This is a genomic window from Citrobacter sp. RHBSTW-00671, from assembly GCF_014103415.1.
Lineage (GTDB): Bacteria > Pseudomonadota > Gammaproteobacteria > Enterobacterales > Enterobacteriaceae > Citrobacter.
Genome location: NZ_JABXPR010000001.1, coordinates 115,019 through 230,361 on the forward strand (window position 1 = coordinate 115,019; position 115,343 = coordinate 230,361).

The 115,343-nt window shown below is 53.3% G+C and carries 100 protein-coding genes, 1 tRNA gene, 3 rRNA genes, 2 pseudogenes and 1 riboswitch (2 of these 107 running past the window's edge); of the genes and pseudogenes, 44 read left to right on the forward strand and 62 right to left on the reverse strand.

What is annotated here, in order from left to right; genetic code table 11:
• From HV261_RS00590 to yjcO, 3 genes and pseudogenes are all read left to right on the forward strand, one after another.
• Positions 1-34, forward strand: a pseudogene (locus HV261_RS00590) (HlyD family secretion protein); its annotated part reaches 759 nt to the left of the window's first position; the annotation flags it as partial.
• A gap of 376 nt (positions 35-410) precedes the next feature.
• Complete coding sequence (gene fdhF, locus HV261_RS00595) at positions 411-2,558, forward strand: formate dehydrogenase subunit alpha (RefSeq protein WP_137381156.1); 2,148 nt, start codon at positions 411-413, stop codon at positions 2,556-2,558.
• Between the two features lie 91 nt (positions 2,559-2,649).
• Positions 2,650-3,333 carry a Sel1 family TPR-like repeat protein YjcO gene (yjcO, locus tag HV261_RS00600; RefSeq protein WP_148362562.1) on the forward strand — a complete coding sequence of 228 codons (684 nt, stop codon included), beginning with the start codon at positions 2,650-2,652 and terminating at the stop codon, positions 3,331-3,333.
• Positions 3,334-3,383: 50 nt separating this feature from the next.
• Here yjcO and gltP read toward each other — a convergent pair whose 3' ends face one another.
• From gltP to nrfA, 7 genes are all read right to left on the reverse strand, one after another.
• Complete coding sequence (gltP, locus tag HV261_RS00605) at positions 3,384-4,694, reverse strand: glutamate/aspartate:proton symporter GltP (RefSeq protein ID WP_202037160.1); 1,311 nt, start codon at positions 4,692-4,694, stop codon at positions 3,384-3,386.
• Between the two features lie 344 nt (positions 4,695-5,038).
• Complete coding sequence (gene nrfG, locus HV261_RS00610; protein WP_202037161.1) at positions 5,039-5,659, reverse strand: heme lyase NrfEFG subunit NrfG; 621 nt, start codon at positions 5,657-5,659, stop codon at positions 5,039-5,041.
• Positions 5,656-7,869 (reverse strand): heme lyase NrfEFG subunit NrfF, encoded by a 2,214-nt coding sequence (gene nrfF, locus HV261_RS00615; RefSeq protein ID WP_202039638.1) that lies wholly within the window; start codon positions 7,867-7,869, stop codon positions 5,656-5,658. Before nrfF ends, nrfG begins: the two co-directional genes overlap by 4 nt.
• Before the next feature lie 8 nt (positions 7,870-7,877).
• Positions 7,878-8,834 (reverse strand): cytochrome c nitrite reductase subunit NrfD, encoded by a 957-nt coding sequence (gene nrfD / locus HV261_RS00620; RefSeq protein ID WP_202037162.1) that lies wholly within the window; start codon positions 8,832-8,834, stop codon positions 7,878-7,880.
• Positions 8,831-9,502: a cytochrome c nitrite reductase Fe-S protein gene (nrfC, locus tag HV261_RS00625; protein ID WP_202037163.1), complete on the reverse strand. Its 672-nt coding sequence runs from the start codon at positions 9,500-9,502 to the stop codon at positions 8,831-8,833. Before nrfC ends, nrfD begins: the two co-directional genes overlap by 4 nt.
• Complete coding sequence (gene nrfB / locus HV261_RS00630; protein ID WP_137381164.1) at positions 9,499-10,065, reverse strand: cytochrome c nitrite reductase pentaheme subunit; 567 nt, start codon at positions 10,063-10,065, stop codon at positions 9,499-9,501. Before nrfB ends, nrfC begins: the two co-directional genes overlap by 4 nt.
• A 44-nt stretch (positions 10,066-10,109) precedes the next feature.
• Positions 10,110-11,546, reverse strand: a complete 1,437-nt coding sequence (nrfA, locus tag HV261_RS00635; protein WP_137381165.1) for an ammonia-forming nitrite reductase cytochrome c552 subunit — start codon at positions 11,544-11,546, stop codon at positions 10,110-10,112.
• A 432-nt stretch (positions 11,547-11,978) separates the two neighbouring features.
• Here nrfA and acs point away from each other — a divergent pair, with 432 nt between their 5' ends.
• From acs to actP, 3 genes are all read left to right on the forward strand, one after another.
• Entirely contained in the window at positions 11,979-13,937 is a 1,959-nt protein-coding gene (acs, locus tag HV261_RS00640) for an acetate--CoA ligase (RefSeq protein WP_202037164.1), read from the forward strand.
• Between the two features lie 191 nt (positions 13,938-14,128).
• Entirely contained in the window at positions 14,129-14,443 is a 315-nt protein-coding gene (locus HV261_RS00645; protein ID WP_006688274.1) for a DUF485 domain-containing protein, read from the forward strand.
• Positions 14,440-16,089 carry a cation/acetate symporter ActP gene (gene actP, locus HV261_RS00650; protein ID WP_043018092.1) on the forward strand — a complete coding sequence of 550 codons (1,650 nt, stop codon included), beginning with the start codon at positions 14,440-14,442 and terminating at the stop codon, positions 16,087-16,089. Before HV261_RS00645 ends, actP begins: the two co-directional genes overlap by 4 nt.
• 45 nt (positions 16,090-16,134) lie before the next feature.
• Here the strand turns inward: actP and HV261_RS00655 are convergent, their stop codons facing one another.
• Positions 16,135-16,824 carry an LrgB family protein gene (locus HV261_RS00655; RefSeq protein ID WP_137381170.1) on the reverse strand — a complete coding sequence of 230 codons (690 nt, stop codon included), beginning with the start codon at positions 16,822-16,824 and terminating at the stop codon, positions 16,135-16,137.
• Positions 16,817-17,227: a CidA/LrgA family protein gene (locus HV261_RS00660; protein WP_137381171.1), complete on the reverse strand. Its 411-nt coding sequence runs from the start codon at positions 17,225-17,227 to the stop codon at positions 16,817-16,819. The genes HV261_RS00655 and HV261_RS00660 overlap by 8 nt, the downstream gene beginning before the upstream one ends.
• A 101-nt stretch (positions 17,228-17,328) precedes the next feature.
• On the opposite strand from HV261_RS00660, the gene HV261_RS00665 reads away from it, so the two are divergent.
• Positions 17,329-18,219, forward strand: a complete 891-nt coding sequence (locus tag HV261_RS00665; protein WP_005132605.1) for a LysR family transcriptional regulator — start codon at positions 17,329-17,331, stop codon at positions 18,217-18,219.
• An 89-nt stretch (positions 18,220-18,308) separates the two neighbouring features.
• On the opposite strand, the gene HV261_RS00670 is transcribed toward HV261_RS00665, so the two are convergent.
• From HV261_RS00670 to soxR, 3 genes are all read right to left on the reverse strand, one after another.
• Positions 18,309-19,955, reverse strand: coding sequence for a Na+/H+ antiporter (locus tag HV261_RS00670; RefSeq protein WP_040229801.1), 1,647 nt, complete (start codon positions 19,953-19,955; stop codon positions 18,309-18,311).
• A 157-nt stretch (positions 19,956-20,112) separates the two neighbouring features.
• Complete coding sequence (ghxP, locus tag HV261_RS00675; protein WP_137381172.1) at positions 20,113-21,462, reverse strand: guanine/hypoxanthine transporter GhxP; 1,350 nt, start codon at positions 21,460-21,462, stop codon at positions 20,113-20,115.
• A gap of 599 nt (positions 21,463-22,061) precedes the next feature.
• On the reverse strand, positions 22,062-22,520 hold the full coding sequence (gene soxR / locus HV261_RS00680; protein WP_003826630.1) for a redox-sensitive transcriptional activator SoxR: 459 nt from the start codon (positions 22,518-22,520) through the stop codon (positions 22,062-22,064).
• An 86-nt stretch (positions 22,521-22,606) separates the two neighbouring features.
• Here soxR and soxS point away from each other — a divergent pair, with 86 nt between their 5' ends.
• Positions 22,607-22,930 carry a superoxide response transcriptional regulator SoxS gene (soxS, locus tag HV261_RS00685; RefSeq protein WP_005132611.1) on the forward strand — a complete coding sequence of 108 codons (324 nt, stop codon included), beginning with the start codon at positions 22,607-22,609 and terminating at the stop codon, positions 22,928-22,930.
• A 2-nt stretch (positions 22,931-22,932) separates the two neighbouring features.
• On the opposite strand, the gene pdeC is transcribed toward soxS, so the two are convergent.
• The gene (pdeC, locus tag HV261_RS00690) at positions 22,933-24,519 is read right to left on the reverse strand and encodes a cyclic di-3',5'-guanosine monophosphate phosphodiesterase PdeC (protein WP_202037165.1); all 1,587 of its coding nucleotides are present in this window, start codon (positions 24,517-24,519) and stop codon (positions 22,933-22,935) included.
• Between the two features lie 551 nt (positions 24,520-25,070).
• On the opposite strand from pdeC, the gene HV261_RS00695 reads away from it, so the two are divergent.
• On the forward strand, positions 25,071-25,352 hold the full coding sequence (locus HV261_RS00695) for a YjcB family protein (protein ID WP_048213921.1): 282 nt from the start codon (positions 25,071-25,073) through the stop codon (positions 25,350-25,352).
• A 66-nt stretch (positions 25,353-25,418) separates the two neighbouring features.
• Here HV261_RS00695 and ssb1 read toward each other — a convergent pair whose 3' ends face one another.
• Positions 25,419-25,943 carry a single-stranded DNA-binding protein SSB1 gene (gene ssb1, locus HV261_RS00700; protein WP_202037166.1) on the reverse strand — a complete coding sequence of 175 codons (525 nt, stop codon included), beginning with the start codon at positions 25,941-25,943 and terminating at the stop codon, positions 25,419-25,421.
• Positions 25,944-26,194: 251 nt separating this feature from the next.
• On the opposite strand from ssb1, the gene uvrA reads away from it, so the two are divergent.
• Complete coding sequence (uvrA, locus tag HV261_RS00705; RefSeq protein ID WP_202037167.1) at positions 26,195-29,017, forward strand: excinuclease ABC subunit UvrA; 2,823 nt, start codon at positions 26,195-26,197, stop codon at positions 29,015-29,017.
• Positions 29,018-29,101: 84 nt separating this feature from the next.
• Here uvrA and HV261_RS00710 read toward each other — a convergent pair whose 3' ends face one another.
• The 5 genes from HV261_RS00710 to dnaB all read right to left on the reverse strand — a co-directional run bounded on the left by HV261_RS00710 (position 29,102) and on the right by dnaB (position 34,487).
• Entirely contained in the window at positions 29,102-29,458 is a 357-nt protein-coding gene (locus tag HV261_RS00710; RefSeq protein WP_006688292.1) for an MmcQ/YjbR family DNA-binding protein, read from the reverse strand.
• Between the two features lie 127 nt (positions 29,459-29,585).
• Entirely contained in the window at positions 29,586-30,299 is a 714-nt protein-coding gene (gene aphA, locus HV261_RS00715; RefSeq protein ID WP_202037168.1) for an acid phosphatase AphA, read from the reverse strand.
• A 217-nt stretch (positions 30,300-30,516) separates the two neighbouring features.
• Positions 30,517-31,710 carry an aromatic amino acid transaminase gene (tyrB, locus tag HV261_RS00720; RefSeq protein ID WP_202037169.1) on the reverse strand — a complete coding sequence of 398 codons (1,194 nt, stop codon included), beginning with the start codon at positions 31,708-31,710 and terminating at the stop codon, positions 30,517-30,519.
• Positions 31,711-31,846: 136 nt separating this feature from the next.
• Positions 31,847-32,926, reverse strand: a complete 1,080-nt coding sequence (gene alr, locus HV261_RS00725) for an alanine racemase (RefSeq protein ID WP_202037170.1) — start codon at positions 32,924-32,926, stop codon at positions 31,847-31,849.
• 145 nt (positions 32,927-33,071) lie between these two features.
• Positions 33,072-34,487, reverse strand: coding sequence for a replicative DNA helicase (gene dnaB, locus HV261_RS00730; protein ID WP_137381179.1), 1,416 nt, complete (start codon positions 34,485-34,487; stop codon positions 33,072-33,074).
• Between the two features lie 61 nt (positions 34,488-34,548).
• Here dnaB and HV261_RS00735 point away from each other — a divergent pair, with 61 nt between their 5' ends.
• A complete protein-coding gene (locus tag HV261_RS00735; RefSeq protein ID WP_202037171.1) occupies positions 34,549-35,532 on the forward strand; it encodes a quinone oxidoreductase in 984 nt (327 codons plus the stop codon).
• Between the two features lie 227 nt (positions 35,533-35,759).
• Here HV261_RS00735 and pspG read toward each other — a convergent pair whose 3' ends face one another.
• The 3 genes from pspG to HV261_RS00750 all read right to left on the reverse strand — a co-directional run bounded on the left by pspG (position 35,760) and on the right by HV261_RS00750 (position 37,729).
• The gene (gene pspG, locus HV261_RS00740) at positions 35,760-36,002 is read right to left on the reverse strand and encodes an envelope stress response protein PspG (protein ID WP_048213926.1); all 243 of its coding nucleotides are present in this window, start codon (positions 36,000-36,002) and stop codon (positions 35,760-35,762) included.
• A gap of 133 nt (positions 36,003-36,135) precedes the next feature.
• The gene (gene dusA / locus HV261_RS00745; protein WP_202037172.1) at positions 36,136-37,134 is read right to left on the reverse strand and encodes a tRNA dihydrouridine(20/20a) synthase DusA; all 999 of its coding nucleotides are present in this window, start codon (positions 37,132-37,134) and stop codon (positions 36,136-36,138) included.
• Between the two features lie 106 nt (positions 37,135-37,240).
• Positions 37,241-37,729: a cupin domain-containing protein gene (locus tag HV261_RS00750; RefSeq protein WP_202037173.1), complete on the reverse strand. Its 489-nt coding sequence runs from the start codon at positions 37,727-37,729 to the stop codon at positions 37,241-37,243.
• Positions 37,730-37,844: 115 nt separating this feature from the next.
• Between HV261_RS00750 and zur the strand changes: the two genes are divergently transcribed.
• The gene (gene zur, locus HV261_RS00755; protein WP_137381183.1) at positions 37,845-38,363 is read left to right on the forward strand and encodes a zinc uptake transcriptional repressor Zur; all 519 of its coding nucleotides are present in this window, start codon (positions 37,845-37,847) and stop codon (positions 38,361-38,363) included.
• 44 nt (positions 38,364-38,407) lie between these two features.
• Here zur and HV261_RS00760 read toward each other — a convergent pair whose 3' ends face one another.
• The 4 genes from HV261_RS00760 to HV261_RS00775 all read right to left on the reverse strand — a co-directional run bounded on the left by HV261_RS00760 (position 38,408) and on the right by HV261_RS00775 (position 41,281).
• Positions 38,408-38,617 (reverse strand): CsbD family protein, encoded by a 210-nt coding sequence (locus HV261_RS00760; protein ID WP_005132658.1) that lies wholly within the window; start codon positions 38,615-38,617, stop codon positions 38,408-38,410.
• Between the two features lie 136 nt (positions 38,618-38,753).
• Positions 38,754-40,073: an MATE family efflux transporter DinF gene (gene dinF / locus HV261_RS00765; protein ID WP_202037174.1), complete on the reverse strand. Its 1,320-nt coding sequence runs from the start codon at positions 40,071-40,073 to the stop codon at positions 38,754-38,756.
• A 121-nt stretch (positions 40,074-40,194) separates the two neighbouring features.
• Positions 40,195-40,803, reverse strand: coding sequence for a transcriptional repressor LexA (gene lexA, locus HV261_RS00770; RefSeq protein WP_103777801.1), 609 nt, complete (start codon positions 40,801-40,803; stop codon positions 40,195-40,197).
• Between the two features lie 109 nt (positions 40,804-40,912).
• Positions 40,913-41,281 carry a diacylglycerol kinase gene (locus HV261_RS00775; protein ID WP_005132664.1) on the reverse strand — a complete coding sequence of 123 codons (369 nt, stop codon included), beginning with the start codon at positions 41,279-41,281 and terminating at the stop codon, positions 40,913-40,915.
• A gap of 171 nt (positions 41,282-41,452) precedes the next feature.
• Between HV261_RS00775 and plsB the strand changes: the two genes are divergently transcribed.
• A complete protein-coding gene (gene plsB / locus HV261_RS00780; RefSeq protein WP_202037175.1) occupies positions 41,453-43,873 on the forward strand; it encodes a glycerol-3-phosphate 1-O-acyltransferase PlsB in 2,421 nt (806 codons plus the stop codon).
• A 54-nt stretch (positions 43,874-43,927) separates the two neighbouring features.
• On the opposite strand, the gene ubiA is transcribed toward plsB, so the two are convergent.
• The 5 genes from ubiA to malK all read right to left on the reverse strand — a co-directional run bounded on the left by ubiA (position 43,928) and on the right by malK (position 49,109).
• On the reverse strand, positions 43,928-44,800 hold the full coding sequence (ubiA, locus tag HV261_RS00785) for a 4-hydroxybenzoate octaprenyltransferase (protein ID WP_137381186.1): 873 nt from the start codon (positions 44,798-44,800) through the stop codon (positions 43,928-43,930).
• Between the two features lie 13 nt (positions 44,801-44,813).
• Positions 44,814-45,311 (reverse strand): chorismate lyase, encoded by a 498-nt coding sequence (gene ubiC, locus HV261_RS00790; protein ID WP_005132668.1) that lies wholly within the window; start codon positions 45,309-45,311, stop codon positions 44,814-44,816.
• Positions 45,312-45,491: 180 nt separating this feature from the next.
• Complete coding sequence (gene malM, locus HV261_RS00795; protein ID WP_202037176.1) at positions 45,492-46,439, reverse strand: maltose operon protein MalM; 948 nt, start codon at positions 46,437-46,439, stop codon at positions 45,492-45,494.
• Positions 46,440-46,552: 113 nt separating this feature from the next.
• The gene (locus HV261_RS00800; RefSeq protein ID WP_137381188.1) at positions 46,553-47,908 is read right to left on the reverse strand and encodes a maltoporin; all 1,356 of its coding nucleotides are present in this window, start codon (positions 47,906-47,908) and stop codon (positions 46,553-46,555) included.
• Between the two features lie 91 nt (positions 47,909-47,999).
• Positions 48,000-49,109 (reverse strand): maltose/maltodextrin ABC transporter ATP-binding protein MalK, encoded by a 1,110-nt coding sequence (gene malK / locus HV261_RS00805; RefSeq protein ID WP_005132674.1) that lies wholly within the window; start codon positions 49,107-49,109, stop codon positions 48,000-48,002.
• Positions 49,110-49,470: 361 nt separating this feature from the next.
• On the opposite strand from malK, the gene malE reads away from it, so the two are divergent.
• Positions 49,471-50,661: a maltose/maltodextrin ABC transporter substrate-binding protein MalE gene (gene malE, locus HV261_RS00810; RefSeq protein ID WP_003031680.1), complete on the forward strand. Its 1,191-nt coding sequence runs from the start codon at positions 49,471-49,473 to the stop codon at positions 50,659-50,661.
• 15 nt (positions 50,662-50,676) lie between these two features.
• On the opposite strand, the pseudogene HV261_RS27895 reads toward malE, so the two are convergent.
• Positions 50,677-50,751, reverse strand: a pseudogene (locus tag HV261_RS27895) (hypothetical protein); the annotation flags it as partial.
• Positions 50,752-50,791: 40 nt separating this feature from the next.
• On the opposite strand from HV261_RS27895, the gene malF reads away from it, so the two are divergent.
• From malF to xylE, 3 genes are all read left to right on the forward strand, one after another.
• Positions 50,792-52,336: a maltose ABC transporter permease MalF gene (malF, locus tag HV261_RS00815; protein ID WP_202037177.1), complete on the forward strand. Its 1,545-nt coding sequence runs from the start codon at positions 50,792-50,794 to the stop codon at positions 52,334-52,336.
• Positions 52,337-52,350: 14 nt separating this feature from the next.
• Positions 52,351-53,241, forward strand: coding sequence for a maltose ABC transporter permease MalG (gene malG, locus HV261_RS00820; protein WP_043018069.1), 891 nt, complete (start codon positions 52,351-52,353; stop codon positions 53,239-53,241).
• 335 nt (positions 53,242-53,576) lie between these two features.
• Positions 53,577-55,052, forward strand: coding sequence for a D-xylose transporter XylE (gene xylE / locus HV261_RS00825; protein ID WP_202037178.1), 1,476 nt, complete (start codon positions 53,577-53,579; stop codon positions 55,050-55,052).
• 40 nt (positions 55,053-55,092) lie between these two features.
• Here the strand turns inward: xylE and psiE are convergent, their stop codons facing one another.
• The 6 genes from psiE to pgi form a co-directional block, all read right to left on the reverse strand.
• Complete coding sequence (gene psiE, locus HV261_RS00830) at positions 55,093-55,503, reverse strand: phosphate-starvation-inducible protein PsiE (protein ID WP_003031674.1); 411 nt, start codon at positions 55,501-55,503, stop codon at positions 55,093-55,095.
• Positions 55,504-55,678: 175 nt separating this feature from the next.
• Positions 55,679-57,775 (reverse strand): YjbH domain-containing protein, encoded by a 2,097-nt coding sequence (locus HV261_RS00835; protein WP_202037179.1) that lies wholly within the window; start codon positions 57,773-57,775, stop codon positions 55,679-55,681.
• Positions 57,775-58,512 (reverse strand): capsule biosynthesis GfcC family protein, encoded by a 738-nt coding sequence (locus HV261_RS00840; protein ID WP_202037180.1) that lies wholly within the window; start codon positions 58,510-58,512, stop codon positions 57,775-57,777. Before HV261_RS00840 ends, HV261_RS00835 begins: the two co-directional genes overlap by 1 nt.
• Entirely contained in the window at positions 58,509-59,147 is a 639-nt protein-coding gene (locus HV261_RS00845; RefSeq protein ID WP_202037181.1) for a YjbF family lipoprotein, read from the reverse strand. The genes HV261_RS00840 and HV261_RS00845 overlap by 4 nt, the downstream gene beginning before the upstream one ends.
• Positions 59,148-59,265: 118 nt before the next feature.
• Positions 59,266-59,508 carry an exopolysaccharide production protein YjbE gene (gene yjbE, locus HV261_RS00850; protein ID WP_003826562.1) on the reverse strand — a complete coding sequence of 81 codons (243 nt, stop codon included), beginning with the start codon at positions 59,506-59,508 and terminating at the stop codon, positions 59,266-59,268.
• A gap of 417 nt (positions 59,509-59,925) precedes the next feature.
• The gene (gene pgi / locus HV261_RS00855; RefSeq protein ID WP_202037182.1) at positions 59,926-61,575 is read right to left on the reverse strand and encodes a glucose-6-phosphate isomerase; all 1,650 of its coding nucleotides are present in this window, start codon (positions 61,573-61,575) and stop codon (positions 59,926-59,928) included.
• Positions 61,576-61,889: 314 nt separating this feature from the next.
• Here pgi and lysC point away from each other — a divergent pair, with 314 nt between their 5' ends.
• From lysC to yjbD, 7 genes are all read left to right on the forward strand, one after another.
• Positions 61,890-63,239: a lysine-sensitive aspartokinase 3 gene (gene lysC, locus HV261_RS00860; protein ID WP_202037183.1), complete on the forward strand. Its 1,350-nt coding sequence runs from the start codon at positions 61,890-61,892 to the stop codon at positions 63,237-63,239.
• Positions 63,240-63,331: 92 nt separating this feature from the next.
• The gene (gene panS, locus HV261_RS00865) at positions 63,332-64,270 is read left to right on the forward strand and encodes a ketopantoate/pantoate/pantothenate transporter PanS (protein ID WP_202037184.1); all 939 of its coding nucleotides are present in this window, start codon (positions 63,332-63,334) and stop codon (positions 64,268-64,270) included.
• A 243-nt stretch (positions 64,271-64,513) separates the two neighbouring features.
• Entirely contained in the window at positions 64,514-66,100 is a 1,587-nt protein-coding gene (locus tag HV261_RS00870) for a PTS sugar transporter (protein ID WP_202037185.1), read from the forward strand.
• A gap of 27 nt (positions 66,101-66,127) precedes the next feature.
• On the forward strand, positions 66,128-66,967 hold the full coding sequence (locus HV261_RS00875) for a beta/alpha barrel domain-containing protein (RefSeq protein ID WP_202037186.1): 840 nt from the start codon (positions 66,128-66,130) through the stop codon (positions 66,965-66,967).
• Positions 66,968-66,985: 18 nt separating this feature from the next.
• Entirely contained in the window at positions 66,986-67,849 is an 864-nt protein-coding gene (locus HV261_RS00880; RefSeq protein ID WP_202037187.1) for a Cof-type HAD-IIB family hydrolase, read from the forward strand.
• Positions 67,836-68,594: a DeoR/GlpR family DNA-binding transcription regulator gene (locus HV261_RS00885; protein ID WP_202037188.1), complete on the forward strand. Its 759-nt coding sequence runs from the start codon at positions 67,836-67,838 to the stop codon at positions 68,592-68,594. The genes HV261_RS00880 and HV261_RS00885 overlap by 14 nt, the downstream gene beginning before the upstream one ends.
• 73 nt (positions 68,595-68,667) lie before the next feature.
• Positions 68,668-68,940, forward strand: a complete 273-nt coding sequence (gene yjbD, locus HV261_RS00890; RefSeq protein WP_137381200.1) for a YjbD family protein — start codon at positions 68,668-68,670, stop codon at positions 68,938-68,940.
• Here yjbD and rluF read toward each other — a convergent pair.
• The gene (gene rluF / locus HV261_RS00895; RefSeq protein WP_137381201.1) at positions 68,937-69,812 is read right to left on the reverse strand and encodes a 23S rRNA pseudouridine(2604) synthase RluF; all 876 of its coding nucleotides are present in this window, start codon (positions 69,810-69,812) and stop codon (positions 68,937-68,939) included. The two genes, yjbD and rluF, sit on opposite strands and share 4 nt — an antisense overlap.
• Positions 69,813-70,281: 469 nt before the next feature.
• Between rluF and HV261_RS00900 the strand changes: the two genes are divergently transcribed.
• The 8 genes from HV261_RS00900 (at position 70,282) to HV261_RS00935 (ending at position 76,828) form a co-directional block, all read left to right on the forward strand.
• Entirely contained in the window at positions 70,282-71,235 is a 954-nt protein-coding gene (locus HV261_RS00900) for a sugar-binding transcriptional regulator (RefSeq protein WP_202037189.1), read from the forward strand.
• A gap of 70 nt (positions 71,236-71,305) precedes the next feature.
• On the forward strand, positions 71,306-72,112 hold the full coding sequence (locus tag HV261_RS00905) for an SDR family oxidoreductase (RefSeq protein ID WP_202037190.1): 807 nt from the start codon (positions 71,306-71,308) through the stop codon (positions 72,110-72,112).
• Between the two features lie 9 nt (positions 72,113-72,121).
• Positions 72,122-72,529 carry a mannose/fructose/sorbose PTS transporter subunit IIA gene (locus tag HV261_RS00910; RefSeq protein ID WP_202037191.1) on the forward strand — a complete coding sequence of 136 codons (408 nt, stop codon included), beginning with the start codon at positions 72,122-72,124 and terminating at the stop codon, positions 72,527-72,529.
• Positions 72,529-73,023, forward strand: a complete 495-nt coding sequence (locus HV261_RS00915) for a PTS sugar transporter subunit IIB (protein WP_202037192.1) — start codon at positions 72,529-72,531, stop codon at positions 73,021-73,023. Before HV261_RS00910 ends, HV261_RS00915 begins: the two co-directional genes overlap by 1 nt.
• Positions 73,024-73,088: 65 nt before the next feature.
• Positions 73,089-73,886, forward strand: a complete 798-nt coding sequence (locus HV261_RS00920; protein ID WP_202037193.1) for a PTS mannose/fructose/sorbose transporter subunit IIC — start codon at positions 73,089-73,091, stop codon at positions 73,884-73,886.
• Positions 73,887-73,897: 11 nt separating this feature from the next.
• Positions 73,898-74,722, forward strand: coding sequence for a PTS system mannose/fructose/sorbose family transporter subunit IID (locus tag HV261_RS00925; protein ID WP_003031641.1), 825 nt, complete (start codon positions 73,898-73,900; stop codon positions 74,720-74,722).
• 68 nt (positions 74,723-74,790) lie between these two features.
• Entirely contained in the window at positions 74,791-76,014 is a 1,224-nt protein-coding gene (gene sorE, locus HV261_RS00930; protein ID WP_202037194.1) for a zinc-binding dehydrogenase, read from the forward strand.
• Between the two features lies 1 nt (position 76,015).
• Positions 76,016-76,828: a shikimate 5-dehydrogenase gene (locus HV261_RS00935; protein ID WP_202037195.1), complete on the forward strand. Its 813-nt coding sequence runs from the start codon at positions 76,016-76,018 to the stop codon at positions 76,826-76,828.
• Positions 76,829-76,877: 49 nt separating this feature from the next.
• On the opposite strand, the gene HV261_RS00940 is transcribed toward HV261_RS00935, so the two are convergent.
• Positions 76,878-77,234: a hypothetical protein gene (locus HV261_RS00940; RefSeq protein WP_202039639.1), complete on the reverse strand. Its 357-nt coding sequence runs from the start codon at positions 77,232-77,234 to the stop codon at positions 76,878-76,880.
• 141 nt (positions 77,235-77,375) lie between these two features.
• On the opposite strand from HV261_RS00940, the gene HV261_RS00945 reads away from it, so the two are divergent.
• The gene (locus tag HV261_RS00945; protein WP_003841416.1) at positions 77,376-77,537 is read left to right on the forward strand and encodes a phage protein; all 162 of its coding nucleotides are present in this window, start codon (positions 77,376-77,378) and stop codon (positions 77,535-77,537) included.
• Between the two features lie 349 nt (positions 77,538-77,886).
• Here the strand turns inward: HV261_RS00945 and HV261_RS00950 are convergent, their stop codons facing one another.
• The 4 genes from HV261_RS00950 to HV261_RS00970 form a co-directional block, all read right to left on the reverse strand.
• Positions 77,887-78,927 carry an IS481 family transposase gene (locus tag HV261_RS00950; protein WP_202037196.1) on the reverse strand — a complete coding sequence of 347 codons (1,041 nt, stop codon included), beginning with the start codon at positions 78,925-78,927 and terminating at the stop codon, positions 77,887-77,889.
• A gap of 83 nt (positions 78,928-79,010) precedes the next feature.
• A complete protein-coding gene (locus HV261_RS00955) occupies positions 79,011-79,382 on the reverse strand; it encodes a GNAT family N-acetyltransferase (protein ID WP_202037197.1) in 372 nt (123 codons plus the stop codon).
• 179 nt (positions 79,383-79,561) lie between these two features.
• On the reverse strand, positions 79,562-79,879 hold the full coding sequence (locus HV261_RS00965; RefSeq protein WP_202037198.1) for a helix-turn-helix domain-containing protein: 318 nt from the start codon (positions 79,877-79,879) through the stop codon (positions 79,562-79,564).
• Entirely contained in the window at positions 79,869-80,228 is a 360-nt protein-coding gene (locus tag HV261_RS00970; RefSeq protein WP_202037199.1) for a type II toxin-antitoxin system RelE/ParE family toxin, read from the reverse strand. The genes HV261_RS00965 and HV261_RS00970 overlap by 11 nt, the downstream gene beginning before the upstream one ends.
• A gap of 213 nt (positions 80,229-80,441) precedes the next feature.
• Between HV261_RS00970 and pepE the strand changes: the two genes are divergently transcribed.
• Positions 80,442-81,131 (forward strand): dipeptidase PepE, encoded by a 690-nt coding sequence (gene pepE, locus HV261_RS00975; RefSeq protein ID WP_202039640.1) that lies wholly within the window; start codon positions 80,442-80,444, stop codon positions 81,129-81,131.
• An 88-nt stretch (positions 81,132-81,219) separates the two neighbouring features.
• Here pepE and HV261_RS00980 read toward each other — a convergent pair whose 3' ends face one another.
• Both HV261_RS00980 and metH read right to left on the reverse strand, forming a co-directional pair.
• Positions 81,220-82,848 (reverse strand): Na/Pi cotransporter family protein, encoded by a 1,629-nt coding sequence (locus HV261_RS00980; RefSeq protein WP_061067006.1) that lies wholly within the window; start codon positions 82,846-82,848, stop codon positions 81,220-81,222.
• 213 nt (positions 82,849-83,061) lie between these two features.
• Positions 83,062-86,745, reverse strand: coding sequence for a methionine synthase (metH, locus tag HV261_RS00985; RefSeq protein ID WP_202037200.1), 3,684 nt, complete (start codon positions 86,743-86,745; stop codon positions 83,062-83,064).
• Between the two features lie 195 nt (positions 86,746-86,940).
• Between metH and iclR the strand changes: the two genes are divergently transcribed.
• Entirely contained in the window at positions 86,941-87,765 is an 825-nt protein-coding gene (gene iclR, locus HV261_RS00990) for a glyoxylate bypass operon transcriptional repressor IclR (RefSeq protein WP_137381219.1), read from the forward strand.
• A gap of 85 nt (positions 87,766-87,850) precedes the next feature.
• Here iclR and aceK read toward each other — a convergent pair whose 3' ends face one another.
• The 4 genes from aceK to metA form a co-directional block, all read right to left on the reverse strand.
• Complete coding sequence (gene aceK, locus HV261_RS00995) at positions 87,851-89,632, reverse strand: bifunctional isocitrate dehydrogenase kinase/phosphatase (RefSeq protein ID WP_202037201.1); 1,782 nt, start codon at positions 89,630-89,632, stop codon at positions 87,851-87,853.
• 102 nt (positions 89,633-89,734) lie between these two features.
• Positions 89,735-91,039, reverse strand: a complete 1,305-nt coding sequence (gene aceA, locus HV261_RS01000) for an isocitrate lyase (protein ID WP_202037202.1) — start codon at positions 91,037-91,039, stop codon at positions 89,735-89,737.
• Between the two features lie 31 nt (positions 91,040-91,070).
• Positions 91,071-92,672, reverse strand: coding sequence for a malate synthase A (gene aceB, locus HV261_RS01005; RefSeq protein WP_202037203.1), 1,602 nt, complete (start codon positions 92,670-92,672; stop codon positions 91,071-91,073).
• Positions 92,673-92,940: 268 nt separating this feature from the next.
• Positions 92,941-93,870, reverse strand: a complete 930-nt coding sequence (gene metA / locus HV261_RS01010) for a homoserine O-acetyltransferase MetA (RefSeq protein WP_202037204.1) — start codon at positions 93,868-93,870, stop codon at positions 92,941-92,943.
• A gap of 157 nt (positions 93,871-94,027) precedes the next feature.
• Between metA and HV261_RS01015 the strand changes: the two genes are divergently transcribed.
• Positions 94,028-94,465 carry an acetyltransferase gene (locus HV261_RS01015; protein ID WP_137381224.1) on the forward strand — a complete coding sequence of 146 codons (438 nt, stop codon included), beginning with the start codon at positions 94,028-94,030 and terminating at the stop codon, positions 94,463-94,465.
• A gap of 283 nt (positions 94,466-94,748) precedes the next feature.
• Here the strand turns inward: HV261_RS01015 and rrf are convergent.
• The 4 genes from rrf to HV261_RS01035 all read right to left on the reverse strand — a co-directional run bounded on the left by rrf (position 94,749) and on the right by HV261_RS01035 (position 99,787).
• Positions 94,749-94,864: ribosomal RNA gene (gene rrf / locus HV261_RS01020) — 5S ribosomal RNA — on the reverse strand.
• 96 nt (positions 94,865-94,960) lie between these two features.
• A 23S ribosomal RNA gene (locus HV261_RS01025) occupies positions 94,961-97,867 on the reverse strand.
• Positions 97,868-98,086: 219 nt separating this feature from the next.
• A tRNA-Glu gene (locus tag HV261_RS01030) sits at positions 98,087-98,162 on the reverse strand.
• 85 nt (positions 98,163-98,247) lie between these two features.
• Positions 98,248-99,787 (reverse strand): 16S ribosomal RNA (locus HV261_RS01035).
• The 16S, 23S and 5S rRNA genes sit together here with 1 tRNA gene alongside, the layout of an rRNA operon.
• Positions 99,788-100,410: 623 nt before the next feature.
• On the opposite strand from HV261_RS01035, the gene purH reads away from it, so the two are divergent.
• Together purH and purD are read left to right on the forward strand one after the other, a co-directional pair.
• A complete protein-coding gene (gene purH, locus HV261_RS01040) occupies positions 100,411-102,000 on the forward strand; it encodes a bifunctional phosphoribosylaminoimidazolecarboxamide formyltransferase/IMP cyclohydrolase (protein ID WP_202037205.1) in 1,590 nt (529 codons plus the stop codon).
• A gap of 15 nt (positions 102,001-102,015) precedes the next feature.
• Complete coding sequence (gene purD, locus HV261_RS01045; protein WP_202037206.1) at positions 102,016-103,305, forward strand: phosphoribosylamine--glycine ligase; 1,290 nt, start codon at positions 102,016-102,018, stop codon at positions 103,303-103,305.
• Here purD and zraR read toward each other — a convergent pair.
• A complete protein-coding gene (zraR, locus tag HV261_RS01050; protein WP_202037207.1) occupies positions 103,302-104,627 on the reverse strand; it encodes a sigma-54-dependent response regulator transcription factor ZraR in 1,326 nt (441 codons plus the stop codon). The two genes, purD and zraR, sit on opposite strands and share 4 nt — an antisense overlap.
• A 5-nt stretch (positions 104,628-104,632) precedes the next feature.
• Positions 104,633-106,018: a two-component system sensor histidine kinase ZraS gene (gene zraS, locus HV261_RS01055; RefSeq protein WP_202037208.1), complete on the reverse strand. Its 1,386-nt coding sequence runs from the start codon at positions 106,016-106,018 to the stop codon at positions 104,633-104,635.
• Positions 106,019-106,283: 265 nt separating this feature from the next.
• Between zraS and zraP the strand changes: the two genes are divergently transcribed.
• The gene (zraP, locus tag HV261_RS01060) at positions 106,284-106,721 is read left to right on the forward strand and encodes a zinc resistance sensor/chaperone ZraP (RefSeq protein ID WP_202039641.1); all 438 of its coding nucleotides are present in this window, start codon (positions 106,284-106,286) and stop codon (positions 106,719-106,721) included.
• A gap of 75 nt (positions 106,722-106,796) precedes the next feature.
• Here zraP and HV261_RS01065 read toward each other — a convergent pair whose 3' ends face one another.
• The 6 genes from HV261_RS01065 to nudC all read right to left on the reverse strand — a co-directional run bounded on the left by HV261_RS01065 (position 106,797) and on the right by nudC (position 111,165).
• Positions 106,797-107,492: a DUF1481 domain-containing protein gene (locus HV261_RS01065; protein ID WP_202039642.1), complete on the reverse strand. Its 696-nt coding sequence runs from the start codon at positions 107,490-107,492 to the stop codon at positions 106,797-106,799.
• 11 nt (positions 107,493-107,503) lie between these two features.
• Positions 107,504-107,776 (reverse strand): nucleoid-associated protein HU-alpha, encoded by a 273-nt coding sequence (hupA, locus tag HV261_RS01070; RefSeq protein WP_001044509.1) that lies wholly within the window; start codon positions 107,774-107,776, stop codon positions 107,504-107,506.
• 186 nt (positions 107,777-107,962) lie between these two features.
• Positions 107,963-108,553, reverse strand: coding sequence for a YjaG family protein (locus HV261_RS01075; protein WP_003842015.1), 591 nt, complete (start codon positions 108,551-108,553; stop codon positions 107,963-107,965).
• Positions 108,554-108,586: 33 nt separating this feature from the next.
• Positions 108,587-109,267, reverse strand: a complete 681-nt coding sequence (nfi, locus tag HV261_RS01080) for a deoxyribonuclease V (RefSeq protein WP_202037209.1) — start codon at positions 109,265-109,267, stop codon at positions 108,587-108,589.
• A 9-nt stretch (positions 109,268-109,276) separates the two neighbouring features.
• Complete coding sequence (gene hemE, locus HV261_RS01085) at positions 109,277-110,341, reverse strand: uroporphyrinogen decarboxylase (protein WP_151225111.1); 1,065 nt, start codon at positions 110,339-110,341, stop codon at positions 109,277-109,279.
• A 50-nt stretch (positions 110,342-110,391) separates the two neighbouring features.
• Entirely contained in the window at positions 110,392-111,165 is a 774-nt protein-coding gene (gene nudC / locus HV261_RS01090; protein ID WP_202037210.1) for an NAD(+) diphosphatase, read from the reverse strand.
• A gap of 96 nt (positions 111,166-111,261) precedes the next feature.
• On the opposite strand from nudC, the gene rsd reads away from it, so the two are divergent.
• From rsd to thiS, 5 genes are all read left to right on the forward strand, one after another.
• Positions 111,262-111,750, forward strand: a complete 489-nt coding sequence (gene rsd / locus HV261_RS01095) for a sigma D regulator (RefSeq protein WP_202037211.1) — start codon at positions 111,262-111,264, stop codon at positions 111,748-111,750.
• 50 nt (positions 111,751-111,800) lie between these two features.
• Positions 111,801-111,923, forward strand: a riboswitch (TPP riboswitch).
• An 83-nt stretch (positions 111,924-112,006) separates the two neighbouring features.
• Positions 112,007-113,905 (forward strand): phosphomethylpyrimidine synthase ThiC, encoded by a 1,899-nt coding sequence (gene thiC, locus HV261_RS01100; RefSeq protein ID WP_202037212.1) that lies wholly within the window; start codon positions 112,007-112,009, stop codon positions 113,903-113,905.
• The gene (gene thiE / locus HV261_RS01105) at positions 113,905-114,540 is read left to right on the forward strand and encodes a thiamine phosphate synthase (protein WP_202037213.1); all 636 of its coding nucleotides are present in this window, start codon (positions 113,905-113,907) and stop codon (positions 114,538-114,540) included. Before thiC ends, thiE begins: the two co-directional genes overlap by 1 nt.
• On the forward strand, positions 114,533-115,291 hold the full coding sequence (gene thiF, locus HV261_RS01110) for a thiazole biosynthesis adenylyltransferase ThiF (protein ID WP_202037214.1): 759 nt from the start codon (positions 114,533-114,535) through the stop codon (positions 115,289-115,291). Before thiE ends, thiF begins: the two co-directional genes overlap by 8 nt.
• A protein-coding gene (thiS, locus tag HV261_RS01115; RefSeq protein ID WP_202037215.1) for a sulfur carrier protein ThiS crosses the window boundary here: on the forward strand, positions 115,272-115,343 show its beginning. Its footprint extends 129 nt past the window's final position; 72 of the gene's 201 nt are visible here — the first part of the coding sequence; the start codon lies at positions 115,272-115,274; the stop codon falls past the right edge of the window. Before thiF ends, thiS begins: the two co-directional genes overlap by 20 nt.

Consider the following 115,343-nt stretch of genomic DNA (forward strand, 5'->3'; position numbering starts at 1 on the left):
CGGCGTGCTGCCAGATGATGGTGGCATGGTGCTCGCCGAGCAGATGTCGTTATTGATGCTGGACAGTCAGCGCGTGATTCAAAGTCTACAGCTGATTAAATCCCTTGGCGCGGCTATCAGGCCACGTCCGACAAGGCCTGATAAGCGCAGCGCCATCAGACTATCGCGCACAGATTGCCGGATGGCGGCTTCGCCTTATCCGCCCTATGTTCTCCCCACGCCCTCTGATTTACGTCAGACGGCTTTTTCTTTCGTCACGTCAAATATGACGACAGCCTGTTTTTCGTCAGGGTTTTGCGCAAAATTCGCCCGTAATATCGACTAATGCCCCTGATAAAAACATGGCATAAAAGATGCATAAGCAAAGCGACAAGCGCGTATGCGCGATTTGATTAACTGGAGCGAGACCGATGAAAAAAGTCGTCACGGTTTGCCCATATTGCGCATCAGGTTGCAAAATCAACCTGGTGGTCGATAACGGCAAAATCGTCCGGGCTGAAGCGGCGCAGGGGAAAACCAACCAGGGTACCCTGTGTCTGAAGGGCTACTATGGCTGGGATTTTATCAATGATACCCAGATCCTGACCCCTCGTCTGAAAACCCCCATGATCCGTCGCCAGCGTGGCGGCAAACTGGAATCCGTTTCCTGGGATGAAGCGCTTAATTACGTCGCCGATCGCCTGAGCGCCATCAAAGCGAAGTATGGCCCGGACGCCATTCAGACGACCGGTTCATCTCGCGGTACAGGTAACGAAACCAACTATGTAATGCAAAAATTCGCGCGCGCCGTTATTGGTACCAATAACGTTGACTGCTGCGCTCGCGTCTGACACGGCCCTTCGGTTGCAGGTCTGCACCAATCGGTCGGTAACGGCGCAATGAGTAATGCCATCAATGAAATTGATGACACCGATTTAGTGTTCATCTTCGGGTATAACCCGGCGGATTCCCACCCTATCGTGGCGAATCACGTGATCAACGCTAAACGTAAAGGGGCGAAAATTATCGTCTGCGATCCGCGCAAAATTGAAACTGCGCGTATTGCTGACATGCACATCGCGTTGAGAAACGGCTCGAATATCGCGCTGCTTAACGCTATGGGTCATGTCATCATCGAAGAAAAACTGTACGACCAGGCGTTCGTCGCCTCGCGTACGGAAGGATTCGAAGAGTACAGCAAGATTGTCGAAGGCTACACGCCGGAGTCCGTCGAAGATATTACTGGCGTTAGCGCGCAGGATATCCGTCAGGCTGCACGTATGTATGCTTCGGCGAAAAGCGCGGCCATCCTGTGGGGCATGGGTGTTACCCAGTTCTATCAGGGCGTGGAAACCGTGCGTTCTCTGACCAGCCTCGCAATGCTAACCGGCAACCTCGGTAAGCCGAGCGTGGGCGTTAACCCGGTTCGTGGCCAGAACAACGTTCAGGGCGCATGTGACATGGGCGCGCTGCCGGATACCTATCCGGGCTATCAATACGTGAAAGATCCGGCTAACCGCGAGAAGTTCGCTAAAGCCTGGGGCGTGGAAAGTCTGCCTGCTCATACCGGCTATCGCATCAGCGAACTGCCGCATCGTGCAGCGCATGGCGAAGTACGCGCGGCGTACATTATGGGTGAAGATCCATTACAGACCGATGCTGAGCTTTCCGCAGTGCGCAAAGGCTTCGAAGATCTGGAACTGGTTATCGTGCAGGATATCTTCATGACCAAAACCGCTGCTGCCGCAGACGTTATTTTACCGTCTACGTCATGGGGCGAACATGAAGGCGTATTCTCCGCGGCTGACCGTGGCTTCCAGCGCTTCTTTAAAGCCGTTGAGCCGAAGTGGGATCTGAAAACGGACTGGCAGATTATCAGTGAAATCGCCACCCGTATGGGTTACCCGATGCACTACAACAACACCCAGGAAATCTGGGACGAGTTGCGTCATCTGTGCCCGGATTTCTACGGTGCCACTTACGAGAAGATGGGCGAACTGGGTTATATCCAGTGGCCTTGCCGCGACACCTCAGATGCCGACCAGGGTACGTCTTACCTCTTCAAAGAGAAGTTTGACACCCCGAACGGCCTGGCGCAGTTCTTCACCTGCGACTGGGTAGCGCCAATCGACAAACTCACCCCAGAGTACCCAATGGTACTGTCAACGGTGCGTGAAGTCGGCCACTACTCTTGCCGTTCGATGACCGGTAACTGTGCGGCGCTGGCCGCGCTGGCGGATGAACCGGGCTATGCCCAGATCAACACCGCCGACGCAGAACGCCTGGGCATCCAGGATGAAGAGCTGGTGTGGGTGAACTCGCGTAAAGGCCGGGTCATTACCCGTGCGGCAGTCAGCGATCGTCCAAACAAAGGCGCGATTTACATGACCTACCAGTGGTGGATTGGCGCATGTAATGAACTTGTAACCGAGAACCTAAGCCCGATTACCAAAACGCCGGAGTACAAGTACTGTGCTGTAAACGTTGAACGCATTGCCGATCAGCGCGCTGCCGAGCAGTATGTCATTGATGAGTACACCAAGCTGAAAGCCAGCCTGCGCGAAAGCGCGATGGGTTAAGCTTCCCCTGACGGCCTCCATTCGGAGGCCGTTTTTTTATGCACATAATCTCTCTATACTGTTCATTCCCTACACTAAATCTAAATATAAGATGAAACGACTTTTCGCCTTGATGGTGTTAATGACATGCTTTGTCCATGCCGAAGAGCCCGGTAGTCAGTTTTTGAAAGCCGCCGAGTCCGGAGACCGACGCGCACAATATTTCCTCGCTGATACCTGGTTTAGCTCAGGCGATTTGGGTAAAGCGGAATATTGGGCGCAAAAAGCCGCCGACAATGGTGATGCCGATGCTTACGCATTGCTGGCACAGATTAAGATTACCAATCCGGTCAGTCTGGATTACCCCGAGGCCAAAACGCTGGCAGAAAAAGCGACCCAGGCAGGCAGTAAGACCGGGGAAATTACGCTGGCGCGTATTCTGGTCAACACTCAGGCTGGACACACCGATTACCCCAAAGCCATTACCTTGCTGCAAAACGCCTCCGAGGACCTGGAAAACGACTCCGCCGTCGACGCGCAAATGCTGCTTGGGCTGATTTACGCCAACGGTGTGGGTATTCCCGCAGACGATGAGAAAGCGACGTGGTATTTCAAACGTAGCTCAGCCATTTCCCGCACCGGTTATTCCGAATACTGGGCCGGGATGATGTTCTTAAACGGTGAGCAGGGTTTTATCGTGAAGAATAAACAGAAAGCACTGCACTGGCTGAATCTGAGCTGTACGGAAGGATTCGATACCGGCTGCGAAGAGTTTGATAAGTTAACCAACGGGTAATGGTTTGCATTGCCGGATGAACGTAGCGCCATCCGGCAATCGGTCATTGATTACTGCGCGGTCTTATCAAATTTACCCAATACTTCGCGCTCATAGGCCAGCGCTTTCTTACGGTCAAACTTGTGTTCCCACTTGGCGATTACCAGTACCGCCAGCGCGTTACCCACCACGTTCAGCGCGGTACGCGCCATATCGAGAATACGGTCAACACCGGCGATAAATGCCAGACCTTCCAGTGGGATACCCACACTGCCCAGCGTCGCCAACAGCACCACAAACGACACGCCCGGCACGCCTGCAATCCCTTTCGAGGTTACCATCAGCGTCAGTACCAGCACGATTTCCTGCCACAACGACAGGTCAATACCGTACAGCTGGGCAATAAAGATAGCCGCGATACTCTGGTACAACGTCGAACCATCCAGGTTGAATGAATAGCCGGTCGGCACCACGAAACTGGTGATTGATGCCGGTGCGCCGTAGGCTTCCATCTTCTCAATAATACGTGGCAGTACGCTCTCAGAACTGGCGGTAGAGTAGGCCAGAATCAGTTCGTCTTTCAGGATACGGATTAAGATCCAGATGCTCAGACCACAGACACGCGCCACGATACCCAGCACCACTAGTGCAAAGAACAGGATGGCAAAATGCACCAACAGCACCAGCTTCGCCAGCGGCCACAGGGAGGCAAAGCCAAAATTTGCGACCGTGACGGCGATCAGCGCGAAAACACCGACCGGCGCATAACGCATGACCATGTGGGTCACTTTAAACATGGTTTCGGAGATCGAGCGGAACACGGTAACCAGCGGTTCACGGTGCGTGGCAGGCAGAGAAGACAGACCTAAACCGAACAGCACCGAGAAGAAGATAATCGGCAGCATGTCACCTTTCGCCATCGACGCAACGATGTTGGTCGGCACCAGTGACAAAATCGTGCCCATCAGACCATGCGCGTGGCTCTGTACTTCTGCAGTCGTGCTTTGATATTTCGAAATATCCACGGTCGCCAGTTGCGACATATCAATCCCGGAACCCGGCTGGAACACATTCGCCAGCGTGATCCCAAGGATAATCGCCACGGTGGTGATCACTTCGAAATAGAGAATAGTTTTGGCGCCAATGCGGCCCAGCTGTTTTGCATCCCCCACCCCGGCGATACCGACAACCAGCGTAGAGATGACAATGGGCACAACGATCATTTTGATCAGATGGATAAAGATATCGCCCGCCGGTTGCAACAGGTTTAATACCAGCCATTCACGGCTGTCACTATGGTAGTGCAGGTAACTCCCTAGCAGAATACCCAGCACCATGGCGATTAGAATCTGCCATGCCAGGCTGACTTTCAAATTTTTCATAACAACGGACTTCCTCGATGGAGCGCTATTCCACATGCGGTGTGTGGGAATAGTACATACTGAAAGGGTATGATTTGTGTTGCGTTCGTTTATGGAGTTTTTTAACGCTTATTATCATTATCATCTGCATGGCATTCCGCGCAACCCTCTAAGAACAGGGCTTTTGGCTGAATTTATGCATAAAAATGCAATTTTGTCGCGCTAATGATGAATAACTTTTTGTTATAAAAGAATTTTAATATGTTCAAAAATGAAGAAGTCATGACGTGAGTTTTTTTTGCCCACTTGTTCGTTTGCCTGTTTTTTAAACAGGCAAAATGATACAAATCACAAAAAAAACAAATTTATTTTTGCCGATTCTGCAACAACTTCGCCATATTAATAGAGTCAATGAGCTGTGCCCGGTTCACTCTCGGCGAGTTTAAATCCATAACCTTTTGCCACACTGAAATAGCCTGGGCGTAGTCTGCCTGCATAAACGCATCTGAGGCTAACAGCATCAGCGCGGTGACTTCTGCCGGGTCCAGCGCCAGAGCCTTATCAATCATCTCGCGAGTGGGCGGCGTCATATGTTGCCCGGCCTGGTAATACAATACCGTTGCCATCGCTGAATAGATCTCAGCATTTTCACCGCCGACACGCAGCGCCTGCTCGTAGGCCAGCAGCGCATTATGATACGCGTTTTGCCAAAGATAGTACTCCCCGAGTTGCGCCCATTTCACGCTGTCCTGTGGATTGGCGCGAATCTGCGATTGCAGCAAAAGCAACTGTTTTTCCTGAATATTTTCTTCGGAGAAAGCATGTAAAGGGTCCGCCAGTCGCGTCTGCTCCTGACGGACAGCCTGCCATTTTGGCGTCAACAGGTAGCCTCCAATGCAGGCAATCACCATGATCGCGACCGCGGCAACCAGCCGTTTCACCGGCATCGGGCGGAACGGTGCCACGACGCGTTCGGGCTGACTCATCGCTCGTCCTCCTCGGTACGCTGGCGCGATCTCACTCGCCAAATCGCCACGCCCACCAGCAGCAATAACACACATGGTAGCGCCCATAGCAGCAGCGTTTGCTCATTCAGTGGGGGGTTATAACGAACGAAATCACCGTAACGCTCGGTCATCCACGTCGTTATCTCGGCTTCGCTTTTCCCTTCAGCCACCATGCTATAAACCTGATGGCGCATACTGACCGCTACCGGCGCATTGGATTCCAGCAAATTTTGGTTTTGACACTGCGGGCAGCGCAGTTGGCTGGCAATAGACAGCGCTTGTTCCTGCTGTTGCGGGTTGGCAAACGTCCATGTGTCCACAACCTGGGCATGCGTGATGAAAGGCAGAAAAATCAGTAAGATCATAAGTAACATCGTTTTGCCGGATGGCGGCGTGAACGCCTTATCCGGCCTACCAGGCTTTTCACTCGTAGGCCTGATAAGCGCAGCGCCATCAGGCAATAACTCAGGGCGCTTTCTTCCCCGCCAGCCGCTGAGCAGCGCACCAAATACCATCAGCAGTCCTCCCCCCCAAATCCAGCGCACGCCGGTCTGCACGTACAAGCGCATGGCATAACGGTCTGGTCCGGTTTTTTCGCCTATTACCGCGTACCAGTCATGCAGCAGGTTCCAGCGGATACCCGGTTCCATCATCTGTTGACGACGCGCGGCATAGAAGCGCCTTTCAGGTTGCAGGCTGCCAATACGTTTCTCATTGTGCCACAGCGTGATCTGCGCTTTTTCACTGGTGTAATTACCTTTGGCTTCCAGGTCGAGACGCTCAAAACGGAAAATGTAACCCGCCAGTTCAACCTGCTGGCCCGGACTCAGGTTCAGGCTAATCTCCTGGCGACTGCCGCTGGAAAAAACGATCCCCGCCGCGAAAACCAGTACCCCACTATGCGCTAACAGGGCCGGAAGCTGGCTTCGTAGCGATCCTTTCCAGCTTCTGATGGTTGCGATAACGATGACCGCCAGCATCAATAACCCAAACGGCAACGTGGCGCGGTTAAAATACGGTGCCCCAACCGAGAGCCGTCCCCAGCCAAACAGACCGTAAATCATGGGATAGAGCGTGCCGATCAGCACGATCAGTAGCACCGCGCAAAAAAGTAATAACGCGACCAGAATGAGCATCTCACGCGACCAGCCGCCGAAACGCGCAGTCTGGCGACCATCCGGTGCCCGCCAGGCGTACAGCCCGAGCGATGCCAGGCTTAAGACGGTAAATAGTGCAAACAGCGGCGCGGCGCGGACATTATCCAGCGCGAAAGCATGAACAGACACCAGGATGCCGGAACGCACAATCAACGTCCCCAATAGAGATAAAATCAATGTGACGATGGCCAGCAGCAGCGACCAGTGACGGAAGAGCCCGCGCTGGCGTGAGACATACAAACTATGCAGCAATGCGCTGGCAGAAAGCCAGGGTAATAAGGAGGCGTTTTCCACCGGGTCCCAGAACCACCAGCCGCCCCAACCCAGCTCGCAGTACGCCCACCAGGAGCCGAGGATGATGCCCAGCGTCAACGCACACCAGCCGGGTAAAGCCCAGCGCCAGCAGACCCATGCAGTTTCTGCGCTAAAGCCGCCACGCAGCAACGAAGCCAGCGCAACCCCAGCCGCCACCATCAATCCACCGTAACCCAGATAGAGCAGCGGGGGGTGGAGGATGAGCCCAAGATGCTGCAGCATCGGATTAAGATCGCGTCCTTCAATGGCTGGCGGGAAGATGCGTACGAACGGATCGGACCACACCACGACAAACAGCAGCAGTAAGGCCAACATCATTGACAGGACGCTGAGCGTCAGCGGGAACAGCGCATCAGACTCACGTCGATAGCGTAAAGCGAACAGCGCACTCCAGCCGGAAAGAAACAGCACCCACAGCAGCAGAGATCCTTCATGACCGCCCCACACCGCCGCCAGTTTTAGTCCCCACGGCAGCAGGCTATAGCTATGCTGAGCAACATAGACTACCGAGAAGTCGCTGGTCATAAAACAGAAGATCAGAATGGCAAAGGCGATCAGCTGTAGCGTAAATTGCGCCCACGTACCCACGCAGGCCAGCTGCATCACACCCTGCCAGCGCCGGCGGAGCCCAACCAGCGCGGCAAGCGGGGTCAACACGTTGACCCCGAAACTTAACAACAGAGCCAGAAAACCGGCTTCAGGAAGGAAGACGTCCAGATATCACCTTACGCAACGGTTAGCTGTCCTGCATACAAAATAAAGAAACGCAGCAGTAAAACACCAGTCAGGCTGGCGCCACATACCGCCAGTACGCCATGAAACGTTGAGCTACGATTCGCCCACGGTTTCAACAGCATCGGGAGGATCAGTCCAAGCCCTGCCACACCCAGCCAGAACCACCAGGTCCAGAACCCACCGCCCAAGGCAGCAGCCAGCGCGCGCATTTTGCCGTCATCACCCAGCGCCAGCCCGACAAAGAAAGCCGCCAGCAGGAAGATTTCCAGCCACACCACCGGCGTTTCCATACGGTGGACAAAGTGCGCTTCCGTGCTGTGTGGGTTACTACGATGGCGTAATGCCATGGCGATTAACGCCACTGCAGCGCCGGAGGAGATCCCCGAGAACAGGAACAGCACCGGCAGGATCGGGTTATTCAGGAACGGGTAGGATTTCAACGCCGACAGCAAGAACCCGGTGTACGCCCCGAGCAGTACCGCCAGCACCAGCATCACCGTTTCAAGCATCCGGTGGAACGGTGCGATCAACGCCAGCAGTTTCGGCACAATGCTCAGGCGTGGAATGAAGCGCTGTTGTAGGGCAATCACCTCTTTTTCAAAGATTTTTGCCAACCACAGCACCAACACCACCATGTACAATTGAAACAGCATGACCCCCATCGACATCACTGACGTGAAGCTGTAGTGGAACATCAGCTTCCAGAAAGTCCATGGACGCGTCAGGTGGAATACCAGGATCAGCAGACCAAGAATAATGGCTCCCGGTCCCAGTACCAGCGTGGTACGCAGTAACGTGCTGTCGGCACCGCCCGCTTCCGGGTGCAGCCGTCGTAACAATACCGACAGCGTCACCAGCCCGGCAGAGATACCTATCAGAAACAGATAGATGGCAATGGGCCAGTCCCACACCAGTGATTCAAAATGAAATGCAGAAGCGGGTGTCATTGGCTCACCTCCCCATATTTAAAGGGAACGCGGTAGACCTTCGGTTTCGTGCCCAGCGCCAGCTTGTAACGGTAGGTATTTTTCTGGTGCAACAACCGCGAGATTTCGCTGTTGGGGTCGTCCAGATTACCAAACGTCAGCGCTTTCGTCGGACATGACTCCACGCAGGCGGGCTGCTTGCCCGCTTTCAGGTTGGTTTTGCGGCAAAAATCGCATTTATCCGCCGTTTTGCTGACCGGATGAATAAAGCGCACGCGATAAGGACACGCGGCGATGCAGTACTGGCAGCCAACGCAAAGGTCCGGATTCACATCCACAATGCCGCTGGCGGCATCGCGATACGATGCCCCCGTCGGGCAGACGTCAACGCAGGGCGCGTGATCGCAGTGCTGGCACGAGTGACGGAAGAAACGATACTTCACATCGGGAAACGTCCCCAGCGGTTCACTGCGAATGATCGTCAGACGCGAGACGCCTTCCGGCACGCTGTTAACTTCCCGACAGGCATCCATGCACGCGGTACAGCCGATGCATAATGACTCATCATGTACCATGCCGTAACGCACGCCATTAATGTTTAACGTCTTCGCTACGACGCGTCCCGCCGTCCCGCTAACAGCCACCAGCGCGCCGACACCGGTGATAAACTGGCGACGAGAGCAACTCATGGATGCTCCTTAAGCAAGGGAATAGACGCCGGGTTAAAGTTTGGATTGTTACGCTGATCGCTGTGGCAATCGACGCAAATCTTGATCCGTCCTTTATCGCTTAGCGTCTGCATCGTGTCTTGCTTCGGATGCAGTGAGTGACAGCTGGCGCACGCTACTTTCGTCACGTGAACATCGTGCGGCCAGAACGCTTTTTGCAACTGCTCAGGCAGGTGACAGGACATACAGACGCTGTTCTGCTGCTCCACGTTGTACATCGGCTCGTTAAAGCGCATCACATCCTTCACCCCTTCACGGTGGTTTGGCGATGGCTGGCCGTGACAGTTGGTGCAGGTAACCGGCAGTTTATTATTTGGGTTGATGACTTCTGCATGTTTACCATGCATGCCTTCGGTATCCGGCTTGTGACAATCGAGGCACGCCGCATCCGGATTACGCTGTTGGGTGACCGTCCAGCGTTGATCTGACTCCTGCGGGGTTGGCGTGGCGGTTATCCCGCTCAGGCTCCAGAACAGACCTGACGCCAGCACCCCAGCAGTTAATAACGAACGTAATACGCTCATATTCACTCCGTTGAGTTATCCGCCCCTTGCGAGGCGGAATGGGGTTATTGGCTTAACAGACCGTTTTTACGCGCCTGATCTTCCCATTGCGGAATCACCGTTTTGATGAAGTCCTGCTTCTCAGCGTTAATTTGCTGCATGTTCAGACCAATCGCCTGCTGGGCTTTCTCTTTGGTAGAGATATCCGGCAGTGGGATTTCATGCGTGATGCCTTTGGTCGCCAGCAGACGGACCAGTTTGGTACGTGCATCAGCGGCTTTATCCATCGCGCTACCCAGCATCCGCAGACCTTCTTCCGGTGCGTGCATATGGATACCGTGAGAAGCAATCGACAGATCCCAGCGCCATTGTGCGTGGCGAATGTCTTCCAGAATCGGCTTCATTTCCGCTTCCGTCGCACCCGCATCCCACGCAGCCTTCGCTTCGAAGTGCGCATGTACCAGTTGATCTTCAACTTTGATTTTCAGGTCATGAATCGCTTGCTTACGCTCAGCAACCACTTTTTGCAGGGACGCTTTGTCCTGGGTGTGGCAGTTGGCGCAAGTCTGTGGGAAGTTGTCGAACGGGTTACCAATTTTATGGTCGGTGTAGATCTTGCCTTCTGCGTTCTGCACTTTCGGCATGTGACAATCGATACAGGTCACGTTGTTCTTACCGTGAATGCCCGCACTCCAGGTTTCATACTCCGGGTGCTGCGCTTTCAGCATTGGGGTTTTAGACAGAGAGTTGGTCCAGTCAGAGAAAGCTATGTTGTCGTAGTATTTCTCCATGTTCTCGACTTTCATACCGTCATCCCATGGGAACTTAACGGCTTTGTTCTTACCGTCGAAGTAGTACTCCACGTGGCACTGACCGCAGACCATGGATTGCTGATCAAAGCGGCTGGCTTTTTCAAACGGTTTGCCGATGGTTTCCATCGCACGCTCGGCATAAGGACGCGACAGCGTCAGTTCCGGTTTCCCTTTCGCGAAATCTGCTGATGCCGTGTTATGGCAGTCAGCACAGCCGAGGTTGTTCACAATTTCCGGGCCGCCACGCGCCCATTTACCGTGGAAGTATCCATCTTCACCGTCTTTCTGGATCAGACGCGCCACATCCGGGCTTTTACAGCTCCAGCAGGCCATCGGCAACGGACCATCTTCAGCCGTTTTTGGCGCACCGGTACGTAACGTTTCACGCACATCGGTAACCGCATACGCGTGTCCACGCGGTTTGTTGTAATCGCGGGAGAAAGGATATCCCGCCCACAGGATCACCAGACGAGGGTCTTCTGCCAGCGCATCTTCACGGGCTGACTGTTCAGACGTGGCTTTCCAGGAGAGGTATTGATCGGGATGCTGAGGGGCGAAGGTTTCATTCTTCGCTTCAACGGTGACGGTCTTTGCGGGTACAGAGGTTTGCTCAGCGTGAACGGCAGTAATAAATAAAAACGGTAATATCAGGCTGAAGAAACGGCGTACGCGTGATTTTGTCCTTGCCATAGGGGTCTCATCCAGATGTCGCCATTATCTGCAATGGCGGTTCTTTTATTGTTTTCCATAACAGCAACCACACAATACTGTCATGACATTGCTCCACCCTATTTGTAACAAGAAACCACGCAAGAAATGTTGTTTTTAATCAATTGTAAGTGTATGTAAAATACCACTTTAGAGTTATTCACCCCCTCTAACCCCTCACTCTTTTGTCTATACCCGACACAGATCACCTTTTCAAAACTCACTATATAACCGCATGTTATCGCGAGGTTTAATCAATTTTTGCTAGTTCTCTTCAAAATTCAGTTTGCCGCTAATTTGCACAATTCGGTTATTGCGTGATCTGCCGCCCAAATACTAAACAAAACTCGCAAAGCCCCTACATTTAACGTTTGTGCGACATATTATTAACATCCTACAAGGAGAACAAAAGCCATGAGCCAAATACACAAACACGCTATTCCCGCAAATATTGCGGACCGTTGCCTGATAAACCCGGAGCAGTACGAAGCGAAATACCAACAGTCCATTACCGATCCCGACACATTTTGGGGCGAGCAGGGAAAAATTCTTGATTGGATCACGCCGTACAGCCAGGTAAAGAACACCTCTTTTGTCCCTGGCAACGTATCCATTAAATGGTACGAAGACGGCACGCTGAATCTGGCAGCAAACTGCCTCGATCGCCACCTACAGGAAAACGGCGATCGCATCGCCATTATCTGGGAAGGCGATGATGCTACCCAGAGTAAAAACATTACCTATCGCGAACTGCATCGCGATGTCTGCCGTTTTGCTAATACCCTGCTGGACTTGGGAATTAAAAAAGGCGATGTCGTGGCTATTTATATGCCAATGGTCCCGGAAGCCGCGGTTGCCATGCTGGCCTGCGCCCGTATTGGCGCGGTACATTCGGTCATCTTTGGCGGTTTCTCACCAGAAGCCGTGGCCGGACGTATTATCGATTCCAACTCACGTCTGGTGATCACCGCCGATGAAGGCGTACGTGCCGGACGCAGTATCCCGCTGAAAAAGAACGTTGATGATGCGCTGAAAAATCCAAACGTGAAAACCGTTGAGCATGTGGTCGTTCTCAAACGTACCGGTGGAAAAACGGACTGGAAGGAAGGCCGTGACCTGTGGTGGTCCGATCTTATCGAGAAAGCGAGCCCGGAACATCAGCCGGCAGAGATGAACGCAGAAGATCCGCTGTTTATCCTGTATACCTCTGGTTCAACCGGTAAGCCAAAAGGCGTGCTGCACACCACGGGTGGATATCTGGTTTACGCGGCAACCACCTTTAAGTATGTGTTTGATTACCATCAGGACGATATCTACTGGTGTACCGCTGATGTGGGTTGGGTTACCGGCCACAGCTACCTGCTATACGGTCCGCTGGCCTGCGGTGCCACCACGCTGATGTTTGAAGGCGTACCTAACTGGCCGACCCCGGCGCGTATGTCACAGGTCGTGGACAAGCACCAGGTCACAATCCTCTATACTGCGCCAACGGCTATCCGCGCCCTGATGGCAGAAGGTGATAAGGCGATTGAAGGCACTAACCGTTCATCGCTACGTATACTGGGTTCCGTTGGCGAGCCGATTAACCCGGAAGCATGGGAGTGGTACTGGAAGAAGATCGGTAATGAAAAATGCCCGGTCGTCGATACCTGGTGGCAGACCGAAACCGGCGGGTTCATGATCACCCCACTGCCGGGTGCAACCGAGCTGAAAGCGGGTTCGGCAACGCGTCCATTCTTTGGCGTACAACCGGCCATCGTTGATAACGAGGGCAATCCGCTGGAAGGTGCGACCGAAGGCAACCTGGTGATCACCGACTCCTGGCCAGGTCAGGCGAGAACGCTGTTTGGCGATCACGAACGCTTTGAGCAAACCTACTTCTCTACCTTCAAGAATATGTACTTCAGCGGCGACGGCGCACGCCGTGATGAAGATGGTTATTACTGGATAACCGGACGCGTGGATGACGTGCTGAACGTCTCAGGTCACCGCCTGGGTACAGCAGAAATCGAGTCGGCGCTGGTATCGCATCCGAAGATTGCCGAAGCCGCCGTGGTCGGCATTCCACATAGTATTAAAGGCCAGGCCATTTACGCCTACGTCACGCTGAATCACGGCGAAGAGCCGTCACCTGAGTTGTACGCCGAGGTTCGCAACTGGGTGCGTAAAGAAATTGGCCCGCTGGCAACGCCAGACGTGCTGCACTGGACCGACTCACTGCCGAAAACCCGCTCCGGCAAAATCATGCGCCGCATTCTGCGTAAAATCGCGGCGGGCGATACCAGCAATCTGGGCGACACCTCGACCCTCGCCGATCCTGGCGTGGTAGAGAAACTGCTCGAAGAGAAGCAGGCCATCGCGATGCCATCATAACAAAGTCCTGAAAATGCCGGATAAGACGCGAAAGCGCCTTATCCGGCCTACAAATCTGACCCTACCCTCTCTTCATCCGGGAGGGAAATATAAAAAACCTCCCCCAAAGGATTTCGCGTTGCAGGGCTGCGACAGCAGTCAGGTCATGCCTGCTGCGCGAAAGACGAAGGGGACCTCTGGAGAGCTCTGTGATGAATGACAATATTTATCAGCGGATAGAAGACAGTGCGCGTTTCAGGGAGTTAGTTGAAAAACGGCAACGGTTTGCCACCATTCTGTCCATCATCATGCTGGCAGTATATATCAGTTTTATTTTACTGATTGCTTTTGCACCTGGCTGGCTGGGTACCCCACTGCATGCGGGAACCAGCGTCACCCGAGGTATCCCGATTGGCGTCGGCGTGATCCTTATTTCCTTTATCCTGACCGGGATCTATATCTGGCGGGCAAATGGTGAATTCGATCGCCTGAACAATGCGGTTTTGCACGAGGTTAAAGCATCATGAAGAGAGTCCTGACGGCGCTTGCCGCCACGCTGCCCTTCGCCGCAAACGCGGCGGATGCTATTAGTGGTGCAGTCCAACGCCAGCCAACCAACTGGCAGGCGATTGTTATGTTCCTGATTTTCGTCATCTTTACGCTCGGCATTACCTACTGGGCGTCTAAGCGCGTACGTTCGCGGAATGACTACTACACCGCTGGCGGTAACATCACTGGTTTCCAGAACGGGCTGGCGATTGCGGGCGACTATATGTCGGCGGCATCGTTCCTCGGGATTTCCGCGCTGGTGTTTACCTCGGGTTATGACGGGCTGATCTATTCACTCGGCTTCCTCGTCGGCTGGCCGATCATTCTGTTCCTGATTGCTGAACGTCTGCGTAACCTCGGTCGCTACACCTTTGCCGACGTGGCCTCTTATCGCCTGAAGCAAGGCCCCATCCGTATTCTGTCGGCCTGTGGTTCACTGGTGGTGGTCGCACTGTATCTGATCGCCCAGATGGTCGGCGCAGGTAAACTAATTGAGCTGCTGTTTGGTCTGAACTATCACATCGCTGTCGTACTGGTTGGCGTGCTGATGATGATGTACGTGCTGTTCGGCGGCATGCTGGCAACCACCTGGGTACAGATTATCAAAGCTGTATTGCTGCTGTTCGGCGCCAGCTTTATGGCCTTTATGGTGATGAAGCACGTCGGCTTCAGCTTCAACAATCTGTTCACTGAAGCAATGGCGGTACACCCGAAAGGCTCCGCAATCATGAGCCCGGGCGGGCTGGTTAAAGATCCGATATCCGCGCTGTCGTTAGGCCTCGGTCTGATGTTCGGTACGGCAGGCTTGCCGCACATCCTGATGCGCTTCTTCACGGTCAGCGATGCCCGCGAAGCGCGTAAGAGCGTGTTCTATGCGACCGGTTTTATGGGTTATTTCTATATCCTGACCTTTATCATCGGCTTTGGTGCCATCATGCTGGTAGGGGCTAATCCGGCGTACAAAGACGCTGCAGGTGCGTTGATCGGTGGTAACAACATGGCGGCGGTGCATCTGGCTAACGCGGTGGGCGGTAATCTGTTCCTCGGCTTTATCTCAGCAGTAGCCTTTGCCACTATCCTGGCGGTAGTTGCAGGCCTGACGCTGGCGGGCGCATCGGCGGTGTCGCACGATCTGTACGCCAACGTATTCCGTAAAGGCGCGACCGAACGTGAAGAGCTGAGAGTCTCGAAAATCACCGTACTGGTGTTGGGCGTGATTGCTATTCTGCTCGGCGTGCTGTTTGAGAACCAGAACATCGCCTTCATGGTAGGCCTGGCGTTTGCTATCGCGGCCAGCTGCAACTTCCCCATCATTCTGCTCTCCATGTACTGGTCAAGACTGACCACGCGTGGCGCGATGCTGGGCGGCTGGTTAGGTCTGCTGACGGCGGTGGTGCTGATGATTCTTGGCCCGACGATTTGGGTCCAGATCCTCGGTCACGAAAAAGCCATTTTCCCGTATGAATATCCGGCGCTGTTCTCGATAAGCGTTGCGTTCCTCGGGATTTGGTTTTTCTCTGCCACGGATAACTCAGAAGAAGGCAATCGCGAACGCGAGCAGTTCCGTGCTCAGTTCATCCGTTCCCAGACCGGGTACGGCGTAGAACAAGGCCGCGCGCATTAATCTCACTTATCCTCCGGCTTTCGGGCCGGGGGATATCACCGAACCTCAGAACATCACTCTCGCCACTAGCGGCGCTACCAGCACCATCACCACACCGGACAGCATCATCACCAAGCTAGCCACTACGCCTTCCTGCTGACCAAGCTCATACGAGCGAGCCGTACCTGCACCGTGCGATGCTGCGCCAAACCCTGCCCCTTTGGCCATACCTTCACGGATGGAAAGCCGTAAAAACAACACATCGCCGACCGCCATACCGAATACACCGGTCACCACCACAAACAACGCCACCAGATCTGGCTGCCCACCCAAGGGTTCTGCCGCTGCCAGCGCAAAAGGCGTGGTGACGGAACGCACCGCCAGGCTACGTTGGATCTCATCAGGCAGCATAAACAGACGCGCCAGCCACACGGAACTGGTGACAGCCACCAGCGTTGCCGTGATCACCCCCGCCGTCAACGACATCCAGTGACGCTTAATCACCGCGAGGTTATCGTAAACCGGAACTGCGAAGGCAATGGTCGCGGGACCTAATAGCCACAGCAGCCAGTGCGATTCACCGATATAGTTCTGCCAGGAGATATGTCCGAAGACCAGCATCAGCACCAGTAACGCTGGCGTGAGAACCAGCGGCATCAGCGGCAATTTGCGAAAACGGCGATACAGACGCTTGTTGGCAAAATAGATCCCCAGCGTAATCACCAGACACAGCACGCTTAGCTGGAAGTTACTCACGGGTTAACCTGCTCATTTCATAGCGATACACTTTATCCACAACCCACGCGGTTGCGCCGAGAACCATCAGCGTGCTTATCGCAATGACGGCAAAAATACGCCAGCCATCAACCAACAGCAGTTGCGTATAGTTGACGACGGCCACCACCGCTGGAACAAAAAACAGCAGCATTTCAGCCAGTAACCAGCGGGCACCGGCGCGTATCCAGCTCAGCGGGATAATCCGACAGACAATCAGCGCCAACATCAGCACCATCCCAACCAGATTGGCGGGAAGCGGTAAATGCAGCCAGGAGACAAGATATTGAGCAAATACAAATAAACCTGCGTACAACAGTACCTGGACAGGTATCTGGAGTCGGTGAATGACAGCAGGCGTCACGCGGCTTATCGCCACAGCCATGAGGGTATGTCCTTAAAAAATAGAGAGCGCTAGTATAGAGAGCCCCCGTCGAGGACTGAAATGAATTAAACTCATTGCAGGCATAGTCTTAAGGAATAATCATGGATATCAGAACGCTGCGATATTTTGTTGAGGTGGTGCGTCAGCAGAGCTTTACCCGCGCAGCGGAGAAGCTTTTCGTCACCCAGCCCACCATCAGCAAAATGTTGAAGAACCTTGAAGACGAGCTGAACTGCACGCTGTTAATCCGCGACGGACGACGGCTGTTGCTGACCGATACCGGACAGGTTGTTTTTGAGCGCGGTCTGGCGATTTTGGCCGAGTTTCGCCAGCTTGAAGCCGAACTTAGCGACATTAACCATCTGAACAAAGGGCTATTGCGCCTTGGTATCCCGCCAATGGTCGGTATGTTGATGGCAGGTCCCATCAGCCTGTTTCGCCAGCGTTATCCCGGCGTTGAGCTTAAAATATCGGAGTTTGGTGGCTTAACCGTCCAGCAGGCAGTCATGAGCGGTGATTTGGATGTCGCCATGACGGCCCTTCCGGTCGAGGAAGAGAGTGGACTGGCAACTTTGCCGCTTTTCAGCCATCCGCTCTGCGTGCTGGTCCCGCGCTCGGGCCAGTGGACAACCTGCGAATCCATTTCCCCCGAGGCGCTGGCGGAACACCCATTGCTTATCTACAACGAAGATTTCGCCCTGAGCCGTCAGTTACTGGAACTGTTTAACCAGCACGATGTAAAACCCCGCATCGCGGTACGTAGCGGGCAGTGGGATTTTCTGGCGGCCATGGTGCAAGCCGGGGTCGGTATCGCCATTTTACCGGAGCCAATTTGCCAACGGCTGGACAAACAGACGCTGCGCTGGATCCCGCTGGAGAGCGATTTACGCTGGCAACTGGGCATGATTTGGCGCGAAGGTGTGTATCTGTCTCACAGTGCTCAGGCGTGGCTGACATGCTGCGAAGGGTTTTGGCTAACGCAAGAATCGTAAGTGCCGGATGCGGCTTAACGCCTTATCCGGCCTACATCGGTAGGCCGGTCTTGTAGGCCTGATAAGCGTAGCGCATCAGGCATAACCGTTTATTGATTTTCGATCAGCAACGCTTCCAGCAAGTCCAGATCGTGCAGCAGTTTTTGCAGCGTTTCATTGCTGATTTCGCGCGTGGCGCGCAGGTGATAAAGCTCTGCTCGTTCTGAACGCAATGCCGCAAGGCGGAAACGTCGCTCGAGGTTCTCTTCCTGTAATGAGCTTTCCACATCGTTACGTCCATCAACGCGACGACGCAGGTTACCGATTACACGAGAGCTCACTTCGGTCAGCAGTTGATTATCAATATTCTCTTCGCTGTCCGCCGCCAGACGCTCTTCCATTTTCTGGATAGCGACAATCGCAACTTCCGCCGTCGCAGCTCGGGCTATCCGCTCTTCTTTCAGTTGCTGCGAGTGATCCGCCACTTCCAGGTGTTGCAGCAGAATCGGTAGCATCACCACACCGACAAACAGCGAGAACAGGATCACGCCCGCGGCAAGGAATACTAACTCGTAGCGCGCCGGGAAGCCGCTACCATCCGGCAACAGCAGCGGGATGGAGAGCACACCGGCAAGCGTAATCGCCCCGCGAACCCCCGCAAAGGAGGCGATCAGGATTTCACGCGTTGTCCAGGAGCCAAACTCCATCGGCTTTTTCTTCAGGAAGCGCAGACTGAATTTTTTCATCGTCCACAGCCAGCCAAAACGCACCAGCATCAGCGCCACATAAATCAGCACGATATCGGTAAACAGCATCCAGGTTTCAACGTTCGGATCGGCTTCTGCCGCCACCAGCGAAGACTCCAGAATCCCCGGTAATTGCAGCCCTAACAGCAGGAAGACCATGCCGTTAAAGACGAACTCCAGCATTGCCCAGGTGCTGTTAGCACGTAAGCGCATTGCCAATGGCGCACGACGCATTACGCCTGAACGGGTGATCGTCATCCCGGCGGCGACCGCCGCGAGGATCCCAGAAACACCGATGTGTTCGGCAATCAGATAAGAAGCAAACGGCAGCAGGAACAGCAGAACGATTTGCGTTGCCGGCTCATCACCGCCCCAGCGGCTAAGAAAGCGCAGGGAGCGTCCATATAACCAGCTGACGACAAAACCCGCCAGGATGCCGCCAATTGCTACCTTGAAGAACTCAACCGTCGCACCGCCGACGGTAAACACCATCGTTCCCATTGCCACGGCCACAGCAAATTTCAGCGATACCAGGCCAGACGCATCGTTCATCAACGCTTCGCCCTGCAGGATGCCCATGATTTTCTTCGGTATACGCCCCTCACCGACAATGCCAGAAAGGGCAACGGCATCGGTTGGCGACAGCACTGCGGCCAGCGCAAAAGCGGGGATCAGCGGAATCCCCGGCACCAGCCAATAAATCATAAAACCAATGCCGACCACCGTAACCAATACAAGCGCCAGTGCCAGACCGAAGATCTCTCGTCCATGCTCCAGGAACTCCCGCGTTGGCGTCTTCCAGCCATCGGCAAACAGCAACGGCGGGATGAACAGAACCAAAAACAGTTCAGGGTCAAATTCCACATGCAAACCAAACGTCGGCCACGCCAGCAACGCGCCGATGGCGATCTGCATAAGGGGTAAAGGGAGTTGGAAGGGCAATACGCGAGTAAATACCCCCGACAGCGAGACCACAAGGGTCATGATGAGTATGGTAAAAAAGATTTCCATGCGTTCCCTGTTTGCGATGTTTCTTATGATTAGTGATGAGAGGCGTCGTGCCTCAATTCTATCTACTCGAGAGTAACGCAAAAGACAACGAGTGTGTTCTGAAAATAAAAACGGGCGGCAAAAGCCACCCGTTTTCAGGATCAAGAGCGTATCGGGATTAAATAGCCCAACCGCCCGCATAGAATGCTACCAGCGCCACAGCAATCACCACCGTTCCGATATTCAGTTTGCGCCATTCGCCGGAAACAATACGGCCAATAACCAGAGTGGCAAAACCGATCATAATACCGGTAACGATATTACAGGTCAGCACGATAAAGACGGCGGTAATCAGGCCCGCCATCGCATCGACGAAGTCGGTAAAATCGATTTTCGCCACGTTGCTCAGCATCAGCAGACCAACATACATCAGGGCCGGTGCCGTTGCGTAAGCAGGAACAAGGTATGAGAGCGGGGAAAGGAACAGGATCAGCAGGAACAGAACACCTACGGTGATCGCCGTCAGACCGGTTTTCCCCCCTGCCGCGGTACCCGCTGCAGATTCAATGTAAACCGCCGCCGGAGCTGCCCCTACCAGACCAGAGAACACGCTGCTCAGGGAGTCCGTCGTTAACGCTTTGCCGCCATCGATAATCTGACCGTCTTTATCCAGCAGATTCGCCTGACCCGCAACCGCGCGGATGGTTCCGGTCGCATCAAAGACCGCAGTCATAACCAGCGCCAGCACGCTCGGCAGAACGACAGGGTTCAGCGCCCCCATAATGTCCAGGCTGCCAATCAGAGAGTTACCTTCAGCATCACTCAGAGAAGGCATGGCGAAGATACCGGAAAAATGCACTGCGGGGTCGAAAATCAGGCCAACGACGGAAATACCAATAATGGTCAGCAGGATGCCACCCGGTACTTTCAGTTTTTCGAGGCCAATAATCACCGCCAGACCAATCAGCGACATAATGACCGGGAAGGTATCGAAGTCACCCAGCGCAACCGGCAGGCCATCCAGCGGGTTCTTAATGACCAGACCAACACCGTTTGCCGCAATCAGCAGCAGGAACAGGCCGATACCAATACCGGTACCATGCGCAACGCCCTGTGGCAGATTGCGCAGGATCCAGCTACGAATACCTGTCGCGGAAATGATGGTAAACAGAACACCCATCAGGAACACCGCGCCCAGCGCAACAGGCACGCTAATATGCTGCCCCAGCACCAGACTGAATGCGGTAAACGCCGTTAACGAAATGGCGCAACCAATCGCCAGCGGCAGGTTTGCCCACAGGCCCATCACAATAGAGCCGACACCGGCTACCAGGCAGGTTGCCACAAATACAGCGGCTGGCGGGAAACCGGCTTTACCCAGCATACCCGGAACCACGATAACAGAGTAGACCATCGCCAGAAACGTCGTTAATCCGGCAACGACTTCCTGTCGAACGGTACTGCCACGGTGCGAAATTTTAAACCAGGCGTCGAGTGAACCGCCGGTACGCGCTGAAGGCGTAGACATAGAAAACATCCCCTGAGAGTTTATTTTTCGTCATTATGCGTGCTGGACAATCCACTGCCTGCTTAACGTTTTCTCCCTGTGCCAGGTTTGCGTCAATAGGGGTGTCGCAAAAAAGCAAACGTTTAGCTCCGCGCATAAAAAACGGGTGGTAAAAAAAAGCAAACGATTATCTAGCGATCATGTACCGGTTTTCAACTGAACTTTGCCGCTTTTTACTCATTTCTTCTTATAACGCACAAGAAATAGCCAGTCGATGCGCAAACGTTATCGTCAATGCGCAATCTGGCAACAAATTTCGCGCAGTTATTACAACCCCGGCGGTAATCCTTTACGTTCACTCGCGCAAAAAAATGGATGAAGATGCGGAAAATTTTTCGGCTAAAAAACCATCAATTGACTGGTAAATAGACGGGGGTGGCATACACTTACCTTATCAACACAAGCCGGAACCTCCCCTAATGTGCTCGACTGAGGGGTGTTGATGTCGGGGGAAACCCTCCCGTGAACCAGCGGGATAGAGTGAAAGACAAAGACCGGAACCAAACTAAAGCGCCCTCTGTGGCGCTTTAGTTTTATACCCGTCACATATTTCAAACCCATCAATCATCTTCCAGCAGGCGCGCCCCGGTTCCCTGCTCGCCAAGCTGGTCGCCAGGGTTACGCAACGGGCAATCACTACGCGACAAACAGCCGCAGCCAATGCATCCATCCAGTTCATCACGCAACGCCACCAGGGTATGAATACGCCGGTCCAGTTCTTCACGCCATTGCGACGAGAGCTGTTTCCACTCTTTGGCGCTGAGCGAATGTCCTTCGGGTAGTACCCCTAGCGCGTCGCCAATCGTCGCCAACGGTATACCGATACGCTGGGCAATCTTGATAATCGCGACATAACGCAACACATCACGTTTGTATCGACGCTGATTACCGCTGTTGCGCATGCTGCTGATTAGCCCTTTGCTTTCATAGAAGTGCAGAGTTGATACCGCGACACCGCTACGTTTTGCGACTTCACCTGGCGTGAGCAGCGCTTTTATCCGGGGTAATTTCTTTTCCATAAATCGCTTTACCTCAAGTTAACTTGAGGAATTATACTCGCCCACAGACAAAACGACGAATCGAATACTGAGAAAGAGGCAGCCCTATGTCCCATCAGCAGATAATTCAGACCCTTATTGAATGGATTGATGAACATATCGATCAACCGCTGAACATTGAGGCGGTGGCGAAAAAATCAGGTTACTCGAAGTGGTATTTACAGAGGATGTTCCGCACGGTGATGCGTCAGACGTTGGGTGACTATATCCGCCAGCGCCGACTTTTGTTGGCCGCCGTGGAACTACGGACGACCGAACGACCTATTTTCGATATCGCGATGGATCTCGGTTATGTGTCGCAACAAACGTTCTCACGCGTGTTCCGCCGCGAGTTTGATCGTACTCCCAGCGACTACCGTCATCGCCTGTAGGATTATTGCCCGCTCTGCGTCAGTATGGCGGGCGAGCGCTGTAGCCAGTGCATAAACTCCTGCGGCGGTAACGCTTTCGCAAAATACCATCCCTGACAATACTGAACGCCGCGTTCAAGCAGCCATTCAATTTGATCTGCCGTTTCCACCCCTTCAGCAATGGTCTTCAGATGTAAGCTTTGCGCCATCTCGATGATATGTTCGGCAATCAGGTGGCTGGTACTGTTGGTCGCCAGCGTACTAATAAAAGATTTATCAATCTTCAGGATATCCACGTTCAGTGCCGCCAGATTGTGCAGATTGGAATATCCCGTCCCAAAATCATCAAATGCCACTTCATAACCTGCCTGACGGAATGCCTGGATTACCGGGGTCATTTTATGCACATCAATAAATCCACGTTCCGTCACTTCGACTTTAATTTGCTGAGCAGCCACTGAGTAATCACGCGCTTTCTCAGCGATCAGGGCAATCAGTCGGGATGAATGGAAGTCAGAAGCTGAGAGGTTAATTGAGATATAAATCTGGGGATGCGCAGAAAGAAAATACCCTAAATCATTGAACAATTCTTCGACCACGTAATCCGTGATCCTTTCAATCATGCCTTCTTTTTCAGCCAGCGGAATAAATTCCGTCGGGCTCATGACCTCACCTTTGCAACCTGGCCAGCGCATCAGCGCCTCGGCCCCCACACATTGACCATTCTTGATATCGATGATCGGCTGGTAGTGCAGACGTAGCTGGCGCTTTTCCAGTGCACGTCTTAACAAACGACGAGGGGAATGGTACTGCTGGCGCGTACGCCACCACATCAACAGCATCAGAATACTGCAGATCACCCCAAAGGGGATCGTGAGTGCGGCTTCGTGATAGAAATTCTGATGGACGCGATCGTGGGTAGTCGAAACAATAATCGCGATTGGCCGCTTCTCAGAACGAACGATGGTATAGAACCGATCGTCCAGTTGGAAGGTAGAGGTTTTACCGCGCACCAGCGGCAGAAATTGCTTAACATGCGCCTGATTGCTGGCAGAGAAGAAAGTATCCGTTATCGTGTCATAGACGCCCCACAATAGGCCTGGATCATCTGACATGACTTCGCTGTAAGATAATGGGTTAATGACAGCGACGTAGTTTCCTCTTTGCATATACGTCATGTTGTAGCCAGAGAAGAAAGGCGTATCGCGATAGTAATAGATCGAAACGTCCGGCGTACGTTTATAGTCAGCGGTTGGCATAATATAGGGAACTGACGGCGCCATCGACGTAGAGCACAAAAAATGATCAGCTTGTGCATAAATTAGCTCGCTGATATATAAACGCCCGCGAATAATATTCAGCATGCTTTTCTGATGGGCAGGGGTACACATCCTGCCCTGATACAGTTGAGCCATATCACGCGCTAAATCGGCTTGCTGGATCACCAGTTCCGTTTTATTTAACACCAGTTGAGCAAAAGAGCGGAGTTGAGTGCGGGTTTCGGACATCGCCCGGATATGAGCAAACCATAGCGCCAGCACCACGGGGAGCAATACCACCGTGAGCGTGCCGAGGAGCTTCAGCATCTTGCTATGCGCACTGAGATTCATGTCAGCCCTATTTCCCTGTTTCGTATATGCCAGTACCCATCAAGGCAGGATGCTATAAACACCAGCTGGTTAAGTTGCATGAATCTATCAACATTATCAACAGACGTCTCTATGTAAAAGTCTGATAATAGTGGATGATGATATTATTTTCCCGTAAGGCAAACTTAAAGTTACGCTTATTTTGCAACATCATTATCAAGAAGGAGTAATGTTTTACACGCGTTATACTGACGGCACGTATAAAATACATTAACTTTTTTAACGATTAATTTCGGATAAAGAAAACAAGCAACATGAATGCATCTTACATAACGCATAATTAATTATTCGTTTATGAATCAAGATAACCATACAATTGACATGGATAAAGGCCGGCAAAAATAACGTCAGATACTGGTGAACAAACGAGCAATTGTGATATAGTTCACAGAAATAATGTAACAGAAACATTGTTTCATTCATGTTATTGCCCGTCGATAGCCAGAGTACCACACCCTCTGTGAACCACCCCGCGCTGTCCTGGGCATCAAGACTTTCTGAGGACGTTTTTCATGGCAACAATAACAACTGGCGTGGTTCTTCTGCGGTGGCAATTGCTCAGCGCAGTACTGATGTTTTTAGCCAGTACGCTCAATATTCGTTTTCGTAAATCAGATTATGTTGGACTGGCCGTTATCAGTAGCGGTTTAGGGCTTGTTTTTGCCTGCTGGTTTGCAACCGGATTACTCGGTATCACCCTGGTAGATGTATCCACTATCTGGAATAACATCGAATCCGTGATGCTCGACGTGATGAGCCATACTCCGCCAGACTGGCCGATGGTGTTGAACTGATAGCAGAAAGGAATGGGGTTACCCCGACACTGGGGCAACCCTGGTTAACGAAATAAAGCAGAGGGATTAGAACGGAATATCGTCGTCGAAGTCCATCGGCGGTTCGTTAGACGGTGCTGCCGGAGCGGATTGCTGCGGGCGAGACTGTGCGCCACCGCTAAACTGGTTGCCGCCCTGTGGCTGCTGAGGCTGACCCCAACCACCCTGCTGCTGACCACCACCTGCCGCCGCGCCGCCGCCCTGACGACCACCCAGCATTTGCATGGTGCCGCCAACGTTAACCACGACTTCAGTGGTGTATTTTTCTACGCCGGATTGATCGGTCCATTTGCGAGTACGCAGCTGGCCTTCAATATAGACCTGAGAACCTTTACGCAGATATTCGCTGGCCACTTCCGCCAGTTTGCCGAACAGCACCACACGGTGCCACTCAGTCTGCTCTTTCATTTCGCCGGTCGCTTTATCACGCCAGGATTCGGAAGTAGCCAGCGTAATGTTGGCAACTGCGCCACCATTCGGCATATAGCGTACTTCCGGGTCCTGGCCCAGATTACCGACGAGAATCACCTTGTTTACGCCTCTGCTGGCCATGATCGTGTCTCCTGAAAAACGTTACTGAATAAGTGTAAGCGCGGGATTGTAGCATTTCCAATAGCGCTTTTACTACGTTGCGAAGTTGATTCCAGTAAACAACCTCAGCCAGACATTGTTGCACAGGCGCCTGTGTTTTGCATTCCAATACTGTATATCCATTCAGGTTAGGTTGTGTCATAATTAACCGTTTGTGATCGCCGGTAGCACCATGCAGCCAGGCAAAAAAGCGTTTAATCCGGGAAAGATGAATGGATAAGATCGAAGTTCGGGGCGCCCGCACCCATAATCTCAAAAACATCAACCTCGTCATCCCGCGCGACAAGCTGATTGTCGTCACCGGGCTTTCGGGCTCAGGCAAATCTTCGCTCGCTTTCGACACCTTGTATGCCGAAGGGCAGCGTCGTTACGTTGAATCCCTTTCCGCGTACGCACGTCAGTTTCTGTCGCTGATGGAAAAACCGGACGTCGACCACATTGAGGGGCTTTCTCCCGCCATCTCAATCGAGCAAAAATCGACGTCGCATAACCCGCGATCCACGGTTGGGACCATTACCGAAATTCACGATTATCTGCGCCTGCTGTATGCCCGCGTTGGCGAGCCACGCTGCCCGGATCACGACGTGCCACTGGCGGCGCAAACGGTCAGCCAGATGGTAGATAACGTCCTGTCGCAGCCGGAAGGCAAGCGCCTGATGCTGCTGGCGCCGGTCATTAAAGAACGTAAAGGTGAGCACACCAAAACGCTGGAAAACCTGGCAGGCCAGGGCTATATCCGCGCGCGTATCGACGGTGAAGTGTGCGACCTGTCCGATCCGCCTAAGCTTGAGCTGCAAAAGAAACACACTATCGAAGTGGTGATTGACCGCTTCAAGGTACGTGACGATCTCACCCAGCGGCTGGCCGAATCGTTTGAGACCGCGCTGGAGCTTTCCGGTGGTACGGCAGTGGTCGCTGATATGGATGACCCGAAAGCGGAAGAGCTGCTGTTCTCCGCCAACTTCGCCTGCCCTATTTGTGGCTATAGCATGCGTGAGCTGGAGCCACGGTTGTTCTCATTCAACAACCCGGCTGGCGCGTGTCCAACCTGCGATGGTCTTGGCGTACAGCAGTACTTCGACCCGGACCGCGTGATCCAAAACCCGGAACTGTCGCTGGCAGGCGGGGCGATTCGCGGCTGGGATCGCCGTAACTTCTATTACTTCCAGATGCTTAAGTCTCTGGCTGAGCACTATCAATTCGATGTAGAAGCCCCGTGGGCCAGCCTGAATCCTGCGGTTCACAAAGTGGTGCTATACGGTTCCGGCAAAGAGAATATCGAATTCAAATACATGAACGATCGCGGCGATACATCCGTACGTCGCCACCCGTTTGAAGGTGTATTGCACAATATGGAACGTCGCTATAAAGAGACGGAATCCAGTGCAGTCCGCGAAGAGTTAGCCAAGTTTATCAGCAACAGACCGTGCGCCAGCTGTGACGGAACCCGTCTACGCCGGGAAGCGCGTCACGTGTTTGTCGAGAATACGCCATTGCCTGCGATTTCCGACATGAGCATCGGCCATGCAATGGACTTCTTCAACAACCTGAAACTTGCCGGTCAACGGGCGAAGATTGCCGAGAAAATCCTCAAAGAGATCGGCGACCGCCTTAAGTTCCTGGTCAACGTCGGCCTGAACTACCTGACGCTGTCCCGTTCAGCAGAAACGCTCTCCGGTGGCGAAGCACAACGTATTCGTCTGGCAAGCCAGATTGGCGCTGGTCTGGTCGGCGTGATGTACGTGCTGGATGAACCGTCAATCGGTTTGCATCAGCGCGATAACGAACGTCTGCTCGGGACGCTTATCCATCTGCGCAATCTGGGTAACACCGTGATTGTGGTTGAGCACGATGAGGATGCCATTCGCGCCGCCGACCACGTTATCGACATTGGCCCAGGTGCAGGCGTTCACGGTGGTCAGGTTGTGGCCGAAGGGACGCTGGAAGACATCATGGCCGTACCGGAATCGTTAACCGGCCAGTACATGAGCGGTAAGCGTAAGATTGAAGTGCCAAAACAACGTGTTGCGGCTGACCCGGAAAAAGTGCTGAAGCTGACCGGCGCACGCGGCAACAACCTGAAAGATGTCACTCTGACGCTGCCGGTGGGTCTGTTTACCTGTATTACCGGCGTGTCCGGTTCGGGTAAATCGACGCTGATTAACGACACCTTGTTCCCGATTGCCCAAACCCAGCTTAACGGCGCCACGCTGGCAGAGCCCGCGCCATACCGGGATATCCAGGGGCTGGAACATTTCGACAAAGTGATCGACATTGACCAAAGCCCGATTGGTCGTACACCGCGTTCCAACCCGGCAACCTACACCGGCGTGTTTACGCCAGTGCGCGAACTGTTTGCCGGCGTACCGGAATCCCGTGCGCGTGGTTACACGCCAGGTCGTTTCAGCTTTAACGTTCGCGGCGGACGCTGCGAGGCCTGCCAGGGTGACGGCGTGATCAAAGTCGAAATGCACTTCCTGCCGGATATCTACGTGCCGTGCGACCAGTGCAAAGGCAAGCGCTATAACCGCGAAACGCTGGAAATTAAGTACAAAGGCAAGACCATCCACGAAGTGCTGGATATGACGATTGAAGAAGCACGCGAGTTCTTCGATGCTGTTCCTGCGCTGGCGCGTAAGCTGCAAACGCTGATGGACGTTGGCTTGACGTACATTCGACTGGGCCAGTCTGCGACCACGCTTTCTGGCGGTGAAGCCCAGCGCGTGAAGCTGGCGCGTGAGCTGTCAAAACGCGGCACCGGACAGACGCTGTATATTCTTGATGAGCCCACAACCGGGCTACATTTTGCCGATATTCAGCAACTGCTTGACGTGCTGCATCAGCTCCGCGATCAGGGCAACACCATCGTGGTGATTGAGCACAATCTGGACGTGATTAAAACAGCCGACTGGATTGTCGACCTCGGTCCGGAAGGCGGCAGCGGCGGCGGGGAAATTCTCGTCTCCGGCACACCAGAAACGGTTGCTGAGTGTGAAACCTCACACACGGCCCGCTTCCTCAAACCGCTGCTGTAATAGCGCCGCACTTATCAGGCCTACAGTATAGAAATCAAGCTTGTAGGCCCGATAAGGCGCTTGCGCCGCATCCGGCGAAACGGATCAGGGCTGCGCCAGTATCCGGCGTTTATCTTCCGGCAGCGTGTTCACCGCCTGCTGATAAGAGGCATCGACCAGATAATAAATTTGCGAATCCGGCAACGAGCCGTCCAGATACACCGTACTCCAGTGGGCTTTGTTCAGATGCCGGCTTGGCCGGACATCACTATGCTGCTGACGTAACAACTCCGCCAGTTCGGGGCTGGTTTTCAGAGAGACCGCAGGGCGCTCTTCCACCTCTTTTACCATGGCAAAGAGCACATCTTCGACTTTGATTTGTGTGGCTTTCCAGTCACTGTGCACGCTCTGCTCCGCGCCTGTTTTCGCCATGCAGTATTGCAGCAACTCCGAATTCGTCATTTTTATTCCCCTTACCAGCAAATCGCCTAATGAGAACATCATTTATTCAGTGTGCAGCAAGTCCGCAAAAGGTAAAAGCCGGTAACGTAAATTTGTTTAAAAAATCATCAATCCGCATTCAGTGACCTCAGTACTCTGAGTTTACGATCACCTCTTCGCCAAACCCTCCGGCCTGTGGCAGCGGCTTATAGGTAGAGTTAGAGGCGCGCAGAATACGAATCCCGCGGATACCGACATCGCGGGCGGCGGTGATGTCATTATCGGAGTCGCCGTAGAACATGCGGATATTTTTTTCCTGCAACCACTGCGTTTTAGTGTTCTGCCCTGGCTTGTCACCAGCAAAAATAACCGGGTTCATATTTGCAGACGGGATGTGGAAGTTATCAGCCAGCGTTTTAGAGACCGTTTCGGTCTTCGTCGGGCTGCGTCCGGTCACGAAAAAGATACTGTCTCCACGACGCACGTGCATATCAATCAGCTGGCGCGCCACTTCTTTCGGAATGCTGAATTCATCCCAACCGTTGTTCATTTTCTCCCAAAAGGCTGGATTTTTCAGGTAATCCTCGCTGTCCGGGGAGTACGTTTTTTTACCGCGCCAGAAGCCCGGACTGGAAAAGAGAACCGTATCATCGATATCAAAGCCAACGGCCATCGGCGGGCGGCCCGTCAGACTATTTTCAATTTGTGCAACAGAGACCCAGTGAATGGGGGCCTGCTCAGCAAGTTTTGCAACGTTAGTACCTGGATTGAGCTGAGAAGGAGAAGAAACGAGTGCCTGGGCAGGCTGATTCAACGTGAACAATAAACAAACGGCACTCAGTGCCAACGTAAACTTGCGCATATTTTTCCCTAAGTAGTCAGTTAGTTATGATTTTTTATTTAACAACTGGTCAAAAAACTATCTGACCTTACCCCCTGAGGGAAGGGAAAGGAAGGATTTTCTCTGGTTTTGTTACAGAAAAAGAGGACGATCACACAGGAAAACGTGCCTGATGGCGCTGTGCTTATCAGGCCTTGGTAGGCCGGATAAGGCATGTACGCCGCCATCCGGCACCTAATTACATGACTGCGGCAAATGCCTTCGCCACACGCTGAACGTTAGTGTGGTTCAACCCGGCGACGCACATACGTCCGCTGGCTATCAGGTAAACACCAAACTCATCACGCAGGCGGTCAACCTGAGCCGCGCTCAGCCCGGTATAGCTGAACATTCCACGCTGTTGCAGCAGGTAGTCGAAATTACGGCCCGGAATCTCAGCGTTCAGCACGTTGACCAGTTCCTGACGCATCGCCAGAATGCGGGTACGCATTACCTCAACTTCCGCCAGCCAGCTGGCTTTCAGCTCTTCATCACCCAGTACCGCGGCAACGACCTGTGCGCCAAAGTTTGGCGGGCTGGAGTAGTTACGACGAACCGTCGCTTTTAGCTGCCCCAGAACACGACTGGCGGCATCTGCGTCTTCACACACCACAGAAAGCCCGCCGACACGCTCGCCGTACAACGAGAAAATCTTCGAGAATGAGTTGCTCACCAGAGCAGGCAATCCGGCGCTGGCAATGGCGCGGATGGCGTACGCATCATCTTCCATTCCGCCGCCAAAACCCTGGTAGGCAATGTCGAGGAACGGGATCAGGTCGCGCGCTTTCAGGATCTCAATAACCGCATCCCACTGCGCGGGAGTTAAATCCGCACCCGTCGGGTTATGGCAGCACGGATGCAGCAGCACAATGCTACGCGCCGGTAAGGTACTCAATGTTGCCAGCAGATCGTTGAAACGGACGCCATTAGTCGCGTCGTCATACCATGGGTAAGTACTTACTTCGAAACCCGCCCCTTCAAAAATCGCGATATGGTTTTCCCACGTCGGATCGCTGACCCATACGCCAGAATCAGGGAAGTAACGTTTCAGGAAGTCCGCTCCCACTTTTAACGCACCAGACCCCCCCAGCGTCTGAATCGTTGCCACGCGCTGTTGCTGGAGTACCGGATGCTGCGCCCCAAACAGGAGCGGCGCAATGGTATGGCGATACGTGTTCAGGCCTTCCATCGGCAGATACAGCGAAGCGCCATGCGGCTTCGCATTGAGACGAGCTTCCGCTTCTGCAACGGCTTTAAGCTGAGGAATAATCCCATCTTCGTTGTAATACAGACCAATGCTGAGGTTCACTTTGTCGCTACGTGAATCCTCTTTAAAGCGCTCCATGAGCGATAAAATCGGGTCGCCAGCGTAGGCGTCAACTTTTTGAAACACGTGCGGTTCTCCAGGTTTACAGGCAGTGGGATAAGAACACAATAAACCGGAAGCGGAAGAAGATCGAGAGGATGTTGCAGTCGGTGAGAATATTGCCGGATGGCGGCGGTCTCGCCTGATCCGGCATATCAGGTAATTAATCGATATATTTCATCGCCACCCTTGAGGTCAGGCGCGTGATAAGTTCGTAAGCACTTACTTTCGTCATTTCAGCGATGCGTTCAACGGGCAGCCCCTCGCCCCACAGAATCACCGAATCACCCGCTTTGTCCTGCGCCTCGGGGCCTAAATCGACGCAGATCATATCCATCGCAACACGACCGACAATCGGCACTTCACGGCCGTTGACCAGCACCGGCGTACCCGACGGCGCAGCGCGCGGATAACCATCGCCATACCCCATCGCCACCACTCCGAGACGTGTGTCGCGTTCGCTCTGCCATGTGCCACCATAACCCACCGGCTCACCGGCTTTATGCTCGCGCACGGCAATCAGGCTCGATGTCAGTGACATCACGGGTTGGCAGCCAAAATCTTCGCCGATGGAGTGATTTTCCAGCGGCGATACACCGTACAGAATCAGACCCGGCCGCGCCCAGTCGAAGTGAGACTGCGGCCACAGCAGAATACCACCCGATGCGGCAATCGAACGCTGCCCCGGTTTGCCTGCGCAAAAGCTATTGAAAATATCGAGCTGCTTTTCGGTCGCGCCACACTCAGGTTCGTCGGCACGGGCAAAGTGGCTAACGATATTGACCGGCTGGCGCACGTTTTCACATTGCGTCAAGCGCTGATAAAACGCCTCAGCCTGTTCCGGACGCACACCCAGGCGGTGCATGCCCGTGTCGAGCTTCATCCAGACAGTGACAGGTTCAGCCAGATCGGCCGCTTCCAGAGCATCGAGCTGCTCCTGGTTATGTACGGCAGTATGCAGACGCTGCGCGGAGATGGTCGGCAAATCGGAAGCATCAAAAAAGCCTTCCAGCAGCAGGATAGGTTGCGTGATCCCACCCGCGCGTAGCCGCAGAGCTTCTTCAAGACGAGCGACACCAAAAGCATCCGCATCCGGGAGCGTTCGCGCGGTCTCTAACAGACCATGGCCGTAAGCGTTCGCTTTCACGACCGCAACCAGTTTACTGGCAGGAGCCAGTTCACGCAGACGTTGCAGGTTGTGTCGCAGAGCGCGGCGGTTAATGACAACAGTTGCCGCTTGCATTTTAATTCCTTAATAAAAGAATCACCTAAATCATTCGTGTTGCAGAAAGGCGACAAGCCCGAGAATCCCCGGCAGCTTAGTAAACTAAGTGACCGGAGTGAACAGGCGTAGTCAACGCATCTGCAGCATGAAGGATGACGGAGATTTATTCGTCGTCGTATTGTGGGCCCGCATAATTGTCGAATCGCGACCACTGTCCGTTAAACGTCAGACGTACCGTACCGATTGGGCCGTTACGTTGCTTACCAATAATGATTTCCGCGATCCCTTTCAGGTCGCTGTTTTCGTGATAAACCTCATCACGATAGATAAACATGATTAAGTCGGCATCCTGCTCGATGGAGCCTGATTCACGTAAATCTGAGTTGACCGGGCGCTTGTCAGCACGTTGTTCCAGAGAGCGGTTAAGCTGTGACAGCGCCACCACCGGCACATGCAGTTCTTTCGCTAACGCTTTCAGCGAGCGGGAAATTTCGGCAATTTCCAGCGTACGGTTATCGGAGAGCGACGGTACACGCATCAGCTGCAGGTAGTCGATCATGATAAGTCCGATACCGCCGTGTTCACGGGCGATACGGCGCGCGCGCGAACGCACTTCCGTTGGCGTCAGACCGGAGGAGTCATCAATATAGATGTTTCGTTTCTCCAGCAAAATACCCATTGTTCCGGAAATCCGCGCCCAGTCTTCATCATCCAGTTGACCGGTACGGATTTTGGTCTGGTCCACGCGTGAGAGCGAGGCCAAAGAACGCATCATGATCTGTTCTGAGGGCATTTCAAGACTGAAGATAAGAACCGGTTTATCCTGCAACATCGCCGCATTTTCGACGAGGTTCATTGCAAATGTCGTTTTACCCATTGACGGACGTGCCGCGACAATAATCAAGTCCGACGGCTGTAGACCCGCGGTCTTTTTGTTGAGGTCGTCATAACCGGTATTCACTCCGGTGACGCCGTCGTGCGGCTGCTGGAACAGCTGTTCAATACGCGCGACGGTGGCGTCGAGCACATCGGTAATATTTTTCGGGCCTTCGTCTTTATTGGCACGGCTTTCGGCGATTTTAAAGACGCGGGATTCCGCGAGATCCAGCAGGTCTTCACTGGAGCGCCCTTGCGGATCGAAACCCGCTTCCGCAATTTCATGGGCCACCGAAATCATGTCACGAACAACGGCGCGTTCACGGACGATATCAGCATAGGCGCTAATGTTCGCCGCACTTGGCGTATTTTTGGATAGCTCAGCCAGGTAAGCAAAACCGCCAACGCTGTCCAGTTGTCCCTGAACTTCCAGCGACTCTGCCAGCGTAATCAGGTCGATAGGTTTACCCATCTCCTGCAGGCGATGCATTTCGGTGAAAATATGCCGATGCGGGCGGGTGTAAAAATCCTCCGCAACCACGCGCTCGGCGACATCGTCCCAGCGTTCGTTATCCAGCATTAAACCGCCCAACACCGACTGTTCCGCTTCAATCGAGTGCGGCGGTACTTTCAGCCCGGCGACCTGCAGATCGCGCTCACGAGCATCAGTCTGTTGTTTGTTGAAGGGTTTATTTCCTGCCATAGTGAATGGAGTTACCGAGATAATGATTGGGTCGAAAGATTACCACATTTCTGGAGGAAGCATGGCAACACGTATTGAATTTCACAAGCACGGCGGCCCTGATGTACTGAAGGCTGTGGAGTTTACGCCCGTTGACCCGGCGGAACATGAAATCCAGGTCGAGAACAAAGCGATTGGCATCAACTACATCGACACCTACATCCGCAGTGGACTTTATCCGCCTCCCTCGTTACCCAGTGGTCTGGGCACAGAGGCCGCAGGCGTGGTCAGCAAAGTCGGCAGCAAAGTGACGCACATTAAAGTTGGCGACCGTGTGGTGTATGCCCAGTCAACACTTGGCGCGTACAGTTCTGTGCACAACGTGCCAGCCGATAAAGCCGCCATTCTGCCTAATGCCATCTCTTTTGAGCAGGCAGCGGCCTCATTTCTGAAAGGCTTAACGGTTTTTTATCTGTTACGTAAAACCTATGAAATCCAGCCCGACGAGCCCTTCTTGTTCCATGCAGCAGCGGGCGGCGTTGGGCTGATTGCCTGCCAGTGGGCAAAAGCGCTGGGAGCGAAGCTGATTGGTACTGTCGGCAATGCGCAGAAGGCGCAAATAGCGCAGCAGGCCGGTGCATGGCAAGTGATTAACTACCGTGAAGAAAGTATCGTCGAACGGGTTAAGGAAATCACCGGTGGTAAAAAAGTACGGGTGGTATACGACTCGGTGGGGAAAGATACCTGGGAAGCCTCACTGGATTGCCTGCAACGCCGGGGATTGATGGTCAGCTTTGGCAACGCCTCCGGGCCGGTAACCGGCGTTAACTTAGGGATTCTGAATCAGAAAGGCTCGCTGTATGTCACGCGCCCTTCTCTGCAGGGTTACATCACCAACCGCCACGAATTAACCGAAGCCAGCAATGAGCTTTTCTCATTGATTGCCAGTGGGGTGATTAAAGTGGATGTCGCGCCTGGTCAGACATTCGCGCTGCACGACGCGCAGCGTGCTCATGAAGTGCTGGAAAGCCGGGCCACGCAAGGTTCAAGTTTGCTGATCCCGTGAGACTTCCCTCTTAAATAATTCAAGCAGCCAACACACCTGCGGTTTGAATTATGACGGGGAAAGAAAGAATTAGGGCTTCCCGCAGGAAGCCCTTTCTTTTTTAGTTCGGCTGTATGTAGGGTACAGCTCGATGAATTCGTTAACCGCGCAATAGTGACAGATTTGATAATCAATTCCTATTTGGTTCTAAAGGCAATGTTGCAGGTTGTGACGTACCGCTCAATACCTTAGTAAAAGCGGCGGTTATTGCGCTGATACTGTGGGACTTTTGGCGCTTTTATCGCCTTAATCACCCACACTACGGCGACGGCCAGCAGCAGCCAGGGAAGCAGTTTAATCATCAACGCAAACATCCCACCGAGGAACATCACTGCCGTCGCCACCATCAGCGCGGCGAGGATGCCCAACAGTGATATGCCAGTGACCATCAGCATGATAAAAAAACCAATCACAAAAAGTAGTTCCAGCATGACGCTCTCCCGAAATGAAATTCTCTCCATGGCATTACAAGAAACATGCCAAAATTAATGCATTGATTTATAAAGAAAACGCCCCGCGATAAAACGCAGGGCGTGGTGAAATTGACTAACTTTTGGTGAGAACTTAACGCTTATCTGCGACCAGTTTCAGCGCATGTTCCAGAACGTTAATATCGGCCCCGGCTTTATGCGCATTTTCACTCAGATAACGACGCCACTGGCGTGCGCCTGGAATTCCCTGGAACAACCCGAGCATATGGCGGGTCACATGCCCCAGATACGTCCCCTGACTCAGCTCCCGCTCAATATAGGGATACATGGCGCGCACCACGGCAACCGGATCGGCATCGTCGGTGGTCGCAGCAAAAATTTCACGGTCGACCGATGCCAGAATACCCGGGTTTTGATAGGCTTCCCGACCCACCATTACGCCGTCCATATATTGCAGATGCGTTTTTGCTTCTTCCAGTGATTTAATTCCACCGTTTATCGACATAGTCAGGTGCGGGAAATCACGCTTCAACTGATAAACACGGTCATAATCCAGCGGTGGAATTTCGCGGTTTTCTTTCGGGCTTAGCCCGGACAGCCAGGCCTTGCGAGCGTGAATGATAAACATCTCACACTCACCTTTACCGGAAACCGTATTGATGAAGTCACACAGGAATTCGTAACTATCCTGGTCATCAATGCCGATACGGGTTTTGACCGTAACCGGAATCGACACCACGTCGCGCATCGCTTTGACGCAATCGGCGACCAGTTGCGCATTCCCCATCAGGCAGGCGCCAAACATGCCATTCTGCACGCGGTCGGAAGGACAACCCACGTTGAGATTGATTTCGTCATAGCCTCGTGCTTCAGCGAGCTTTGCGCACTGCGCCAGCGCGGCCGGATCGCTCCCACCTAGCTGAAGTGCAACCGGATGTTCTTCTTCGCTATATGCCAGGTAATCGCCTTTGCCATGAATAATTGCCCCGGTGGTCACCATCTCCGTATAGAGCAAGGTCTGGCGGGACAACAGGCGCAAAAAGTAGCGGCAGTGTCTGTCCGTCCAGTCGAGCATCGGCGCGATAGAAAAACGATGAGCGGGAAAAGCGGTAGACTGGGATTCAGGCAGCATGGCGAATATTCAAGCATCCGGTTAAAAAAGGGGCGCTACTATAGCATAGACCGTTGCGATAGTGAGCCACATCATCGTGGATAGCGCCCTTCGTCCGCGTGGATCGTCATTTCCGCCCAGGTTTTCCGTCGTGTGGACCAAAAAACTGTGGAGGATGGTCAACCCAGCGATCCTCACGCGTGACCGCATAGACCGGATTGAGCGGATAGTAGATGCGGTTATGCTTCTTGTTCGCCTCACCGACGACCAGCAGCCGCACCTCGTCACTGGTGTTGTTGATAAAAGTGTGGCACACGCCGGTTCCTGCAGGAAAACCGACGCTATCGCCGGGTTCCAGCTTCCATAAGTAACCATTTATCCAGGCTTCCGGGTAGCCTTCCAGCACGTAGATGAACTCTTCTTCATCGCTTTCTGCGTGTGGATAAGAAGTACGACGCCCCGGCGGCAGGCGTTCGTGATGAATACCTAGTCGCCCTAACCCCAACCTGCGGGCCAGCGGCGCGCCAATAGAAAAAAGCTCATCGCTGCCTGGATAGGTGGCGTCATCAGGCCCCTCAACTTCACGCCAGTGGCGAATACAATCGGGTCTTTTCATGTTAATTTTCCAGTGTTGCGATGCGTCAGGTATAGCACACAGCGGTGGATCTCGGCGTTTTAAGCAGAACATGATAAAGTAAGGGATTAACCTTCCACACAAATCGAGGCGCCAAATGGACAAAACCACCACGCAGGAGTTATTGGCTCAAGCTGAAAAACTCTGTGTGCAACGTAACGTGCGACTAACGCCACAACGCCTCGAAGTGCTGCGTCTGATGAGCCTGCAGGAAGGTGCGATCAGCGCCTACGATCTGCTTGATCTGCTGCGGGAAACCGAGCCGCAGGCCAAACCTCCTACCGTGTATCGTGCGCTCGATTTTCTGCTTGAACAAGGTTTTGTGCACAAAGTGGAATCCACCAACAGCTATGTGCTCTGTCATCTGTTCGATCAGCCAACCCATAGCTCGGCAATGTTTATTTGTGACCGCTGTGGCGTGGTAAAAGAAGAGTGTGCGGAAGGTGTGGAAGATATTATGCATACGCTGGCAGCCAAAATGGGCTTTGCTCTGCGCCATAACGTAATTGAAGCCCACGGCCTGTGTCCGGCGTGTGTGGAAGTGGAATCATGCCGCCATCCAGGCGATTGTCAGCATGACCATACCATTCAGGTGAAGAAGAAAGTCGGGCGGTAAATAAAAGAGCGTACGTCCTTGTACTCTCAGGAGGGAGGGGTTAATTACCAGCGGTAATCGTTGCGTTTTTCCCAATCTTTAACTTCTTTCTCCGCCTGATCTTTCGCGTACCCGTATCGTTCCTGGACTTTACCTACCAGCTGGTCGCGTTTACCTTCAATGACCGTCATATCATCATCGGTCAGTTTGCCCCATTGCTCTTTCACTTTACCTTTGAACTGTTTCCAGTTACCGCTGACTTCGTCTTTATTCATCATCAAGTCCTCATCGTTAGGTTGTGAATAGCGAGAGTGCTGCGCCCGGAGACATGCTGTTTTTGCTGGGCGTGATAATAAGTGTAGTCAGGGATTCTGGGTTTTATTTACTATTCAGAATTTTTAACCATAGGCATCAGGCAAACCAGGTGCCATTACGCCAGTGACGTCGCCAGATGAAGGCCAGTGAAAGCCCGCGCAGCGCGAGAAAAACGGTCAACGCCAGCCACAAACCGTGGTTTCCAAGCCACGGTAAAGCCAGTAGCGTTAACGCAAAACCCGCGGCCGCAACGGCCATGCTGTTACGCATTTCCGCGGCACGCGTTGCGCCAATAAACATCCCGTCCAGCAGATAACACCAGACGCCCACCAGCGGTAAAATCACCTGCCAGATGAGATAGCGATCGGCCAGCAGTTGGATTTGCGGCAGCGAGGTCAGCAGCGCCACAATCTGCTCGCCGAACAGGGCATAGACCAGGGAAAACAGGATCGCCACGATACCCGACTGTCGGCAAGCTGCCCGCCAGACATCCAGCAACTGGCTACCATCGCGTGCCCCATAGGCCTGGCCAGAGTGCGCTTCTACAGCATAGGCAAATCCGTCCAGCGCGTAGGCGGTGAACGTCAGCAAGGTCATCAGAACGGCATTAACCGCAATGATATCGCCCCCCAGACGCGCGCCCAGCACCGTGATAGCGCCAAAACAGAGTTGCAGCAGCAGCGAGCGCAGCATGATGTCGCGGTTAAGCGCCAGTAAACGGCGGAAGTTGCCACGCCACGCCTGCTTCAGCATTGCCAGCGAAATTCCGCGCATATGCAGGACTTTACGTACCATCATCAGGCCGATCAGCAAAGTGGCATATTCGGCAATCACCGTCGCCAGTGCCGCACCCTGCACGTTCATATGCAGGCCCATCACCAGCCACAAATCGAGCACGATGTTAAGCACATTGCCGACAATCAGCAGGATCACCGGCGCACGTGCATACTGGACGCCAAGCAGCCAGCCAAGCAGCACCAGATTGGCCAGTGAGGCGGGTGCGCTAAGCCAGCGGATTTCCAGGAACCTTCGGGCCTGTTCCAGCACCGCTTCGCTACCTCCCACGATATGCAACGCCAGGCTGATAATCGGTGCGCGAAACAGTGCGATAAGCAATCCGGCGCCCAACGCCAGCATCAGCGGCTGAACCAGCGCGCGCGCCAGTGCCTGCGGATTTTTCGCGCCGAACGCCTGGGCCGTCAGACCGGTGGTACTCATGCGTAAAAACAGCAGCAGCATAAAGAGAAAACTGGTCGCTGTTGCGCCAACGGCAACGCCACCAAGGTAGACCGGGCTATCCAGATGACCAATCACCGCCGTATCCACCAGTCCAAGCAGCGGAACAGTGATGTTGGAGAAAATCATCGGTAAGGCAAGGTGCCAAAGTGCTTTATCAGAGGAGGTAAAGAAAGGCATGGAAAGGAGCCTGAAAAGAAATTAACGCGTTTTTGTAGGCCCGATAGACATAGCGTCATCGGGTAATTTGCCGGAGAGCGGCGTAAACGCCCTTTCCGGCCTACAGGAAATCAGCAGATCATTACAGCCATTCACCGTTACGAATCACGCCGACAGCCAACCCTTCAATAGTGAAGCTTTGCTCACGCAGATCAACAATAATTGGCTTAAACTCGCTGTTTTCTGGCAGAAGTTCAACCTTGTTGCCCTGCTTTTTCAGGCGCTTAACCGTGACTTCATCATCAATACGGGCAACAACGACCTGGCCGTTACGTACGTCCTGCGTTTTATGCACAGCCAGTAAATCGCCATCCATAATCCCGATATCTTTCATCGACATACCGCTGACGCGCAGCAGAAAATCGGCGTTCGGTTTGAACAGTGATGGGTCAACCTGGTAGTGGCCTTCGATGTGCTGCTGTGCCAGAAGTGGCTCACCGGCCGCGACACGACCAACAAGCGGTAAACCTTCCTCTTCTTCCTGCAGCAGGCGAATACCACGTGATGCGCCAGAAACGATTTCCAGCACACCTTTCCGCGCCAGCGCTTTCAGGTGTTCTTCAGCCGCGTTTGGGGAACGGAACCCCAAACGCTGCGCGATCTCCGCACGCGTCGGTGGCATACCTGTCTGGCTGATGTGATCCCTAATGAGATCAAACACCTCTTGCTGCCTGGCCGTTAACGCTTTCATTCCGCCCCCTGGGTGTATATACAGTTATGCTGTGAGTATATACAGCTAAAGGCGAATTTGGAACCGCAAACTGCACAAAAAACAGGAGATTTATGAAGTTGTGGAATCTTTATCGCAAATGCGACCACAACAGGATGCCCCAGGTGATCAGAGCGACAAAAATAGACAGCAATACTGCAGCCGATCCCATATCTTTCGCCCGGCCAGAAAGCTCGTGGTACTCAGAACCAATTCGGTCGACGACCGCCTCAATGGCGCTATTCAGAATTTCAACGATCATCACCAGCATCACCGAACCAATCAGCAGTACGCGGGTAATCGCGTCAACGTCCAGCCAGCAGGCAATTGCCACCCCCAACAGTACGGCAACGCTTTCCTGACGGAATGCCGCCTCATTGATCCATGCGGCGCGGAAACCTTGCCAGGAATAGCCTGCTGCTTTGATAATCCGAGTGAATCCAGTGGTATTATTGGCCATCAAAAGAACCTTTTTACATTATTAGCGTGAGTATTATTGTCTCATTACCCTGTTTGTTTCAGGGCATAAGCAAAGCTGCGCGAAGTATGACGGGATACCACAGAAATTCACTAAACTTTCTGATATCCTTGCAGCGCATTTGCATTATTAACCAGAGGCTTTACATCGTTTATGTCCGGCTGGCCACGAATTTACTACAAATTACTGAATTTACCATTAAGCATCCTGGTAAAAAGCAAGTCTATCCCGGCGGAACCCGCCCCGGAATTGGGACTCGATACCTCTCGTCCCATTATGTACGTCTTACCGTACAACTCAAAAGCTGACTTGCTGACACTGCGTGCCCAATGCCTGGTGCACGACCTCCCCGATCCCCTGGAACCGCTGGAGATAGACGGGACTTTGCTGCCGCGCTACGTGTTTATACACGGCGGCCCGCGTGTATTCACCTATTACACGCCAAAAGAAGAGTCTATCAAGCTGTTCCATAACTATCTCGATCTGCATCGCAGCAATCCCGATTTGGATGTGCAGATGGTGCCGGTATCGGTGATGTTTGGCCGTGCTCCAGGGCGCGAGAAAGGCGAAGTCAATCCGCCACTGCGCATGCTGAATGGCGTACAGAAATTCTTTGCCGTCTCCTGGCTGGGACGCGACAGTTTTGTCCGCTTCTCACCTTCCGTCTCCCTGCGCCGCATGGCAGACGAACACGGCACAGAGAAAACCATCGCACAGAAACTGGCACGCGTGGCGCGTATGCACTTTGCCCGCCAGCGCTTAGCCGCGGTTGGCCCTCGCCTCCCTGCCCGCCAGGATCTGTTTAATAAACTACTGGCCTCAAAAGCCATCGCACGCGCGGTGGAAGATGAAGCACGCAGCAAAAAAATCTCCCATGAAAAAGCGCAGCAAAACGCTATCGCATTGATGGAAGAGATTGCCGCGAATTTCTCCTATGAGATGATCCGCCTGACGGACCGTATTCTGGGCTTTACCTGGAACCGACTGTACCAGGGGATTAACGTTCACAATGCCGAGCGCGTACGCCAACTGGCGCACGACGGGCATGAAATCGTCTATGTGCCGTGCCACCGCAGCCATATGGACTACATGCTGCTGTCGTATGTTCTGTACCATCAGGGGCTGGTTCCACCGCATATCGCGGCAGGGATCAACCTGAACTTCTGGCCGGCAGGTCCGATTTTCCGCCGTCTGGGCGCGTTCTTTATTCGTCGTACGTTTAAAGGCAATAAGCTCTATTCCACCGTATTCCGCGAATATCTGGGCGAGTTGTTCAGCCGTGGTTACTCGGTTGAATACTTTGTTGAGGGTGGCCGTTCACGTACCGGTCGTCTGCTCGACCCGAAAACCGGCACGCTGTCGATGACTATTCAGGCGATGCTGCGCGGCGGTACGCGTCCGATTACCCTCGTTCCGATTTACATCGGCTACGAGCACGTGATGGAAGTGGGGACTTACGCCAAAGAGCTGCGTGGCGCGACCAAAGAGAAAGAAAGCCTGCCGCAAATGCTACGCGGTTTGAGCAAGCTACGTAATCTGGGTCAGGGCTACGTTAACTTTGGCGAACCTATGCCATTGATGACCTACCTGAATCAGCATGTACCGGAGTGGCGCGAATCTATCGATCCTATCGAGTCTATTCGCCCGGCCTGGCTGACGCCGACGGTGAATAACATTGCAGCCGATCTGATGGTACGCATTAACAACGCGGGCGCGGCCAACGCGATGAACCTGTGTTGTACCGCGTTACTGGCTTCCCGTCAGCGTTCTCTGACGCGCGAGCAGCTAACCGAACAGCTCGATTGCTACCTGAGCCTGTTACGCAATGTGCCGTATGCTTCGGATACGACAGTGCCGACACAAAGCGCCAGTGAACTGATCGACCACGCCTTGCAGATGAACAAGTTTGAGGTTGAGAAAGACACCATCGGTGACATCATCATTCTGCCGCGCGAGCAGGCGGTGCTGATGACCTACTACCGCAACAACATTGCGCACATGCTGGTTCTGCCTTCGTTGATGGCCGCGATTGTGACTCAGCACCGCCGGATTTCACGCGCCGCATTGCAGCAGCATATTGAAGCGCTGTACCCGATGCTGAAAGCAGAGCTGTTCCTGCGTTGGGAGCGCAATGAGCTTGCCGGCGTGATTGATGAGCTGGCCAGCGAAATGCAGCGTCAGGGTCTGATAACCCTGCAGAACGATGAGCTGCATATCAACCCGGTTCACTCTCGCACGCTTCAGCTGTTGGCTGCGGGCGCGCGTGAAACGCTACAGCGCTATGCCATTACCTTCTGGCTGCTGAGTGCGAACCCGTCCATCAACCGCAGTACACTGGAGAAAGAGAGCCGCACCGTGGCGCAACGTCTTTCCGTGCTGCACGGTATCAACGCGCCTGAGTTCTTCGATAAAGCCGTGTTCAGCTCCCTGGTGCTGACGCTGCGTGACGAGGGCTACATCAGCGATACCGGTGATGCCGAACCGGAAGAAACGATGAAGATTTATCAGATGCTGGCCGAGCTGGTCACATCCGATGTGCGTCTGACCATCGAAAGCGCAACGCAGGGCGAGTAAGCATAAAAAAACCGGTCGAAATGACCGGTTTTTATTTTGCGGGCTAAGCCAAACTCAAAGGTGCCAGTAGCTCATCGCCAGCCCTAAGAACAGCACCAGCCCCACATAGTTATTGTTCATAAACGCTTTAAAGCAGGCATCCCGTTCACGATCGACAATCAGTTTCTGCTGATACACAAACAGCGCGCCCGCCACCAGCAGTGACCAGTAATAGCCCAGTCCCAACCCGTTTAACCAGCCCACCGTCGCCATCAGCGCCAAAACACCGACCTGCAGAATGCCAATAATCAGCTTATCGTTCTGACCGAACAGAATGGCGGTCGATTTAATGCCAATCTTCAGATCGTCATCACGGTCAACCATCGCATACTGAGTGTCATACGCCACCGCCCAGAGAATGTTGGCGAGGAACATCAGCCAGCAGCTCAGCGGTACAGATTCACTGACGGCGGCGAACGCCATGGGAATAGACCAGCCAAACGCCGCCCCCAGCACCACCTGCGGCAGGTGCGTATAGCGTTTCATGAAGGGATAAACCCACGCCAGTGCTAACGCCGCAACGGACAACAAAATCGTCATCGTGTTAAGAGTCAGAACCAGCAGGAAGGCGAGCAACACCAGCACAACAAACAGCGTTCGGGCCTCTTTCTCCGTGACTGCACCGCTCGGCAGCGGTCGGTTTGCGGTGCGTTTGACGTGTCCGTCAAATTTCCTGTCGGCATAATCATTCACCACGCATCCGGCAGCGCGCATCAGCCACACACCGGCGACAAACACCGCCAGTATCCACAATTGCGGTACGCCAGGGGTCGCTACCCACAGCGCCCACAGCGTCGGCCAGAGCAGCAGTAAGGCGCCAATTGGCTTATCCGTACGCATCAAGCGGTGAAAAGCCAGCAGCTTATTCTGCGTCAGACTCCACTCCATCTTTATCTTCCTCTCAGTACAACGGCGATGCAGGCAAAAAAAGCTCGGTAAGCATCAGCGGCTTACCGCTCAGCCGCAGGCGGGAACGGCGTCCCCACAGCGCTGCATCGCGGCCAATCTCAATAAAATCGCGGGTCAATGTCGATGATGTAAACAGATAGCGCCCGAGCGGGGTTTTCCCCAGATTTTGTAAAGCCAGTTCGGGGCCGCACAAGGTGGATTCCGGCACGACAGTCCGACCGGCAAGCCACGGCTCACCATCCGCGCATAACAGGATTTCCCGCAACCAATAGCGGGATTCTGCCGGCAACAGCGTCAACTCTTCAGTGACCTCATTTTGCCCAACGAATCCTTCTCGTATCAATGTTACGGTGACCTGTTTTCCCTGCTGCTCAAAACGTTTGGTCATGGAATCTTCCAGTAACAACCAGTCGAGCAATTGAGGGTCAAGCGACGGGATCGCATCAAAATAACGCAGAGCACGCAGCTGCGTTAACGCGGGGTGTGGCATGCCTTACTCTCCGATTCATAACCTGAGGGCATTGTATCGCAGAAAAGGCTTTGCGGGGTGAGCAAACACGATTAAGTGATCGGTAGGGCAACATAAGTGTAACAAGTAGCATCGAAGGATAAAAAAAGGTGCGCCAGGAGACGCACCAGTTGTTGCAAAATCAACAATGTGGGGAGATGGTTACCCCTTGCCTTTTACACTGCTGATAAAGGTGGAACGGGCAGATTTGGATCCCAGACGTTCAGCTTCATCAAGCAGCTTCAGCGCTTTATCAACATCACCTTTCGCCACGGCATCCTTAATCGCCTGGTTAAAATAGTTCTCAGTGTCATTCAGCACCGGTTCACTTTTCTTCACGGGTTGCGGTGCCGGCGCGGCTACCGCGGCAGCCGGAGCCGCATAAGCCACCGCAGGCGCTGCGGTATTACCCACCGTCACCGGCCCCGGGCCAGAGGAACCAAATAACGGCCCAACCAGCACGCTGGAGGTGCTGTTGGTTTTCACCTGCAGTTTCACCAGACCATCGGTAGTATGGCGGGCAATCGGGTCCGGAATATCCGGAACAGCGTTGCCCACGCCCTTGGCATACGCTTTCGCCGGGTCAAGCAGCGTGGTGGTCTGTTGGAGATCTTTATCAGTAGTAAAGACCAGAACATAAAGCTTCTGCTGTCCCAGTGCAGGCGTCAGACGCATCACCCCTTCCAGGCGATCCGCACTCATTACACCCGGTGCCTGGTAGGTAAAGTAACTGCTGGGAAAGAACGCAGATGGCGTCATGTTCTGATCAAGAATTAAGACGTTTGGCGCAAATACGCTGGTTTGTTTGTTAACTTCACTGCTCAGCGTCAGGGTCAGTTCCCCAATGTTGGCCGGTACGCTATAGGCGGCAACCGGGCCGCTAATACCGGCAATGTCCAGACGCTGTCCCGCTGTCGCCAACGGGGTTGACTGGGTTTTCGATTGGTCGACTGGCGTCCAGGCCAGCTGTTGCAATGCAGCCGTCGGAATCGACGGTGCAGCGGCGGTGTCCTGCGGAACGATATTCACATCGGCCAGGCTGATTCCAGGAACGCTGGCAAATAACCCTGCCGATAAACAAAGGGCAACGAGACTTTTCTTCATTTTCATTGTTATCACCTCAGATAGCATGGGTTCAGCGGTGGCCAGGCAATAGCGCGCTAAACCGTAAGTAAGAGGGGCTTACGCCCCTCTTTAGGTCATTACGTCAGGTTAATGCTGGATTACCACCAGATTTCCATCTGGGCACCGAAGGACCACTCGTCGCTATCGCCACGGCTGGTTGTGCTGATACCGGAGTTAGTTGCAGCAGCATATTTAGAGACCGAATCTCCGTTTTTCACATAGCCCCATTCTTCATCCCATTTGGCATAGGTTGCAAAGACGCGGATTGCCGGACGAGACCAGATGCTATCGCCTGCCTGCCACTGTTGCGCCAGGGTGATTTTGTATTGGCTGTTGCGATCGCCAGTCTGTTGAGATTTGACGTTGTCGTAGCCGACTTCCATCAGGGTGCTCATGATTGGCGTCCATTTGTACATCGGACGAATACCCACGGTGTACCATTCAGTACCCAGGTCGTTATCCATGTCGATATTCTGATACATACCGACGTACATCAGGTCCCACTTGTCGCCCAGAGAGATAGCACCGTGGTCAAGTACGCGCACCAGGCTACCGTTGTTATTGATGTTGTTGTTTATATGATGGATAACGGGATCATTTGGTGTTGCCTGGGTATCGAAGGTTGAACCGTAAGTACCCTGCGAGCCACCTTTACCCTGGGTGGTCATCGCGTCAGTTGCATACTGAACCACGAACTTGTTATAGCCCTTCAGCATGCTCTGAGTATGTTCTGCAGTGAACATCCAGCCATCTTTAGACGCGCTATCCGCGTAGCTATAACCGTCAGTTTTATTCGCACGACCGTAGTCAACACCCAGTTCCAGCATGCCGTCCGGGTTAATGGCCATCTGCGCTAAACGCATGTCGAATACGTCGTTCGCGGTATCTTTGGATGTGTCGTAGATATTCTGGCTACTGAAGGTGTAAGAACCGCCCGCTTCCTGAGAACGGGTTGCGGCCAGAGACAGTTTACCGAAGCCCAGATCGATGTTTTCAATACCGGCGCCAGGACCTGAAATATCCCAGTAGTAGAAGTCGATCATATGGACGTCATGACGCTGATAGAAACGTTTGCCGGCCCAGATGGTGGAACCTGGCAGCCATTCAATCAGGTTTTTACCCTGCACGTTGGCTTCACGGAAAGCAGGATCGGTCGCTTCCCAGTCATTCTGCTGTGCAACAGAGTAGGCAACGTTAGTGTCGAAATAGAAGCTCTTATCGCCCTCTTTCCACACTTCCTGACCTAATTTGATTTCCGCATAGGTTTCACATTCGTTACCAAGACGGTATTTACTTTGGGCACCGGTTGCCTGGAAACACTGTTGTTCCCCGCCGCTACCTGTCCAGCCAATGCCGGAACGAGCATAACCATGGAAATCCACAGCCATTGCCTGAACAGACATAATGCCTGCTGCCACAGCAACCGCCAGAGGGAGTTTGCGCAGAGTAATCATCGTTCTATCTCCTGAGATCATTGCTTTTCTTTAAACGCTGCCACCTTCTGCAACTACGAATGGTTTTGCGTTTCGTTTTTTTATGGGGACCTTAAACGCCCGGCTCCTGATGCAACCGACGACATGCAGTGCCATCCTCACGGAACAGATGGCAACGCTCTGGCGGCAGGCCGATAGCGAATGTGGCACCCTCTTCTACCAACACCACGTCGTTCTGGCGGTAAACCAGGTTCTGACGGATGGCGGGGATCTGGATATGGATTTGTGTTTCGTGACCCAACTGCTCGACTACCTGTACTTCACCTTCAAGGGTGACATCAGCAATATCGCTGGGCAGCAGATGTTCCGGGCGGATACCTAAAGACATATTGGCGCCGACCTGCACCGCACGGCTTTCCACTGGTAGCCATATTTGCTGGCGGTTAGGCAGCTCAACCTGAACCTGATCGATCGCCGTTGCCGTCACTTTCACCGGCAGGAAGTTCATCTTTGGCGAACCAATAAACCCGGCAACAAAGCGGTCAGCTGGGTAGTGGTACAGCTCGAGGGGTTTACCAACCTGCGCGACGCGGCCGGCATCCAGCACCACAATTTTGTCGGCCAGGGTCATCGCTTCGACCTGATCGTGGGTGACGTAAATCATCGTGCGACCAAGACGCTTATGCAGGCGGGATATTTCAATGCGCATCTGGACGCGCAGTGCGGCATCGAGGTTTGACAGCGGTTCGTCCAACAGAAAGACACGCGGCTCTGCAACCAACGTACGGCCAATCGCCACACGCTGACGTTGTCCACCGGAGAGCGCTTTGGGTTTGCGCTCCAGCAGATGGGCCAGTTGCAGCACTTCCGCGACCTGATTAACACGCTGGTTCATCACCTCTTTTTTCGCACCAGCGAGTTTGAGGCCGAATGACATGTTTTCAGCGACGGACAAATGGGGATACAGCGCATAGGACTGGAAGACCATCCCCACACCACGTTCGGCGGGTGGAATGTCGTTCATCCGGGTCTCCCCGATAAACAAATCACCACTGGTGATGGTTTCAAGTCCGGCGATCATACGCAGCAAGGTTGACTTACCACAGCCTGACGGTCCGACAAACACCACGAATTCCCCTTCGTGAATGTCGAGATTGATATCTTTCGATACCACCACGTCACCCCAGGCTTTCGTTACATTTCGCAGCTGTACGCTCGCCATGCCCTTCTCCCTTCGTTACAACCTGTCATCGACAGCAACATTCATTGATGGATTGACTATGCGTTATCCCTTAACGGCGTGAATCCTCCACCCCCCAGCTTTTTTATGGGGGAGGAGGCGGGAGGATGAGAGAGCAGCGTCTGAGACCCTGGCTACCTGCCTCAGAGGAATTTCGTGATGCAGCCTGCAAAAATCAGTGGGTTTTTATGTGCGCCAGTACGCATTACTCACATTTATGTAACACAGATCACATAAAGAACGGGTGGGGCGTAGGGGTAAGGAGGATGGAAAGAGGTTGTCGTATAAAGAAACTAGTAACCGTTAAGCCACCTCTGCAAAATCACCAAACAGGATGGGAACTATGAAAATCAAAACTGGCGCACGCATCCTCGCATTGTCCGCATTGACGACGATGATGTTCTCCGCCTCGGCTCTCGCCAAGATTGAAGAAGGTAAGCTGGTTATCTGGATTAACGGCGATAAAGGCTACAACGGCCTCGCTGAAGTGGGCAAAAAATTCGAGAAAGACACGGGAATTAAAGTCACCATTGAGCATCCTGACAAGCTGGAAGAAAAATTCCCACAGGTTGCTGCGACCGGTGATGGCCCGGACATTATCTTCTGGGCGCATGACCGTTTTGGTGGTTACGCACAGTCTGGCCTGCTGGCTGAAATCACGCCGGACAAAGCGTTCCAGGACAAACTCTATCCGTTCACCTGGGATGCCGTACGCTATAACGGCAAGCTGATTGCCTACCCAATCGCGGTTGAAGCGCTGTCGCTGATTTATAACAAAGACCTCGTGCCGAACCCGCCAAAAACCTGGGAAGAGATCCCGGCGCTGGATAAAGAGCTGAAGGCGAAAGGTAAATCTGCACTGATGTTCAACCTGCAAGAACCGTACTTCACCTGGCCGCTGATTGCTGCCGACGGTGGTTACGCATTCAAGTTTGAAAACGGTAAGTACGATGTGAAAGACGTCGGCGTGGATAACGCTGGCGCGAAAGCCGGTCTGACCTTCCTGGTTGATCTCATCAAGAACAAACACATGAACGCGGATACCGACTATTCCATCGCTGAAGCGGCCTTTAACAAAGGCGATACCGCGATGACCATTAACGGTCCGTGGGCATGGTCGAACATCGACAAGAGCAAAATCAACTACGGCGTAACGCTGCTGCCAACCTTCAAAGGCAAAGCGTCTAAACCGTTTGTTGGGGTACTGAGCGCCGGTATTAACGCCGCCAGCCCGAACAAAGAACTGGCGAAAGAGTTCCTCGAAAACTACCTGCTGACCGATCAGGGTCTGGATGAAGTGAACAAGGACAAACCGCTGGGCGCCGTTGCGCTGAAATCCTTCCAGGATCAATTAGCAAAAGATCCTCGCATCGCGGCCACCATGGATAACGCCCAGAAAGGCGAAATCATGCCGAACATCCCGCAGATGTCAGCATTCTGGTACGCCGTTCGTACCGCAGTGATCAACGCAGCCAGCGGTCGTCAGACTGTTGATGCTGCACTGAAAGACGCGCAGGGTCGTATCACCAAGTAGTGCTGTAGCACACGTGCCGGATGGCGGCATAAATGCCTTATCCGGCCTACAACTCACCGTAGGCCTGATAAGCGCAGCGCCATCAGGCACTTTTGCCGACAGATGTTCAATGTTGTAGAGGAAGATCCCCATGGATGTCATTAAAAAGAAACACTGGTGGCAAAGCGACACGCTGAAATGGTCAGTGATGGGTCTGCTTGGGCTGCTGGTCGGTTACCTTGTTGTTTTGATGTACGCTCAGGGGGAGTACCTGTTTGCCATCATGACGCTGATTTTAAGCTCTGCTGGCCTGTATATTTTCGCTAACCGTAAAGCCTATGCCTGGCGCTATGTTTATCCTGGCGTCGCGGGTATGGGGCTGTTTGTTCTGTTTCCGTTGCTTTGCACCATTGCCATTGCCTTTACCAACTACAGCAGCACTAACCAGCTGACCTTTGAACGCGCTCAACAAGTCCTGATGGAGCGTTCATATCAGGCGGGCAAAACCTATAATTTCGGCTTGTATCCGGCGGGTGATGAGTGGCAACTGGCCCTTACCGACGGTGAAACAGGAAAAAATTATGTTTCCGACGCCTTTAAATTTGGCGGCGAGCAGAAACTGCAACTGAAGGATGCTGATGCACTGCCAACTGGCGAACGTGCGACGCTGCGCATCATCACCCAGAATCGTCAGGCGCTGACGCAGTTAACGGCCATTCTGCCGGATGACAGCAAAGTTATCATGAGTTCACTGCGTCAGTTCTCCGGCACGCAGCCGCTCTATACGCTCGCTGATGACGGCACGCTCACCAATAACCAGAGCGGCGTAAAATACCGCGCCAACAACGATGTTGGTTACTATCAGGCGATTAACGCTGACGGGAGCTGGGGTACAGAAAAACTCAGCCCAGGCTATACCGTCGCCATTGGGTGGGACAACTTCACCCGCGTCTTTACCGATGAAGGCATCCAGAAGCCGTTCTTCGCCATCTTTGTCTGGACAGTGGTGTTCTCAGTCCTGACGGTAATCCTCACCGTTGCGGTAGGGATGGTGCTGGCCTGTCTGGTGCAGTGGGAATCCCTGAAAGGCAAAGCGATTTACCGCGTCCTGCTGATCCTGCCCTATGCCGTGCCGTCGTTTATCTCGATTCTGATTTTCAAAGGATTGTTCAACCAAAGCTTTGGTGAAATCAACATGATGCTGAGCACACTGTTTGGCATCAAACCGGCCTGGTTCAGCGACCCAACCACCGCACGCTCGATGATTATTATCGTCAACACCTGGCTGGGTTATCCGTACATGATGATCCTGTGCATGGGGCTGCTGAAGGCGATTCCTGATGACCTGTATGAAGCATCAGCAATGGATGGCGCCGGCCCGTTCCAGAACTTCTTTAAGATTACGCTTCCGCTGCTGATTAAGCCGCTAACGCCGCTGATGATTGCCAGCTTTGCCTTTAACTTTAACAACTTCGTGCTGATTCAGCTGTTGACCAACGGTGGCCCGGATAGACTTGGCACCACCACGCCAGCCGGTTATACCGACCTGCTCGTGAGCTACACCTACCGTATCGCCTTTGAAGGCGGTGGCGGGCAGGACTTCGGTCTGGCGGCGGCGATTGCCACGCTGATCTTCCTGCTGGTAGGCGCACTGGCGATCGTGAACCTGAAAGCCACACGTATGAAGTTTGATTAAGGGAGATAACGACAATGGCTATGGTCCAACCGAAATCACAAAAGTTACGTTTATTCGCAACGCACTTAGGGTTGCTGATTTTTATCGCGGCGATCATGTTCCCGCTGCTGATGGTTATCGCTATCTCGCTGCGCGAAGGTAACTTTGCCACTGGCAGCCTGATCCCGGAAAACATCTCCTGGGAGCACTGGAAACTGGCGCTGGGCTTTAGCGTAGAGCACGCGGATGGCCGCGTGACCCCGCCGCCGTTCCCGGTGCTGTTATGGCTGTGGAACTCGGTGAAAGTAGCCACCATTACCGCGATCGGTATCGTGACGCTCTCCACCACCTGTGCTTATGCCTTTGCCCGCATGCGTTTCCCGGGCAAAGCAACGCTGCTGAAAGGGATGCTGATTTTCCAGATGTTCCCGGCGGTACTGTCCCTGGTGGCGTTATACGCGTTGTTTGACCGTCTGGGCCAGTATATTCCGTTTATCGGTCTCAACACCCACGGCGGTGTGATTTTCGCCTACCTCGGCGGTATCGCACTGCATGTGTGGACGATTAAAGGCTATTTCGAAACTATCGACGGTTCGCTGGAAGAAGCAGCCGCGCTGGATGGTGCAACGCCGTGGCAGGCTTTCCGCCTGGTGCTGTTGCCGCTCTCGGTACCGATTCTGGCGGTCGTGTTTATTCTGTCGTTCATTGCCGCCATTACTGAAGTCCCGGTCGCATCGCTGCTGCTGCGTGATGTGAACAGCTACACCCTTGCGGTAGGTATGCAGCAGTACCTCAATCCACAGAACTATTTGTGGGGCGACTTTGCCGCCGCAGCTGTACTTTCCGCTATTCCGATCACGCTGGTATTCCTGTTGGCGCAGCGCTGGCTGGTCAACGGCCTGACCGCGGGTGGTGTGAAAGGCTAAGTTTCATCAAAGTAGTTGTGTTACCCCGCCCGGCAACGGGCAATGCCACTGCAACCCTCAACTTATGTTATCCCAACCTGTGACTGTTATTCGGCGCTCTACGGAGCGCCCTTTTTTTATGTTATTTTGCATTGCCGTTATGATTATTTCCTTTCGTGCTCTCCATCACTGCAATTCAATTCTCCACCTGACTGGCAACATATTAAACAGAGCTAAGATCACAGAAAAGACAAAACGTAATTGCAATGTAAAAAATGATAATTGTCTTCCCTGCCTGTTAAATCCACCATCTCCAATACTGATAAAAAGAGCTGTATCGTCTAAGGCAGGTCTGAATGAATACCCAATATAATTCCAGCTATATATTTTCGATTACGCTAGTTGCTACATTAGGAGGTTTATTATTTGGTTATGACACTGCGGTCATATCCGGTACGGTAGAGTCCTTAAATACCGTGTTTGTTGCCCCACAACACTTAAGTGAATCCGCCGCTAACTCGCTGCTGGGTTTCTGCGTTGCCAGTGCACTGATTGGCTGCATCATCGGTGGTGCGCTGGGCGGGTATTGCAGTAACCGCTTTGGTCGTCGGGATTCGCTGAAAATCGCTGCGCTGTTATTTTTTATTTCCGGCATCGGTTCCGCATGGCCAGAATTAGGCTTTACCACCATTAACCCCGATAATGCTGTGCCTGTTTATTTAGCAGGATACGTTCCCGAATTCGTTATTTATCGCATCATCGGTGGTATTGGCGTAGGTTTAGCTTCCATGCTTTCACCTATGTATATTGCTGAGCTGGCTCCGGCACATATTCGTGGAAAACTGGTTTCCTTTAACCAATTCGCGATTATTTTCGGCCAGTTACTGGTGTACTGCGTTAACTATTTTATTGCCCGCTCTGGTGATGCCAACTGGCTGAATACCGATGGCTGGCGATATATGTTTGCCTCCGAAAGTATCCCCGCCCTGCTGTTTTTACTGCTGCTGTATACCGTACCAGAAAGCCCACGTTGGCTGATGGCGCGCGGCAGACATGAGCAGGCAGAAGGTATTCTGCGCAAGATTATGGGTAGCACACTCGCCACTCAGGCAATGCAGGAGATTAATCAGTCACTTGAGCATGGACGCAAAACCGGTGGTCGTCTGTTGATGTTTGGGGCAGGCGTGATCGTCATCGGCGTGATGTTATCCATCTTCCAGCAGTTTGTCGGTATTAACGTCGTGCTGTACTACGCGCCGGAAGTCTTCAAAACGCTTGGAGCCAGCACCGATGTGGCGCTATTGCAGACCATTATTGTCGGTGTAATCAACCTGAGTTTCACCGTGCTGGCGATCATGACGGTGGACAAGTTTGGTCGCAAACCGCTGCAGATCATTGGCGCATTCGGCATGGCAATTGGGATGTTCAGCCTCGGCACTGCATTTTATACGCAGGCTTCCGGCCTGGTGGCGCTGCTGTCGATGCTGTTTTATGTCGCAGCATTCGCTATGTCCTGGGGACCGGTGTGTTGGGTGTTGCTGGCAGAAATCTTCCCCAATGCGATTCGCGGTAAAGCACTCGCCATTGCGGTCGCGGCCCAGTGGCTGGCGAACTACTTCGTCTCCTGGACTTTCCCGATGATGGACAAAAACTCCTGGCTGGTTTCCCATTTCCACAACGGTTTCTCCTACTGGATCTACGGTTGTATGGGCATCCTGGCGGCGCTGTTCATGTGGAAGCTCGTGCCGGAAACCAAAGGCAAAACACTGGAAGAACTTGAAGAGCTGTGGGAACCCGCAGCAGAGAAAGCCAAACCCGTCTCTGCACAATAAGCCTGACCTGCAACACGCCGCCCCAACGGCGTGTTGTTTTTTACTCTCGCTTCAACCGCTTCGAGTTGCACAGCCACAGGGTGATCACCAGCAGCAGGATCGCCGCAGAATAGATCAGCACATCCATGGGTGCTTTATGATCGACAATGATCAACCGCACAATCGCCGTGATCCCGATATAGACAAAGTAGCGCAGCGGAAAGTGAAACCCTGACTGAAAATACTTCACAATCAGCGCGATAAATTCAAAGTACAGAAAGTAAACCACCAGTCCTTCCACCAGCTCATATTTGCTGGTTTGTTCCGGCGCGAACAGCACATCGGCCAGATGCAGCGTTTCTTTCCCGAGGAATACGACCAGGATCAGGCCCAGACTCAGCAGCCCCAGATTCAACACGGTCTGCAAGATGGTGGAGATAAACTCCACGCGGGGACGAGATAGCGACGTCATAACAGCACCTCTTACTCAGTGACAGAGTTCCTGTATAACGCAAAAATGTGACAGAGATCTACATTTTTTGTTTATGTTTTGTTCACACGACGGTTCTTGCCGGATGCCGGCTTTGCCTTACCCGGCCTGCCGTAGGCCCGGTAAGCGTAGCGCCACCGGGCGATCAACATGCACATCAACGGAAGTTCTCACTCCTGTCACTGGTCATATCGTACAAACCAAACTTACGCCCAAGCTGCTGACCACCATCACGCGTTAACGGTGTCCAGCCTATCGCCGCACGACTGCGGGTTGGGCCAGAGGAGAAAAGATCCAGCGGCACGGAAACGTACACCCCTTTGGTGAAATCCCCCTCTCCGTACTCGTCCGGCGATGCATTCGTGATGGTCGCATAGCCGCCAACTACCACGCCGCTATCGAAGCGTTTCGCAATTTCCAGCGTGCCGCCTTTATCACCTGCCAGATACTGCCCCACGCTGGCTTTCACCAGAACATCCTGAGCAAACGAAGGATTCCAGTACGCCGTCAAATGCCCGGTCTTCACGCTATAGTCGGTGAACTTCATCATGTCCTGTGCGCTACGCCAGTCACGCTGTTTCACGTAGTTGGCGTCAATGCCAAACGCCCAGTTACTGTCCAGCGGACGATACAATACTTCCGCACCCGCCCCGCCGTACATGGTTTCCAGATAACCGCCGTAAACCTGTCCGTAGAATCCGTTTCCGAGTGACTGGAAGTAATTGGCCTGCAGGTTATTCACGTAGACATCGTTTTGCACATACTCGCGCACATGGGTACGCACGCGTGGTAAATGCGAATCCTGCGGTGGGTTAGTGTAGTTAAACTTGTCGTAGTTATTGGCAAGGTTGGCAAACAGGCTACCGGTGGTCAGCAGGTGATCCGTGACCCACAGATCCGCCGTTCCCATCACGCCCAGTTGATACATATAGAAGTTTTCCGGGCCACCCACCGACTGGTTAAGTACCGGATCGATGTGAAAATCAAAGCGTGATTTGTCGATATACCAGCCCTGCTCGGTGGTCTGCGGCACCACGGGCTCAACGCGTTTTTGCGCCAGCTGGGTTTCATGGCCCAGCGGCTCGCCTTCCAGATGACGCTTAAGGCTGGAAACCTCCGTTTCGGTCGTCACCTGCGGTAAGTTCAGGCGGTTTTCCGTAATGCGGATCGTGCGGATCCCGTCAGGGAGATCGTTCATCACGATCCGGTTGGCGCGTTCGATCCCTTCCCGCGAATCACGGTATTTCACCTGTTCTCCGGTCACATATAGCGTATCGCCCTGCACCTGAATTTTAGGGTCTGCCAGCCCAGCATTATACTTCAGCAGCGTTAGCTGATTCGCCACCACCGAATGTTGCAGGATGGCATCCTGGGGCTGGGGCTGATATTTCGGGCGGGCGTTGTCGTTATAGTTTGGCCGCAGATCGTTGAAGTTAGTCCGCAGCGTGACCCCAAACATAAAGGTGTTCCCACGCTCATAGCTGAGGTTAACGTCGGCCCAATCGGTGACGCGATAAATAGCGCCGACGTTAAACTTGCTCTTCTGATCCAGCTTACCCGCAAAATCCTGCTGATAATTGTTTCCCTCATATTCCAGTTTCAGACGCAACGGCTGCCAGGGCGTCTGATACTCGACGCCGCCAAACAACGATGCCGGACCATGGAACATCTGACTTCCATCGATAGAACCCGCCTGTTTGTAGCTATTGTCGCGGTAACAGAATTTATCGCTGTAGGAACACAGCGGATTGCTGACGTTGCCGCTGGTCCCAAGGTATCCCCAGCCGAGGCCAAGCGAGAAATCAAACGGCCCCCAGGCTTTATTCGCCACAATATACTCCGCATCGAACAGGCCCGTTCCGCCAATATCTCGTGCGCCAACAGCCACCTGTGGCGTCCAGTAGCTCTCTTCCCACAGCCGCAGTTTGAGGTCAAACGCCTTATCCTTGTATGTCTGATCGCCAGAAAACGACTCCACGCTACTGTATTGTTTGGTACGCACATCGGTGTAGCGCAGCGTGGTTTCCAGCCACGGGAAGATCTGCACCGACGCAGAGTAGTAGCGGTACTGATCGTTATCGCGGTAGTTGAGGCTCATTTCGCCCTCGCGCGCCATGCGTGCGGTTGGGGTTTGCAGCAGCCCCACGCCGCCAAAATCGGACTGCGATGGTCCAATGGGCGCGGGCCAGGTTTCACCATGGCAGGCAACGCTTACGCCCAGCGCCAACAGGCTGAGCAGATAAGTTTTTCTCATTATTCAGGGGTCCGCTGAGTCAGGGTGCGAAGAACATCGGCATTGATTTCATCCGGAACGTTGCTCCAGACAGCATCAGAGAGTCCGACAAAAATGATGCTGCCGGGCATCGGCTCAACGTGGCGTTTGTTCCAGTAAGCCACCGGTACTTTTTGCGTGCGTCCGTCGGGATAGATGACCCAGGCGTAGCTACTATCCGCACCGCTGAGCCGACTTTGCCCATCGAGATAGCTGGCAATATCACGCCCGGGCATAAACGGTTGTTTACCCGGACGGCTTAGCAGGCCAAACAGCGTGACATCGGTTGGCTGTGGACCGACCCACAGCGTGTAATGGCCCTGCAACGGCGGGTTGCCTCGTTCGCTGACGCGCACAACATCCGGGTCGAGGTTAATCTTCTGTCTGCCAGTCACCTTCAGCGCCTGAATTTGCTGGCGTAATGCGTTAATAGACGCGGCATCGTCACCGCTTTTTTCAGCGCTCAGCGCCGCCAGGCGCGCCAGTAATGCCTGCTGCTGACGTTGCGCCTCCGTCGTTGCCCGCTCTTCGCTGATAACCGCGCCGGGCCACCAGCTATTACTCAACCGCGGCTGTCCCACCAGATCGAGCAGATGTTCGGCCCCGGTCAGCGTTTTCGGCTCTGCGCTGGCGGAGGTAAAGACCTTAACGCTGCCCGCAGCAAAAACAGACGCAGCGTTCAGACTCAACAGCAGCGCCATAACGGCTCGTTTGATCATGATTTTGCCGCCTTAATCAGCGTGGTTTTCACCGGGAAGAAATGTGCGCCCAGATACTGCTCTGACTGACGGATTTGCCCTTCACTGTCGATCCAGTAGCGGTTATGCCAGCGCGCCCGATCGGTCGTCACTTCTTCGCCCAGCACCCGAACCGCAGTCTGTTCGCTGCCCACGCTGATGCTGTCAGGGCCATCCCATTTGAAAACCGAGCGGGCAGTGGCGTAGCGGACCTGTTGATGCTCAGTCCAGCCCATCGTGCGGGTCCACGTTGCGCCATCGACTATCTGATTGGGCTTGATCAGTGGATCAGCCGCCAGATTGTTCACCTCGATCAGGTTGTCGCCACCGAGTTGCGTTTTCACCAGTCGCCCATGCTGCGTCACAAGAATGGCCCGATCCTGAGTCACCCATTTCTGCTGCCCGTTTTCGGTAAAAGCGAGCACGACAAACAGCTGGGGACCGCCGTTGAGCTGCATATACTGGCTGGCGTAGGGCATGTTGTGGATTTCATCGTCCGTCATCTGTACGCCAGGTGACCCAAACACACTCTCCCACAGCGAATGACCCAGCCCTTCGGTGGTGGCTGAACACGCTTGTAATAACAGGCAAACCAATATCAGCGCTGGTCGCTTCACGACGTTTCTCCGCATTATTGCCGGGTGGCGCGACGCTTACCCGGCCTACAAATCCCACTGACCTTTGGCAATCCAAAATAACCACACCGAAGTGTGGTTATGGTTAAACGTACCGGTATTACTGGGTACTGGTGGTTGTGGTGGTTGTGGTTCCGGTATTAGAACCATCGCCGCCACCGGTCGCCGCCAGGGCAACCCCCACCGCAGAACTTACGGTGCTCACGCTGGTTGCGGAGGAACTTCCTGCCGAAACCGACGCCGCTGCCGACCCTGCTGCCTCCCCCACCTGAACGGGGGCGGCATAGACAGAAGTCGCCGCAAGCGCAGATATAGCCCACAGGCCATACAGAACTTTTTTCATCACAAATTCCCTTCATTGTATGAATGGAGATTTACCCAAAAGAATTTCGGGCGAGATCGAGTATACACAAGCGAAAGTGTGCAAATTACGCCACGGGGGAATTTAGGATAATTAGATAACGAAAGTAGAAATAATTAAAAAATACAACAAATACAAATAAATCAATCAATTAAAATATAAAAATAAAAATGCAATATCCGGTAAATCCGAAAACACCAGAAATTGAACAACATTAAGAAAATTATTTTAGGATTAAGCTCAATTAAGGTATGAAGCTAAAACGTAGATATCCTGGAGCATTCTTATAAAAAAACCGATATTAATATCGGCTTTTTTATTTCATTAATGCCGGATGGCGGCGAAACGCCTTATCCGGCCTACAAGTGTGCGCCTGTAGGCCTGATTAGCGCAGCGCCATCAGGCACGCCAGGACTTATAACGGTTAATCAAACCGTTGGTCGAGCAATCATGGCTGGTGATTTCTTTATCATCATTCAGTTCCGGCAGAATGCGGTTTGCCAGCTGTTTGCCCAGCTCCACGCCCCACTGGTCGAAAGTGAAGATGTTCAGGATGGCGCCCTGAGTAAAGATTTTGTGCTCATACAATGCAATCAGCGCACCCAGACTGAACGGCGTGATTTCACGCAGCAGGATGGAGTTGGTCGGGCGGTTGCCTTCAAACACTTTGAACGGCACAACGTGTTCGAGCTGGGCCGGATCTTTACCCTGGTCGCGGTATTCCTGCTCAACCACGTCACGAGATTTACCAAATGCCAGCGCTTCGGTCTGCGCGAAGAAGTTAGACAGCAGTTTCGGATGGTGATCGGACAGCGGGTTGTGGGTGATCGCCGGCGCGATAAAGTCACAAGGAACCATTTTGGTGCCCTGATGAATCAGCTGGTAGAACGCATGCTGGCCGTTAGTACCCGGCTCACCCCAGATGATTGGGCCAGTCTGGTAATCCACCGCATTGCCGTTACGGTCAACATATTTACCGTTGGATTCCATGTTACCCTGCTGGAAGTAGGCCGCGAAACGGTGCATATACTGGTCGTACGGCAGGATTGCTTCGGTTTCGGCACCGAAGAAGTTGTTGTACCAGATACCGATCAACGCCAGCAGTACCGGCAGGTTTTTCTCCGCCGGGGTGGTGGAGAAGTGTTTGTCCATCGCGTGCGCGCCGGAGAGCAGCTCAACAAAGTTGTCGAAGCCCACGGACAGAATGATGGACAGGCCAATGGCAGACCACAGAGAGTAACGGCCGCCAACCCAGTCCCAGAACTCGAACATGTTGGCAGTATCAATACCAAACTCGCCAACCGCTTTACCGTTGGTGGACAGTGCTGCGAAGTGTTTGGCAACGTGCTTGTTGTCGCCTGCGGTCGCCAGGAACCAGTCGCGCGCGCTGTGGGCGTTGGTCATGGTTTCCTGGGTGGTGAAGGTTTTAGACGCGACCAGGAACAGCGTGGTTTCCGGGTTCACTTTCTTCAGCACTTCGGCAATGTGCGTACCATCGACGTTAGACACAAAGTGCATATTCAGGTGATTTTTATACGGGCGCAGCGCTTCGGTCACCATGAACGGGCCGAGGTCGGAGCCGCCGATACCGATGTTCACCACATCCGTGATCGCTTTGCCGGTGTAGCCTTTCCAGCTTCCGGAGATGATCGCTTCAGAGAACGATTTCATTTTCTCCAGCACCGCATTCACTTCTGGCATCACATCTTTGCCATCAACGATGATCGGCGTATTGCTACGGTTGCGCAGCGCCACGTGCAGCACGGCACGGTCCTCGGTGCGGTTGATTTTCTCACCGGAGAACATGGACTTGATGGCACCCGCCAAATCGGTTTCTTTCGCCAGATCCTGCAGTTTAGCCAGCGTCTCTTCAGTGATGCGGTTTTTGGAGAAATCCACCAGCATCAAATCGTCAAACGTCGCGGAAAACTTAGTGAAACGATCGCTATCTTTCGCGAAAAGATCCGCGATAGTAACGTCTTTCATCTCTTCAAAGTGTTTTTGTAGTGCCTGCCAGGCTGAGGTCTGCGTTGGATTGATGTTTTTCATTAGCAATACTCTTCTGATTTTGAGAATTGTGACTGAGATCGATTGTAACGCCAGTCACAGAAAAGTGTGATTGTTTTAATGCCATTGCCAGGGCATCCGCCAAACGTGGCTAAAAAGTATAGCGGTTATCAGCGTTGTTATTAGTACCGTTACTCAACGCAGTTGCAGCATGAAAAATCCGCATAATCCCAGCGTTGACAGTGCAAGCTACACATTTTATTTATAAATACGGTATTTGCATTTGCGCCTGCACCGGTTTCCGTTCTGCCTTATGTGCCATGGTCGCTCTATTCATTCCCTGACACGAGGTAGTTATGACTGATGTAGTTGTCTCCAAGTTTGGTGGTACCAGCGTGGCGGATTTTGACGCCATGAATCGCAGCGCGGATGTCGTACTTTCCGATATTAACGTCCGCTTAGTGGTGCTTTCCGCTTCTGCAGGCATTACCAATCTGCTGGTTGCACTGGCAGAAGGTCTGGAGCCGACTGAGCGCTTCGAGAAACTCGACGCCATTCGTCAAATTCAGTTCAATATTCTGGAACGCCTGCGTTATCCGAACGTGATCCGCGAAGAAATTGAGCGTCTGCTGGAAAACATCACTACGCTGGCTGAAGCGGCGTCACTGGCGACCTCAACCGCGCTGACGGATGAACTGGTCAGCCACGGTGAACTGATGTCTACCCTGCTGTTTGTTGAGATCCTGCGCGAGCGTAACGTTCAGGCCCAATGGTTTGACGTACGCAAAGTGATGCGCACCAACGATCGCTTTGGTCGTGCTGAGCCAGATGTGGCGGCGCTGGCCGAACTGGCAGCCATCCAGCTTGCCCCGCGACTGAGCGAAGGTCTGGTCATTACTCAGGGCTTTATCGGTAGCGAAAGCAAAGGCCGCACCACCACACTCGGACGCGGCGGCAGCGATTATACGGCCGCCCTGCTGGCCGAAGCGCTGCACGCAACGCGCGTCGATATCTGGACCGATGTTCCTGGCATTTACACCACCGATCCGCGCGTTGTTCCCGCAGCGCAGCGTATCGATGAGATTGCCTTCGAGGAGGCCGCGGAAATGGCAACCTTCGGTGCGAAAGTCCTGCACCCGGCAACCCTGTTACCTGCCGTACGTAGCGATATTCCGGTGTTTGTGGGCTCCAGCAAAGATCCAAAAGCAGGCGGCACGCTGGTGTGTAATAAAACCGCGAATCCACCGCTGTTCCGGGCGCTGGCCCTGCGCCGCAAACAAACGCTGTTGACGCTGCATAGCCTGAATATGCTGCACTCTCGCGGCTTTTTAGCGGAAGTATTCGGCATTCTGGCGCGCCATAATATCTCGGTAGATTTGATCACCACATCCGAAGTCAGCGTGGCGCTGACGCTGGATACCACCGGTTCAACCTCCACTGGCGATACGCTGTTAACACAGTCTCTGCTGATGGAACTGTCTGCCCTGTGTCGGGTTGAAGTGGAAGAAGGTCTGGCGCTGGTCGCGCTGATTGGTAATGACCTGTCGAAAGCTTGTGGCGTCGGCAAAGAGGTGTTCGGTGTACTGGAGCCATTCAACATTCGCATGATTTGCTACGGCGCATCCAGCCACAACCTGTGCTTCCTGGTGCCGGGCACCGAAGCCGAGTTGGTCGTCCAGAAACTGCACCATAATTTGTTTGAATAATATTCCATCACGCGATAAACAATAACTATAGCCGGGCTCGATCCCGGCTTTTTTATAACAACACAACACATTTCAATCGCAAGGAATATAACATGCTCGCTACTCTCACGCGGCTGTTCCCGTTATGGGCGCTGCTGCTCTCTGTTATTGCGTATTACACGTCCTCCACCTTTACGCCCGTCGGACCATTCGTGCCGTCATTACTGATGCTGATCATGTTCGGCATGGGCGTTCACCTGAAGGTGGATGACTTTAAACGCGTACTCTCACGTCCCGCACCGGTCGCGGCAGGTATTTTCCTGCACTATCTGGTGATGCCGCTCGCCGCATGGATTTTAGCGCTGGCATTTAATATGCCGCCGGAACTGTCTGCAGGGATGGTGCTGGTCGGGAGCGTCGCCAGCGGAACGGCATCAAACGTTATGATATATCTGGCGAAAGGCGATGTGGCGCTCTCTGTGACTATTTCATCGGTTTCAACATTGGTCGGCGTTGTCGCCACCCCGCTGCTGACACGGCTGTATGTCGATGCGCATATCCAGGTAGATGTGATGGGTATGTTGCTGAGTATCCTGCAGATCGTGGTCATTCCGATTGCTTTGGGATTGGTCATTCACCATCTGTTCCCACGCGTCGTAAAAGCCGTGGAGCCGTATCTGCCCGCATTTTCTATGGTGTGCATTCTGGCAATCATCAGCGCCGTCGTGGCAGGTTCCGCCGCGCACATTGCCTCCGTCGGTTTTGTGGTGATTATCGCCGTGATCCTGCATAACACCATTGGCCTGCTTGGCGGCTACTGGGGCGGAAAACTGTTTGGTTTCGACGAGTCAACCTGCCGTACGTTGGCTATCGAAGTGGGCATGCAGAATTCAGGGCTTGCCGCTGCGCTGGGCAAAATCTACTTTGGCCCGCTCGCTGCCCTACCCGGCGCGCTGTTCTCCGTCTGGCACAACCTTTCCGGTTCGCTGCTGGCAGGCTACTGGTCCGGTAAGCCGATTGAAGAGAAACCGCACGCAGTAAAACAACACTAATCTTCATAAATGGAGGAAGCATCCTCCATTTCTCCCCATCCGCATTTGAACCCCATCACAAAACAACAAATATCAACACAAAACAAAATAATTATTTAACTGTTATATTTCAAATAAATACATAAATAAACTTGTTTTGAGATCAAGTTAATTCATTTTACGCATGTTGATTTAGTTTGTTTTAATTGGGAATATGATTTCACTACAACACAGATAAACCCTTACCCTATCTTCGAGGCCGCTATGAAAAAAATTGCGATTATTGGAAGCAGTGGAGGCAACCTCTACAACCTGGGTGGCGCTGAACCAGAAAAGCTACTCCAGGAAATTTACCAGCAGTGCGAAGCCGCAGGTGTGGACGTTGCTGCCGTACAGTTCATTGCGGCAGAAGCTTCAATGGATGCTGCCAAACCCCACACGCCGGCGTCTGTATTTGCACTAACCACAGAAAACCAACAAAAACCACAAAGGATATTTCAGGGCAAACTTTCCGAAGTGAACGATTCGGTCGTTGAGAGCGATTGCAGGATTGCTGAAATGATCCGTAACGGTGAGATCGACGGGATCATCGTGATGAGCGCCGATCCGGTGAAAGCCAACCAGGCTGTCTTTGCCGCAGCTGTTGAGATGAAAACACCGATTGTTGGCACTGGCGGCACCTCAATGGCGCTGGTCGCGGCAAAAGGGGCAAATGTCATCGCAACCTCGGGCACGACGGGTACCACCAGCCGGACCCGCGCAGTCTCCTTCATCGCATCGCTGTGTAAGCACTGGGGCGTTAAATATAAACCACAGTTGGGAAGTGCTTCTCCTGCACAGGGCGGTTCTGGAAAAAGCCTGCTTAAGCGCTTCAATATTCGCAGCATTATGATCCCTGCGCTGCCGGGCTTTATCGCCATGGCTATCGTGCTCGCACTCAGTCACATCCCTGGCCTGGAAAAACTCAACGATATCTTTGAAATTCTGCTGAAGGGCCTGCCGGTTTTAGTTGCGGTTCTCGCAGCAAAACAAATTTCGGAACTGGATGAAGTCTCAATTGTTGCCGGGGTGGTCGCCGGGGTGCTTTCCGTCGAAGGCGGTCTGATTGGCGGGATCATCGGTGGTTTGATGGCCGGGATTTTCGTTCGTTGGCTGTTTGAACTATGCCTGAATTGGCGCTTCCCGATGACCACCGTCAACATTGTTGCGGGTGGGATCTCAGGCCTGGCCGCTGGGTTAATCATGCACTATCTGCTGAGTCCGCTGGCGCTGTCAGCAGGTAATTACATCAAACTGGCTATCGAAAGCACGCTGGCCTTCAGCCCTATCCTTGCCGGCCTGCTGGCTGGGTTGGTTATCTGGCCAGCTATTCTGGGGGGCGTCTATCACGCAGTCATCCTGCCGCTGGTACTGCTGGAAATGGAAAAATCCGGTGTCAGCTTCCTCGGTGCTGTCGATATGGTGGGCCTGGTGATGGTTGCTGCCGGAATCAACCTGGCTAACGTCATCGCACCACGAGAAAAAAGCGAAGCAGCCGTCGCGACGCCCGGCCTGCTTATCAACCTCGGCTTTGGGACCTTCGTTGAATCGGCCTATCCGTTCATGTTTGCCAACAAAATTGTCTTTGGTTCAGCGATCGTTTGGGCCGGTCTGGGCGGCATGATGCTGGGTTTCTTTAACGTCAAAGGCGTGGCTTATGTCCCTGCTTTCGCCTCCCCGTTTTTGTCCAGCAATGCGCTGCAAATGGCGATTGTGATGGTTACCGTCATGGGCCTGACCTGTATTTCCACCATTGTTGCCAACCGTTTTAAGGCTGTCGCACAGAAAGACTCTACCGCGTCAGCCCATTAATTAATGCACCAACACCAGAGGTACACCATGTTTAAAGGCGATATGAATAAAAAACGCGCTAAAGCGTTACAGAAAGTGAAAGATGCCATCACGCTGCACGGCGGGCAAACCATCCTCAGCACAGGGATAACCGGCGACGATGCGCGCCTGGCGAAAGCAGTATGTGAGGCGGGCGTTAAGCTGCTTGAACCAAACCATCCCGCACTGGCGCTGGCGCGTGGGCATAAGGGGGTGAGCAACATGCACGCGGCGGAACAAATCCGCCACGAAATCACTAACAGCCAGATGGCCGAAGCAGTACATGGCGTGCGTAATGTGGTTCCTGAGGATATCTTCATTACCGTCGGTATCGCAGGTGGCTTTACCGAAACGTTACCGGTCCCACTCACCGAAACCGAGATACTGGAGATTGCCCGTGCGGGTGCCGATGGCTTACACACCCACAAATCCGACTGGGACGATCTGCAGGACATCGTTAATCTCGCCCATCAGTATGGCCTGACCGTTGATGCTTATATTGGGCATCCGGATGACCTGCATACCTTTGGTATTCCTGCGCGCACGCCGGAAGAGGTCGCCAGCGTAGCAAAACGGATGCAGGAGATTGGCGTCGACATGATTGGTCTGATGACCGGCATGAGTTACGAAGGCGTAGCCGCGGGCGATATTCCGCAGGCCATCAAAGATCGCCTGAGGGCGTTAGTTGGCGCAGTGGACGTACCGACGCTGGCAGAAGGCGGTATTAACCTCGCCAATGCCAAAGCGTTTAAGGATACCGGGGTCAATATTCTGGTCGTCGGTACGGCAATCGACAATATGGTCTGCAGCGCCGCCAAAGAGGCTGTCACACCGTTTATTGCGCATTGATATTAAGGGAAAAGCAGCATGTTACTGGTCACCGATCTGGATGGAACATTACTGACATCGCAAAAGACAATCAGTCCACGCACACGTCAGGCACTCGTTGAATTCCACCAGCGCGGTGGCCTGTTGGCCGCCTGTTCCGCCAGACCGGTCTCCTCGATGATGCGCCTGCTACAGCAGCAGCAGGTTAGTACGCTGTTTGGCTGGTGCGCAGGCTTCAACGGAGGTCAGATCCTCGAGATAACGCAGCAGCGCAATATTCATACTGCGGCGCTCTCTTGTATGAATCTTCGGGATATTGACCGACATATTGCGCTTTCCCTCTGTCCTCATCATTTTTTTAGCGCCGATGCTATTTATCATCGTTACGACCAACAGGTAGCGCCATGGACAACGTATGAAGCCCGTTTATTTGAATTACCCCTTATTTTTGCAGCACCCGGTAATATTTTAAACCGCCAGGATATTTATAAAATCACACTCGTTATTGAGCAGTTAAAAATAAATGCGCTGTGTACAGAAGTGAATAATAAATTGCCTTATGGCTATACAGCGACTATCACTGGGGAGAATTACATTGATATCCAACGTAGCGAAATAAATAAAGGTTATGCGGTGAACATGTTAATGCAACAGCTCAATATAACAGCCGAGAAAGTTGCGGCGATTGGCGACCAACAAAACGATATCAGTATGCTTTCTGCCGCCGGCATTGGTATTGCAATGGGGAATGCGCCTGAGGCAGTAAAACGACAAGCCAGCTATGTAACGGCCTCTAATGACGATGAGGGTATTGTCTGTGCGTTGGAGTGGTTGCGTTGCTCTGCACATCCAGTTACCATGCGCCAAAGCACGACGTTGGCGGAAAATAATGAACCCGATTAAAAGAAGAAAACATATCCTCGATGAATTAAATAAATTCGGTGAAGTGACGGTTATCAAATTATCGGAAATGCTAAACGTCACATCAGAGACCATTCGCCGCGATCTCTCCATTCTGGAGTCTGAAGGGCAAATTACCAAGATTCACGGCGGCGCCGTCAAAAAGCAGGTTGTTCAGGAGGATGAATTTGGCGCGCGGATTGATATACACCGCGAAGAAAAAATGGCAATTGGTAAACTTGCCGCCGGGATGGTCAGCGAGCACGATACTCTATTCATTGATTCCTGCACAACCAATCTTATTCTGGCCGAACAATTACCTCCCCTGGCCTATTCCGTTATTACCAATTCAGCCTTAATTGCCGATAAAATCAAAGAACATAATCTTAAAGCGCGGGTTTATGTATTAGGTGGTGAATATGACTACCATTTCCGCGCCAATCTCGGCGTCTCCGTTTGTCAGCAAATAAACACCATTCACGCAGATATCTGCTTCATCGGCGCGGGTGGCATTTCGCCTCAACATGGTGTGCTGGTGAAAAGCTTTGACGAAGCGTATGTTGCCAAATCAATGATTGCTATGAGTAAAAAGTCGGTAATTCTTGCCGACCATACAAAATTTGGCCAGGACGGTGTGATGTGTATCGCTACGTTAAAAGAGATCGATAACATCATCACAGATAAGCGATTCAAAACAACGGGCTATACACAGCAGGACTTCGACGGAAAATTACGTATTGCTGAATAATACAATGCGTGACGCTATCAGCGGGTTCCGGATTACCGTACACTGAGGATAACGGCTAACAGAGGGCACCCTTATGGCACTCCCCCGCATTACCCAAAAAGAGATGACCGAACGCGAACAGCGTGAACTGAAAACGCTGCTCGACCGCGCACGCATTGCACATGGTCGGCTGCTGACCAACGCTGAGACCAACAGCATCAAGAAAGAGTACATCGATAAACTGATGGTTTTGCGCGAAGCAGAAGCTAAAAAAGCCCGCCAGTTGAAGAAAAAGCAGGCTTATAAACCGGATGCAGAAGCATCGTTTTCCTGGTCAGCGAATACGCCGACGCGCGGCAGACGTTAACGCCCTTTCTTCTTACGCCCCGGCGAGGTAAAACGCTTACCGTTTGCCGCCGGGCGCGATTTCTCTTTCTCCGCCGATTTTTCGATTTTCACCACCGGACGCTTAATGCCTGCGGTTTTTGGCTTTGCTTTGGCCTTCGGTTTGGCTTCTGAGGACGAGTTCTCAATCAGCTTGAACAGACCGATCAGTTCGTCATCCGTCAGATCGCGCCATTCACCCAGCGGCAGGCCTGACAGACCAACGTTCATGATACGCGTACGCTCAAGCTTAGTAACTTCATAACCAAAGTGCTCGCACATGCGGCGGATCTGACGGTTCAGCCCCTGAATCAGCGTAATGCGAAACACAAACGGCGCTTCTTTCTTCACCTTACATTTTTTGGTGACGGTGCCGAGGATTGGCACACCGGCCCCCATCCCACGGATAAAGTCATCAGTGACTGGTTTATCAACCGTCACCAGATACTCTTTTTCGTGATCGTTACCGGCGCGCAGGATTTTATTCACCAGATCGCCGTGGTTGGTCAGGAAGATTAAGCCCTGAGAGTCTTTGTCCAGACGGCCAATTGGGAACACGCGTTTACTATGGTTAACAAAATCAACAATGTTGTCGCGTTCGCTGTCTTCGGTGGTGCTGACAATCCCTACCGGCTTATTCAGCGCAATAAAAACCAGATCTTCCGCTTCACGCGGCTCAATCAACCGACCATTTACTTTTACGACGTCGCCAGGCATCACCTGATCGCCAATGGTGGCGCGTTTGCCATTCAGGAAGACATTCCCTTGTTCGATAAAGCGATCTGCCTCGCGACGCGAGCAGATTCCGCTTTCACTGATGTATTTATTTAATCGGATGGATGAGTCGGGCAGCATAATTTCTCCTGTATACACGTCATCCTTCAGGCTGTCTCTGCGTTGGCGGCCCTCACTCACCCAGGTCACATAGCACTCTATGCTCCCAGGGATTCGCTCCCTTGCCGCCTTGATACAACTTGAAGGACTTTGTGTATTAAAAGCGAAATATACCCTACCTTGCGGGCGATAAAAAATAATCGTGTTCTCACGCCCGGACGCTATTTGTGATCCGCCACACCTTTCGACACAAAAGTGTACGCAACCCATGCCTGCAATTTTGTTGCACGAAAATACACAGAATCAAGGCATTACATCAATAAGCACATATGTGCCGACAACGCGCTATCGGCACATCAAATGTGCAACACAAACTGCCGGTTCATGGCGCTGAAAGAAGAGAAAATTACTTTGAACTGGGCCATCGATGGGGTTATATCAGATCAAGAAGACAATATAGTGATTTGCACAAATGTGCAGGAGTCCAAAGATGGCAACGGAAAACAGCGATGATATCCGCCTGATCGTAAAAATAGCGCAGCTCTATTACGAACAGGATATGACGCAAGCGCAAATCGCCCGCGAGCTGGGAATTTATCGCACCACGATCAGCCGCCTGCTAAAACGTGGCCGCGAATCAGGCATCGTTACCATTGCCATTAATTACGACTTCAACGAGAACCTGTGGCTGGAACAGCAGCTAAAACAGAAGTTTGGCCTGAAAGAAGCGGTGGTGGTCTCCTGTGACAGCGAACAGGAAGACGAACAACTTGCGATGATGGGTGTGCACGGTGCACAGCTGCTGGAGCGCTTACTGGAACCCGGCGATATTATCGGCTTCTCATGGGGGCGCGCCGTTCGGGGACTGGTCGAAGGGTTATCCCCCGCCAGCCAGTCGCGCCAGCTGATCTGTGTGCCGATTATCGGCGGCCCCTCCGGCAAGCTTGAAAGCCGTTACCACGTCAATACGCTGACCTATGGCGCCGCGGCAAAGCTCAAGGGTGAATCGCACCTGGCCGATTTCCCGGCACTGCTGGAAAACCCGCTGATCCGTAACGGGATTATGCAGTCCCGGCACTTCCGGTCGATTTCCGCCTACTGGGATAATCTGGACGTCGCGCTGGTCGGCATTGGCTCCCCGGCGATCCGTGACGGTGCCAACTGGCACGCCTTTTACGGCAGCGAAGAGAGTGATGACCTGCATGCCCGCCATGTCGCCGGAGATATCTGCTCGCGCTTTTATGATATCGACGGCGTGACGGTAGAGACCAGTATGAGTGAAAAAACACTCTCGATCGAAACCAATAAATTAAAGCAGGCGCGTTACTCCATCGGCATTGCCATGGGGGAAGAAAAACTGAGTGGAATACTTGGTGCATTGCGTGGAAATTATATTAACGGTTTAGTCACTAACAGTGATACCGCTGAATTACTGTTGAAGTAAATATATTCGAATTGATCCTGACATAATTTACTTTATGCAGGGTCCCCTTATCTGAAATTGGGAGTTGATTATGCAAACGTGGTTAAATCTGCAGGATAAAGTCATTATTGTTACCGGTGGCGCATCAGGAATTGGCCTGGCCATTGTTGAAGAGTTATTAGCGCAAGGTGCTAACGTGCAAATGGCAGATATTCATGGCGGCGATGGTAAATATACCGACCACAGCAAATATCATTTCTGGCCGACGGATATTTCCAGCGCCAAAGAAGTCAGCCACACCGTTGCTGAAATCATCCGGCGTTTCGGCCGTATTGATGGGCTGGTGAATAACGCGGGGGTTAATTTCCCACGTCTGCTGGTCGATGAAAAAGCCCCGGCCGGGCAATATGAACTCAACGAAGCTGCTTTTGAAAAAATGGTCAACATCAACCAAAAAGGCGTTTTTTTAATGTCACAAGCGGTAGCGCGCCAGATGGTAACACAGCATGACGGCGTGATTGTGAATGTCTCTTCAGAAAGCGGACTGGAAGGTTCTGAAGGTCAGAGCTGCTATGCCGCGACCAAAGCCGCGCTGAATAGCTTTACCCGCTCGTGGTCGAAAGAACTGGGCAAACACGGCATTCGTGTGGTGGGTATTGCGCCTGGCATTCTGGAAAAAACCGGGCTGCGCACCCCCGAGTATGAAGAAGCGCTGGCCTGGACCCGCAATATCACCGTCGAGCAGCTGCGCGAGGGCTACACCAAGAACGCGATCCCAATTGGACGTTCAGGACGTCTGGGCGAAGTTGCTGATTTTGTTTGTTATCTGTTGTCCGAGCGTGCCAGCTACATCACCGGAGTAACCACTAACATTGCGGGCGGTAAAACGCGCGGCTAAGGAGGTTTTATGGTCAATGCAATCTTCTGCGCCCACGGCAAACTGGCCTGCGCCATGCTGGAATCGGTGCAAATGGTCTACGGCGACGCCAACGTTGAAGCGGTGGCATTTGTCCCCGGCGAGAACGCCAGCGACATCGTGGCAAAGCTGAAAAAGTTAGTAAGCGTTCACACTAATGATGAATGGCTGATTGCCGTCGATCTACAGTGTGGCAGTCCATGGAATGCCGCCGCGACGCTGGCGATGCAAAACCCGGCGATACGGGTCATCAGCGGGTTGTCGCTGCCGCTGGCACTGGAGCTGGTTGACAACCAGAGCAGTATGAATGTGGATGAACTGTGCGAACACCTGACGACCATTGCTCAACAAACCTGCGTTGTCTGGCAGCATCTGGCAACGACCGAAGAGGATTTCTGATGAACATTACCCTTGCCCGTATTGATGACCGCCTGATCCACGGCCAGGTCACTACCGTCTGGTCGAAAGTGGCAAACGCCCAGCGGATTATAATCTGCAATGATGAGGTCTATAACGATGAAGTTCGCCGAACATTATTACGCCAGGCCGCCCCGCCGGGGATGAAGGTCAACGTCGTGAATATCGAAAAGGCGGTGGCGGTTTATCATAATCCGCAATATCAGAATGAAACCGTTTTTTATCTCTTTACCCGTCCGCAGGATGCGCTGGCCATGGTAAAGCAAGGGGTAAAAATCGCCAGCTTAAATATTGGCGGCATGGCCTGGCGACCGGGTAAAAAACAATTAACCAAAGCCGTTTCTTTAGATGATGACGATATTAATGCTTTTCACCAACTGGATCAGTTGGGAGTGAAACTGGATTTACGCGTCGTTGCCTCCGACCCCGCCATTAATATTCTTGAGAGAATAAAAGAGCAGTCCGTTAGCGAATAATAAATAGCGCCTGTAGAAATATGCCGTAACAGGCAGGGATCGTTATACCCTTAAGGTGACAAATTATGGAAATTAGTACCCTACAAATTATCGCCATATTTATATTTTCCTGTATTGCCGGAATGGGCAGCGTGCTGGATGAATTCCAGACCCACCGCCCGCTCATCGCCTGTACCGTTATCGGCCTGATCCTTGGTGATTTAAAAACCGGGATTATGCTCGGCGGCACGCTGGAGTTGATTGCTCTGGGTTGGATGAACGTCGGTGCCGCGCAGTCCCCCGATTCGGCGCTCGCCAGTATTATCTCCGCCATTCTGGTCATCGTCGGGCAACAGAGTATCGCCACCGGTATCGCCATCGCCCTGCCGGTCGCGGCGGCAGGGCAGGTGCTGACGGTATTCGCTCGCACCATCACTGTGGTATTTCAGCATGCGGCGGATAAAGCCGCGGAAGACGCCCGCTTTCGCACCATCGATATGCTCCACGTTTCCGCGCTCGGCGTACAGGCGCTGCGTGTCGCCATTCCTGCATTAATCGTCTCACTGTTTGTCAGCGCCGATATGGTCAGCAATATGCTCAACGCCATTCCGGAATTCGTCACCCGCGGATTGCAGATTGCCGGTGGCTTTATCGTGGTGGTCGGCTACGCCATGGTGCTGCGCATGATGGGCGTGAAGTACCTGATGCCCTTCTTCTTCCTCGGGTTTATCGCCGGGGGTTATCTCGATTTGAGTCTGCTGGCTTTCGGTGGCGTGGGCGTGATTATCGCGCTGGTCTACATCCAGCTGAACCCGCAGTGGCGTAAAGCCGAACCGCAGGCGCAAGCCGCCTCTTCTCAAGCTCTCGATCAGCTTGATGACTAATGGAGCCGACCATGGAACAGAAAAAACTGACCAAATCCGACCTGTTTAGCATGTTTGTTCGCTCCAACCTGCAACAGGCGTCATTCAACTTTGAACGTATTCATGGACTGGGCTTTTGCTACGACATGATCCCAGCCATTAAGCGCCTGTATCCGCTGAAGGAAGACCAGGTCGCGGCGCTCAAACGCCACCTGGTGTTCTTCAACACCACACCTGCCGTGTGTGGCCCGGTAATTGGCGTGACCGCCGCGATGGAAGAAGCCCGCGCCAACGGCGCCGAAATTGACGACGGCGCAATCAATGGCATCAAAGTCGGGCTGATGGGCCCACTCGCCGGCGTCGGCGACCCGTTGGTCTGGGGAACGTTACGCCCGATTACTGCCGCGCTCGGCGCGTCTTTGGCGCTGTCCGGTAACATTCTCGGCCCATTGTTGTTCTTCTTTATTTTCAACGCAGTACGTCTGGCGATGAAGTGGTACGGCTTACAGCTTGGCTTTCGTAAAGGGGTCAATATCGTCAGCGACATGGGCGGCAACCTGCTGCAAAAACTGACCGAAGGGGCATCAATTCTTGGTCTGTTTGTCATGGGGGTGCTGGTCACCAAGTGGACCAGCATCAACGTGCCGCTGGTGGTATCGCAAACGCCAGGCGCAGACGGTACCACCGTCACCATGACCGTGCAGAACATACTCGATCAGCTCTGCCCTGGCCTGCTGGCGCTGGGTCTGACGCTGCTGATGGTGCGGCTACTCAACAAGAAAATTAATCCTGTATGGCTGATCTTCGCCCTGTTTGCACTGGGGATTATCGGTAACGCGCTGGGCTTCCTGTCCTGATTTTTCCGCCCCGGCGATGTCGGGGCAACGTCAACAAATTGTCCTCGAAAGAGGAAGAGGTGGTAACAATGCAAACAACAACAGCTTTACGCCTTTATGGTAAACGCGATCTGCGCCTGGAAACCTTCGATCTTCCTGAAATGCAGGACGATGAAATTCTGGCCTCGGTCGTGACCGACAGCCTGTGCCTTTCTTCCTGGAAAGAGGCTAACCAGGGTGAGAACCACAAAAAGGTACCAGACGATGTGGCCACCAACCCGATCATCATCGGCCACGAATTCTGCGGCGATATTATTGCCGTGGGGAAAAAATGGCAGCACAAATTTCAGCCCGGTCAGCGCTATGTTATTCAGGCTAACCTGCAACTGCCGGATCGCCCGGACTGCCCCGGCTACTCCTTCCCGTGGGTGGGCGGAGAAGCCACGCATGTTGTCATTCCCAATGAGGTGATGGCGCAGGATTGCCTGTTGGCCTACGAAGGTGAAACCTATTTTGAAGGCTCGCTGGTTGAGCCGCTTTCCTGCGTGATTGGCGCATTCAATGCCAACTATCATCTGCAGGAAGGCACTTATAACCATAAGATGGGCATTCGTCCGCAGGGGCGCACGCTGATCCTCGGCGGTACCGGGCCAATGGGGCTGCTGGCGATCGACTACGCGTTGCACGGCCCGGTCAATCCGGCGCTGCTGGTAGTGACCGACACCAATAACGACAAGTTGAGCTACGCCCGCAAACACTATCCTTCTGAGCCACAAACGCTGATCCACTATCTCCACGCCCAGGATGCAGCTTACGACACGCTGATGGCGCTGAGCGGCGGTCACGGGTTTGACGACATTTTTGTGTTTGTGCCCAATGAACAGTTGGTCACACTGGCCTCTTCCCTGCTGGCCGCCGATGGCTGCATGAATTTCTTTGCCGGCCCGCAGGATAAGCAGTTCAGTGCGCCGATTAACTTCTACGATGTGCATTATGCTTTCACCCATTACGTTGGGACATCTGGCGGCAATACCGACGATATGCGTGCGGCGGTAAAACTGATCGAAGAGAAGAAAGTTCAGGCGGCAAAAGTGGTGACGCACATTCTGGGGCTGAATGCGGCTGGTGAAACAACGCTGGAACTGCCAAAGGTCGGCGGCGGGAAAAAGCTGGTCTATACCGGCAAAGCGTTACCGTTAACCGCGCTCTCGCAGATTGACGATCCGGCCTTGCGTGACATCCTGGAACGACATCAGGGGATTTGGTCGCAGGAAGCCGAGCAGTACGTATTATCTCACGCCGAGGAGATTTAACATGATTAACCGCGACACCCAGTTGTGCATGTCGCTTGCCGGTCGCCCCGGCAACTTCGGCACACGCTTTCACAACTATCTATATGAAAAGTTGGGGTTAAATTTTATCTACAAAGCCTTTACTACGCAGGATATTGAGGCCGCAGTGAAAGGCGTTCGCGCACTCGGGGTCCGCGGCTGTGCGGTATCGATGCCGTTTAAAGAGCGCTGCATGCCGTTTCTGGATGCCATCGATCCTTCCGCAAGCGTCATTGATTCCGTCAACACTATCGTCAATGACAACGGCACGCTGACAGGATTTAACACCGACTACATTGCGGTAAAAAGCCTGATTGCCAGCCACCAGCTTGATAACCGCGCACGCGTCATGATCCGCGGCAGCGGTGGAATGGGTAAAGCAGTCATTGCCGCGTTTCGCGATGCCGGTTTTCACGATGTCATCGTCGCTGCCCGTAACCGGGAGAGCGGCCCGGCGCTGGCAAAACAGTACGGTTTTCAGTGGCAACCCCAGCCGGAAGGGATTGCCTGCGATATTCTGGTCAACGTGACGCCCGTCGGTATGGCGAACGGTAAAGAGAGCGATGAGCTGGCCTACAGCGAAGCGATGGTCGCTAACGCCAGCGTGGTGTTTGACGTGGTCGCCCTGCCGCCGGAAACACCGGTGATTAAGCTGGCGCAAAAGCTGGGTAAAAAAACCATCAGCGGTGCAGAGGTGATTGCCTTACAGGCCGTAGAGCAGTTCGCCATGTACACCGGCGTACGTCCGGATGACGCGCTGATCGCCGAAGCGGCAGAATTTGCTCGGGCGGGGTAAAAAAGCAGGAACAGAGCGCCAGGGATGGGCGCTCTGTTTATTTTAGGTACTATGCAACAGCAAACAATTGCTGGTCAGCTTTCGCTTCCAACTGCGCCAGCGCGGGAATCAACTGGCTGATGTTTACCAGACTGTGTCCTAACTGGCATATGCTCTCATACGCAAAATGTTCCTGACCTTCACCCGCCATGGTCAGCAGGCTTTCGCCCATAAAATTCAGCGTCTGGTACAACCCCGCCAGCGCCTCTTCGCAGCCAAACGAAAGCGCCAGATTTTCTTCGGTGGTGAGATGGCTGCAATCAAGATTGCGGAACGCCTCGGCGAGTGGAAAATAAAGCAGATTGGCCTGTGAAATGGGAGAAGAAGACGCAAAACAGGCGTTAGTGGTACTATTAGCATCAGCCATAGCATTACCTCGTATAATGTTGTGGTTAGACGCCCTGATCGTGTTCCCGCACTTTCGGGGCGTTGTCATTTTTGGTGTGTGAGAGTAATGTGTCATCACACATACTCACACTACTCTTGTGTAATTAAGGTGTCAACACACATGAACGAACGAAGAGGCAATCCCCCGTTTCAATTCCGTCTGGATCCGGAACTGCGCAAAGCGATGGAAGAAGCACAACGGCAGGATGGCGACGAATCGTTGGCAGCCTGGATTAAACGAGTGATTAGAAAAGAGCTGAAACAGAAAGGAATTGAAGTGTAAGAGGCAGTACTTTATATCGCCTTTCTGAAGGTCTGTTTAGAGCGAGGAACGGACATTGAACATATGAGTTATAGTCAGCCCAAGGCTTCGAAGCTGCCGTACTGAATTCGTAGCGATTAGATTTCCGTTGGTGAGCTTTCCTGCCAGAGCAAAAGAAAACTTAGGCTGATAATACGATGGACATATCCATGCAACGCAGATCTGTTTGGGCAAGTCTTGATGGGGATGTAGTTTCCTTGATAAACATAAAACCGTGTTTTTCGTAGAAAGTTTGCGCGTTTGGTGTTGAGGTGTATTAGCTCAGACCTGATCTGACAGTTACCGGTTATTTATACAGGTATCTGTCAGATTACATCTGGCTTAAATTCTTCTCAGCCCAGATGCGTTTTCCATCAAGTAACGTTTCCATTGGCGTTCGGCCACAGCACATTTTCCCCTGATGGGTTCGCTCATTATTATAGTGAGCCAGCCATTCATCAAGATCCGATTGTAGTGCGCCAAGTTCGCCATACAGTTTTTTGCGGAACGCCACCTGATAAAATTCCTGCAATATCGTCCTGTGGAACCGTTCGCAGATGCCGTTTGTCTGCGGCGACATTGCTTTGGTTTTTGTGTGGTCGATATCATTTATTGCCAGATAAAGCTGGTAATCATGCTGCTCCACTTTGCCACAGTACTCTGTGCCCCTGTCGGTCAGTATTCTCAGCATTGGCAGGCCCTGAGACGCGTAAAATGGCAACACGCGATCATTCAGCAGGTCAGCTGCAGTGATCGGCGTTTTAGTGACATACAGCTTGCAGTGTGCAACCTTCGAGTACGTATCAACGAACGTCTGCTGATAAATACGCCCGACACCTTTCAGGTTCCCCACGTAGAACGTGTCCTGAGAGCCCAGATAACCCGGATGAGCGGTTTCAATTTCACCACAGACCTCGTCATCACTGGCTTTGCGTTCCAGTGCGGCGATCTGGCTGTCGGTCAGCTCTATCCCCTCACGAGCCACTTTTTCTTCCAGTGCTTTCAGACGCTTTTTGAAATTTTCAAGATTGTGGCGCAGCCAGACAGAGCGGACACCACTTCCTGAGATAAAAACGCCCTGTTTACGCAGCTCATTGCTGCTCCGGTGCTGGCCATGCGCAGGGAACGCGACAGCATAATCAATAACGGCCTGCTCAGTTGCGTCGTCGGTACGATTTTTGAGATTGGGAGCGCGTCGGCTGCGGTTAATCAGCGCATCCACACCGCCTTCATCAGCCAGTTCGCGATAACGGTAAAACGTATCGCGGGAGACGCCCATGATTTTACAGGCTTTAGACACGTTGCTGAGTTCTTCAGCCAGATTGAGCAAACCTGTTTTGTGTTTAATGACGGGATTGGTAGTATGAAGCATGAGAGTTACCTCGTGTTTTGTATAAGGATTCGACACCCATATCAAAACCGGTAACTCTCAACCTTTCAAGGTCATATGTCAGATCAAGTCGCGACTAATACAGTTGAGGTCAAGGTTAACTGTTTCAACCCTCTTTTAATCGCCTCATCTTTAATCGTTTCAATAATCAGGCTAGCAAAACCTTTACCAAAATAATCCGGCAATGTAAAAATAGCTTCTACGCTACCTTGGGTAAGATCCAGATATCCCGTTGCTACCAATCCTACATCAGGCAGGTCGACAACAAAGAAAGGATTTTCCGTAATAACCTCCCTGTAATGTTCAGGCATAGCTTCAGGCGTCCAGGCCTCAAGCACTTGGGCACAATAACTTGGTTTACATCCTTCCCGGATAGAAAGATTCCTTATATTCCAGCACTCCTCTGCCTCTTCAGGTACTGCAAGTCTGATTTTCATTTGTTCTTCCTTCTCGTCTTATTATATTTATAGATTTATCATGAAACGGTTTCGTTTCAACATCTATGTTTAACAAAAGAGGAAAGTCCGCTTCTGGCACAAACCCGACGCTGAAAACCACGCTGGCAGTGATGAAGGCGCTGGGTATTGGATTGACCGTTAAAGCTTGAATGGAGAAATCAGCCAAAACTTACTTTCAGCGTGCCCTGCACATTACCCTCTTTTCCTACCACAATTTCCACATCGCGGCCCAGTTTCACCAGACACTCCAGCATCTTTGCTTCACTGATACCGCGAAACTGCCCGCGTAATAAGTTGGAAAGCTTGGGCTGCGTCATCCCCAGCATTTGTGCAGCTTGCTGCTGTGTTAACCCTTTGCATTGCAAAATCTCACCAATCACCATTGCCAGTTGCGCCTTCAACTGCATCTGTTCTGCGTCATTTTCACCCAAATCAGCGTAAACGTTGCCGCTACTGATTTCGACATCATGTGACATATCCACTCTCCTGCGCATGCCGCTGTGCAGCCTTTAGCCGCTGGTAAATCAAGTTAATTTCGGGTTTCGGCGTTGCCTTCCCAGAAACAGATTTTTTCTGAAAAACATGCAGAACATAAACTGCATTTTTCAACTGGATAGTGTAAACCGCCCGCCATGTGTTGCCGTGATAATCCTCTACAACTTCCAGAATCCCCGCCCCACCAAATCCTTTTAACGGTTTAGTCTGCGAATGCTGCTTACCCTGCTGCGCCAGCCAAAGAGCAAACCCAAACGTATCCCGAACATGTTCAGGCATTCCCTGCAGATCTTTCCTGGCATGCCCAACCCAGTAAAGTGGTTTCGTCATCCCTCCCCCTTAATTATATCCATATAGGTATAAAACACCATCACCCGCCTGAAGAATAAATCAACAATCTCGCTTTCAGCCAAATTAAAACGCCAGTCTGCGAGCCGCTTTCCAGAACCTCACTTCCAACATCGTGAGCCATATCAGTAAGGTGTTACACTGACAGTGGTAGCATTACCGCGGTTTGTAATTTTCTGATTACATGGAGAAATGATGGAACTGCTTTTATTGAGTAACTCAACGCTGCCGGGCAAAGGCTGGATGGAACATGCGCTGCCGCTAATTGCTGAGCAGCTGAATGGTCGCCGCACGGCGGTGTTTATTCCGTTCGCTGGCGTGACGCAAACCTGGGATGAGTACACGGCGAAAACGGCTGCCATCTTTGCGCCAATGGGCGTTAACGTCACCGGTATTCATACCGTTGCCGATCCGATTGCGGCGATAGAAAACGCAGACATCGTGATTGTTGGCGGTGGCAATACATTCCAGTTGTTGAAAGAGAGCCGCGAACGCGGACTGCTGGCGCCGATTGTGGATGTCGTCAAACGTGGTGCGCTGTACATCGGCTGGAGCGCAGGTTCCAACCTCGCCTGCCAGACCATTCGCACTACCAACGATATGCCGATTGTCGATCCAAAAGGTTTTGATGCGCTGGGTCTGTTTCCGCTGCAGATTAACCCACACTTCACCAATGCGCTGCCGGAAGGCCATAAAGGCGAAACGCGTGAACAGCGTATTCGCGAGCTGCTGGTTGTCGCACCAGAACTGACGGTGATTGGCTTGCCGGAAGGTAACTGGATCAAAGTGAGTAACGGTCAGGCGGTGCTTGGCGGCCCGAACACTACCTATATCTTTAAAGCGGGTGAAGAGGCGGTTGCCGTTGAAGCAGGCCACTGCTTTTAGTTGATTTGTTGTCTGATGCCGGATGCGGCGTAAACGCCTTATCCGGCCTACCGGACTGCGCCACCGGGCAACATTTCACCTGTCCTCGTTAGTACTCACGCTCGTCATCTTCATCCGGCTGTTCCAGCACACTGTAAGCCACGGAGCAAAACAGTGAATTCAGACGCTGCATATCGCCCAGCAATGCCAGATGCAGGGAGCTGGTCTCAATGCTCTGCACGTTCTGCTGATGCAGGCGGTCGACGTGCGCATGCGAATAACGACGGTTGAGAATACGGAAGCGGTGCTTGCTGCGGCGCAGACGGCGGGCGCTGGTCACATCACCAGAGAAGAACACCGACATCGCCAGCTGCAGATTGCTGAGCAGCAGATCGTAGAGCGCATCCAGTTCTTTTAACCCTTCGACGGAAAATGCCCGACGTGCGGCCAGCGACTTATCGGCTATCTCACTGCCCATACGTTCGACAATATCGGAAGCCTGCTCGAGGTTGAGCGACATTTCGATAATTTCTGCCCAGCGACGCGACTCTTCTTCCGCCAGCTCATCTTTAGGCATGCGCGCCAGATAGAGCTTGATGGCCGTATACAATACGTTGATGTCATCGGCCATCCTGCGCAGCTCTTTCTCTTCACGCGGCTCGCCGTGCATCACCTTTTTTAGCCCATCCATCATCTGCTCCATCGCATCGCCAATACGCAGAGCTTCGCGGGCAGCATTCGCCAGAGCGAGCGTAGGCGTGTCCAGCGCGCTGACATCCAGATGTTTGGGCTTCAGATGTGCATCCAGCTCCGGCTCATCGCGGATGATGCGCTTACAAAAACGTGCCATCGGTTCGGCGAACGGCACCATCGCCACGCAGCGCACCAGGTTGTAAAAGACGTGGAAGTAGATAACCAGTTCAGATTTCGGTAACGGCAGTTCATCCATCAGATTGGCCAGCGGATGAACAAATGGCAGGATAATCAGGCTCCCCACCAGCTTAAACAACAGGCTGCCGAGCGCCACGCGACGGGCTGCGGCGTTAGCGGCACTGTTATTCAACATCGCCAACAGACCGGAGCCGAGGTTGGCGCCAATCACCAGACACAACGCCACCGGGAACGAGATAATGCCTGCCGCGGTTAGTGTTGCCGTCAGCAAAACTGCCGCCAGGCTGGAGTAACTGATAATCGCGAACATGGCGCCAATCAGCGCATCGAGCATAATATCGCCGGTGAGTGAGGCGAAAATCACCTGTACACCATTGGCCTGAGTGATCGGCGTTACCGCCTGCACAATCAGCTCCAGCGCCAGCAGAATCAACCCCAGACCAATACCTACCCGGCCCAGCTGCCCGGCACGAGACTGCTTGCGCCCAAGAAAGAAAATGACGCCGATAAAAATCAGCAAAGGCGACAGCCAGGAGAGATCGAAGGTCAGGATACGCGCCATCAGCGCGGTCCCCACGTCGGCGCCCAGCACAATGACTAACGCAGGGGTAAGCGCCACCAGGTCCTGCGCGACGAACGAGGTCACCAGCATGGTGGTAGCGTTGCTGCTTTGCACCAGAGCCGTCACGCCGATCCCCGCGCAAAAGGCGAGCGGCTTCTTTTCAACACTACGGCTGAGCACAGTGCGTAAACGGGCGCCAAAGACACGCATCACGCCGGTACGCACAATATGTGTACCCCAGACCAGCATAGAAACCGCAGAAAGCAGGTGTAACAGAGTCAGCACGGAATCAGGTTCTCCTTATCGTTATATGTTCCTGAGGTTCATCGCCATGACATACCGCCTGATGGCGCTACGCTTATCAGGCCGACAAAAATGTGCCATCCGGCAAGCAGTAACAATGAACGTTCTTTCAGTATAAGGGTTTAAACGTAATAAAGAGACAGGGCACTCATTGAGTGCCCTGTTTGTTGTAAAGAAAGATGACAGTTTTGTGAATCAGTCAGCGTCGTAGCCGAGGTTTGGCGCTAACCAACGTTCAACTTCCGCTACGCTCATCCCTTTACGGAACGCATAGTCTTCAACCTGATCGCGCTGGATTTGCGCCACGGCGTAGTACTTGCTGTCCGGATGGCTGAAATACCAGCCGGAAACCGACGCGCCTGGCCACATCGCAAATGATTCAGTGAGCTTCATCCCGGTGTGCGCTTCCACGTCCAGCAGTTCCCAGATGGTGGCCTTTTCAGTGTGTTCAGGACACGCCGGATAACCCGGTGCCGGGCGAATCCCCTGATAGTTTTCACGGATCAGCTCCTCATTGCTGAGATTTTCGTTCGCCGCGTAGCCCCAGTAGACTTTACGCACGCGCTCATGCAGATATTCCGCGAACGCTTCCGCCAGACGGTCGGCTATCGCTTTCACCATGATCTTGTTGTAGTCGTCATGCTGCGCTTCGAAAGCATCCGCCAGCGCGTCTTCTTCCAGACCACCAGTAACCGCAAAAGCACCGATATAATCCGCCTTGCCGCTCAGTTTCGGCGCCACGAAGTCAGACAGGCAATAGTTGGCGAAACCCACTTTTTCCGTTTGCTGACGCAGATGATGACTCACGTTAAGCACGTGCGTCCGTGTTTCATCACGGTAGATCTCTATGTCATCACCGACGCGGTTGGCCGGGAACAGACCAACAACGCCACGCGGATTCAGCGTCTTCTCAGCGCTGAGTTTATCCAGCATATCGTTGGCATCTTTGAACAGGCGCTTCGCCTCTTCGCCCACCACTTCATCTTCCAGGATACGTGGATATTTTCCAGCCAGCGACCAGGTCATAAAGAATGGCGTCCAGTCGATGTAATTGCGCAGCGTTTCGATACTGGCTTCAACTTCCTGTACGCCCAGGCGATGGGCCACTGGCGGGGTATAACTTTCCCAGTCAAACGCCAGATCGTTATCACGTGCGGCCTGTAACGTTACCGGCGGAGTACGCGGTTTTTTACGCGCATGCTGGATACGCACGGTTTCGTACTCTTTACGCGTACGGGCAACGAAGTCGTCACGCTGGGTATCGGAAAGCAACGCGGCAACGACGCCAACGGTACGCGAGGCGTTCTGCACGTACACCGTCGGGCCGCTGTAGTTCTGCTCGATTTTCACCGCTGTATGCGCTTTGGATGTGGTCGCTCCGCCAATCAGCAGCGGAATGGTAAAGCCCTGACGTTCCATCTCTTTCGCCACGTTAACCATTTCATCCAGCGACGGGGTGATCAGCCCAGACAGGCCAATCAGATCGGCATTCACTTCACGCGCCGTTCTGAGGATTTTCTCCGCTGGCACCATCACGCCAAGATCGACGATTTCGTAGTTGTTACATTGCAGCACCACGCCGACAATGTTTTTGCCAATGTCGTGTACGTCGCCTTTCACGGTCGCAATGACCATCTTGCCGTTGCTGGAGCCTTTCTCTTTGCTGGCTTCAATGTACGGCTCAAGGTAGGCCACTGCCTGCTTCATTACGCGGGCGGATTTCACCACCTGCGGCAGGAACATTTTGCCCTCGCCGAACAGGTCGCCAACGACGTTCATACCGTCCATCAGCGGCCCTTCGATAACCTCGATCGGACGCGCAGCCTGCTGACGCGCTTCTTCGGTATCCAGCTCAATAAATTCAGTAATGCCTTTCACCAGCGAGTATTCGAGGCGTTTTTTCACGTCCCAGCTACGCCATTCCGCCAGTTGGGTGTTTGCGGTGTCGTCAGTTTTACTGCCGCGGTACTTTTCGGCCAGCTCCAGCAGACGTTCAGTACCATCGTCGCGACGGTTGAGGATCACATCTTCAACCGCATCGCGCAGTTCTGCAGGCAGGTCGTCGTAAATTGCCAGCTGTCCGGCGTTGACGATCCCCATATCCATACCGTTACGGATGGCGTAGTAGAGGAATACCGCGTGGATAGCTTCACGCACCGGGTCGTTACCACGGAACGAGAACGACACGTTGGAGACGCCGCCAGAGATCAGTGCATGCGGCAGTTCACGTTTAATATCTTCGCACGCGCCGATAAAGTCCTGAGCATAGTTGTTGTGCTCGTCGATACCCGTTGCAACCGCAAAGATGTTCGGGTCAAAGATGATGTCTTCCGGCGGGAAACCCACCTCTTCGGTGAGAATGTTGTACGCCCGACGGCAAATTTCGATTTTACGTGCACGGGTATCCGCCTGCCCCTGTTCATCAAAGGCCATCACCACCACCGCCGCACCGTAGCGACGCAGCAGCTTCGCGTGGTGGATAAAGGTTTCTACTCCCTCTTTCATCGAGATGGAGTTAACGATGCCTTTACCCTGAATGCACTTCAGCCCTTTTTCGATGACGTCCCACTTCGAGGAGTCGATCATAATCGGTACACGGGCGATATCCGGTTCCCCGGCGATCAGGTTGAGGAAACGCACCATCGCCGCTTCGGCGTCGAGCATCCCCTCATCCATGTTGATATCGATGATCTGTGCGCCGCTTTCCACCTGCTGACGGGCCACGTCCAGCGCTTCACTGTACTTCTCTTCTTTAATCAGGCGCTTAAATTTGGCAGAACCGGTGACGTTAGTCCGTTCACCGACGTTGACGAATAAACTGTCGTCGCCAATGTTCAGCGGCTCAAGGCCGGACAGACGACAGGCTACCGGGATTTCCGGCAGCTGGCGCGGCGGCAAGCCATCCACCGCGCGGCTCATGGCGGCGATATGTTCCGGCGTGGTACCGCAGCAGCCGCCCACCACGTTAAGGAAGCCCGCTTCGGCCCATTCACGGATTTGCGCCGCCATGGTGTCGGCATCGAGATCGTACTCACCAAAGGCGTTTGGCAGCCCGGCATTCGGGTGTGCGGTAACGTAGCATTCGGCAATGCGCGACAACTCCTGCACATACTGGCGCAGCTCGTCCGGACCTAAGGCACAGTTCAGGCCGAAGGTCAGCGCATCGGCGTGGCGCAGCGAGTTATAAAACGCTTCGGTAGTCTGGCCGGAGAGCGTACGTCCGGAGGCATCGGTTATCGTGCCGGAGAGCATGATCGGCAGCTCAACGCCCAGCGCTTCAAATTCTGTTTTCACCGCAAAAATCGCCGCCTTGGCGTTGAGGGTATCGAAAACAGTTTCAATCAGGATCAGGTCACTGCCGCCTTCCACCAGCGCTTTGGTGGATTCGCGGTAGGCGGCCACCAGTTGATCAAAGGTAATATTGCGGTAAGCCGGGTCATTTACGTCTGGCGAGATAGATGCCGTGCGGTTGGTTGGGCCAAGCACGCCCGCAACATAGCGCGGTTTTTCCGGTGTACGGGCCGTCCACTCATCTGCTGCCGCGCGCGCCAGTTTCGCCGCGGTAAAGTTGATTTCCGCCGACAGGGATTCCATCTGGTAATCCGCCATGGCGATAGTCGTGGAGTTAAAGGTGTTGGTTTCGATGATATCCGCGCCCGCTTCAAAGTAGGCGTTATGGATGGCGGCGATGACCTCCGGTTTGCTGAGCACCAACAGGTCGTTGTTGCCTTTCAGATCGCACGGCCAGTCGGCAAAGCGTTCGCCGCGAAAATCCTCTTCGCTCAGACGATATCCCTGGATCATGGTGCCCATACCGCCGTCCAGCACCAGAATACGTTCATTTAACTGCTGACGTAATTGTTCTACTTTGCTGCTCACACTCGCTCCCGACAACGCTCAACCAGACCGAAAAAGACTCAACAGGTCATACTGGCACAAACCTGAGAGGCGGAAAAGAGAACAACGGCCAACATGAGACATGTTCAGCTTCACTCATCCGATCAGTGCAGGAATTCTTGCATTATAATTGAATAAAACGAAAATGATTTCCACGATACAGAAAAGGAGTCTGCCATGGTTGCCACTGTCCCCGCGAAACGCGGAAGAAAACCCGCTGCCACTACTACGCCTGCAACCGGGCAGGTTCAATCTTTGACCCGAGGCCTGAAACTCCTCGAGTGGATTGCAGAATCCAACGGTAGCGTAGCGCTGACCGAGCTGGCGCAACAGGCTGGCTTGCCTAACTCCACCACTCACCGTTTGCTGACCACCATGCAGCAGCAAGGTTTTGTCCGTCAGGTAGGTGAATTAGGCCACTGGGCCGTAGGTGCGCATGCGTTCATCGTTGGCAGCAGCTTTTTGCAAAGCCGTAATCTGCTGGCGATTGTCCATCCGATCCTGCGCAAGCTGATGGAAGATTCCGGTGAAACAGTAAACCTGGCCGTGCTGGATCAAAGCGATCATCAGGCCATTATTATCGACCAGGTGCAGTGTACCCAGCTGATGCGTATGTCTGCTCCCATCGGTGGCAAACTGCCGATGCATGCCTCCGGCGCGGGTAAGGCGTTTTTATCCCAACTGAGCGAAGAACAGGTTACCGGCCTGCTGCACCGCAAAGGATTACACGCCTACACTCACGCCACGCTGGTTTCTCCCGTCCACCTGAAAGAAGATCTCGCGCAAACACGCAAACGTGGCTATTCGTTTGATGATGAAGAACATGCGCTGGGTCTGCGCTGCGTGGCATCGTGCATCTATGACGAGCACCGCGAGCCGTTCGCCGCCATCTCTATCTCAGGGCCAATCTCACGTATTACCGACGACCGCGTTACCGAGTTTGGCGCACTGGCTATCAAAGCAGCAAAAGAAGTGACGCTGGCGTACGGCGGATTTCGTTAAGATGGGATGCCGGGTGGCGGCTACGCCTTACCCGGCCTACTGTCCAGGGTTAGGGCAGATTTGTAGGCCTGATAAGCGTAGCGCATCAGGCACGGCGCACATTGCCGGATGGCGGCGCAAAGGCCTTATCCGGCCTACGATCGGTTTCATAACGCACGCTGAAACGCTGTTTGCGCCGGTAGGCGTAAACATCTTCCACATGTCCGTTTTTAATCCGCGTTTGCAGACCACGCCAGTAGTCGGCGCTGAACAGGTCGGCGTGCATTTCTTCAAATAATGGTCCGATACGTGGATCGGCACATAGCCAGTGGCGAAACTCTTCCGGGAAGACATCTCCCGGCGACACGCTGTACCACGGCTCTGCGCTCATCTCATCCTCCGGATAACGCGGTGGTGGGATGTGGCGGAAATTCACTTCCGTCATGTAGCAAATTTCATCGTAATCGTAGAACACCACCCGTCCGTGACGGGTCACGCCGAAGTTCTTAAACAGCATATCACCGGGGAAAATATTGGCCGCTGCCAGTTGGCGAATCGCGTTGCCATACTCTTCAATGGCATCACGCAGTTGCTGGCCTTCAACCTGTTCCAGCCAGATATTCAGCGGTACCATCCGCCGTTCGATATACAGATGGCGAATCACAATCTGATCGCCGAGGTCGGTAATTTTTTCCGGCGCTTCCTGTAACAACAGCGCCATCAGCGCCGGGTCGATTTGCCGTTTATCCAGCACAAAGTTCTCGAATTCCTGGGTATCCGCCATCCGGCCGACGCGATCGTGCTCCTTTACCAGTTGATAGCAGGCCCGAACATGAGCAGCTGACATCTCTTTTTGCGGGGCAAATTTGTCTTTGATGACTTTAAAGACCCGGTCGAACCCCGGCAGGGTAAACACCAGCATCACCATGCCGCGAATGCCCGGCGCTTCAATAAATTGCTCATCGCAATGGGCAAGATAGAGCAGGTATTCGCGGTAACTTTCGGTCTTCGCGTGTTTCTGGCAGCCAATCGCCATATACAGTTCGGCGGTGGTTTTACCGGGCAGGATCTCGCGCAGCCACTCCACCAGCGCCGCGGGCAGCGGGGCATACACCATAAAGTAGGAGCGGGCAAAGCCAAACACAATGCTCGCCTCCGCCGTCGTGGTCAGACAGGTATCGACAAACAATTCGCCTTCATCAGTCCGGTGGATTGGCAGTAAAAACGGCAGCGTCCCGGAAGGGGTAATCAACTTCCCGACCAGCCAGGCGGCCTTGTTGCGATAAAACAGTTCGTTCGCCACCTGTAAATGACAGCCCGGCAGCACATCTGCTCCCAGGGTTTCGGTCAGGTGTTCGATGATGTAGTGGATATCACGATGTTTGTTCTGCCACGGCAGACGCAGGGGCAGATCGCTAAGGACGCGCGTCAGCAGCCACTCCCAGCCGGTATCAGGAAAAAAGTCTTTCGTCAGCGGGCGTGGGATCGTGCGAAAACGGCGCTCTGGCTGAGAACTGAAAATAAACAGCCGCTCGGGAGTCAGCGAGCGGTGGTCAAATAACCGACAGTAAACGGAGTTGAAAAAGCTCTCCGCAATCTCGAAGCGCGGGTAATCCGGCAGTAGCCGGGTGTAATACTCTTTCACGCGAAGTAAAAAATCCGCGTCGGTACTTTTGCCGTCAGTAATGCAGCGCAACTGCTCCACCACCAGACCCACGTGATGGTCGTAGAGGTGGATACGACTTTTCATCGCCTGTTGAACAGCATGCCAGTCGGCATGTTCAAAACGCTGTTGCGCGCCAGAGGTAACTTCCAGAAATCGACCATACTGCGCGTCAAAGCCTTGCAGGATGGTTTGAGCAATCAGTAATTCCAGGCCACGCGACATCGATTTCTCCCATCCGGCACAACGTCATGCCGGATGGCGCGTTCGCTTATCCGGCCTACATTCTTTTGTAGGCCCGGTAAGCGCAGCGCCACCGGGCAGTGATCAGAACTGCGATTCTTCGGTAGAGCCGGTTAACGCGGTCACCGAGGAAGCGCCACCCTGGATGATGGTAGTCACTTTATCGAAGTAGCCTGTCCCCACTTCCTGCTGATGAGAAACGAAGGTATACCCGTCTTTGGCTGCAGCAAATTCTGGTTGCTGAACTTTCTCAACGTAGTGGCGCATGCCTTCACCCTGCGCATAGGAATGTGCGAGATCGAACATGTTGAACCACATGCTGTGGATGCCCGCCAGGGTAATAAACTGGTATTTATAGCCCATGTCAGACAGCTGCTGCTGGAAGCTGGCGATGGTTTTATCGTCCAGATTTTTCTGCCAGTTAAATGACGGCGAGCAGTTATAGGCCAGCAGTTTACCTGGGAATTTCGCGTGAATCGCATCGGCAAAGCGCTTCGCAAGTTCGAGATCCGGCGTAGAGGTTTCACACCACACCAGATCCGCATACGGCGCGTAGGCCAGACCACGGCTGATCGCCTGCTCAATACCCGCATGCGTGCGGTAGAAGCCTTCACTGGTGCGTTCGCCGGTGATGAATTCACTGTCGTACGGATCACAGTCAGAGGTGATCAAATCTGCCGCATCGGCATCGGTACGGGCAATCACCAGCGTCGGTACGCCCATCACGTCAGCCGCCAGACGGGCGGCCACCAGTTTCTGGATAGCTTCCTGGGTCGGCACCAGCACTTTGCCGCCCATATGGCCGCATTTTTTGACGGATGCGAGCTGATCTTCGAAGTGAACGGCCGCTGCACCGGCCTCAATCATCGACTTCATCAGTTCGAACGCGTTCAGTACACCGCCAAAACCCGCTTCAGCATCGGCTACGATCGGCAGGAAGTAATCCACGTAGCGCGGATCGTTCGGCTCAATGCCGGTTGACCACTGGATCTGATCCGCACGACGGAATGTGTTATTGATCCGGTCCACCACCGCCGGGACAGAGTTCGCCGGATACAGTGACTGGTCCGGGTACATGCTGGACGCCAGGTTGGCATCCGCCGCGACCTGCCAGCCTGAAAGGTAGACTGCCTCAATCCCGGCCTTCGCCTGCTGCAGCGCCTGACCGCCGGTCAGCGCACCGAGGCTGTTGATGTACCCTTTCTTCGATTCGCCGTGCAGCAGACGCCACATTTTCGCCGCGCCAAGCTGCGCCAGCGTACATTCCGGGTTGACCGAGCCACGTAATTTCACCACTTCCTCCGCGCTATATGGACGGGTGATGCCTTCCCAGCGCGGTTGAGTCCATTCTTTCTGTAATTCTTCGATTTGTTGAGTACGGTTTTTCATGTGCAGATGCTCCATATTGTTATGTGGTGGGTTACGCCAGCAGGCGGTAGCCTGGCAGAGTCAAGAAATCGATCAGTTCATCAGAGGTAGTGATTTGCTCCATCAGGCGTGCGGCATCATCAAAACGCCCGCTGCTGTAGCGGTGCTCGCCCAGCTCGTCCTGAATCACCAGCATCTCTTCGGCCAGCATCTGACGGAACAGCGGCTTGGTCACCGGTTTACCGTTGCTGAGCGTTTTCTGGTGATGTATCCACTGCCAGATGGAAGTACGTGAGATTTCAGCCGTTGCAGCATCTTCCATCAGGCCATAAATCGGTACGCAGCCGTTGCCTGAGATCCACGCTTCGATGTACTGCACCGCGACACGGATGTTGGCGCGCATGCCTTCTTCGGTGCGTTCCCCCTCACACGGTGCCAACAGCTGTTCTGCGGTAATCGGCGCATCTTCATTGCGGGTCACGAACAGCTGGTTTTTGTTATCGCCCAGCACCTCATCGAAAATCGCCATCGCGGTATCAGCCAGCCCAGGGTGTGCAACCCAGGTCCCGTCATGACCGTTATTTGCTTCCAGCGATTTATCGGCTTTTACTTTGGCCAGAACCTGGTTGTTACGCTCAGCGTCTTTGCTGGGAATGAACGCGGCCATGCCGCCCATCGCGAACGCGCCGCGTTTATGACAGGTTTTAATCAGCAGACGCGAATAGGCGCTGAGGAAAGGCTTATCCATCGTCACCACCTGACGGTCAGGCAGCACGCGATCCGGGTGATTCTTCAGCGTTTTGATATAGCTAAAAATGTAGTCCCAACGACCGCAGTTCAGACCCACAATATGGTCACGCAGGGCATGCAGGATTTCGTCCATCTGGAAGACCGCCGGCAGTGTTTCAATCAGCAGCGTGGCTTTAATGGTACCGCGCGGCAGGTTAAAGCGGTCTTCTGCATAACTGAATACTTCGCTCCACCAGGCGGCTTCTTGCCAGGCCTGTGTTTTCGGCAGATAGAAATAGGGACCACTACCTTTTGCCAGCAACGCTTTGTAGTTGTGGAAGAAATAGAGGGCAAAGTCGAACAAGCTGCCCGGGATAGATTCACCACGCCAGGTGACGTGTTTTTCCGGCAGGTGCAGACCACGAACGCGACACACTAACAGAGCCGGATTAGGTTTGAGCTGATAAATTTTACCCGCTTCGTTGGTGTAGCTGATGGTGCCATTCACCGCATCGCGCAGGTTGATCTGCCCGTCGATAACTTTGCTCCACTCAGGAGCCAGCGAATCTTCAAAGTCAGCCATAAAAACTTTGACGTTCGCATTCAGTGCGTTGATCACCATCTTGCGCTCAACGGGCCCGGTGATCTCTACGCGGCGATCCAGTAAATCATCAGGAATGCCGCGAATTTTCCAGTTACCTTCACGAATGGAAGTTGTTTCCGAAATAAAATCAGGCAACTTACCGTCATCAATATCCTGCTGCTGCTGGATACGGGCAGCGAGAAGTTTATTGCGCTTTGGCGTAAATCGTGTCACCAGTTCAGTCAGAAACTCAACCGCCTCTGCAGTCAGAATTTGCTGTTCCTGCTCGCCATGCGGCCTGGTAAAGACCAGCTCATCGGTTGTTGTTGCCTGTTGATTCATTGCGTAGTTCCTCGTCATTGATCCAAACACATCCCCAATGCGAACGAAGGATCGTTGTGCGGTTTTCGTTCAGCACAACTAAGACTACTCATTTAAATTTCAAAATCAAAAACAATTTCCATTTTTTATTTAATTATCAATTAACCTATTGATAACAATATGATTTAAATTTAATTACAAGATGAGGTGCGTTTCGGAAATAAAAAAGACACCCGAAGGTGCCTGATTCAACATGCTGAAACGCTTAAGGATCGTTTACCGCAGAAGATTAATCCAGCGTTGGATTCATGTGACGCAGATCATATGGCGTGATCTGGTAGACGTAATAGTTGAGCCAGTTGGTAAACAGCAAATTGCCATGACTACGCCAGGTCGCTCGCGGTTTGTTTTGCGGATCATTTTTGGGGAAGTAGTTATACGGTACTTCTGGCGTTAAGCCTGCTTCGACGTCACGAAAATATTCGCTGCCGAGTGTGTGGTCGTCATACTCAGGATGACCCGTCACGAAGGCAATACGCTTATCTTTGCTGGCAAACAGGTAGGCATCCCCTTCCTCTGTTTCCGCAAAGATCTCAAGATCGGTGTAGTCTCTGATCAGTGCAGCAGGGAAATCGGCATAGCGAGAGTGCGGGGCCAGAAACGCATCATCAAAACCACGCGTCAGCAGCGCATGAGGATGCAGAATATGGTGCTCATAAACGCCAGAGAGTTTGTCTGTGCGGGTTTGCTTTGGAATGCCATAAAGAATATTCAGTGCGGCCTGTACCGCCCAACAGACAAATAGCGTCGATGTGACGTGATCTTTAGCCCACTCAAGCACCTGTTTAATCTGCGGCCAGTATGCCACATCGTTAAACTCAACCAGGCCCAGTGGCGCACCGGTCACGATCAGTCCGTCAAAGTTCTGATCGCAGATATCCTCGAAATTACAGTAGAAGTTATTCAGATGTTCCGTTGGCGTATTGCGTGACTCACGGGCATCAATGCGTAACAGCTGAACATCCACCTGCAGGGGGGAGTTCGACAGTAAACGCAGGAACTGGTTTTCCGTTTCAATCTTCTTTGGCATCAGGTTGAGGATGAGCACCTTCAGTGGGCGAATTTCCTGACCAGAAGCGCGGGATGTCGTCATGACAAAGACGTTTTCCTCACGCAAGAAATTGACGGCGGGTAGCTCGTCCTGCACGCGAATTGGCATAACCTGATAACCTCACTACATACGTTTAAACGTTTAGACATCCAGATAGCTGAAGATACCCAGGAATCATATGAATGTCGAGCTTGCATGTTCAAGTTGAGAAAGTTTCACGGTTCCTTGCTGTAGAATAGTGCAGTTAACATAATAGGAGAATGCTATGGCCCTGACCATTCGTCGTTCACGCCGGGACGAAGGCGAGAAGTTAGTTTCTATCTGGTGTCGTTCAGTCGATGCCACGCACCATTTTCTCTCACCTGATTACCGAATTGAGCTGGAAGAGCTGGTACGTTCGTTTTTGCCAGAAGCTCCGCTCTGGGTTGCGGTAACGGAAAATGATGAGCCAGTCGCATTTATGCTGCTGACCGAACAGCATATAGATGCTCTATTTGTTGATCCGGATATGCGCGGTAGCGGTGTCGGTAAGCTGCTGATTGAACATGCTTTATCGTTAACATCGACGCTGACGACTGACGTTAACGAACAAAATGATCAAGCGGTGGGGTTTTATAAGAAGATGGGCTTTAAAGTGACGGGACGCACGGAAGTAGACGATCTCGGACGACCGTATCCGCTACTGAAACTGGTGCTCGGGTAATGATGTAGACTGTTGTAGGCCGGATAAAGCGATACGCCGCATCCGGCAAAATGCCGTCGGGGGTGCCTGATGCGCTGCGCTTATCAGGCCTACAACATACATTCAGCTGTAGGCCGGATAAGGCGGGACGCCGCATCCGGCAAAATGCCGTCGGGAGTGCCTGATGCGCTGCGCTTATCAGGCCTACAACATACATTCAGTCCGGTTCATCCGCCTGTTTCCGGAAAAACACGCAGACGCAAAAAAGCCCATCCGTCAGGATGGGCTTCTTCACTTATTTGATGCCTGGCAGTTCCCTACTCTCGCATGGGGAGACCCCACACTACCATCGGCGCTACGGCGTTTCACTTCTGAGTTCGGCATGGGGTCAGGTGGGACCACCGCGCTACAGCCGCCAGGCAAATTCTGTTTATTAACCCGCCTTGGCCGGTTAATTTAATCTGTTATCAAGCTGAAACTGATGTCTGTCTTTCGCCAAAACATCTTCGGCGTTGTAAGGTTAAGCCTCACGGTTCATTAGTATCGGTTAGCTCAATGTATCGCTACACTTACACACCCGACCTATCAACGTCGTCGTCTTCAACGTTCCTTCAGGAGACTTATAGTCTCAGGGAGAACTCATCTCGGGGCAAGTTTCGTGCTTAGATGCTTTCAGCACTTATCTCTTCCGCATTTAGCTACCGGGCAATGCCATTGGCATGACAACCCGAACACCAGTGATGCGTCCACTCCGGTCCTCTCGTACTAGGAGCAGCCCCCCTCAATTCTCCAGCGCCCACGGCAGATAGGGACCGAACTGTCTCACGACGTTCTAAACCCAGCTCGCGTACCACTTTAAATGGCGAACAGCCATACCCTTGGGACCTACTTCAGCCCCAGGATGTGATGAGCCGACATCGAGGTGCCAAACACCGCCGTCGATATGAACTCTTGGGCGGTATCAGCCTGTTATCCCCGGAGTACCTTTTATCCGTTGAGCGATGGCCCTTCCATTCAGAACCACCGGATCACTAAGACCTGCTTTCGCACCTGCTCGAGCCGTCACTCTCGCAGTCAAGCTAGCTTATGCCTTTGCACTAACCTCCTGATGTCCGACCAGGATTAGCTAACCTTCGTGCTCCTCCGTTACTCTTTAGGAGGAGACCGCCCCAGTCAAACTACCCACCAGACACTGTCCGCAACCCGGATCACGGGTCTACGTTAGAACACCAGCCATTAAAGGGTGGTATTTCAAGGTCGGCTCCATGCAGACTGGCGTCCACACTTCAAAGCCTCCCACCTATCCTACACATCAAGGACCAGTGTTCAGTGTCAAGCTATAGTAAAGGTTCACGGGGTCTTTCCGTCTTGCCGCGGGTACACTGCATCTTCACAGCGAGTTCAATTTCACTGAGTCTCGGGTGGAGACAGCCTGGCCATCATTACGCCATTCGTGCAGGTCGGAACTTACCCGACAAGGAATTTCGCTACCTTAGGACCGTTATAGTTACGGCCGCCGTTTACCGGGGCTTCGATCAAGAGCTTCTCCTTACGGATAACCCCATCAATTAACCTTCCGGCACCGGGCAGGCGTCACACCGTATACGTCCACTTTCGTGTTTGCACAGTGCTGTGTTTTTAATAAACAGTTGCAGCCAGCTGGTATCTTCGACTGATTTCAGCTCCATGAGTAAATCACTTCACCTACATATCAGCGTGCCTTCTCCCGAAGTTACGGCACCATTTTGCCTAGTTCCTTCACCCGAGTTCTCTCAAGCGCCTTGGTATTCTCTACCTGACCACCTGTGTCGGTTTGGGGTACGATTTGATGTTACCTGATGCTTAGAGGCTTTTCCTGGAAGCAGGGCATTTGTTACTTCAGCACCGTAGTGCCTCGTCATCACACCTCAGCGTTAAAAGAAGTCCGGATTTACCTAAACTTCCCGCCTACATGCTTAAACCGGGACAACCGTCGCCCGGCTAACATAGCCTTCTCCGTCCCCCCTTCGCAGTAACACCAAGTACAGGAATATTAACCTGTTTCCCATCGACTACGCCTTTCGGCCTCGCCTTAGGGGTCGACTCACCCTGCCCCGATTAACGTTGGACAGGAACCCTTGGTCTTCCGGCGTGCGGGTTTTTCACCCGCATTATCGTTACTTATGTCAGCATTCGCACTTCTGATACCTCCAGCACCCCTCACAGGACACCTTCAACGGCTTACAGAACGCTCCCCTACCCAACAACACATAGTGTCGCTGCCGCAGCTTCGGTGCACAGTTTAGCCCCGTTACATCTTCCGCGCAGGCCGACTCGACCAGTGAGCTATTACGCTTTCTTTAAATGATGGCTGCTTCTAAGCCAACATCCTGGCTGTCTGTGCCTTCCCACATCGTTTCCCACTTAACTGTGACTTTGGGACCTTAGCTGGCGGTCTGGGTTGTTTCCCTCTTCACGACGGACGTTAGCACCCGCCGTGTGTCTCCCGTGATAACATTCTTCGGTATTCGCAGTTTGCATCGGGTTGGTAAGTCGGGATGACCCCCTAGCCGAAACAGTGCTCTACCCCCGAAGATGAATTCACGAGGCGCTACCTAAATAGCTTTCGGGGAGAACCAGCTATCTCCCGGTTTGATTGGCCTTTCACCCCCAGCCACAAGTCATCCGCTAATTTTTCAACATTAGTCGGTTCGGTCCTCCAGTTAGTGTTACCCAACCTTCAACCTGCCCATGGCTAGATCACCGGGTTTCGGGTCTATACCCTGCAACTTAACGCCCAGTTAAGACTCGGTTTCCCTTCGGCTCCCCTATTCGGTTAACCTTGCTACAGAATATAAGTCGCTGACCCATTATACAAAAGGTACGCAGTCACCCCATAAAGAGGCTCCCACTGCTTGTACGTACACGGTTTCAGGTTCTTTTTCACTCCCCTCGCCGGGGTTCTTTTCGCCTTTCCCTCACGGTACTGGTTCACTATCGGTCAGTCAGGAGTATTTAGCCTTGGAGGATGGTCCCCCCATATTCAGACAGGATACCACGTGTCCCGCCCTACTCTTCGAGTTCACAACACATGCGATTTTGTGTACGGGACTATCACCCTGTACCGTCGGACTTTCCAGACCGTTCCACTACCACACATGCTGATTCAGACTCTGGGCTGCTCCCCGTTCGCTCGCCGCTACTGGGGGAATCTCGGTTGATTTCTTTTCCTCGGGGTACTTAGATGTTTCAGTTCCCCCGGTTCGCTTCATTACGCTATGTATTCACGTAATGATAGTGTGTCGAAACACACTGGGTTTCCCCATTCGGAAATCGCCGGCTATAACGGTTCATATCACCTTACCGACGCTTATCGCAGATTAGCACGTCCTTCATCGCCTCTGACTGCCAGGGCATCCACCGTGTACGCTTAGTCGCTTAACCTCACAACCCGAAGATGTTTCGTAAAACACATCGTGTTGCGAAAATTTGAGAGACTCGAACACACCATTAATCTGTTCTTATTACGGAGAACAGACACAGTGTGTCGTTTCAATTTTCAGCTTGATCCAGATTTTTAAAGAGCAAATATCTCAAACGTAACTCAGAGAGTCAGTTTTGAGATATTGAGGCCGGCGACTTTCACTCACACAAACCAGCAAGTGGCGTCCCCTAGGGGATTCGAACCCCTGTTACCGCCGTGAAAGGGCGGTGTCCTGGGCCTCTAGACGAAGGGGACGTGTCAGTCTCAATCGCAAGACGCCTTGCTATTTACTTTTCATCAGACAATCTGTGTGAGCACTACAAAGTACGTTTCTTTAAGGTAAGGAGGTGATCCAACCGCAGGTTCCCCTACGGTTACCTTGTTACGACTTCACCCCAGTCATGAATCACAAAGTGGTAAGCGCCCTCCCGAAGGTTAAGCTACCTACTTCTTTTGCAACCCACTCCCATGGTGTGACGGGCGGTGTGTACAAGGCCCGGGAACGTATTCACCGTGGCATTCTGATCCACGATTACTAGCGATTCCGACTTCATGGAGTCGAGTTGCAGACTCCAATCCGGACTACGACGCACTTTATGAGGTCCGCTTGCTCTCGCGAGGTCGCTTCTCTTTGTATGCGCCATTGTAGCACGTGTGTAGCCCTACTCGTAAGGGCCATGATGACTTGACGTCATCCCCACCTTCCTCCAGTTTATCACTGGCAGTCTCCTTTGAGTTCCCGGCCGGACCGCTGGCAACAAAGGATAAGGGTTGCGCTCGTTGCGGGACTTAACCCAACATTTCACAACACGAGCTGACGACAGCCATGCAGCACCTGTCTCACGGTTCCCGAAGGCACTAAAGCATCTCTGCTAAATTCCGTGGATGTCAAGAGTAGGTAAGGTTCTTCGCGTTGCATCGAATTAAACCACATGCTCCACCGCTTGTGCGGGCCCCCGTCAATTCATTTGAGTTTTAACCTTGCGGCCGTACTCCCCAGGCGGTCGACTTAACGCGTTAGCTCCGGAAGCCACGCCTCAAGGGCACAACCTCCAAGTCGACATCGTTTACGGCGTGGACTACCAGGGTATCTAATCCTGTTTGCTCCCCACGCTTTCGCACCTGAGCGTCAGTCTTTGTCCAGGGGGCCGCCTTCGCCACCGGTATTCCTCCAGATCTCTACGCATTTCACCGCTACACCTGGAATTCTACCCCCCTCTACAAGACTCTAGCCTGCCAGTTTCGGATGCAGTTCCCAGGTTGAGCCCGGGGATTTCACATCCGACTTGACAGACCGCCTGCGTGCGCTTTACGCCCAGTAATTCCGATTAACGCTTGCACCCTCCGTATTACCGCGGCTGCTGGCACGGAGTTAGCCGGTGCTTCTTCTGCGAGTAACGTCAATGAATGCGGTTATTAACCACATCCCCTTCCTCCTCGCTGAAAGTACTTTACAACCCGAAGGCCTTCTTCATACACGCGGCATGGCTGCATCAGGCTTGCGCCCATTGTGCAATATTCCCCACTGCTGCCTCCCGTAGGAGTCTGGACCGTGTCTCAGTTCCAGTGTGGCTGGTCATCCTCTCAGACCAGCTAGGGATCGTCGCCTAGGTGAGCCGTTACCCCACCTACTAGCTAATCCCATCTGGGCACATCCGATGGCAAGAGGCCCGAAGGTCCCCCTCTTTGGTCTTGCGACGTTATGCGGTATTAGCTACCGTTTCCAGTAGTTATCCCCCTCCATCGGGCAGTTTCCCAGACATTACTCACCCGTCCGCCACTCGTCACCCAAGAGCAAGCTCTCTGTGCTACCGTTCGACTTGCATGTGTTAGGCCTGCCGCCAGCGTTCAATCTGAGCCATGATCAAACTCTTCAATTTAAGTTTGATGCTCGTGAATTAAACTTCGTAATGAATTACGTATGTTCACTCAAGAGACTTGGTATTCATTTTTCGTCTTGCGACGTTAAGAATCCGTATCTTCGAGTGCCCACACAGATTGTCTGATAAATTGTTAAAGAGCAGTTGCGACGCGCTTTAGCGCTCTGTCGCGAGGTGGCGTATATTACGCTTTCCTCTTTCAGAGTCAACCTCTTATTTTCAGGTTTTTCTCTTCAACCGAACCAGCTGTTTGTGTGAAGTGATTCACATCCGCCGTGTCGATGGAGGCGCATTATAGGGAGTTTCCTGTGGCCCGCAACCCTTAAATGACAGAAAAATGACTGACTGCTGCATTCCACAGCAAAAGCCCGCCTTATACCCATTTACACACAGAGTTATCCACAAAAATAAGGATCTCTTTCGAGAGTCGCCTGGTTTTATCTCTCATCTATAGAGATGAAATAATGGAATTGAGGGAAAGAGAAAAATTCGCGAGCGTTGCGCAAACGTTTTCGTTACAATGCCACCGCACAACAAGGATGCCCCGTAAGGGGCGTTAGCTGAGTTTTTACGCAAGAATTCACCTAACGCTCTCTGTAATAGTCAAATCCAGGGGATTTACCATGCAACAACGTCGTCCAGTCCGCCGCGCTCTGCTCAGTGTTTCTGACAAGGCCGGTATCATCGAATTCGCTCAGGCACTTTCCGCACGCGGTGTGGAACTGCTTTCAACAGGTGGCACCGCCCGCCTGTTAGCAGATAAAGGTCTGCCGGTGACCGAAGTTTCCGATTACACCGGTTTCCCGGAAATGATGGATGGACGCGTAAAGACCCTGCATCCAAAAGTACACGGTGGCATCCTCGGTCGTCGCGGTCAGGACGATGCCATTATGGAACAGCACCACATTGCCCCTATCGATATGGTTGTCGTTAACCTGTATCCGTTCGCCGAGACCGTTGCCCGTGAAGGCTGCTCGCTGGAAGATGCAGTAGAGAACATCGATATCGGTGGCCCAACCATGGTTCGCTCCGCCGCCAAGAACCATAAAGATGTTGCCATCGTGGTGAAGAGCAGCGACTACGACGCCATTATTAAAGAGATGGATGCTAACGAAGGCTCTCTGACCCTCGACACCCGTTTCGATCTCGCCATTAAAGCTTTCGAACACACCGCTGCCTACGACAGCATGATTGCCAACTACTTCGGCAGCATGGTCCCGGCGTACCACGGTGAAAGCAAAGAAGCCGCTGGTCGCTTCCCGCGTACGCTGAACCTGAACTTCATCAAGAAGCAGGATATGCGCTACGGCGAGAACAGCCACCAGCAGGCAGCCTTCTATATAGAAGAGAACGTCAAAGAAGCGTCCGTTGCCACCGCGCAGCAGGTTCAGGGCAAAGCGCTCTCTTATAACAACATCGCCGATACCGACGCGGCGCTGGAGTGCGTGAAAGAATTCAGCGAACCGGCCTGTGTTATCGTTAAGCACGCGAACCCATGCGGCGTCGCGGTAAGCACCTCTATTCTTGACGCTTACGACCGCGCTTATAAAACAGACCCAACCTCCGCGTTCGGCGGCATCATCGCCTTTAACCGCGAGCTGGATGCTGAAACCGCGCAGGCCATTATCTCCCGCCAGTTCGTGGAAGTAATTATCGCCCCATCCGCAACTGAAGAAGCGCTGAAGATCACCGCCGCTAAACAAAACGTTCGCGTCCTGACCTGCGGCCAGTGGGCACAGCGCGTGCCGGGCCTCGACTTCAAACGCGTGAACGGCGGCCTGCTGGTGCAGGATCGCGACTTAGGTATGGTGAGCGAAGGCGAACTGCGCGTGGTCTCTAAACGCCAGCCGACCGAACAAGAGCTGCGTGATGCGCTGTTCTGCTGGAAAGTGGCTAAGTTCGTCAAATCCAACGCCATTGTGTATGCCAAAGAGAACATGACCATCGGGATAGGCGCAGGCCAGATGAGCCGCGTTTACTCCGCCAAAATTGCGGGCATTAAAGCTTCTGATGAAGGTCTGGAAGTGAAAGGTTCCGCCATGGCTTCCGACGCCTTCTTCCCGTTCCGCGATGGCATTGATGCCGCTGCCGCCGTTGGTGTGAGCTGCGTAATCCAGCCTGGCGGTTCTATCCGCGACGAAGAGGTGATTGCCGCCGCCGACGAACACGGCATCGCGATGATCTTCACCGACATGCGCCACTTCCGCCATTAATCCACGGAGCAGACGATGAAAGTATTAGTGATTGGTAACGGCGGGCGCGAGCACGCGCTGGCCTGGAAGGCCGCACAATCCCCACTGGTGGATACCGTTTTTGTTGCACCGGGTAACGCAGGCACCGCACTGGAACCTGCACTGCAAAACGTGGCTATCGCGGTAACCGATATTCCGGCACTGCTGAGCTTTGCCCAGAACGAGAAGATTGACCTGACCATCGTCGGCCCGGAAGCGCCGCTGGTGATTGGCGTGGTCGATGCCTTCCGCGCCGCAGATCTTAAGATCTTCGGGCCAACCGAAGGCGCTGCGCAGTTGGAAGGCTCTAAAGCCTTCACCAAAGATTTCCTCGCCCGTCATAACATCCCGACGGCGGAGTATCAGAACTTCACTGAGATTGAGCCGGCGTTGGCCTATCTGCGTGAGAAAGGCGCGCCGATCGTTATCAAAGCTGACGGCCTGGCCGCCGGTAAAGGCGTTATCGTAGCGATGACGCTCGAAGAAGCGGAAGCCGCCGTCCACGATATGCTGGCCGGTAACGCGTTTGGCGACGCGGGTCACCGCATCGTCATCGAAGAGTTCCTCGACGGCGAAGAGGCAAGCTTTATCGTGATGGTCGACGGCGAGCACGTCCTGCCGATGGCCACCAGCCAGGATCATAAACGCGTAGGCAACGGTGACACCGGGCCGAACACCGGCGGCATGGGGGCTTACTCTCCGGCGCCAGTGGTGACCGATGAAGTGCACCAGCGCACCATGGAACGCATCATCTGGCCAACCGTGAAAGGCATGGCGGCGGAAGGGAATACCTACACCGGTTTCCTGTATGCCGGTCTGATGATCGACAAGCAGGGCAACCCGAAGGTTATCGAGTTCAACTGCCGCTTTGGCGATCCGGAAACTCAGCCGATCATGCTGCGCATGAAGTCGGATCTGGTGGATCTTTGCCTGGCCGCCTGCGAGGGCAAGCTGGATGAGAAAACCTCCGAGTGGGACGAACGCGCTTCTCTGGGCGTGGTGATTGCTGCGGGCGGTTACCCTGGCAACTACCACACCGGGGATGAGATCCACGGTTTGCCGCTGGAAGAAATCGAAGGCGCTAAAGTATTCCATGCGGGTACGAAATTGTCAGATGACGATCGCGTGCTGACCAACGGCGGTCGCGTCCTGTGCGCCACCGCCCTGGGTCATACCGTGGCTGAAGCGCAGAAACGCGCTTACGCCCTGATGACTGACATCCGCTGGGATGGCAGCTTCAGCCGTAACGACATCGGCTGGCGTGCCATTGAACGCGAACAGCGCTAACGCGAAATTTTCGCCAGCAGCGTTTTGCGCGTAATGCCTAACTGACGGGCGGCTTCGGTTTTGTTGCCGCCCGTTTTTTCCAGCGCCGCCAGGATCACCTCTTTTTCAACATCCACCAGCGGTTGGATCTCACCACTGAACTCTGCTTTTATCGGCGTCGCCGCAATTGCCATCGGCAGCTCACGCTCAGAGATATATTCCCCCGTCAGCAACACTACCGCCCGTTCAATTGCATTTTCCAGCTCGCGAATATTCCCCGGCCAATCGTAGTGGATCAGCAGATCCATCGCCTGTGGCGTAAAGCCTTTCACCGCTTTGCGATTACGTTCGGCAAAACGCTGGAGAAAATGCTCAGCCAGCAGCGGAATATCTTCCCGACGCTGGCGTAAGGCAGGCATTTCAATGGTGACGACGTTCAGGCGATAGTAGAGATCCTGACGAAAGCGCCCGGCGCTGACTTCTTCCGCGAGGCAGCGATGCGTGGCGGCAATCAGCCGAACATCAACCGCAATAGTCTGATTGCTGCCAACACGCTGCACTTCCCGCTCCTGAATCGCTCGCAACAGGCGAACTTGCATCAGCGGTGAGATATCGCCAATCTCATCAAGAAATAACGTGCCGCCATCGGCTTCAACAAAGCGCCCTTCCCGGCGTTTATCCGCACCGGTAAAGGCGCCTTTCTCATGACCAAACAGCTCAGACTCCAGCAGCGACTCATTCAGCGCCGCGCAGTTGAGCGTCACCAGCGGTTTCTCACTGCGTGCGCTGCTGGCATGCAGTGCCCGAGCCACCAGCTCTTTGCCCGTGCCAGAGTCTCCATGAATCAGCACCGTCGCATCCGAGGGCGCAACCATCGCTATCTCATTGAGCAACTTCTGCATCGCCGGACTGTTGCCAATCATGCCAAACTGCGCAGCCGTTGCCGACGGCAGTTCCGCACCGCTTTCCCGCGTATGCGCCAGCGCCTTTTCCAGCGTGTCCTGCAGACGGTCAAAATCCAGCGGTTTGATTAAGTAATCCAGCGCACCGGTTTTCAGTGCTTCTACGGCGGTCTCCACACTGGAGAAAGCCGTCATAATCAATACCGGAATCGCCGGATTCAGCGCTTTAATCTCTTTGAGCGTTGCGATGCCGTCCATTTCCGCCATGCGCACATCGCACAGTACTAAATCAAATACGCGTTCGCGCACCTGTTCCAGCGCCGCGCGCCCGCTATAGGCCAGCGCAACCTCATAACCCCAGCCGCGCAGCAGCGCCTGTAAAATGGTGCAGTGGCTGATATCGTCATCAACCACCAGAATAGTGATTTTTCTGCGCGTCATCCTTGTTAATCCTGTTGTTTCGCTTTGGTCGGCAGCCAAAGGGTAAAGGTCGCGCCTTTGCCCTCAACGCTTGCCACCTGAATGGTACCACCGTGCTGTTCGACTATGTTCTGCACAACCGCCAGCCCGAGGCCGGTTCCGTCAGCTTTAGTCGTGAAGTAAGGCGTAAAAATGGCCTCCAGCTGTTCCGCTGCAATCCCCTTTCCGCTATCGGCAACCATAATTTTAACGCGTTCGGCGCTGCATTCACTCGCTTCAACCGTAATCGTGCCCTGATGGCCAATCGCATGAATGGCGTTCAGATACAGATTCAGTAGGACCTGCGTTAGCCGGTCAGGATCGGCCTGAATAATGGGTAGTGCAGGATTTACCGTAAACCGTAGCTGAATTTCCCGACTTTGAGCATCCTGACTTACCAGATGCAATGAGTGGGTGATGACCTCATTGAGATCCACTTTCTGGAGCGCAAGGTGCGCAGGTTTCACCAATTCAAGGAGTTCGCTCACCACCCGATTTAAGCGGTCTGCCTCTTTCGCCATCACCTGCGCCAGCTCGTGCGACTCGCCTCCTGCCGGAGTACGTTCGGCAAAATACTTTGCCAGACCTTTGATGGAAGACAGCGGATTACGAATTTCATGTGCAACCCCAGCCGCCAGATGCCCAAGCGCCATCAGTTTTTCTTTACGATTCATCGCATCCTGCAATTCCTTGTACGAACGCTGATAGCGCTGATACCAGAAAAACGTCAGCACGGTGGCCAGCAGCACGGCCGCCAGCGCAGAGAGGACTATCAGCGTGTTACGCCACTCTCTTGCCTGGGTCGCCGCCAGATCGCTGGCATCAAAGGCGATAAAAATGGTTTGTGAAGGCGTGGTTATCTGTCCGTCATTGCTGGCACAACGCGCCATGCCATGTCGCCCAGGACCATACAGTGGCTGAAACTGGCGATAAATTTCCAGGGCCGGCGTTTTTTCACCATCCCTCGCTGGAATTTCAATATTCCGCCAGCTTTCTTGATCCCCAGGACTAAGCTGTCGCAGGACATCCGATGAATAGAGCGTTTTACCGACCATCGCGGAATTGCTGTGGGTAATAATGACACCATGCTCATCGACGACGGCAAACCATAGCACGCCAGGCTGTACGGCCATTTCCTCCAGTAGCGTCTGCTGCTGGGCATGATGCATGCGCATGCCCATGCCTACGCGCGTACCGGACTCCAGAGCACGGATCAGCACACTGCCTTTTTCCAGCAGCGTTTGCCGGGCAGCGTCACTTTCACGGCCATAGTCCCGAATGGTCATGATAGAAAACCAGCCAACTAAAATCAGGATTGCCGCCAGCAAGAGTCGGCTCAACCACTTTGCCGCCGTGTCTTTATACAGACGCATATGCACTTCCTTTCCCACCGTTTCCTTTCTTCGTTTCAGGTATACAGCAGAAATCATGCCATTTTTTACCCCTGATAACCCTGCCCTCGGACACAATCCGCTGAAAGTCAGCGGGTAAAAATGACCCGTTGGTTACGCTCGGGCGAGTCATTTTTACTCGCTTTGTGCCATGCAAACCACGCGTGATGCCTACAGAACGGGGGATCTCCAGTCTGGCACGGAAGATGCAACAAGGAATGTAAGATAACCAACAGGAGAACGAATGATGAAACGGAATAATAAACTGGCGCTGATTGTACTCTCGCTGGTTGCTCTGGGTTCCACCCCGGCGCTGGCACAACATCACTGGGGGTATGGTGATGGTATGCAGCAACGTGGCGGTACACCTATGACCACCGAACAGCAGGCGGCGGCGCAGAAAATCTATGATGATTACTACGCGCAGACCAGCGCCTTACGCCAACAGCTGACCTCCAAACGCTACGAGTACAACGCGTTGCTAACAGCCAGTTCGCCAGACACGGCAAAAATTAATGCGGTAGCAAAAGAGATGGAGTCGTTGAATCAGTCGCTGGATGAGCAGCGTGTTAAGCGCGATGTCGCAATGGCGCAGGCGGGCATACCTCGTGGAGCAGGAATGGGCTACGGCGGATGCGGCGGTAACTATCGCGGCGGTGGTCATATGGGGATGGGGCACTGGTAAAGGACTTAATGCCTGATGGCGCTATGCTAATCAGGCCTACAGATGGATAAGACGCATTTGCGTCACCATCCGACGTTAAAATGTTTTCTCTTTCGGCTGCCAGTGACAAAAATCCTCATTGGCAACCAGCAGTAGCTGGGACCCTTCGGGCGCTTCCAGCCATGCCACGCTCACGTCGACTGACGAGTGGCTCTGGCGGCGCTCAATATGACTTATCGCCCACGAATCTAAATCGGGCTTAATTGTCTCGCCTTCACACGTAGTAACCGTGCGTTCAGCACCATGCCAGCGTCCCTGATGTAAAACCACACGCCCCTGACGCAGCGCATCGCTGGTCTTGCGGATTTGATCGGCACGATAGCGGTACAACGCGATTTGATCGCTGGAAAGCTGCTGCTTTTGCCCGTCGACTTCACGTTGCATGAAACTCAGTTCGCCGCGGTCATCGAAGCGGATGCGAATATGTTCCGGCGGTTTACTGTAAACATTGAGTTCTATCAGTGAGAGCGTATCTCCCTGCCAGCGGTATTCACTGGTGGTGGTATCGCCGTTACGCCACGGACTCAATACCGAGAGCAAGTGAACATCGTCACTGGAATCTTTACGCCAGACGCGTACCGCCCCCTGCTCGCCAACATAACCGCTGGCCGTGAACGGAGGAAGCTCGGAATGACGACTACAGGCCGACAGCAACAGCACACCTGAAAGCCAGAGCGTATGACGCCAGATGGACAAAAGGGGCGAAACCGCCCCTTCGTTAAAACTGTTCACTGCCACGCGAATTACTTAACCGCGTCTTTCAGTGCTTTACCAGAAACAAATGCCGGTACGTTAGCTGCGGCGATTTTGATTTCTTTACCGGTCTGCGGGTTGCGGCCAGTGCGCTCAGCACGGTGGTTCACTTTGAAGGTACCGAAACCAACCAGTTGTACAGCATCGCCTTCTTTCAGAGACTCAGTAATAGCAGCCAGGGTGGATTCCAGAGCAGCTTTAGCCTGTGTTTTAGACAGTTCTGCTTTGTCTGCAATTACATCAATCAGTTGAGTCTTGTTCATAAGTTATCCTTACAATGTGTTTATCGCTTGCTAAGCATCGAGTGCGACGGAAATGCCAGAAAAGCACTCTCCTGCATACACGCACCGATAGCCACTTTTTTTCGCCCCCCAAATGTAGACCAGACGGGGGGCGGATGGGAAGCCTTCAGGCACGACAAATCAGGCGTTAAATCACGTTTTGTTGTGTCATTGCTGAAAATTTATACCAATATTGCTCTCGCCAGCCTCGCGCAGGTCTGCTCGCAGCCCTTTTATCAGCTCAATATCGCGTTCTTCACAGTCAGCCAAAAGTCGGAATATTTCCCACTGAATATCCCATTCTTGCTCAACGGCAGGGTTTTCTTTTAGCTCTTCATCGGTCATTTCGCGACCGGCCTGGGTCATTTCCAGCATCGCGACAGTGGTAATTGAAGCCTTACTGACTTCAATAGCATGTTCCAGCGTTTCGCCACTCAGACGTGAATGCATCAGTTCGCTTAATGCCACGCAGGCATCAATCGCAGGATAAACACCGTACAGATCGTAATCATCTGCCGACGGGATAGCCTCTTCAAACTTTTCCAGTTGGCTGTCAAAATTGATTTTGGCATCTTTAACCGTCAGCGCTTCCCAAATCAAATCCAGGATTCGACGATAAATCTGCCCATCGCCAAATTCAGTTTGCTTGCAGAACATCGCGTAGTTGGGATACATGCGCTCGCACAGGCAGGCCATAAACGTAACGTGCTGCCAGCTTTCCAGCTTCTCCAGACGCAAGTGAATCGGGTTTTGTAACATGATGAGCTCTCAAATACGGAAATTAGCGGCAGTTTACCCGATATGGGCCTTTTTTGCTGCAAGCCGCGTAAAAGCCGGGCGTTCAGATGCTACCGCATCTGCCCAGCGTGTTGGTTCTGGCAGACGATAGCCGTTCATACAGCGCTGCACCCACGCCAGGGCACTGTCCATGCTCACGCGGTGACCCGTAGAAATAAACAACGGGTTACAGCGCGCTTTGCTACGCCAGACCCATGCCAGCTGTTCGCCTTTATCCAGCAGCGGCGCTAGCGCACCGGGTTCGGCGGCGAGCGGTTCAAACTTGCCGCACAGTCGTTTTTTCGCCACACCAATCGTCGGAACATCCACCAGCAGACCAAAATGACTGGCGACGCCCAGACGGCGCGGATGGGAAATGCCGTGCCCATCGACAAACAGCAGGTCCGGCTTTTGTGACAGCTGTTGCCAGGCGGCCATCAGCGCGGGAGTTTCACGAAAGGAGAGAAAGCCGGGAATATACGGCATGGTGGTGGCAATACGCGCCACCTTGTATTCAACCAGCTCCAGCGTGGGATATTTCAGCAGGACCATCGCAGCCCGCGTCACTTCACCGCCCTGCTCAAACCCGACATCCGCTCCACCAATCAGAACCGGCGGATTGATTTCAAGGCGATCCTCTCGGGAAACCGAAGAGGCCAGTTCAAGCTGCTGCGCACGAAGCGACGCGAGATCCATATTGGTTCCTTAGCGGTGGTACTGCGCCGACAACCGATGTACCGCCTCCACGAAGACACCCGCATGTTCCGGCGGCACGTCCTGGTGAATACCGTGACCCAGGTTAAAGACATGACCTTCACCCTGACCAAATCCAGCCAGAATCGTTGCCACTTCTTCTTCGATACGCGCCGGTGGTGCATACAACATCGACGGGTCCATATTGCCCTGCAGCGCCACCTTGTGGCCTACGCGGCGACGCGCGTCAGCAATGTCAGTGGTCCAGTCAAGACCCAGCGCATCGCAGCCAGTTTCCGCCATCGCTTCCAGCCACTGACCGCCGCCTTTGGTAAACAGCGTCACGGGGACACGACGACCGTCGTTTTCACGCAGCAGACCGTCGACAATTTTATGCATGTAATACAAAGAGAACTGCTGATAGTCGCGACCGGTCAGCACGCCGCCCCAGGTGTCGAAAATCATCACCGACTGCGCGCCCGCTTTAATCTGCGCGTTAAGGTACAGGGTGACGCTTTTCGCCAGCTTATCAAGCAACAGATGTAGCGCTTTTGGATCGGCATACATCATCTTTTTAATCACGGTAAACGCTTTGCTACTGCCACCTTCAACCATATAGGTCGCCAGCGTCCACGGGCTGCCGGAGAAGCCGATCAGCGGCACTTCACCTTTCAGCTCACGCCGAATGGTACGCACTGCGTTCATCACGTAGCCCAGCCCATCTTCCGGGTCAGGGATCGGCAGTTTGTCGACGTCAGCCTTGCTGGTAATCGGAGAGGTGAAGCGTGGACCTTCTCCTGCTTCAAAATACAGCCCGAGCCCCATCGCATCCGGGATAGTCAGAATGTCCGAAAAGAGGATCGCGGCATCAAGTTTATAGCGACGCAGCGGCTGCAGCGTGACTTCGCAGGCCAGCTCGGCATTTTTGCACAACGCCATAAAATCGCCCGCTTCGGCACGGGTAGCTTTGTATTCCGGTAGATAGCGGCCCGCCTGGCGCATCATCCATACCGGAGTGACATCAACGGGCTGGCGCAGCAGCGCACGCAGATAACGATCGTTCTTCAGTTCGGTCATTTTTGCAGTTCCTTATTGCGTCAGTCCGTCAGTGTATCACCACTCGCTCTTTACTCGTACTCAGCCCGACACATTGCCACAGTATCTTCAATCAATCGACGCGCGACGGTACCCGGCGGAGGCAATAGCGGTAAATCGTCATAGCGATACCAGTTCGCTTCCAGCAGCTCTTTCGGGTCGATGACGATTTCGCCGCTATCATACTCTGCCATAAATGCGGTCATCAAAGACTGCGGGAATGGCCATGGCTGAGAAGTGACATAGCGCAGGTTTTTCACCTTAATGCCGCTCTCTTCCATGACTTCACGCGCTACCGCCTGTTCCAGGGTCTCGCCCACTTCGACAAAACCCGCCAGTACGGTATGCACGCCGTTACGATGGCGAACATGTTGGGCAAGCAGGATGGAATCATCTCGGCGAATAGCGACGATTATGCAGGGAGCAATTTGCGGGTAATAACGTTCACGGCAGTGGCTACAGAGCATCGCCCACTCCGTTTTACTCGGGTGCATGGAATGGCCGCAGTAGCCGCAGAATTTATGCGAGCGATAGAACTCTGCCAGCTGTACGCCGCGTCCGGCCAGTTGAAACAGGCCAACATCCTGGTCAATGACCTGGCGCACCGACCCCATATCGTGTCGACGCTGCTGCTGCACCAGCCAGACAGTCTCCCCTTCCCACTCGCCTATTGGCAGCGCGCGCTGACCAATCAGATCAAAACGGGCTGCGTCGCCATAAGGTAGCTCGCCATGAGGTAACCATAACTTTTGCTCATGACTGACGATCCACCAGCCGCTATCTAATTTTTCAATTATACGATCCATATCTCTTGCGCAACCTTTGCTTCACAGGCATGTTGTTTACATTATTTTTACATTTACGGATGAGCAGTTCCTAAACACCATCTTGCGGAGTCAATCATGCTAAACCAGCTGGAAAGCCTGACGGAGCACGTCGGAGGAAGTAATAAACTGGTTGATCGCTGGCTACATGTACGTAAGCACCTGCTCGTGGCTTACTACAATCTGGTTGGCATTAAGCCTGGCAAAGAATCGTACATGCGACTCAATGAAAAAGCGCTGGATGATTTTTGTCAGAGCCTGGTCGATTACCTCTCCACCGGACACTTCAGTATTTATGAACGTATTCTCCATAAATTGGAAGGGAACGGGCAGCTTTTAAAAGCCACAAAAATTTGGCCGCTACTGGAAGCCAATACGCAGCTGATCATGGACTACTATGACTCCAGCCTGGAAACTGCGATTGATCATGATAATTTCCTTGAATTTCAACAGGTTTTATCGGATCTCGGCGAAGCGCTAGAAGCCCGATTCGTGCTGGAAGATAATCTGATCATGCTGGTATTTGACGCGATGCACGAGAGTAGCACTCTCAAACGTCATGCTTGAGATTTACGGCATTAACGCGTAGTTTACATTCATTACCTCTTTACTGAGGTTACTTCTTGTCGGAGTGCTTATTTTCCACAGCAGCATGAGTGGAAAAGGCTGAGACCGTTAATTCGGGATCCGCGGAACCTGATCAGGTTAAAACCTGCGAAGGGAACAAGAGTCAATCTGCAATAGCATCGCCCCCGGGCGAGCTTCTCTCTTGCTTCATCCGTCGTCTGACAAGCCATATCCTTACTTTTATTTGGAATGAGCTATGTCTGCCACTACTAAACCATCACGCCGCGAACAGCGCGCTCAAGCCCAACACTTTATCGATACCCTGGAAGGGACCGCCTTCCCTAACTCAAAACGCATTTATATTACCGGTTCGCAGCCGGATATCCGCATTCCGATGCGCGAAATTCAGCTCAGCCCGACGCTGATTGGTGGAAGCAAAGACAATCCGCAGTTCGAAGAGAACGAAGCCGTGCCGGTGTACGACACCTCTGGGCCGTACGGCGACCCTGACGTGGCGATTAACGTCCAGCAGGGTCTGGCAAAACTGCGCCAGGCGTGGATTGCGGCACGTAACGATAGCGAAGAATTAGACGACCGCAGCTCGGCTTACACCAAAGAACGTCTGGCCGATGACGGCCTTGATGAACTGCGTTTTACGGGCCTGCTGACGCCAAAACGTGCCAAGGCCGGTAAGTGCGTGACCCAGCTACACTACGCTCGCCAGGGGATCGTTACCCCAGAGGTGGAGTTTATCGCCATCCGTGAAAACATGGGCCGTGAGCGTATTCGCAGTGAAGTATTGCGCCACCAGCATCCGGGGATGAATTTTGGCGCACGTCTGCCGGAAAACATCACCCCGGAATTCGTGCGTGACGAGGTCGCTGCCGGACGCGCCATTATTCCAGCCAACATCAACCACCCGGAATCAGAACCGATGATTATCGGCCGTAATTTCCTGGTGAAGGTGAACGCCAACATCGGTAATTCAGCAGTCACCTCCTCCATCGAAGAAGAGGTTGAGAAGCTGGTGTGGTCGACGCGCTGGGGCGCGGATACCGTAATGGATCTCTCCACAGGTCGTTATATTCATGAAACCCGTGAATGGATCCTGCGTAACAGCCCAGTGCCAATTGGTACCGTACCGATCTACCAGGCGCTGGAAAAGGTCAACGGGATCGCCGAGGATCTCACCTGGGAAGCCTTCCGCGACACGCTGCTGGAGCAGGCCGAACAGGGCGTTGACTATTTCACCATTCATGCAGGCGTACTGCTGCGCTACGTGCCGATGACCGCCAAACGCCTGACCGGTATTGTCTCACGCGGTGGTTCTATTATGGCGAAGTGGTGTCTCTCCCATCACAAAGAGAACTTTCTGTTTGAGCATTTCCGCGAGATCTGTGAAATCTGCGCCGCCTATGACGTTGCGCTGTCGCTGGGCGACGGCCTGCGTCCGGGCTCGATTCAGGATGCCAACGACGAAGCACAGTTCTCTGAGCTGCATACGCTGGGTGAACTGACCAAAATCGCCTGGGAATATGACGTGCAGGTGATGATTGAAGGCCCGGGTCATGTGCCCATGCATATGATCCAGCGCAACATGACCGAAGAGCTGGAGCACTGCCATGAAGCGCCGTTCTACACTTTAGGGCCGTTGACGACCGATATCGCACCGGGCTATGACCACTTCACTTCCGGGATCGGTGCGGCGATGATCGGCTGGTTTGGCTGCGCGATGCTGTGCTACGTCACGCCAAAAGAGCACCTCGGCCTGCCGAACAAAGAAGATGTGAAGCAAGGGTTGATTACCTACAAGATTGCCGCCCACGCAGCTGACTTAGCAAAAGGTCATCCGGGCGCGCAGATCCGCGATAACGCCATGTCGAAAGCGCGTTTCGAATTCCGCTGGGAAGACCAGTTTAACCTCGCGCTCGACCCATTCACCGCCCGCGCCTACCACGATGAAACCCTGCCGCAGGAGTCCGGCAAGGTCGCCCACTTCTGCTCCATGTGCGGGCCGAAGTTCTGCTCGATGAAAATCAGCCAGGAGGTTCGCGACTACGCTGCTGCACAAACGATTGAAGTCGGCATGGCGGATATGTCGGAGAACTTCCGCGCCAAAGGCGGTGAAATCTACCTCAAAAAAGAGGAGGCGTAATGTACCAACCTGATTTCCCGACAGTGCCGTTCCGCCTCGGGCTTTACCCAGTGGTGGACAGCGTGCAATGGATTGAACGCCTGCTGCAGGCAGGCGTGCGTACTATCCAGTTGCGTATCAAAGACAAACATGATGAAGAGGTCGAAGCCGACGTCATAGCAGCCATTAACCTGGGGCGTCGCTATGACGCCCGGCTGTTTATCAACGATTACTGGCGTCTGGCAATTAAGCACCGCGCTTACGGCGTACATCTGGGCCAGGAAGACCTGGAAACCACCGACCTGAAAGCGATTCAGGCGGCGGGGCTACGCCTTGGTGTTTCCACTCACGATGATATGGAGATAGACGTCGCGCTCGCCGCTCGCCCTTCTTATATCGCACTGGGCCATGTCTTCCCCACGCAAACTAAGCAGATGCCTTCCCCCCCGCAGGGGCTGACACAGTTGGCAAGTCATATTGAGCGGCTGGCGGATTACCCGACCGTCGCCATTGGCGGCATCAGCCTTGAGCGTGCTCCGGCAGTGCTGGCAACTGGCGTCGGCAGCATTGCTGTCGTCAGCGCCATTACCCAGGCGGCTGACTGGCAGACCGCCATGGCCCAGCTACTGGATATCGCAGGAGCGGGCGATGAATGACCGCGACTTTATGCGCTATAGCCGGCAGATCCTGCTTGGCGATATTGCGATTGAAGGCCAGCAAAAGCTGAACGCAAGCCATGTGCTGATTGTCGGGTTAGGTGGGCTAGGTTCACCTGCCGCACTGTATCTGGCAGGTGCGGGCGTCGGCAAGCTGACGCTGGTCGACGATGACGATATTCATCTGAGTAACCTGCAGCGCCAGATCCTGTTTTCCACGGATGATATCGCCCGCGCCAAATCGCAAGTCGCACAGCAGCGGCTCACCCGCCTCAACCCGGATATCGACGTGGTGGCGCTCCAGCAACGTCTGCAAGGTGATGCGCTCAGACATGCGGTAGCACGTGCCGACGTGGTGCTCGACTGTACTGACAACATGGCAACCCGCCAGCAGATTAACTCCGCCTGCGTGGCGCTAAATACGCCACTCATTACCGCCAGTGCCGTCGGTTTCGGCGGCCAATTAATGGTGCTGACTCCGCCCTGGGAACAGGGGTGTTATCGCTGCCTGTGGCCGGATGATGCGGAGCCAGAGCGCAACTGCCGCACTGCAGGCATTGTGGGCCCGGTCGTCGGGGTGATGGGAACCTTGCAGGCTCTGGAAGCAATCAAATTACTCAGCGGAATTGAAACCCCGAGCGGCGAGTTACGCCTGTTTGACGGTAAAACCAGCCAATGGCGTAGCCTGGCGTTACGCCGCGCGAACGGTTGCCCGGTATGCGGAGGGCAACATGCAGATTCAGTTCAATGATGAGCCAATGCAGTGCGCCGAGGGGCAAACCATCAGCGAACTGCTGACACAG

What these genes read in the sequence shown, in the direction of transcription:
- yjcO (WP_148362562.1), top strand. Translation starts at nt 2,650, where the DNA reads ATGAAACGACTTTTCGCCTTGATGGTGTTAATGACATGCTTTGTCCAT.
- gltP (WP_202037160.1), bottom strand. Translation starts at nt 4,694, where the DNA reads ATGAAAAATTTGAAAGTCAGCCTGGCATGGCAGATTCTAATCGCCATG.
- nrfG (WP_202037161.1), bottom strand. Translation starts at nt 5,659, where the DNA reads ATGAGTCAGCCCGAACGCGTCGTGGCACCGTTCCGCCCGATGCCGGTG.
- nrfD (WP_202037162.1), bottom strand. Translation starts at nt 8,834, where the DNA reads ATGACACCCGCTTCTGCATTTCATTTTGAATCACTGGTGTGGGACTGG.
- nrfC (WP_202037163.1), bottom strand. Translation starts at nt 9,502, where the DNA reads ATGAGTTGCTCTCGTCGCCAGTTTATCACCGGTGTCGGCGCGCTGGTG.
- nrfB (WP_137381164.1), bottom strand. Translation starts at nt 10,065, where the DNA reads ATGAGCGTATTACGTTCGTTATTAACTGCTGGGGTGCTGGCGTCAGGT.
- nrfA (WP_137381165.1), bottom strand. Translation starts at nt 11,546, where the DNA reads ATGGCAAGGACAAAATCACGCGTACGCCGTTTCTTCAGCCTGATATTA.
- acs (WP_202037164.1), top strand. Translation starts at nt 11,979, where the DNA reads ATGAGCCAAATACACAAACACGCTATTCCCGCAAATATTGCGGACCGT.
- HV261_RS00645 (WP_006688274.1), top strand. Translation starts at nt 14,129, where the DNA reads ATGAATGACAATATTTATCAGCGGATAGAAGACAGTGCGCGTTTCAGG.
- actP (WP_043018092.1), top strand. Translation starts at nt 14,440, where the DNA reads ATGAAGAGAGTCCTGACGGCGCTTGCCGCCACGCTGCCCTTCGCCGCA.
- HV261_RS00660 (WP_137381171.1), bottom strand. Translation starts at nt 17,227, where the DNA reads ATGGCTGTGGCGATAAGCCGCGTGACGCCTGCTGTCATTCACCGACTC.
- HV261_RS00665 (WP_005132605.1), top strand. Translation starts at nt 17,329, where the DNA reads ATGGATATCAGAACGCTGCGATATTTTGTTGAGGTGGTGCGTCAGCAG.
- HV261_RS00670 (WP_040229801.1), bottom strand. Translation starts at nt 19,955, where the DNA reads ATGGAAATCTTTTTTACCATACTCATCATGACCCTTGTGGTCTCGCTG.
- ghxP (WP_137381172.1), bottom strand. Translation starts at nt 21,462, where the DNA reads ATGTCTACGCCTTCAGCGCGTACCGGCGGTTCACTCGACGCCTGGTTT.
- soxR (WP_003826630.1), bottom strand. Translation starts at nt 22,520, where the DNA reads ATGGAAAAGAAATTACCCCGGATAAAAGCGCTGCTCACGCCAGGTGAA.
- soxS (WP_005132611.1), top strand. Translation starts at nt 22,607, where the DNA reads ATGTCCCATCAGCAGATAATTCAGACCCTTATTGAATGGATTGATGAA.
- pdeC (WP_202037165.1), bottom strand. Translation starts at nt 24,519, where the DNA reads ATGAATCTCAGTGCGCATAGCAAGATGCTGAAGCTCCTCGGCACGCTC.
- HV261_RS00695 (WP_048213921.1), top strand. Translation starts at nt 25,071, where the DNA reads ATGGCAACAATAACAACTGGCGTGGTTCTTCTGCGGTGGCAATTGCTC.
- ssb1 (WP_202037166.1), bottom strand. Translation starts at nt 25,943, where the DNA reads ATGGCCAGCAGAGGCGTAAACAAGGTGATTCTCGTCGGTAATCTGGGC.
- uvrA (WP_202037167.1), top strand. Translation starts at nt 26,195, where the DNA reads ATGGATAAGATCGAAGTTCGGGGCGCCCGCACCCATAATCTCAAAAAC.
- HV261_RS00710 (WP_006688292.1), bottom strand. Translation starts at nt 29,458, where the DNA reads ATGACGAATTCGGAGTTGCTGCAATACTGCATGGCGAAAACAGGCGCG.
- aphA (WP_202037168.1), bottom strand. Translation starts at nt 30,299, where the DNA reads ATGCGCAAGTTTACGTTGGCACTGAGTGCCGTTTGTTTATTGTTCACG.
- alr (WP_202037170.1), bottom strand. Translation starts at nt 32,926, where the DNA reads ATGCAAGCGGCAACTGTTGTCATTAACCGCCGCGCTCTGCGACACAAC.
- dnaB (WP_137381179.1), bottom strand. Translation starts at nt 34,487, where the DNA reads ATGGCAGGAAATAAACCCTTCAACAAACAACAGACTGATGCTCGTGAG.
- HV261_RS00735 (WP_202037171.1), top strand. Translation starts at nt 34,549, where the DNA reads ATGGCAACACGTATTGAATTTCACAAGCACGGCGGCCCTGATGTACTG.
- pspG (WP_048213926.1), bottom strand. Translation starts at nt 36,002, where the DNA reads ATGCTGGAACTACTTTTTGTGATTGGTTTTTTTATCATGCTGATGGTC.
- dusA (WP_202037172.1), bottom strand. Translation starts at nt 37,134, where the DNA reads ATGCTGCCTGAATCCCAGTCTACCGCTTTTCCCGCTCATCGTTTTTCT.
- HV261_RS00750 (WP_202037173.1), bottom strand. Translation starts at nt 37,729, where the DNA reads ATGAAAAGACCCGATTGTATTCGCCACTGGCGTGAAGTTGAGGGGCCT.
- zur (WP_137381183.1), top strand. Translation starts at nt 37,845, where the DNA reads ATGGACAAAACCACCACGCAGGAGTTATTGGCTCAAGCTGAAAAACTC.
- HV261_RS00760 (WP_005132658.1), bottom strand. Translation starts at nt 38,617, where the DNA reads ATGAATAAAGACGAAGTCAGCGGTAACTGGAAACAGTTCAAAGGTAAA.
- dinF (WP_202037174.1), bottom strand. Translation starts at nt 40,073, where the DNA reads ATGCCTTTCTTTACCTCCTCTGATAAAGCACTTTGGCACCTTGCCTTA.
- lexA (WP_103777801.1), bottom strand. Translation starts at nt 40,803, where the DNA reads ATGAAAGCGTTAACGGCCAGGCAGCAAGAGGTGTTTGATCTCATTAGG.
- HV261_RS00775 (WP_005132664.1), bottom strand. Translation starts at nt 41,281, where the DNA reads ATGGCCAATAATACCACTGGATTCACTCGGATTATCAAAGCAGCAGGC.
- plsB (WP_202037175.1), top strand. Translation starts at nt 41,453, where the DNA reads ATGTCCGGCTGGCCACGAATTTACTACAAATTACTGAATTTACCATTA.
- ubiA (WP_137381186.1), bottom strand. Translation starts at nt 44,800, where the DNA reads ATGGAGTGGAGTCTGACGCAGAATAAGCTGCTGGCTTTTCACCGCTTG.
- ubiC (WP_005132668.1), bottom strand. Translation starts at nt 45,311, where the DNA reads ATGCCACACCCCGCGTTAACGCAGCTGCGTGCTCTGCGTTATTTTGAT.
- malM (WP_202037176.1), bottom strand. Translation starts at nt 46,439, where the DNA reads ATGAAAATGAAGAAAAGTCTCGTTGCCCTTTGTTTATCGGCAGGGTTA.
- HV261_RS00800 (WP_137381188.1), bottom strand. Translation starts at nt 47,908, where the DNA reads ATGATTACTCTGCGCAAACTCCCTCTGGCGGTTGCTGTGGCAGCAGGC.
- malK (WP_005132674.1), bottom strand. Translation starts at nt 49,109, where the DNA reads ATGGCGAGCGTACAGCTGCGAAATGTAACGAAAGCCTGGGGTGACGTG.
- malE (WP_003031680.1), top strand. Translation starts at nt 49,471, where the DNA reads ATGAAAATCAAAACTGGCGCACGCATCCTCGCATTGTCCGCATTGACG.
- malF (WP_202037177.1), top strand. Translation starts at nt 50,792, where the DNA reads ATGGATGTCATTAAAAAGAAACACTGGTGGCAAAGCGACACGCTGAAA.
- malG (WP_043018069.1), top strand. Translation starts at nt 52,351, where the DNA reads ATGGCTATGGTCCAACCGAAATCACAAAAGTTACGTTTATTCGCAACG.
- xylE (WP_202037178.1), top strand. Translation starts at nt 53,577, where the DNA reads ATGAATACCCAATATAATTCCAGCTATATATTTTCGATTACGCTAGTT.
- psiE (WP_003031674.1), bottom strand. Translation starts at nt 55,503, where the DNA reads ATGACGTCGCTATCTCGTCCCCGCGTGGAGTTTATCTCCACCATCTTG.
- HV261_RS00835 (WP_202037179.1), bottom strand. Translation starts at nt 57,775, where the DNA reads ATGAGAAAAACTTATCTGCTCAGCCTGTTGGCGCTGGGCGTAAGCGTT.
- HV261_RS00840 (WP_202037180.1), bottom strand. Translation starts at nt 58,512, where the DNA reads ATGATCAAACGAGCCGTTATGGCGCTGCTGTTGAGTCTGAACGCTGCG.
- yjbE (WP_003826562.1), bottom strand. Translation starts at nt 59,508, where the DNA reads ATGAAAAAAGTTCTGTATGGCCTGTGGGCTATATCTGCGCTTGCGGCG.
- pgi (WP_202037182.1), bottom strand. Translation starts at nt 61,575, where the DNA reads ATGAAAAACATCAATCCAACGCAGACCTCAGCCTGGCAGGCACTACAA.
- lysC (WP_202037183.1), top strand. Translation starts at nt 61,890, where the DNA reads ATGACTGATGTAGTTGTCTCCAAGTTTGGTGGTACCAGCGTGGCGGAT.
- panS (WP_202037184.1), top strand. Translation starts at nt 63,332, where the DNA reads ATGCTCGCTACTCTCACGCGGCTGTTCCCGTTATGGGCGCTGCTGCTC.
- HV261_RS00870 (WP_202037185.1), top strand. Translation starts at nt 64,514, where the DNA reads ATGAAAAAAATTGCGATTATTGGAAGCAGTGGAGGCAACCTCTACAAC.
- HV261_RS00875 (WP_202037186.1), top strand. Translation starts at nt 66,128, where the DNA reads ATGTTTAAAGGCGATATGAATAAAAAACGCGCTAAAGCGTTACAGAAA.
- HV261_RS00880 (WP_202037187.1), top strand. Translation starts at nt 66,986, where the DNA reads ATGTTACTGGTCACCGATCTGGATGGAACATTACTGACATCGCAAAAG.
- HV261_RS00885 (WP_202037188.1), top strand. Translation starts at nt 67,836, where the DNA reads ATGAACCCGATTAAAAGAAGAAAACATATCCTCGATGAATTAAATAAA.
- yjbD (WP_137381200.1), top strand. Translation starts at nt 68,668, where the DNA reads ATGGCACTCCCCCGCATTACCCAAAAAGAGATGACCGAACGCGAACAG.
- rluF (WP_137381201.1), bottom strand. Translation starts at nt 69,812, where the DNA reads ATGCTGCCCGACTCATCCATCCGATTAAATAAATACATCAGTGAAAGC.
- HV261_RS00900 (WP_202037189.1), top strand. Translation starts at nt 70,282, where the DNA reads ATGGCAACGGAAAACAGCGATGATATCCGCCTGATCGTAAAAATAGCG.
- HV261_RS00905 (WP_202037190.1), top strand. Translation starts at nt 71,306, where the DNA reads ATGCAAACGTGGTTAAATCTGCAGGATAAAGTCATTATTGTTACCGGT.
- HV261_RS00910 (WP_202037191.1), top strand. Translation starts at nt 72,122, where the DNA reads ATGGTCAATGCAATCTTCTGCGCCCACGGCAAACTGGCCTGCGCCATG.
- HV261_RS00915 (WP_202037192.1), top strand. Translation starts at nt 72,529, where the DNA reads ATGAACATTACCCTTGCCCGTATTGATGACCGCCTGATCCACGGCCAG.
- HV261_RS00920 (WP_202037193.1), top strand. Translation starts at nt 73,089, where the DNA reads ATGGAAATTAGTACCCTACAAATTATCGCCATATTTATATTTTCCTGT.
- HV261_RS00925 (WP_003031641.1), top strand. Translation starts at nt 73,898, where the DNA reads ATGGAACAGAAAAAACTGACCAAATCCGACCTGTTTAGCATGTTTGTT.
- sorE (WP_202037194.1), top strand. Translation starts at nt 74,791, where the DNA reads ATGCAAACAACAACAGCTTTACGCCTTTATGGTAAACGCGATCTGCGC.
- HV261_RS00935 (WP_202037195.1), top strand. Translation starts at nt 76,016, where the DNA reads ATGATTAACCGCGACACCCAGTTGTGCATGTCGCTTGCCGGTCGCCCC.
- HV261_RS00940 (WP_202039639.1), bottom strand. Translation starts at nt 77,234, where the DNA reads ATGGCTGATGCTAATAGTACCACTAACGCCTGTTTTGCGTCTTCTTCT.
- HV261_RS00945 (WP_003841416.1), top strand. Translation starts at nt 77,376, where the DNA reads ATGAACGAACGAAGAGGCAATCCCCCGTTTCAATTCCGTCTGGATCCG.
- HV261_RS00950 (WP_202037196.1), bottom strand. Translation starts at nt 78,927, where the DNA reads ATGCTTCATACTACCAATCCCGTCATTAAACACAAAACAGGTTTGCTC.
- HV261_RS00955 (WP_202037197.1), bottom strand. Translation starts at nt 79,382, where the DNA reads ATGAAAATCAGACTTGCAGTACCTGAAGAGGCAGAGGAGTGCTGGAAT.
- HV261_RS00965 (WP_202037198.1), bottom strand. Translation starts at nt 79,879, where the DNA reads ATGTCACATGATGTCGAAATCAGTAGCGGCAACGTTTACGCTGATTTG.
- HV261_RS00970 (WP_202037199.1), bottom strand. Translation starts at nt 80,228, where the DNA reads ATGACGAAACCACTTTACTGGGTTGGGCATGCCAGGAAAGATCTGCAG.
- pepE (WP_202039640.1), top strand. Translation starts at nt 80,442, where the DNA reads ATGGAACTGCTTTTATTGAGTAACTCAACGCTGCCGGGCAAAGGCTGG.
- iclR (WP_137381219.1), top strand. Translation starts at nt 86,941, where the DNA reads ATGGTTGCCACTGTCCCCGCGAAACGCGGAAGAAAACCCGCTGCCACT.
- aceK (WP_202037201.1), bottom strand. Translation starts at nt 89,632, where the DNA reads ATGTCGCGTGGCCTGGAATTACTGATTGCTCAAACCATCCTGCAAGGC.
- aceA (WP_202037202.1), bottom strand. Translation starts at nt 91,039, where the DNA reads ATGAAAAACCGTACTCAACAAATCGAAGAATTACAGAAAGAATGGACT.
- aceB (WP_202037203.1), bottom strand. Translation starts at nt 92,672, where the DNA reads ATGAATCAACAGGCAACAACAACCGATGAGCTGGTCTTTACCAGGCCG.
- metA (WP_202037204.1), bottom strand. Translation starts at nt 93,870, where the DNA reads ATGCCAATTCGCGTGCAGGACGAGCTACCCGCCGTCAATTTCTTGCGT.
- HV261_RS01015 (WP_137381224.1), top strand. Translation starts at nt 94,028, where the DNA reads ATGGCCCTGACCATTCGTCGTTCACGCCGGGACGAAGGCGAGAAGTTA.
- purH (WP_202037205.1), top strand. Translation starts at nt 100,411, where the DNA reads ATGCAACAACGTCGTCCAGTCCGCCGCGCTCTGCTCAGTGTTTCTGAC.
- purD (WP_202037206.1), top strand. Translation starts at nt 102,016, where the DNA reads ATGAAAGTATTAGTGATTGGTAACGGCGGGCGCGAGCACGCGCTGGCC.
- zraR (WP_202037207.1), bottom strand. Translation starts at nt 104,627, where the DNA reads ATGACGCGCAGAAAAATCACTATTCTGGTGGTTGATGACGATATCAGC.
- zraS (WP_202037208.1), bottom strand. Translation starts at nt 106,018, where the DNA reads ATGCGTCTGTATAAAGACACGGCGGCAAAGTGGTTGAGCCGACTCTTG.
- zraP (WP_202039641.1), top strand. Translation starts at nt 106,284, where the DNA reads ATGAAACGGAATAATAAACTGGCGCTGATTGTACTCTCGCTGGTTGCT.
- hupA (WP_001044509.1), bottom strand. Translation starts at nt 107,776, where the DNA reads ATGAACAAGACTCAACTGATTGATGTAATTGCAGACAAAGCAGAACTG.
- HV261_RS01075 (WP_003842015.1), bottom strand. Translation starts at nt 108,553, where the DNA reads ATGTTACAAAACCCGATTCACTTGCGTCTGGAGAAGCTGGAAAGCTGG.
- nfi (WP_202037209.1), bottom strand. Translation starts at nt 109,267, where the DNA reads ATGGATCTCGCGTCGCTTCGTGCGCAGCAGCTTGAACTGGCCTCTTCG.
- hemE (WP_151225111.1), bottom strand. Translation starts at nt 110,341, where the DNA reads ATGACCGAACTGAAGAACGATCGTTATCTGCGTGCGCTGCTGCGCCAG.
- nudC (WP_202037210.1), bottom strand. Translation starts at nt 111,165, where the DNA reads ATGGATCGTATAATTGAAAAATTAGATAGCGGCTGGTGGATCGTCAGT.
- rsd (WP_202037211.1), top strand. Translation starts at nt 111,262, where the DNA reads ATGCTAAACCAGCTGGAAAGCCTGACGGAGCACGTCGGAGGAAGTAAT.
- thiC (WP_202037212.1), top strand. Translation starts at nt 112,007, where the DNA reads ATGTCTGCCACTACTAAACCATCACGCCGCGAACAGCGCGCTCAAGCC.
- thiE (WP_202037213.1), top strand. Translation starts at nt 113,905, where the DNA reads ATGTACCAACCTGATTTCCCGACAGTGCCGTTCCGCCTCGGGCTTTAC.
- thiF (WP_202037214.1), top strand. Translation starts at nt 114,533, where the DNA reads ATGAATGACCGCGACTTTATGCGCTATAGCCGGCAGATCCTGCTTGGC.